94 protein-coding genes, 1 tRNA gene and 1 riboswitch (2 of these 96 running past the window's edge) are annotated in these 115,343 nt (G+C 69.9%); of the genes, 46 read left to right on the forward strand and 49 right to left on the reverse strand.

Translation table 11 applies throughout. The features are described from left to right. Both IE302_RS02180 and IE302_RS02185 read right to left on the reverse strand, forming a co-directional pair. Positions 1 to 418: the 5' portion of an STAS domain-containing protein gene (locus IE302_RS02180; protein ID WP_191251203.1), read on the reverse strand. The gene continues 41 nt to the left of window position 1, outside the view; 418 of the gene's 459 nt are visible here — the first part of the coding sequence; its start codon is at positions 416 to 418; its stop codon lies beyond the left edge, outside the window. A gap of 233 nt (positions 419 to 651) precedes the next feature. Next, the gene (locus IE302_RS02185; RefSeq protein ID WP_191251205.1) at positions 652 to 990 is read right to left on the reverse strand and encodes a winged helix-turn-helix transcriptional regulator; all 339 of its coding nucleotides are present in this window, start codon (positions 988 to 990) and stop codon (positions 652 to 654) included. 69 nt (positions 991 to 1,059) lie between these two features. On the opposite strand from IE302_RS02185, the gene IE302_RS02190 reads away from it, so the two are divergent. Beyond that, positions 1,060 to 1,617: a carboxymuconolactone decarboxylase family protein gene (locus IE302_RS02190; protein ID WP_191251206.1), complete on the forward strand. Its 558-nt coding sequence runs from the start codon at positions 1,060 to 1,062 to the stop codon at positions 1,615 to 1,617. 742 nt (positions 1,618 to 2,359) lie between these two features. On the opposite strand, the gene IE302_RS02195 is transcribed toward IE302_RS02190, so the two are convergent. Beyond that, on the reverse strand, positions 2,360 to 3,346 hold the full coding sequence (locus tag IE302_RS02195) for a LysR family transcriptional regulator (protein ID WP_191251208.1): 987 nt from the start codon (positions 3,344 to 3,346) through the stop codon (positions 2,360 to 2,362). 90 nt (positions 3,347 to 3,436) lie between these two features. On the opposite strand from IE302_RS02195, the gene IE302_RS02200 reads away from it, so the two are divergent. Next, complete coding sequence (locus IE302_RS02200; RefSeq protein WP_191251210.1) at positions 3,437 to 4,852, forward strand: aminopeptidase P family protein; 1,416 nt, start codon at positions 3,437 to 3,439, stop codon at positions 4,850 to 4,852. A 43-nt stretch (positions 4,853 to 4,895) separates the two neighbouring features. Here the strand turns inward: IE302_RS02200 and IE302_RS02205 are convergent, their stop codons facing one another. Further along, the gene (locus tag IE302_RS02205) at positions 4,896 to 6,029 is read right to left on the reverse strand and encodes a metalloprotease (protein ID WP_191251212.1); all 1,134 of its coding nucleotides are present in this window, start codon (positions 6,027 to 6,029) and stop codon (positions 4,896 to 4,898) included. Between the two features lie 236 nt (positions 6,030 to 6,265). On the opposite strand from IE302_RS02205, the gene IE302_RS02210 reads away from it, so the two are divergent. The 6 genes from IE302_RS02210 (at position 6,266) to IE302_RS02235 (ending at position 11,626) form a co-directional block, all read left to right on the forward strand. After that, positions 6,266 to 6,865, forward strand: coding sequence for a helix-turn-helix domain-containing protein (locus IE302_RS02210; protein ID WP_191251214.1), 600 nt, complete (start codon positions 6,266 to 6,268; stop codon positions 6,863 to 6,865). Between the two features lie 78 nt (positions 6,866 to 6,943). Then, on the forward strand, positions 6,944 to 8,107 hold the full coding sequence (locus IE302_RS02215) for an NAD(P)/FAD-dependent oxidoreductase (RefSeq protein ID WP_191251216.1): 1,164 nt from the start codon (positions 6,944 to 6,946) through the stop codon (positions 8,105 to 8,107). Next, the gene (locus IE302_RS02220) at positions 8,104 to 8,370 is read left to right on the forward strand and encodes a (2Fe-2S)-binding protein (RefSeq protein ID WP_191251217.1); all 267 of its coding nucleotides are present in this window, start codon (positions 8,104 to 8,106) and stop codon (positions 8,368 to 8,370) included. Before IE302_RS02215 ends, IE302_RS02220 begins: the two co-directional genes overlap by 4 nt. After that, positions 8,367 to 9,716 (forward strand): FAD/NAD(P)-dependent oxidoreductase, encoded by a 1,350-nt coding sequence (locus tag IE302_RS02225; protein WP_191251219.1) that lies wholly within the window; start codon positions 8,367 to 8,369, stop codon positions 9,714 to 9,716. Before IE302_RS02220 ends, IE302_RS02225 begins: the two co-directional genes overlap by 4 nt. Beyond that, positions 9,713 to 10,624 (forward strand): dihydrodipicolinate synthase family protein, encoded by a 912-nt coding sequence (locus tag IE302_RS02230; RefSeq protein WP_191251221.1) that lies wholly within the window; start codon positions 9,713 to 9,715, stop codon positions 10,622 to 10,624. Before IE302_RS02225 ends, IE302_RS02230 begins: the two co-directional genes overlap by 4 nt. Then, positions 10,625 to 11,626 (forward strand): proline racemase family protein, encoded by a 1,002-nt coding sequence (locus tag IE302_RS02235; protein WP_191251223.1) that lies wholly within the window; start codon positions 10,625 to 10,627, stop codon positions 11,624 to 11,626. It begins immediately after the preceding gene. Positions 11,627 to 11,748: 122 nt separating this feature from the next. On the opposite strand, the gene IE302_RS02240 is transcribed toward IE302_RS02235, so the two are convergent. Genes IE302_RS02240 through IE302_RS02250 form a run of 3 tightly spaced genes read right to left on the reverse strand, consistent with a single transcriptional unit; the run spans position 11,749 to position 14,788 of the window. After that, positions 11,749 to 12,963, reverse strand: a complete 1,215-nt coding sequence (locus tag IE302_RS02240; protein ID WP_191251225.1) for a metal-dependent hydrolase family protein — start codon at positions 12,961 to 12,963, stop codon at positions 11,749 to 11,751. Further along, positions 12,960 to 13,400 (reverse strand): GAF domain-containing protein, encoded by a 441-nt coding sequence (locus IE302_RS02245; RefSeq protein ID WP_191251226.1) that lies wholly within the window; start codon positions 13,398 to 13,400, stop codon positions 12,960 to 12,962. The genes IE302_RS02240 and IE302_RS02245 overlap by 4 nt, the downstream gene beginning before the upstream one ends. Next, positions 13,397 to 14,788, reverse strand: a complete 1,392-nt coding sequence (locus IE302_RS02250) for an MFS transporter (protein ID WP_191251228.1) — start codon at positions 14,786 to 14,788, stop codon at positions 13,397 to 13,399. The genes IE302_RS02245 and IE302_RS02250 overlap by 4 nt, the downstream gene beginning before the upstream one ends. A 135-nt stretch (positions 14,789 to 14,923) precedes the next feature. Here IE302_RS02250 and IE302_RS02255 point away from each other — a divergent pair, with 135 nt between their 5' ends. The 5 genes from IE302_RS02255 (at position 14,924) to IE302_RS02275 (ending at position 18,185) form a co-directional block, all read left to right on the forward strand. Next, the gene (locus IE302_RS02255) at positions 14,924 to 15,850 is read left to right on the forward strand and encodes a MurR/RpiR family transcriptional regulator (RefSeq protein WP_191251230.1); all 927 of its coding nucleotides are present in this window, start codon (positions 14,924 to 14,926) and stop codon (positions 15,848 to 15,850) included. A gap of 79 nt (positions 15,851 to 15,929) precedes the next feature. Continuing rightward, entirely contained in the window at positions 15,930 to 16,103 is a 174-nt protein-coding gene (locus IE302_RS02260) for a hypothetical protein (protein WP_191251232.1), read from the forward strand. Positions 16,104 to 16,199: 96 nt separating this feature from the next. Further along, positions 16,200 to 16,502 carry a hypothetical protein gene (locus IE302_RS02265; RefSeq protein WP_191251234.1) on the forward strand — a complete coding sequence of 101 codons (303 nt, stop codon included), beginning with the start codon at positions 16,200 to 16,202 and terminating at the stop codon, positions 16,500 to 16,502. After that, positions 16,495 to 17,631: a VanZ family protein gene (locus IE302_RS02270; RefSeq protein ID WP_191251236.1), complete on the forward strand. Its 1,137-nt coding sequence runs from the start codon at positions 16,495 to 16,497 to the stop codon at positions 17,629 to 17,631. The genes IE302_RS02265 and IE302_RS02270 overlap by 8 nt, the downstream gene beginning before the upstream one ends. Before the next feature lie 152 nt (positions 17,632 to 17,783). Next, positions 17,784 to 18,185: a hypothetical protein gene (locus tag IE302_RS02275; protein WP_191251238.1), complete on the forward strand. Its 402-nt coding sequence runs from the start codon at positions 17,784 to 17,786 to the stop codon at positions 18,183 to 18,185. On the opposite strand, the gene IE302_RS02280 is transcribed toward IE302_RS02275, so the two are convergent. Beyond that, a complete protein-coding gene (locus IE302_RS02280) occupies positions 18,186 to 19,274 on the reverse strand; it encodes a S1 family peptidase (protein WP_191251240.1) in 1,089 nt (362 codons plus the stop codon). 399 nt (positions 19,275 to 19,673) lie between these two features. On the opposite strand from IE302_RS02280, the gene IE302_RS02285 reads away from it, so the two are divergent. Next, positions 19,674 to 20,843, forward strand: coding sequence for an LLM class flavin-dependent oxidoreductase (locus IE302_RS02285; protein WP_191251242.1), 1,170 nt, complete (start codon positions 19,674 to 19,676; stop codon positions 20,841 to 20,843). A gap of 3 nt (positions 20,844 to 20,846) precedes the next feature. On the opposite strand, the gene IE302_RS02290 is transcribed toward IE302_RS02285, so the two are convergent. Genes IE302_RS02290 through IE302_RS02300 form a run of 3 tightly spaced genes read right to left on the reverse strand, consistent with a single transcriptional unit; the run spans position 20,847 to position 23,217 of the window. Further along, positions 20,847 to 21,782: a M56 family metallopeptidase gene (locus IE302_RS02290; protein WP_191251244.1), complete on the reverse strand. Its 936-nt coding sequence runs from the start codon at positions 21,780 to 21,782 to the stop codon at positions 20,847 to 20,849. Then, a complete protein-coding gene (locus IE302_RS02295) occupies positions 21,779 to 22,141 on the reverse strand; it encodes a BlaI/MecI/CopY family transcriptional regulator (protein ID WP_191251246.1) in 363 nt (120 codons plus the stop codon). Before IE302_RS02295 ends, IE302_RS02290 begins: the two co-directional genes overlap by 4 nt. A 26-nt stretch (positions 22,142 to 22,167) precedes the next feature. Next, entirely contained in the window at positions 22,168 to 23,217 is a 1,050-nt protein-coding gene (locus IE302_RS02300) for a C40 family peptidase (protein WP_191251248.1), read from the reverse strand. A gap of 176 nt (positions 23,218 to 23,393) precedes the next feature. Between IE302_RS02300 and IE302_RS02305 the strand changes: the two genes are divergently transcribed. Genes IE302_RS02305 through IE302_RS02315 form a run of 3 tightly spaced genes read left to right on the forward strand, consistent with a single transcriptional unit; the run spans position 23,394 to position 26,089 of the window. Next, entirely contained in the window at positions 23,394 to 23,708 is a 315-nt protein-coding gene (locus IE302_RS02305; protein WP_229907553.1) for a hypothetical protein, read from the forward strand. A 54-nt stretch (positions 23,709 to 23,762) separates the two neighbouring features. After that, positions 23,763 to 24,860: a PLP-dependent cysteine synthase family protein gene (locus tag IE302_RS02310; RefSeq protein WP_191251250.1), complete on the forward strand. Its 1,098-nt coding sequence runs from the start codon at positions 23,763 to 23,765 to the stop codon at positions 24,858 to 24,860. Then, positions 24,857 to 26,089 (forward strand): MDR family MFS transporter, encoded by a 1,233-nt coding sequence (locus IE302_RS02315; protein ID WP_191251251.1) that lies wholly within the window; start codon positions 24,857 to 24,859, stop codon positions 26,087 to 26,089. Before IE302_RS02310 ends, IE302_RS02315 begins: the two co-directional genes overlap by 4 nt. Here the strand turns inward: IE302_RS02315 and IE302_RS02320 are convergent. The 4 genes from IE302_RS02320 to IE302_RS02335 all read right to left on the reverse strand — a co-directional run bounded on the left by IE302_RS02320 (position 26,068) and on the right by IE302_RS02335 (position 28,904). Beyond that, entirely contained in the window at positions 26,068 to 26,637 is a 570-nt protein-coding gene (locus tag IE302_RS02320; protein ID WP_191251253.1) for a vitamin K epoxide reductase family protein, read from the reverse strand. The two genes, IE302_RS02315 and IE302_RS02320, sit on opposite strands and share 22 nt — an antisense overlap. Next, positions 26,634 to 27,302, reverse strand: a complete 669-nt coding sequence (locus tag IE302_RS02325) for a DsbA family protein (RefSeq protein ID WP_191251256.1) — start codon at positions 27,300 to 27,302, stop codon at positions 26,634 to 26,636. Before IE302_RS02325 ends, IE302_RS02320 begins: the two co-directional genes overlap by 4 nt. Positions 27,303 to 27,395: 93 nt before the next feature. Then, complete coding sequence (locus IE302_RS02330) at positions 27,396 to 27,815, reverse strand: hypothetical protein (protein WP_191251258.1); 420 nt, start codon at positions 27,813 to 27,815, stop codon at positions 27,396 to 27,398. A gap of 534 nt (positions 27,816 to 28,349) precedes the next feature. Beyond that, a complete protein-coding gene (locus IE302_RS02335; protein ID WP_191251260.1) occupies positions 28,350 to 28,904 on the reverse strand; it encodes a TetR/AcrR family transcriptional regulator in 555 nt (184 codons plus the stop codon). Positions 28,905 to 29,000: 96 nt separating this feature from the next. On the opposite strand from IE302_RS02335, the gene IE302_RS02340 reads away from it, so the two are divergent. The 3 genes from IE302_RS02340 to IE302_RS02350 all read left to right on the forward strand — a co-directional run bounded on the left by IE302_RS02340 (position 29,001) and on the right by IE302_RS02350 (position 31,201). Continuing rightward, positions 29,001 to 29,738, forward strand: a complete 738-nt coding sequence (locus IE302_RS02340) for an SDR family NAD(P)-dependent oxidoreductase (protein WP_191251262.1) — start codon at positions 29,001 to 29,003, stop codon at positions 29,736 to 29,738. 66 nt (positions 29,739 to 29,804) lie between these two features. Next, the gene (locus IE302_RS02345) at positions 29,805 to 30,575 is read left to right on the forward strand and encodes an SDR family oxidoreductase (protein ID WP_191251264.1); all 771 of its coding nucleotides are present in this window, start codon (positions 29,805 to 29,807) and stop codon (positions 30,573 to 30,575) included. 47 nt (positions 30,576 to 30,622) lie between these two features. Continuing rightward, positions 30,623 to 31,201 (forward strand): dihydrofolate reductase family protein, encoded by a 579-nt coding sequence (locus IE302_RS02350; protein WP_191251266.1) that lies wholly within the window; start codon positions 30,623 to 30,625, stop codon positions 31,199 to 31,201. On the opposite strand, the gene IE302_RS02355 is transcribed toward IE302_RS02350, so the two are convergent. Then, positions 31,198 to 31,416: a hypothetical protein gene (locus tag IE302_RS02355; RefSeq protein ID WP_229907656.1), complete on the reverse strand. Its 219-nt coding sequence runs from the start codon at positions 31,414 to 31,416 to the stop codon at positions 31,198 to 31,200. The genes IE302_RS02350 and IE302_RS02355 overlap by 4 nt on opposite strands. Here IE302_RS02355 and IE302_RS02360 point away from each other — a divergent pair. Next, positions 31,316 to 32,053 carry an amidase family protein gene (locus IE302_RS02360; protein ID WP_229907645.1) on the forward strand — a complete coding sequence of 246 codons (738 nt, stop codon included), beginning with the start codon at positions 31,316 to 31,318 and terminating at the stop codon, positions 32,051 to 32,053. The genes IE302_RS02355 and IE302_RS02360 overlap by 101 nt on opposite strands. A 299-nt stretch (positions 32,054 to 32,352) precedes the next feature. Here IE302_RS02360 and IE302_RS02365 read toward each other — a convergent pair whose 3' ends face one another. Then, positions 32,353 to 32,961, reverse strand: a complete 609-nt coding sequence (locus IE302_RS02365; protein ID WP_191251268.1) for a TetR/AcrR family transcriptional regulator — start codon at positions 32,959 to 32,961, stop codon at positions 32,353 to 32,355. A 78-nt stretch (positions 32,962 to 33,039) separates the two neighbouring features. On the opposite strand from IE302_RS02365, the gene IE302_RS02370 reads away from it, so the two are divergent. Together IE302_RS02370 and IE302_RS02375 are read left to right on the forward strand one after the other, a co-directional pair. Then, positions 33,040 to 33,840 carry an SDR family NAD(P)-dependent oxidoreductase gene (locus IE302_RS02370; protein ID WP_191251270.1) on the forward strand — a complete coding sequence of 267 codons (801 nt, stop codon included), beginning with the start codon at positions 33,040 to 33,042 and terminating at the stop codon, positions 33,838 to 33,840. A gap of 236 nt (positions 33,841 to 34,076) precedes the next feature. Further along, entirely contained in the window at positions 34,077 to 34,409 is a 333-nt protein-coding gene (locus tag IE302_RS02375; RefSeq protein WP_191251271.1) for a hypothetical protein, read from the forward strand. Between the two features lie 97 nt (positions 34,410 to 34,506). Here the strand turns inward: IE302_RS02375 and IE302_RS02380 are convergent, their stop codons facing one another. Genes IE302_RS02380 through IE302_RS02390 form a run of 3 tightly spaced genes read right to left on the reverse strand, consistent with a single transcriptional unit; the run spans position 34,507 to position 36,018 of the window. Continuing rightward, the gene (locus IE302_RS02380) at positions 34,507 to 35,001 is read right to left on the reverse strand and encodes a nitroreductase family deazaflavin-dependent oxidoreductase (protein WP_191251273.1); all 495 of its coding nucleotides are present in this window, start codon (positions 34,999 to 35,001) and stop codon (positions 34,507 to 34,509) included. Positions 35,002 to 35,027: 26 nt separating this feature from the next. Then, entirely contained in the window at positions 35,028 to 35,645 is a 618-nt protein-coding gene (locus IE302_RS02385) for a TetR/AcrR family transcriptional regulator (RefSeq protein WP_191251275.1), read from the reverse strand. A gap of 25 nt (positions 35,646 to 35,670) precedes the next feature. Beyond that, complete coding sequence (locus IE302_RS02390; RefSeq protein ID WP_191251277.1) at positions 35,671 to 36,018, reverse strand: winged helix-turn-helix transcriptional regulator; 348 nt, start codon at positions 36,016 to 36,018, stop codon at positions 35,671 to 35,673. A 116-nt stretch (positions 36,019 to 36,134) separates the two neighbouring features. Between IE302_RS02390 and IE302_RS02395 the strand changes: the two genes are divergently transcribed. Next, positions 36,135 to 36,839 (forward strand): alpha/beta fold hydrolase, encoded by a 705-nt coding sequence (locus IE302_RS02395; protein WP_191251279.1) that lies wholly within the window; start codon positions 36,135 to 36,137, stop codon positions 36,837 to 36,839. Here the strand turns inward: IE302_RS02395 and IE302_RS02400 are convergent. The 5 genes from IE302_RS02400 to IE302_RS02420 form a co-directional block, all read right to left on the reverse strand. Further along, positions 36,829 to 38,757: a hypothetical protein gene (locus IE302_RS02400; RefSeq protein WP_229907554.1), complete on the reverse strand. Its 1,929-nt coding sequence runs from the start codon at positions 38,755 to 38,757 to the stop codon at positions 36,829 to 36,831. The genes IE302_RS02395 and IE302_RS02400 overlap by 11 nt on opposite strands. A gap of 233 nt (positions 38,758 to 38,990) precedes the next feature. Beyond that, positions 38,991 to 40,379, reverse strand: a complete 1,389-nt coding sequence (locus tag IE302_RS02405) for an ABC transporter ATP-binding protein (RefSeq protein ID WP_191251283.1) — start codon at positions 40,377 to 40,379, stop codon at positions 38,991 to 38,993. Further along, a complete protein-coding gene (locus IE302_RS02410; protein WP_191251285.1) occupies positions 40,376 to 41,161 on the reverse strand; it encodes an ABC transporter permease in 786 nt (261 codons plus the stop codon). The genes IE302_RS02405 and IE302_RS02410 overlap by 4 nt, the downstream gene beginning before the upstream one ends. Then, the gene (locus tag IE302_RS02415; RefSeq protein ID WP_191251287.1) at positions 41,155 to 42,096 is read right to left on the reverse strand and encodes an ABC transporter permease; all 942 of its coding nucleotides are present in this window, start codon (positions 42,094 to 42,096) and stop codon (positions 41,155 to 41,157) included. The genes IE302_RS02410 and IE302_RS02415 overlap by 7 nt, the downstream gene beginning before the upstream one ends. Before the next feature lies 1 nt (position 42,097). Then, the gene (locus IE302_RS02420; protein WP_191251288.1) at positions 42,098 to 43,606 is read right to left on the reverse strand and encodes an ABC transporter substrate-binding protein; all 1,509 of its coding nucleotides are present in this window, start codon (positions 43,604 to 43,606) and stop codon (positions 42,098 to 42,100) included. A gap of 81 nt (positions 43,607 to 43,687) precedes the next feature. Further along, a riboswitch (cobalamin riboswitch) is annotated at positions 43,688 to 43,826 on the reverse strand. A 38-nt stretch (positions 43,827 to 43,864) separates the two neighbouring features. Here IE302_RS02420 and IE302_RS02425 point away from each other — a divergent pair. The 4 genes from IE302_RS02425 (at position 43,865) to IE302_RS42625 (ending at position 48,691) form a co-directional block, all read left to right on the forward strand. Next, complete coding sequence (locus IE302_RS02425) at positions 43,865 to 44,608, forward strand: class I SAM-dependent methyltransferase (RefSeq protein WP_191251290.1); 744 nt, start codon at positions 43,865 to 43,867, stop codon at positions 44,606 to 44,608. A 94-nt stretch (positions 44,609 to 44,702) separates the two neighbouring features. Then, positions 44,703 to 45,377: a HEAT repeat domain-containing protein gene (locus tag IE302_RS02430; RefSeq protein WP_191251292.1), complete on the forward strand. Its 675-nt coding sequence runs from the start codon at positions 44,703 to 44,705 to the stop codon at positions 45,375 to 45,377. Continuing rightward, positions 45,374 to 46,369, forward strand: a complete 996-nt coding sequence (locus tag IE302_RS02435) for a MerR family transcriptional regulator (protein WP_191251294.1) — start codon at positions 45,374 to 45,376, stop codon at positions 46,367 to 46,369. Before IE302_RS02430 ends, IE302_RS02435 begins: the two co-directional genes overlap by 4 nt. A gap of 66 nt (positions 46,370 to 46,435) precedes the next feature. Beyond that, entirely contained in the window at positions 46,436 to 48,691 is a 2,256-nt protein-coding gene (locus IE302_RS42625) for an SMI1/KNR4 family protein (protein ID WP_229907555.1), read from the forward strand. A gap of 23 nt (positions 48,692 to 48,714) precedes the next feature. On the opposite strand, the gene IE302_RS02445 is transcribed toward IE302_RS42625, so the two are convergent. Continuing rightward, entirely contained in the window at positions 48,715 to 51,069 is a 2,355-nt protein-coding gene (locus tag IE302_RS02445; protein ID WP_191251296.1) for an ATP-binding protein, read from the reverse strand. A 220-nt stretch (positions 51,070 to 51,289) separates the two neighbouring features. On the opposite strand from IE302_RS02445, the gene IE302_RS02450 reads away from it, so the two are divergent. From IE302_RS02450 to IE302_RS02460, 3 genes are all read left to right on the forward strand, one after another. Continuing rightward, the gene (locus tag IE302_RS02450) at positions 51,290 to 51,697 is read left to right on the forward strand and encodes a YncE family protein (protein ID WP_191251297.1); all 408 of its coding nucleotides are present in this window, start codon (positions 51,290 to 51,292) and stop codon (positions 51,695 to 51,697) included. Next, positions 51,670 to 52,302: a YncE family protein gene (locus tag IE302_RS02455; RefSeq protein ID WP_191251299.1), complete on the forward strand. Its 633-nt coding sequence runs from the start codon at positions 51,670 to 51,672 to the stop codon at positions 52,300 to 52,302. The genes IE302_RS02450 and IE302_RS02455 overlap by 28 nt, the downstream gene beginning before the upstream one ends. Before the next feature lie 107 nt (positions 52,303 to 52,409). Next, on the forward strand, positions 52,410 to 52,835 hold the full coding sequence (locus IE302_RS02460) for a VOC family protein (RefSeq protein ID WP_191251301.1): 426 nt from the start codon (positions 52,410 to 52,412) through the stop codon (positions 52,833 to 52,835). Positions 52,836 to 52,946: 111 nt separating this feature from the next. Here IE302_RS02460 and IE302_RS02465 read toward each other — a convergent pair whose 3' ends face one another. From IE302_RS02465 to IE302_RS02480, 4 genes are all read right to left on the reverse strand, one after another. Beyond that, on the reverse strand, positions 52,947 to 54,191 hold the full coding sequence (locus IE302_RS02465) for a helix-turn-helix domain-containing protein (protein WP_191251303.1): 1,245 nt from the start codon (positions 54,189 to 54,191) through the stop codon (positions 52,947 to 52,949). Between the two features lie 184 nt (positions 54,192 to 54,375). Then, a tRNA-Pro gene (locus IE302_RS02470) sits at positions 54,376 to 54,449 on the reverse strand. Between the two features lie 139 nt (positions 54,450 to 54,588). Beyond that, positions 54,589 to 55,758: an alginate lyase family protein gene (locus IE302_RS02475; protein WP_191251305.1), complete on the reverse strand. Its 1,170-nt coding sequence runs from the start codon at positions 55,756 to 55,758 to the stop codon at positions 54,589 to 54,591. A gap of 155 nt (positions 55,759 to 55,913) precedes the next feature. Continuing rightward, complete coding sequence (locus tag IE302_RS02480) at positions 55,914 to 56,939, reverse strand: lactonase family protein (RefSeq protein ID WP_191251307.1); 1,026 nt, start codon at positions 56,937 to 56,939, stop codon at positions 55,914 to 55,916. A gap of 42 nt (positions 56,940 to 56,981) precedes the next feature. Here IE302_RS02480 and IE302_RS02485 point away from each other — a divergent pair, with 42 nt between their 5' ends. Then, positions 56,982 to 57,689 carry an SDR family NAD(P)-dependent oxidoreductase gene (locus IE302_RS02485; RefSeq protein ID WP_191251309.1) on the forward strand — a complete coding sequence of 236 codons (708 nt, stop codon included), beginning with the start codon at positions 56,982 to 56,984 and terminating at the stop codon, positions 57,687 to 57,689. A 51-nt stretch (positions 57,690 to 57,740) separates the two neighbouring features. Here IE302_RS02485 and IE302_RS02490 read toward each other — a convergent pair whose 3' ends face one another. Next, positions 57,741 to 59,957 carry a glycosyl hydrolase family 18 protein gene (locus IE302_RS02490; protein ID WP_191253043.1) on the reverse strand — a complete coding sequence of 739 codons (2,217 nt, stop codon included), beginning with the start codon at positions 59,955 to 59,957 and terminating at the stop codon, positions 57,741 to 57,743. A gap of 220 nt (positions 59,958 to 60,177) precedes the next feature. Here IE302_RS02490 and IE302_RS02495 point away from each other — a divergent pair, with 220 nt between their 5' ends. After that, entirely contained in the window at positions 60,178 to 60,780 is a 603-nt protein-coding gene (locus tag IE302_RS02495) for an RNA polymerase sigma factor (protein ID WP_191251311.1), read from the forward strand. After that, positions 60,773 to 61,678 carry a CU044_5270 family protein gene (locus IE302_RS02500; RefSeq protein ID WP_191251313.1) on the forward strand — a complete coding sequence of 302 codons (906 nt, stop codon included), beginning with the start codon at positions 60,773 to 60,775 and terminating at the stop codon, positions 61,676 to 61,678. Before IE302_RS02495 ends, IE302_RS02500 begins: the two co-directional genes overlap by 8 nt. 3 nt (positions 61,679 to 61,681) lie before the next feature. Here the strand turns inward: IE302_RS02500 and IE302_RS02505 are convergent, their stop codons facing one another. Further along, positions 61,682 to 62,461: an enoyl-CoA hydratase/isomerase family protein gene (locus IE302_RS02505; RefSeq protein WP_191251315.1), complete on the reverse strand. Its 780-nt coding sequence runs from the start codon at positions 62,459 to 62,461 to the stop codon at positions 61,682 to 61,684. Positions 62,462 to 62,497: 36 nt separating this feature from the next. Further along, positions 62,498 to 63,388: a PaaX family transcriptional regulator gene (locus tag IE302_RS02510; protein ID WP_191251317.1), complete on the reverse strand. Its 891-nt coding sequence runs from the start codon at positions 63,386 to 63,388 to the stop codon at positions 62,498 to 62,500. Positions 63,389 to 63,535: 147 nt separating this feature from the next. On the opposite strand from IE302_RS02510, the gene IE302_RS02515 reads away from it, so the two are divergent. Beyond that, complete coding sequence (locus IE302_RS02515) at positions 63,536 to 65,173, forward strand: ABC-F family ATP-binding cassette domain-containing protein (protein WP_191251319.1); 1,638 nt, start codon at positions 63,536 to 63,538, stop codon at positions 65,171 to 65,173. 53 nt (positions 65,174 to 65,226) lie between these two features. Here IE302_RS02515 and IE302_RS02520 read toward each other — a convergent pair whose 3' ends face one another. The 7 genes from IE302_RS02520 to IE302_RS02550 all read right to left on the reverse strand — a co-directional run bounded on the left by IE302_RS02520 (position 65,227) and on the right by IE302_RS02550 (position 73,196). Further along, positions 65,227 to 66,066 carry a carbohydrate ABC transporter permease gene (locus IE302_RS02520; RefSeq protein WP_191251321.1) on the reverse strand — a complete coding sequence of 280 codons (840 nt, stop codon included), beginning with the start codon at positions 66,064 to 66,066 and terminating at the stop codon, positions 65,227 to 65,229. Then, positions 66,063 to 66,950: a carbohydrate ABC transporter permease gene (locus tag IE302_RS02525; protein ID WP_229907557.1), complete on the reverse strand. Its 888-nt coding sequence runs from the start codon at positions 66,948 to 66,950 to the stop codon at positions 66,063 to 66,065. The genes IE302_RS02520 and IE302_RS02525 overlap by 4 nt, the downstream gene beginning before the upstream one ends. Before the next feature lie 7 nt (positions 66,951 to 66,957). Then, positions 66,958 to 68,229 (reverse strand): extracellular solute-binding protein, encoded by a 1,272-nt coding sequence (locus IE302_RS02530; protein ID WP_191251323.1) that lies wholly within the window; start codon positions 68,227 to 68,229, stop codon positions 66,958 to 66,960. Positions 68,230 to 68,367: 138 nt separating this feature from the next. Then, the gene (locus tag IE302_RS02535; RefSeq protein WP_191251325.1) at positions 68,368 to 70,473 is read right to left on the reverse strand and encodes an alpha-galactosidase; all 2,106 of its coding nucleotides are present in this window, start codon (positions 70,471 to 70,473) and stop codon (positions 68,368 to 68,370) included. Positions 70,474 to 70,734: 261 nt separating this feature from the next. Next, entirely contained in the window at positions 70,735 to 71,172 is a 438-nt protein-coding gene (locus IE302_RS02540) for a PPOX class F420-dependent oxidoreductase (RefSeq protein WP_191251327.1), read from the reverse strand. Positions 71,173 to 71,176: 4 nt separating this feature from the next. Next, entirely contained in the window at positions 71,177 to 72,148 is a 972-nt protein-coding gene (locus tag IE302_RS02545; RefSeq protein WP_191251329.1) for an RNA polymerase subunit sigma-70, read from the reverse strand. A gap of 100 nt (positions 72,149 to 72,248) precedes the next feature. Further along, a complete protein-coding gene (locus tag IE302_RS02550) occupies positions 72,249 to 73,196 on the reverse strand; it encodes a methionyl-tRNA formyltransferase (RefSeq protein WP_191251331.1) in 948 nt (315 codons plus the stop codon). 137 nt (positions 73,197 to 73,333) lie between these two features. On the opposite strand from IE302_RS02550, the gene IE302_RS02555 reads away from it, so the two are divergent. The 4 genes from IE302_RS02555 (at position 73,334) to IE302_RS02570 (ending at position 98,354) form a co-directional block, all read left to right on the forward strand. Next, a complete protein-coding gene (locus tag IE302_RS02555) occupies positions 73,334 to 74,677 on the forward strand; it encodes a lysine N(6)-hydroxylase/L-ornithine N(5)-oxygenase family protein (protein ID WP_191251333.1) in 1,344 nt (447 codons plus the stop codon). Positions 74,678 to 74,697: 20 nt separating this feature from the next. Beyond that, positions 74,698 to 96,978, forward strand: coding sequence for a non-ribosomal peptide synthase/polyketide synthase (locus tag IE302_RS02560; protein WP_268246722.1), 22,281 nt, complete (start codon positions 74,698 to 74,700; stop codon positions 96,976 to 96,978). Next, on the forward strand, positions 96,975 to 97,184 hold the full coding sequence (locus IE302_RS02565; RefSeq protein WP_007029404.1) for an MbtH family protein: 210 nt from the start codon (positions 96,975 to 96,977) through the stop codon (positions 97,182 to 97,184). The genes IE302_RS02560 and IE302_RS02565 overlap by 4 nt, the downstream gene beginning before the upstream one ends. A gap of 147 nt (positions 97,185 to 97,331) precedes the next feature. After that, positions 97,332 to 98,354 carry a metallophosphoesterase family protein gene (locus IE302_RS02570; RefSeq protein WP_191253047.1) on the forward strand — a complete coding sequence of 341 codons (1,023 nt, stop codon included), beginning with the start codon at positions 97,332 to 97,334 and terminating at the stop codon, positions 98,352 to 98,354. Positions 98,355 to 98,430: 76 nt separating this feature from the next. On the opposite strand, the gene IE302_RS02575 is transcribed toward IE302_RS02570, so the two are convergent. The 3 genes from IE302_RS02575 to IE302_RS02585 form a co-directional block, all read right to left on the reverse strand. Beyond that, positions 98,431 to 99,516: an iron-siderophore ABC transporter substrate-binding protein gene (locus tag IE302_RS02575; protein ID WP_191251337.1), complete on the reverse strand. Its 1,086-nt coding sequence runs from the start codon at positions 99,514 to 99,516 to the stop codon at positions 98,431 to 98,433. Between the two features lie 113 nt (positions 99,517 to 99,629). Beyond that, positions 99,630 to 101,387, reverse strand: coding sequence for an ABC transporter ATP-binding protein (locus IE302_RS02580; RefSeq protein WP_191251339.1), 1,758 nt, complete (start codon positions 101,385 to 101,387; stop codon positions 99,630 to 99,632). Then, the gene (locus IE302_RS02585; RefSeq protein WP_191251341.1) at positions 101,384 to 103,060 is read right to left on the reverse strand and encodes an ABC transporter ATP-binding protein; all 1,677 of its coding nucleotides are present in this window, start codon (positions 103,058 to 103,060) and stop codon (positions 101,384 to 101,386) included. The genes IE302_RS02580 and IE302_RS02585 overlap by 4 nt, the downstream gene beginning before the upstream one ends. Positions 103,061 to 103,152: 92 nt before the next feature. Between IE302_RS02585 and IE302_RS02590 the strand changes: the two genes are divergently transcribed. Next, positions 103,153 to 104,196 carry a FecCD family ABC transporter permease gene (locus tag IE302_RS02590; protein ID WP_191251343.1) on the forward strand — a complete coding sequence of 348 codons (1,044 nt, stop codon included), beginning with the start codon at positions 103,153 to 103,155 and terminating at the stop codon, positions 104,194 to 104,196. Positions 104,197 to 104,219: 23 nt separating this feature from the next. Further along, entirely contained in the window at positions 104,220 to 105,257 is a 1,038-nt protein-coding gene (locus IE302_RS02595) for a FecCD family ABC transporter permease (RefSeq protein ID WP_191251345.1), read from the forward strand. Here the strand turns inward: IE302_RS02595 and IE302_RS02600 are convergent. Next, positions 105,238 to 106,089: a DMT family transporter gene (locus IE302_RS02600; protein ID WP_191251347.1), complete on the reverse strand. Its 852-nt coding sequence runs from the start codon at positions 106,087 to 106,089 to the stop codon at positions 105,238 to 105,240. The genes IE302_RS02595 and IE302_RS02600 overlap by 20 nt on opposite strands. 41 nt (positions 106,090 to 106,130) lie before the next feature. Here IE302_RS02600 and IE302_RS02605 point away from each other — a divergent pair, with 41 nt between their 5' ends. The 3 genes from IE302_RS02605 (at position 106,131) to IE302_RS02615 (ending at position 108,838) form a co-directional block, all read left to right on the forward strand. Continuing rightward, positions 106,131 to 106,652, forward strand: a complete 522-nt coding sequence (locus tag IE302_RS02605; RefSeq protein ID WP_191251349.1) for a DinB family protein — start codon at positions 106,131 to 106,133, stop codon at positions 106,650 to 106,652. Positions 106,653 to 106,669: 17 nt separating this feature from the next. Then, on the forward strand, positions 106,670 to 107,380 hold the full coding sequence (locus IE302_RS02610) for an MBL fold metallo-hydrolase (protein WP_191251351.1): 711 nt from the start codon (positions 106,670 to 106,672) through the stop codon (positions 107,378 to 107,380). 348 nt (positions 107,381 to 107,728) lie between these two features. Next, positions 107,729 to 108,838: an LLM class flavin-dependent oxidoreductase gene (locus IE302_RS02615; protein ID WP_191251353.1), complete on the forward strand. Its 1,110-nt coding sequence runs from the start codon at positions 107,729 to 107,731 to the stop codon at positions 108,836 to 108,838. Here the strand turns inward: IE302_RS02615 and IE302_RS02620 are convergent. The 4 genes from IE302_RS02620 to IE302_RS02635 all read right to left on the reverse strand — a co-directional run bounded on the left by IE302_RS02620 (position 108,821) and on the right by IE302_RS02635 (position 112,921). After that, positions 108,821 to 109,303, reverse strand: a complete 483-nt coding sequence (locus IE302_RS02620; protein ID WP_229907559.1) for a class F sortase — start codon at positions 109,301 to 109,303, stop codon at positions 108,821 to 108,823. The two genes, IE302_RS02615 and IE302_RS02620, sit on opposite strands and share 18 nt — an antisense overlap. A 91-nt stretch (positions 109,304 to 109,394) precedes the next feature. After that, on the reverse strand, positions 109,395 to 110,228 hold the full coding sequence (locus IE302_RS02625) for a DUF4397 domain-containing protein (RefSeq protein ID WP_191251357.1): 834 nt from the start codon (positions 110,226 to 110,228) through the stop codon (positions 109,395 to 109,397). 24 nt (positions 110,229 to 110,252) lie between these two features. Next, positions 110,253 to 112,043, reverse strand: coding sequence for a glycosyltransferase family protein (locus tag IE302_RS02630; RefSeq protein ID WP_191251359.1), 1,791 nt, complete (start codon positions 112,041 to 112,043; stop codon positions 110,253 to 110,255). 110 nt (positions 112,044 to 112,153) lie between these two features. After that, entirely contained in the window at positions 112,154 to 112,921 is a 768-nt protein-coding gene (locus tag IE302_RS02635; protein ID WP_191251361.1) for an IclR family transcriptional regulator, read from the reverse strand. Between the two features lie 41 nt (positions 112,922 to 112,962). On the opposite strand from IE302_RS02635, the gene IE302_RS02640 reads away from it, so the two are divergent. Further along, a complete protein-coding gene (locus tag IE302_RS02640; RefSeq protein ID WP_191251363.1) occupies positions 112,963 to 113,865 on the forward strand; it encodes an acetaldehyde dehydrogenase (acetylating) in 903 nt (300 codons plus the stop codon). After that, positions 113,862 to 114,896 carry a 4-hydroxy-2-oxovalerate aldolase gene (gene dmpG / locus IE302_RS02645; RefSeq protein ID WP_191251365.1) on the forward strand — a complete coding sequence of 345 codons (1,035 nt, stop codon included), beginning with the start codon at positions 113,862 to 113,864 and terminating at the stop codon, positions 114,894 to 114,896. Before IE302_RS02640 ends, dmpG begins: the two co-directional genes overlap by 4 nt. Here dmpG and IE302_RS02650 read toward each other — a convergent pair. Beyond that, a protein-coding gene (locus tag IE302_RS02650) for a TetR/AcrR family transcriptional regulator (RefSeq protein WP_191251367.1) crosses the window boundary here: on the reverse strand, positions 114,887 to 115,343 show its 3' portion. 137 nt of this gene lie beyond the right edge of the window; only the last 457 of its 594 coding nucleotides appear in the window; the start codon falls outside the window, past its right edge; the stop codon is at positions 114,887 to 114,889. The two genes, dmpG and IE302_RS02650, sit on opposite strands and share 10 nt — an antisense overlap.

Genomic DNA, 115,343 nt, shown 5'->3' on the forward strand with positions numbered 1-115,343 from the left:
TCGCGCTGTCGAGGTAGCGGTACACCGGGATGCGGGCCTCGACGCCGAACAGGTGCAGCAGCCGCAGGACCGGCCGCGTGTCGGCGACGACCCCGGTCGTGCGGCGTTCGATCCAGGCGCGGGCGGCGGTGGATTCGATGACCCGCAACCCGGCGACGCCGAGGAAGCTGACCTCGGTGAGGTCGAGCACCGTGGCGGCGGGGAGGTCGCGCAGGAGCGCGTCCTCAAGCCGCCCGGCGGTGGCGAGGTCGATCTCGCCGGCCGCGGAGACGACGAGCAGATCTTCACTCCATCGGGTTCGCTGGACCCGCAGGAGGTTTTCCGCCGACGGGCGCGGTTGCGGAACGCCGGGGTGGATGACGGTGCGGAGGGCGGGGCCGTCGCGGCTGCCCCGCGTGAAGGGAATACGGTCGGTCATTGCTGGTCTCCCGGATAGCCGGGGACGAGACGGACAACGGGTAAGCCTGCACAACGGCTGCGCAAGTCAACTCGCCGCCGCGTCGCCCTGGTAAGTCGCCCTGTGAAAGCGGCGGGGCCGCGGACATGCGGGTCGTTCGCGCGGGCTGGTGGACTCAACCTCACGTACTGCTCACCGTACGCTGCTCACCGGACCTGGCAATACCGCGTGGGATGATTCATCCTCGCGCATGGTCACTCGCGCAAGGCCTTTTCCCAGGCGAGGCCCCAGTTCTCCAGCGGGTGCAACGCGTCGAGGAGTTGCCTGCCGAGCGGTGTCAGGCGGTAACCCTCCCCGCCGGTTTCCACGATGCGGCCTTCGGTGAGCTCGCCGAGCCGGGTGGCGAGCACGCTCGACGACATGCGCTCGCAGCGCCGCTGCAGTTCCCGGAACCCGGCCTCGCCCTCGCGTAGTTCCCAGATCACCCGCAGGGTCCACCGGCGCCCGAGCAGATCGAGTGCGGCCATGAGCGGACGGCCGGTTTCGGAGCCGCGGACCGGTCGTCCGGGCCGCGGGATCGGGTCCTCGGGCATGCCACCCCCTTGTGCTTCGACTTTCGAAGCAGCATAGTGGTTCGAAAATCGAAGCACCCGAGGTGGTCCATGGCACGTATCGCACCGCTCACCCCGCCCTACGAGGCGGACGTCGAACAGGCTCTCCGGAAATGGATGCCGCCCGGTGTGGCTCGGGAACCACTGGCGCTCTTCCGGTTGCTGCAGCACAGTCCGGAACTGGCGTCGCGGATGCGTGTTCTCGGCGCGGGGGTGCTCGCGCACGGCGAACTCCCCGCGCTGGACCGGGAAATCGTCATCGCGCGGGTGACCGCGCGCTGCGGTTGCCGCTACGAATGGGGTGTCCACGCGGCTGTCTTCGCGTCGGAGGTCGGGCTGACGGCGGCGCAGGTCGAGGCGACCGTGACCGGCGGCTCCACGCACCCGGCGTGGTCCGGGCGGCAGCGTGCGCTGATCGTCGCCGTCGACGAACTCCACGACACGGCAACGGTTTCCGCCGACGCGTGGGCCGCGCTCGCCGAGCACTATCCGGCTTCGCAGCTGCTGGAGTTCCTCGTCCTGGCCGGCTGGTACCGGACGATCGCCTACGTGGCCAACGGCGTCGGCCTCGAAGAGGAGACGTGGGCCGCCCCGTATCCCGGTCGCTAGGGTTGGTGCGAGTCGACTTTCGTTGTATCGTCCCGTTCTCGTTTCGAGGCCTTCCAAGCGGCGAAGACGCACAGAAGTGCCGCCACGAAGCCGGCCGCGGTGAGTGTCCCGGCCCAGACGGCGCCGGTGCTGGCGAGAAGGTAGAGCTGGACAAAGGCGGTGCACGTGTAGACCACCGCCAGCCCCAGCCACAACCGTTGCGTCATCATCTCCCGTCTCCGTTCGCCCGGTACGGGAGGTCAATCGCCGCCGGGCCGGATCGGGTTACAGGTTGTTCGAAAGCGGTGGTTTCCTGGCGGTGGGCCGAGTTCGGTACAGGTGGTCGTGAGTGGCAAGTGCCGTTAGAACGTCACTTGCCACTCACGACCACCTGTACCGAGCTGTGGTCCCCCTCGGCCCCGATACGACCTGGCGAGACTGCGGTGTTGCGAAAGCCACTTTCGCAACGTTGAAGGTTGTGAAAGTGGCTTTCGCAACATCCGGAGCCGGCACACCGGCAAGCGAACCTTGCCACTTTTGCCTTACCCCTCAACTGGTGTTCATGGGGGTAGCGCTTCCGGCTGCCGTGAAGACCACCTTGAGAGCCCCGGAGTCCCTCAAGGAGGCCTTCACGGAAAGTTTGACCGGCTCCGCACCGAACGGCAGCGCGTGTCATGAAAGGGCCGTTCAAGACGTTTTTCGTCCTGAACGGCCCTTTCATGACATCCGGAAACCGAGATCAGGCCCAGAGCCTCCGCCGCCCTCACGACCCGGCCACCCGGAAGAAGTCCACCAGCCCGTCCCCGGACCGGGAACTTCGCCGCCGTTCCCACCACGTGCGGAACGGGGTCGACGCCATCGCGTGCCGCGTGTACGACGTCATCATCGCGCGGTACACGTTCTCCGCCTGATCCCATGTCAGCCGTTCCTTGCGCCACGCCAGCACCAGCCGCATCCGCATGGGGTCGCCCTTGAGCGGCCGGACGACCATGCCCGGCAGTTCGGGCGCCGTGGGTTCCACGAGCTGCACGGCTTGCCCGGCGGCGATCAGGTTCCGCCCGCCGCCGTTGGGGCATTCGAAGCGGATCCGCGGGGTGAACCCGGCGCGATGCGTCGCCGCGCGCAGTGACGTCAGCGAGCCGTCCTCGGGGCCGGGTGGTCCGATCCACGCTTCGTCCGCGAGATCGGCGAGGTCGACTTCGAAGGCGCCGGCGAGCCGGTGCCGGGCGGGAAGGCCGATGAAGACGGGCACCCACGAGAACAGCACCCGGTGTCCCAAATGCTTCGCCAGCGGCACTTCCTGGTCGTCGGACATGGCGATGACGGCGATGTCGAGGGTCGCTCGGGCCAGCGCCTGCGCCAGCACCGCGCTCGACGGTTCCAGGTGGACGGTCACGTCCAGTCCCGGCAGCGCGCCGTCCAGCTGCTCGACGAAGGTGGGCAGACAGTCCATTTGGGACGATCCCAGCCGGACGGGGCCGTCGCCCAGCGCGCCGAGGAGGTCGCTTTCGAACCGGTCGAATTCCACGAGCAGGGTCAGGGCGCGGCGCAGCGTCTGTTCGCCGAACGGGGTCGGGGTGACACCGGTGTGGCTGCGGACGAACAGCGGCGCGCCGATCTGCCGTTCGAGCCGCTGGAGCAGCGAGGTCAGCGACGGCTGCGACATGCCCAGCGCGGCGGCGGCCTGCGAGAGGCTGCCCGCCTCGGCGATGGCGCAGATCGCCCGCAGGTGCCGGATCTCCAGGGCCATAGGCGGAGTCTATCGCCGCCGGTCATTACGTCCGGGCCGCTCGCGGTGTGAAGGTGCGACCAGAACCGTGTCTACCTGAAGGGGGAGCCGATGACCGGCGACCGAACCCGGCCGGATCTGCGCGCGCTGCTGGCCGCGAAGGGGTTCCGGAACTGGATCAGCGACGGCTGGGAGCCCGCCGACACCACCGTCGACGTGCCGGCGGGGAGCGCCGAGGCCGCCGCCGCCCATCGCGGCAGGCTGTCGGCGGAACTGCCCGGGCAGCGGATCGCGCTCGCGGCCGGTCGCGCCGTCGTGCGGTCCAACGACACCTACCACGGCTTCCGCGCCGACAGCGACTTCGTCTGGCTCACCGGTTGCCAGCGCGAAGGCGCGATCCTGGTGCTGACCCCGGCGGGGGACAGCCACCACGCCACGCTGTACGTCCCGCGCCCGGCCGAGCCGGACGAGCCCGACTTCGTGGGCGACGCCGACACCAGCCCGCTGTGGGTCGGCACCGCCGCCGGGCCCGCCGCGTACGGCGAGGCACTCGGCATCGAATGCCGTCCGCTGGAGGACCTCCCGCACGGCTTGCGCGGACGGAATCCGAGCTTCCTGGTCGGCGCCGGAGTCGATCCCGCGCTCGACGCGTACGGCTTCGGCCACAGCGACCGGCTCCGGACGGTCCTCGCGGACCTGCGGCGGATCAAGGACGACTGGGAGATCGGCCAGCTGCGCGACGCCGTCGACGCCACCGCGCTCGGATTCGCCGACGTGCTGGCCGCGCTGCCGGAAGCGGTCCGCGGCGGCGGTGAACGCTGGCTGCAGGGCACCTTCGACCGGCGTGCCCGCACCGAGGGCACCGGCCCCGGCTACGCCTCCATCGTCGCGGCCGGGCCGCACGCGCCGATCCTGCACTGGACGCGCTGCGACGGGCAGGTGACCGAGGACAGCCTCCTGCTGCTCGACGCGGGAGTCGAGCTGGATTCCTTGTACACGGCGGACATCACCCGCACGTTCCCGGTCGGCGGCGAGTTCACCACGGCCCAGCGCGACGTCTACGACCTGGTGTACAAGGCGCATCTCGCGGCGCTGGCGGAGGTGCGCCCGGGTCAGGACTTCGCCGCCTTCCAGACGACGGCGCTGGGCGTGCTCGCGTCGGGGTTGCACGATTGGGGTCTGCTTCCGGTGTCGGTGGACGAGGCGCTGTCGCCGGACGGGCAGCAGCACCGGCGGTACATCGTCTGCGGGACCGGCCATTTCCTCGGACTGGACGTCCACGATTGCGCCTCAGCGAGTCCCGGGGCCTACCGCGAGGGCACGCTCGTCGAGGGCATGGCGCTGGCGGTGGAGCCCGGTCTGTACTTCCACGCCGGTGACCGGACGGTGCCGCCGGAGCTGCGCGGCCTCGGCGTCCGCATCGAGGACAACGTCGTGGTCACCGGATCCGGGCACGAACTGCTTTCCGGCGGGTTCCCTTCGACCGCCGACGAGATCACCGCCTGGGTCCGGGCGGCCAGGGGGTGAAGCGCCGGAGGGCCGGCCCGAGTCCGGCCCTCCGGTGTCCCCGTCAGTACGAGATGGTGTGCCCGGCGAGGATCCGCTGGGCCGCCCCGGTCGTGGACAGCCCGGCGGCGGGCCGGTCCTCGGTGAAGTACTCACGGAAGTCCTGGCTGAAGTCGCGGGTCATCAGCGCGATCGTGCGGTCCCAGTTCCCGCCGTCCGGCCCGTTCGACGCCCACAGGTCCAGCAGGGACGAGCCGATCCGGCCCTGCACGGTGTCCCCGGCGTCCCAGCCGGGGGTCGAGGCGTCGTTCCGGAAGCTGTAGGAGCTGCCGTTGTCGTAGACGTAGCGATAGTCGCCGAGGGCATAGGCGGCGACGGCGTCGGCGAAGCCTTCGGTCCACGCGCACGATTCCGAACTGTGCTTCTCGATGTAGTGCGGATTGCAGTTGTCGACCACGGGGAAACCATGCCCGTAGAGCTGCCATTGCAGCCAGTGCCCGGCCTCGTGGAGCACGAGATGCTTCGAATCCGGCATCGTCGCGCCGAGGAAGACGTAGTTCGTGTTCGGGTAGTCCCAGTAGCCGCCGTCGGCGACCTTCGGATCCCAGACGAACGTGATCTGGTCGCAGCGGCCGTCGGCTTGGCGGCCGGTCCAGCAGGACGAAGCGGGGTTCGCGCGCTTCCAGTAGAGGACGTTGAGCGTGTCCACCACCTTCCACGCCCGCTGCAGCGCGGACGGCACCTTCACCGTGCCGAGGTCCTGGGTGCCGGACACGTTCGTGCGGCGGGCCGAGTCGAACCTGTAGTCGGTGGTGTCGTTCGCGGCCTTGACGACCCGCCACATCGAGGTGCTGCTCGACCGGAACCGGACGTAGGCCTCGGCGAGGGAAGCGGTGTGGCAGGCGGTGAACCGGCCGTCGGACGCGCCGGTGATGCCCGTGGCGAGTCTGTTCGTCGCACCGGAACCGGTGCGTCCCCACAGTTCCCAGTTCGCGTTCCGGGCCACCTGGGTGCGCACGGGTTTGCTCGTCCCGGCTTCGGCGTCGAGATGGTCGAAGGCGAGTGTGCCGGTGAGACAGGCGTTCGCGGCCGCCGTCGCCGGCGTGGCGGCCGCGAACGCGGTCAGCCCGAGGGTGGTGACGAGCACCGCGCCGAACGCTCGAAGCCGTCGGCTCGCGGATCTGCGGATCAGCTGCACGGGAATCTCCTCGCTGGAGGGAACGACGGTGCGCCCGTGACCCTGTGTCGACGGTGACACACCGGTTGGTGAAGGAGTTTCATCGCGACCGGAGCCGCCCACCATCGCGTCGCCCCATCGGCCGCGGCTATGCCCTCCCCGCCGGACGGCGTGTCATGATGTCCGCGAACTCGATCGGCAAAGCGAACGATTCGCCCCTCCGGTCGTACGGTTTGACGAACGACAGGGGAGAAGTGGTGGAGGACGAGACGCCCTCGATCCGGGACATGCTGGCGGTCAACCTGCGTGCGGCCAGGGCGGCGCGGGGGATCTCGCTGTCCGAGCTGTCGCGACGGTCGGGCATCGGCAAGGCGACGCTGTCGCAGCTGGAGTCCGGCGGCGGCAATCCGACCATCGAGACCGTGTTCAGCCTGTCCAGGGTGCTGGAGGTGGCGATCTCCGACCTGCTCGACCATCGGGCCGGTGGCGCGCTCACCGTGGTGCGCGGCGCCGACGTCGAGGTGCTCAGCGGCGAGGGCGTCGATCTCCGGCCGTTGCGGCGGATCGAGACCGGTGAGGGCGTCTTCGAGGTCTACGACCAGGTGGTGCGCGGCGACGCGCCGCAGCGTTCGCAGGGGCACGTCGGGATCGAGCACACCGTCGTGCAGTCCGGTTCGCTGAAGGTCGAGGTGGCGGGCAGGACCGTCGAGGTCGGCCCGGGGGATTACGTCGCCTTCGACGCCCGTGAGCCGCATTGCTACACCGCTTCCGACGGCCCGGTGCACTCGGTCCTGCTGCTGCAGTACCGCGCCGACGAACGGCTCGACGGCAGGCCGCATCCGGTCATGAAGGGCTGACCGCTCCCGAGGTATTGACACTCCTCCGGGGAGGAACCTACTCTCCGATCGTTCGTTTTACCGAACGCTGGAGGTGCGATGAACCGAACGCGCGTGGTCGTACTCGGCGCCGGCATCATCGGCGCCGCGTGTGCCCGTGAGCTGAGCCGGGCGGGCTTCGACGTCGTGGTCGTGGATCGCGGCCGTCCCGCCGGGGGCACCACTTCGCACGGCGAGGGCAACATCCTCGTCTCCGACAAGGGACCCGGCGCCGAGCTCGAACTCGCGAAGCTGTCGACGGCCCTGTGGCCTCAGGTGGTCGCCGAGATCGCCGACGAGGACGCGCTTGCCGCCTCGGCGATCGAGTACGACCCCAAAGGTGGCATCGTGGTCGCCACCACGGACGACGGCGCCCGCGCCCTCAGCGCGTTCGCCGCGACGCAGTCCGGTGTCCGCGCGGAACCGTTGTCGCCAAAGGAACTCGCCGAAGCGGAACCTGCGGTGACCCGCGAGGTGACCGCCGCGTTCCACTACCCGGAGGACGCTCAGGTCCAGCCCGCGGGCGCGGCGCTGGCCCTGCTGGGGTCCGCGCTGCGGCACGGCGCCCGGCTGCGGTCCGACACCGAGGTCGTCGGCGCGACCGTCCACAAGGGACGGATCACCGGGGTCAACGTGCCCGGCGAGGTGATCGAGGCCGACGTCGTCGTGAACGCGGCGGGTCCGTGGGCCGGTCAGGTGTCGGCGCTGCTCGGTGCCCCGATCGCGATCCGCCCGCGCCGGGGCGAGGTGCTGGTGACCACGCCGATGCCCGGCGTCATCCGGCACAAGGTGTACGACGCCGATTACGTCGGCGCGGTCGGTGCCGATTCGGGCGAGCTCCAGACCTCCGCCGTCGTCGAGTCGACCTGGGGCGGCACCGTGCTGATCGGCTCGTCCCGCCGCCGGGTGGAGTTCGACGACGCGATCCGCCCGGACGTGCTGAGCGCCATCGCCGTCAAGGCACTGAAGTTGTTCCCGTCGCTCGCCGACGTCGCGGTGATGCGGGCGTACGGCGGGTTCCGGCCCTACGTCGACGATCATCTCCCGGTGCTCGGCGAGGATCCACGGCTGGCGAACCTCTGGCACGCCACCGGGCACGAGGGCGCCGGTATCGGGCTGAGCGTCGGCACCGCGCGGCTGCTGCGCGAACTGCTCACCGGGACGGAGCCCGCGATGCCGGTCGAGGAATTCACCGTGGATCGTCCGGCGGTGGTGGCCGCATGAGCGACCGGCCGATCCGGATCACCGTCGACGGCGAACCCCTGACCGGGATCGCGGGCCAGAGCGTGGCGGGAGTTTTGCTCGCTGCGGGACGGATCTCCTGGCGTGCGACGCGTTCCGGCGCGCCCCGCGGCGTGTTCTGTGGGATCGGCGCGTGCTTCGACTGCCTGCTCACGGTCAATGACGTGCCCGACGTCCGCGCGTGCCGTCGTCCGGCCGCCGACGGCGACGAGATCCGCACCCAGACCCGGGAGGAGCACGCGTGAGCAGGCAAGTGGTGATCGTCGGTGCCGGGCCCGCCGGGCTCGCGGCGGCCGAGCACGCCTTGCGGGCCGGCGCCCAGGTCACGGTGCTGGACCAGGCGGAAACGCCCGGCGGCCAGTACCACCGTAAGCCGCTGGACGGCTACGCGGCAGGGCACAGCAGTCCGGAGTTCGACCGGCGCCGCCGCCTGCTCGCCCATCCCCGGTGCCGGTGGTGGCCCGGGTCCACCGTCTGGGCGTTCGACCGGGTGGAGAACCGCCTGCACGTGCTGCGAGGCCAGTCCGACGGCAGTGGACGGCGACGGCTGACCCTGGTCCCGGACGCGCTGGTCCTGGCGACCGGCGCGCACGACCGCACCCTGCCGTTCCCCGGCTGGGAACTTCCCGGCGTGTACACGGCGGGCGCGGCGCAGGCGCTGGCGAAGGGGGAGCGGGTCGCGATCGGTAAGCGGGTCCTCGTCGCCGGGGCCGGGCCGTTCCTGCTGCCGGTCGCGGAATCGTTGCTGGGCGTCGGGGCCGAGGTGGTCGCGGTCCTCGAGGCGAACCCGTTCGCGACCGTCCGAAAAGGATGGTCGGCCCGCCCGTGGCGCCTGGCCGCCCACCTCGGCAAAGCCGTTGAACTGGCGCGGTACGCCGCGACGCTGGCCCGCCATCGCGTCCCGTACCGGCTGGGCCGGACCGTGATCGAAGCCCGCGGCACGGACCGGGTCCGCGAGGTCGTGACCGCGAAGGTCCGCGCGGACTGGTCGGTCGTCCCCGGCACCGAGCGGACCCACGAGGTCGACGCGGTCTGCGTCGGGCACGGGTTCGTCCCGCAGCCGGAACTGGCCGTCGCCGCGGGCTGTGTCCTGGACGGTGGTTTCGTCCGGGTCGACGACGCGCAACGGACCACAGTGGACGGTGTGTTCGCCGCGGGCGAGATCACCGGTATCGGCGGCGCGATCACCGCCGTGGCCGAGGGTGCCGTGGCGGGATGCGTCGCCGCCGGGGGAGAGCCCGCGCCGGCCTTGATCCATGCACGCGACCGCGCCCTCACCTTCGCCGAGCGCCTCGCCACGGCGCACCCGATCGGCTCAGCCTGGCGGGACTGGTTACGCGAAGACACGATCGTCTGCCGGTGCGAGGAAACCACGTACGGCGAACTGACCCGCGCGGCCCGGGACGCGGCCTGTCCCGGCTCGCACGCCCTCAAACTCGGCACCCGGGCCGGCCTCGGCCCTTGCCAGGGCCGGATGTGCGGCCCGGCCGTGTCCGAACTCTGCGGTGCCACCGAACGGCACCACCGCCCCATCGCCCAGCCGATCCGGCTCGGCGAACTCGCCGCCCGAACCGAAGGAGACCCTGAATGAGCACCCCCGACCTCGGTGGCGTCGTCGTCGCGACCGCCCTCCCGTACCGGGCGGACGACTCGGCGCCCGCCGGGCTCGCCGTGGATTACGACGCCTACGCCGCGCATTGCCGGTGGCTGATCGACAACGGCTGCCGGGGCGTCGGCCCGAACGGTTCCCTCGGCGAGTACTCCTCGCTGACCGACGAGGAACGCCGCCGCGTCGCCCGCACCGCGATCGAGACCGTCGGGAAGGACGGGATCGTCGTCGTCGGCGTGCACGGCCCCGGATCACACCAGGCCAGGCACTGGGCCGAGGTCGCGGCCGAGGACGGCGCCGGCGGCCTGCTGTGCCTGCCGCCCACGATGTACCGCGCGAACCGCGGCGAGGTGCTCGCGCACTTCGATGCGGTGGCGTCGGTCGGGCTGCCGGTGATGGTCTACAACAACCCCATCGACACCAAGGTCGATCTCACCCCGGCGCTGCTGGCCGAGATCGCGCAGATCGACAACGTGGTCGCGGTCAAAGAGTTCTCCGGTGACGTGCGGCGGGTGCTGGAGATCCGCGAACAGGCGCCGGGTCTCGACGTGATCAGCGGCGCCGACGACGTCGTGCTGGAAAGTCTCCTGATGGGTGCGACGGGCTGGTTCGCCGGTTTCCCCAACGTGTTCCCGGCCGAGTCGGTGCGCCTGTTCGAGCTGGCGAGGGCCGGGAAGCTCGACGAGGCCAGGGCGCTCTACGAGCCGCTGGTGGCCGCGTTCCGCTGGGATTCGCGCACCGAGTTCGTCCAGGCGATCAAGCTCGGCATGGACCTCGTCGGCCGCTACGGCGGGCCGTGCCGTCCGCCGCGGGGCCCGCTCACCGGCGAACACCACGAGCAGGTCACCGCCGACATGCGCCGCGCGCTCACCTCGCTGGGGGTGGCGTAGGTGCGGTCGATCCGGTCGATCACCGCCGTCGACTCGCACACCGAGGGCATGCCGACCCGGGTGGTGACCGGCGGGGTCGGCGTCATCCCCGGCGACACGATGGCCGAACGCCGCCGGTACTTCATGGAGCATCTGGACCACCTGCGGCGGTTCCTGATGAACGAGCCGCGCGGCCACTCCGCGATGAGCGGCGCGATCCTGCAGCCGCCGACCCGGCCGGACGCCGACTGGGGCGTGGTGTACATCGAGGTGTCGGGCTGCCTGCCGATGTGCGGGCACGGCACGATCGGCGTGGCGACGGTGCTGGTGGAGACCGGCATGGTCGAGGTGACCGAACCGAAGACCGTGGTGCGCCTGGACACCCCGGCCGGGCTCGTGCACGCCGAGGTCGACGTCCGGGACGGCCGCGCGGAACGCGTCAAGCTCCGCAACGTCGCCTCGTTCCTCGCCGAGCGCGACGCCGTCGTCGAGGTGCCCGGCCTCGGCGAGGTGCGCTACGACCTGGCCTACGGCGGGAACTTCTACGCCATCCTCGAACTGTCCCAAGTGGACATCCCGTTCGACAGGGCGGAGAAGGACCGGATCCTCGCCGCGGGGCTGGACATCATGGCGGCGATCAACGAGCAGCGCCGTCCGAAGCATCCGGCGGATCCGCTGATCGGCGGCTGCAAGCACGTCCAGTTCCTCGCGCCCGGTTCGGACGCCCGCGCTTCCCGGAACGCGATGGCGATCCATCCTGGCTGGTTCGACCGGTCGCCGTGCGGCACCGGCACCTCGGCCCGGATGGCCCAGCTGCACGCCCGCGGCGAGCTGCCGCTGCACACGCCGTTCGAGAACAGTTCGTTCATCGGCACCACGTTCACCGGCGAACTGGTCGCCGAGACCACCGTCGGAGGTGTCCCCGCCGTGGTGCCGGAGTTCTCCGGGCGCGCGTGGATCACCGGCAACGCCACCTACCTGCTGGACCCGGACGATCCGTTCCCCGCGGGATTCGTCCTCTAGCTGGGCTGAAGGGGACTTTCCCCGCGTAGGACGTGGGGAAAGCGCCCTTCGCCGCACCCGCGTTTCGTCCTCTGAATGCGATCCTTGCGCGCGCAACTACCGCCTTCAGAGGACGAAACGCGTCAGGCGGAGACTATCGTCCCGGCCTGGACGATGTGCCGGAACTTCTCCGGCTCGGCCAGGACGCCGATGTCCTCCAGCGGATCCCGGTCCACGACGAGCAGGTCCGCGTGCGCGCCGGTGGCCAGGGTGCCGATCTCGCCGGTCAGGTTCAGCAGGTCCGCCGCCGTCGACGTCGCGGAGCGGATCACCTCCAGCGGGGACTGGACCTCGCCGCGCAGCCGGAACTCGTGGTTCTGGTGCCGGTGCATGCCGCCGAGCAGATCGGTGCCGTACACCAGTTTCACCCCGCCGCGGACGGCTCGCTCCAAAGCGGCCATGCCCGCGCCGAGGACGTCGTCGACCTTGCGCCAGCTGGATTCCGGCAACCCGTGCTCGCGCCCTTCCTCTTTCAGCGCCCAGTACGTGACCAGGGTGGGCACGAGGTAGGCGTCGTGCCGGAGGAACAGTTCGACACTGAGGTCGTCGATCAGGTTGCCGTGCTCGATCGACCGCACGCCCAGTTCCAGCGCCCGGTTCACCGCGCGGGCGGTGTAGGCGTGGGCGGCGACGTAGCGGTTGGCCGACTCCGCCTCCTCGACGATCGCGCGCAGTTCGTCGGCGGAGTACTGCGTCGAGTCGATCCGGTCGGTGGGGGAGGCGACGCCGCCCGAGGCCATCACCTTGATGTGGTGCGCGCCCTTGCGCAGTTCGTCGCGCGCCGCGGCGCGGACCGCGTCGACACCGTCGGCGACCCTGCTGAGACCCGCGCAGCACGGGTGGTCCTCGCTGACGTTGGCACCGCGGGTCCGGCTGTCGCCGTGCCCGCCGGTCTGGCTGAGCGCACGTCCGCAGAACAGCAGGCGCGGACCCCGGAACAGGCCCTCGGCCTGTGCGTCGGCGAGGCCGTAGTCGGCGCCGGAAGCGTCCCGGACCGTGGTGAAACCCCGGTCCAGCATCCGGCTCATCGTGCGGGCGCTGTGCGCGGTCACGTAGGAAGGCGACGACGCGGGGAGCGAGCCCAGGTCCGCTGTCGACGCGGTCACGTGCACGTGGGCGTCGACGAGACCGGGCAGTACGAACGCGCCGCGCAGATCTTCGGTAAGCACGTCACCGGCGCTGAGGCCGGAGCCGATCTCGACGATCCGTCCGTCGGCGCACCGGAGGTCCCCTTCGGTGTACTCGCCCTTGACCGGGTCGAGCAGACGGGCGTTGCGCAGCAGTAGCGATCCGGTCATCGGGTTTCCTCCAGGAGTTCGAGCAGAGCCGGGACCGCCAACGGTGCCAGAGATCGGGCCGCCGCGACGGAATCGTCGTCGTAGCTGCCTTCGGCGTCGAGGATGTTGAGGACGCCGAGCGTGCGGCCGTCGTCCACCACCGGCACGTTGATCACCGCGCCGCAGCCGAGCCTGTCGATGAGCTCGTGGTCGGCGAAGATCTCCCGCACGGCCGCCCTGTCGGGACCGAAATAGGGCTCCTGCCCGGTGATGCACCGCTCCAGCCAGCCCGCCGCCACCTCGACGGTCTTCTCGCCACCGACCGGGTAGGCGTGCGGGTGGCTGCTGTGCACCCGCCGCAGCGCTCGCCGTTCGGGCACCCACGCCAGCACGGTGAACAGCCGTACGCCGATGGTGGCCCGGGTCTTGTCCTCCACAGTGGACAGTGACACGGTCACTTCGTCATCTCCTTCGCGGTCTCCACGGGCTTGCCGTGTTCGGTCAGTTCTTCCAGGGAACGGCCGGCGGTGGAGAGGCCGAACACGACCACGCACACCACCCCGGCCGCCAGGACGGCGGTGGTCAGGCCGAAGACGCCGGCGAAACCGAGGCTCGCCGCCGAAAGGCCGATGATCGTCGGGGCCAGGATGCTGCCGACCCGGCCGAACGCGCTGGACAGCCCGGTCCCGCTGGCGCGGATCCAGGTCGGGAACACCTCGGGGGTGTAGGAGTACACACCGGCGTAAGTGCCGTTGAGGAAGAACGACAGCACTGCCCCGGCGAGGGTGATCGACCACGGAGCGTCCATCTGGCTCAACCAGAACGCGCTCACCGCCGAACCCGCGAGGTACAGCGCGATGGTGTGCTTGCGGTCGAGCCGCTCCGAAAGCCACGCCGCGGAGAAGTACCCGGGGATCTGCGCCAGGTAGATGATGATCGAGAACTCGAAGCTCTTGGTCACCGTGATTCCACGTTCGACGAGCAGCGTCGGGATCCAGGAGAAGAAACCGTAGTAGGAGAAGGTGATCACGAACCACACGGTCCAGATCACCGCGGTGCGCCGCGCCATCGCCGGGCTCCACAGGAACTTCAGCGCGCTGAAGAGGTTGACCTTGGGGGTTTCCGTGGCGGGCTGGGCGTCGGCTTGAGCGACGGCCGGGAGTTCCTGTCCTGTCGCCTTTTCGACGTCCCGCTCCAGTTTCGCGACGATCTTCTCGGCCTCGGCGTGACGTCCGTTCGCGACCAGGAACCGGGGTGATTCGGGCAGCGAGCGGCGCCACCACAGCAGCATGACGATCGGCAGCGCGGTGATCAGCTGCGCGACCCGCCAGCCTTCCGGCACCGTCGGGACGACGAACCGGCCGATCAGCGCGGCCATGACGAACCCGAACGAGAAGAACCCGGCGAGCGCGCCGACGAACCAGCCGCGCCGTTTGGCGGGGACGAATTCCGACAGGAACGGCGCGATGATCGCGCTTTCGGCGCCCGCGCCCGCCCCGGCCAGCACCCGGGCGCCCAGGAAGATCTCGTAGTTGGGGGAGAAGGCGGCGAGGACGGAGAACACCGCGTAGAAGGCCAGCGCGTACATCATGACCTTCTTGCGGCCGATGCGGTCGCCCAGCAGGCCGGCGGCGATCGCGCCGAAGAGGAAGCCGAACGGCGTCGCCGAACCGATCAGCCCGAGCTGCCCGTTGTCGAGGCCCCAGGCGGCTTTCGCGCTCGGCAGGAGGAAGGCGACCACGGCGGAGTCCATGCCGTCGAAGGTGTAACCGAGCCCGCCGATGAGCAGGAGTTTGTAATGGGGACGGCTCAGCGGGAGCCGGTCCAGTCGTGCCAGAAGCGTCATGGGGAACGCCTTCCGTGGTTCGGGCGACGAGGAGTGCGGACAACGTATACTGCGTTTCGACAAAACTGCAATGGTTGTTGCAAGTGGTTCGCCGGGCACGATGCGTTACCGTGACGCGGTCGAGGGAGGGCGTGCGTGACAGAGACGGGAATCGACGACGGATTCGAGGCGTGGCTTCGGGATCGGACGCCGGAACGCGGCCTGCGGCCGAAGTCGGCCGCCGTGCTCGAAGTGCTGGTCTCGCAACCGCGCCGGGCGTCGTTCGGGTCGACGGCCGAACTCGCCCAGCTCGCCGGGGTCAACGTCGCCACGGTCACCCGCACCGCGCAGGCGCTGGGGTTCGCCGGTTGGCCCGCGCTGCAACAGGAATTGCGGGCGCGGTACATGTCGTCGCTGAGCGCGCCGCAGGTGGCCGAGGAGCACCGGGACGTCGACTCGCCGGGATCGGCGTCGCTGCGCCGCGACCTCGACAGCCTCGGTCTGCTCAACCGGCGGATCGCCGAGGACGAGATCCGCAACGTCGCGGAAGCCGTCGCTGCCGCGCGCCGCACGCTCGTCATCGCCGACGGCAGTTACGCCGCCGTCGGGATCGCCTTCGCGCACAACGCCCGGCTCGCCGGTTACGACGTCCACGCGATCACCGCGGGAGACGCCGAACTCGCCAACGCCACGGCGAAACTCACCTCCGAAGACGTGCTCATCGCGATCAGTTTCTGGCGACTGTACGAAAGCACCGTGCTCGCGGCGAACGAAGCCAAGACCAGGGGAGCCCGCGCCTTCGCGATCACCGACGCGGCCAGCCCCGCACTGGCGGGCGCCGTCGAACAGGTGCTGATGGTGCCCGCCGAGGGCGTGACCTTCTTCCCGTCGCTGACCGCGGGCATGAGCCTGGTGCAGGCCATCGTCGCGCAGCTCGCGGCGGTCGATCCGGTCCGCACCGGCGAGTCCATCGAAGCGGCCGAGGCCATGTGGTCGCGCTTCGATCTGCTGCACCGCCGTCCTGGGTCGGCCGAAAGGCCGGTGCCGAAAAGGCCGACCGGTCGAGGCGTCTCCGCCGGATGACCGATCCGCCGGCCCCGGTCGGCGGGCGATCCTGGTTCCAGGCCGCCGGAACAGGCGGTACCGGGACGAGGAGGCAGACATGACGATCTTCGCGACTTTGGGCGCTTACGCCGGGCTCGCTCTGCTGGCGCTGATGGCGGTGACCCCGCTGCTGGTCGAGCTCGACCAGCGCTTCCCGGTCACCCGCCGGGCCAAGGCGGTCAAGGCGGCCGAACGGGAACACCGGATGCCCGCCGGACTCGCTTCAGCGTGACGCAGAGCACAGACGAACCCGTGGGGCTACCTCATGTGAGTGATTCCGAACCTGTCAAGTCGTAACTTTGCGTCGCGTCATGGAACGCTGAGTGACGTGACCGTGGATTGCTGCATCACTGCCCAACCCGCCGACGCCTTCGCGGAGTTCCGGAGGAACGTCGACGACCTGACCCAGGCGTATCTCGACGCCTGCCGTCAGGGCCGCACTCCGGGCGACGCCACACTCGACCTTCTGCAACGGGTTCATCGCGAGGACCGCAACTGGGTCGTCGTCCATCTGACCTTCGCCATCGCCGCGCTCGCGCATCAGCGGGCCCTCGCCTCGGCCGACGTCACCCGGCCAGGTGGCGTAACGGGTGCTCCGGGGCGGGCGTTGTTAGCTTCCGCGAGTGACTGATCCGACCATCTCCGCGGTCATCGCGGTGTTCGCGGGTTTCGTGCTCGCGGGCCTCCTGGCCGTCCCGTACGTCGCCGCGAGCTACCGGCGCCGCGGCGAACTCGGGTTCTGGCGGGTCCTGCTGGTCTTCGGTTTCCTGATCTACGCCATGTCCTTGTGGACGTACACGTTGCTGCCCATCCCGGAGACGACGGCGTCGTGGTGCGCCGAGCACGCGTCCGGTCATCTGCAACTGCGCCCGTTCCAGTTCGTCGCCGACATCCGCCGCGAACAGACCGGCGCCGGCCTCCGGGCGTTCCTGCGCAATCCCGCCGTCCAGCAGGCGGTGTTCAACGTCGCCCTCTTCGTGCCGCTGGGCATGTTCGTGCGGCACCTCTTCCGGCGGGGTTTCCTCGCCACCGTCGCCATCGGCTTCGCGGTCTCACTGTTCATCGAAGGCACCCAGCTCACCGGGGTCTGGTTCCTGTTCGAATGCCCGTACCGGCTGGCCGACGTCGACGACCTGCTGATGAACACGCTCGGCGCCGCCGTCGGCTTCGGGCTCGCTCCTTTGCTGCGGTTGCTGCCGGGGAACGAGCCGTCCGCGCCGCCGGGAACGCCGCGTCCGGTCACCGCGCGCCGCCGTCTGCTCGGGATGGCAGTCGACGTCGTCTCGGTCGTCCTGCTCGGCACGACGATCGGGATCGTGACGACCTTGCTGGCAGGCGAACCGGACACCGTGGTCACTGCGCTGATCGCCACCCTGCTGCCCGCGGTGTTGTTGCTGTTCGTCATCCCCGTCGCGGGCAACGGCGCCAGCTTCGGCCAGCGCGTCGTACTGCTGCGCCCCGCCGGACCGGACGGCGGGAAACCCGCTCTGTGGCGGATGATCGTGCGGTTCCTGGCCGGATCCGGCGGCTACTTCACCCTGCTCACCCTGGCGTCCGCGGTGAATGGCGGGTTCGAGCCGTTGGCGAACCTGCTGTTCTTCGTCAGCGGCATCCTCGCCATCCGGCCTCAAGGCCACCAAGGACTTTCCGGGCTTCTCGCCGGAGTGCGGGTGGTCGACGCGCGGGCGATCGGCGGCCCGGACGAGCCGCCCGTCACCGCCGACGTGCACGGTGGTGCCGGGGCAGGTGGGTCGGGCTGACCTCCGCCGATCACTGGCGCACCGCGGGTGACACGTCCGTGCAGACCTTCGAGCTGCGCCGCTTCTGACACCGGCCACCCGATCGGGTCGATCCTGCCGTTCATGCGAGTCATTACGCCTGGCAGCGGGCTTGGACCGGAACACTCCGCGCGGTGAACGTGGAGTCGATGGACGACGTGGCCGACTGCCTGCTCTCGGTGGCCTGGAACATCTTCCCGTTGATGGGGAAACCTCCCGCGAGCCCGGGGAACCGGACGGAGGAGATCCGGACGCTGCTCGTCGACGCGTGTCACGACGCCGGGTTGCGGGCCCGTGAGTGGGCGGCGGCGCACGGGGCGGGAACCGAGGAGGACCGCGTTCCCTTCCTGCGGCTCGCCGAGGTCGGGACGGACGCGAACCTGTTCCTGGGCATGGTTTCCGGCACGCTGGTCACCGACCAGGAGCGGGTCCGCCGCCGATGGGCGGAGATCGAGACGCTGGTCCGGGAGGCGGGCGAACTGGCCGGGTGGATCAGGGGGCGGCCGAGGGATCGGCCGCCCCTCCCGGCGGGGTGATCAGTCCTTTTCGAGCGTCAGGTCGTAGCGGTTCAGTACCTCCTTGACGGGCTGGAAGAAGGTGGTGCCGCCCGAGCGGCAGTCGCCGGAGCCGCCCGAGGTCATGCCCTGCGCCTGCACCCGTTTCGTGCCGGAACCCGACGACGGGCGGCTGACGAACGAGCCGCCGGAGTCACCCGGTTCGGCGCAGGCGTCCGTCTGCGTCAGCCCCCGGACCACGTTCCCGTTGCCGTAGTTCACCGTCTGGTCCAGCGCCTCGACCCGGCCGCACTGCCAGTGGGTGGTGATCCCGGACCGGCAGATCCGGCCGCCGACACCGACGACGTCGGCCCCCTCGATCCGCACGTCGGAGCCGTCCTCGTACCGGTCGACCCGGGGCGGGGTGTCCACGTCGGAGTGGGTCACCCTGACGGTCCCGTAGTCGTTGCCGGGGAAGGACGACTTCGCGACCTTGCCGATCGTGCCGTCGACGCCGTGCACGGTGCCGCCGAGTTCGGTGCAGTGGCCGGCGGTGATCACGTAGCGGTCGTCGTCGTCATAGGCGTTGAACCCGACCGAACACGCCCCGCCGCTGAAGTAGAGACCTTGTCCGCCGACCACGTCCCACAGCGGTCGTGGCGCGCTCTTCACCTGCTCCACCCGGACCGGGACTCCGGCGGACGCGGCCCACGCCCGGCCCGTGGCGTCGCCGCCCACCACGCTGACGACGACGTCGTTGGCCACGACGTCGATGTACCAGCCGGCGACGGAGCCGGGCAGGCCCGCGGTTCTGTTGTCCAATGTGGACTGAATTCGCCTCAGCTCGGCCGTACTGTGCCGCAGCACCTTCGGGACGGCGCCTGCCGCGCGGATCCTGGCCGAATGGCTCGCGTCCGTGGTGCCGACGACGAGCCGGCCGGTCGTGTCCAGCCAGGACCCGGCGAACGCCGCGCCGAGCGATGTGCCGAGCTTCTGCTGCGCGGCGGCCAGCGTGGCCGGCCCCGCCGCTTCGGTCAGCACAGGGGCCGCCGAAACAGGGGCCGCGAACGCGGTGACCGTCGCCGCGACTCCGATCAGGACGGTGAAGGTGCGCAGAGGACGTCGTATCACGAAAACCTCCAGGTATCGCGAAATTCGTTGCGGAGTGGATCGGGAATCGACGTTACGACAGTGCTGTCCCGTTCGAATGCCGCCATTTGAGTAGCACCGGCAATTCCCCTTTCCGGCGCAAGGGGTGGATCGTTTTCGTGTGGTGCTCACTCTTGTGAGTGGAGAATGCCCGATTTACCGTCCCCGATGTGTTGTCGGATACGCGACAATCCGCGACGTGGGTGTGGCATTCGGGAAAGGGGCTGTTTCGTGTTCATCACCTGATTGTGTGCGGCGGAACCCGTTTGCCCGATCAGATGACGAACCGGTCTCGTTGCGCCGAACGTGCGACTTCTGTAACGCCGTGCGCGCACCCGCTGACTGATCTTTCGGTGACCTGGGAGCAGACGGAGGCCGTGGATGAAGATCGACCTGTTCAACGAGATCCAGAACCCGCGGCCGTGGCCCGAAGGACATGAACGACTCAGGTTCTCCCAGGCGATCGAACAGGCCGTCCTCGCCGACGAACTGGGCTACGACTGCTGGTGGCAGGTCGAGCACCACGGGGCGGGGGAGTTCAGCCTGTCCTCCGCGCCGGAGCTGATGCTGGCCGCGCTTTCCCAGCGCACCAGCCGGATTCGGCTCGGGCATTCCGCGGTTCTCGCGCCCGGCCGGTTCAACCATCCGATCCGGATCGCCGAACGTGCCGCGACGCTGGACCACCTCAGCGGGGGCCGGGTCGAACTCGGCCTGACCCGCTCGACGATCCCGGAATGGCGCCTGTTCGGCATCGAACCGGACGAAGCGCGGGCCCAGACACAGCAGGCGTTCGAAATGGTCCCGCGAATGTGGACGTCCGACCGTTTCTCCTATGAGAGCGACGCCTATCGCGTCGACGACGTGCCGATCTCGCCGAAACCGGTCCAGAAGCCGCATCCGCCGCTCTGGCAGGCGGCGGCGAGCCCGGCGTCGTTCGAGGAGGCGGGACGGCGCGGAGTGGGGGTCCTTGGCACGACCATGTGGGAATCGCTGGAACGCGCGGGAAGGCTGATCAAGCTGTACCGGGACGCGGCCGGGCGATGCACCGATCCGGTCGGGGCGTTCGTCAACGACCAGGTCGGGTTCTTCACCTTCGTCCACTGTGCCGACACCGACGAGGAGGCGATGCGCAACGGCGCCGCCGCGGCCGCGGCCTGGTACACGGTGACGGCGCTGACGTTCTTCGAAGCGGCGAACGAGTTCGTGCGCCTGAACGCCCGGCAGGAGGAGATCGTCGCCGCGCCCGACGGCGGCGGGCTCACCGGCGATTTCCTGCGCGGTGAGGCGAAGAACGCCCCGACGGAGGCGAATCTCCTGATCGCCCGGATCCTGCAGGGCGAGTCCGTGCCGGACGACGAGATCTTCACCGTGCTCAGCGCGCAGGACTCGCTGATCGTCGGCAGTCCGGAGACCTGTCGCAAGAAGCTGCGCGCCTACGCGGAGCTGGGCATCGACCGGATGATGTGCCTGCAACAGATCGGCGGCATCCCGCACGAGAAGGTGCTGAAGAGCATCCGGCTGATCGGCGAGCTGATCCCGGAGCTGGCCTGAGCCTCACCAGCAGGAAACGAGTCCGGTCGCGAAGAGCAGCCCGACGGTGAAGGCGGGCGGTGCCAGCAGGGCGAGGGTCCCGCCCGCGACGGCCTTCGCCCGTGCAGGGAAGCGGGACGGCCCGGTGGGGTGCGAGGCCAGCATCCGCAGCCGGATCTCGGTGTCGCCACCGGCCATGCCGAGCGCGCGGCGGGGCCCGTCCGCCGCGTGGATGGACAGCAGGGCCGACCGGACGGTCTCGGGACCGTGCCGGGTGGCGGCGGCCCGGTCGGCGGCCAGTTCGACGAGCAGCCGGGTCGCGCCGGGGAGTTCGCGCATGAGCGGGACGAAGCGCAACGTGCGGCCCAGGACGTCGGCCGAGGCGGTCAAGAGGTGATGCCTGCCCCGGAGATGGGCCTGCTCGTGGGCGAGCACGGCGCTCAGTTCGCGGCGCGAAAGCCGCGCGGCCAGCCCCTCGCTGGCGACGATCAGGCCGTCGCGGCCGCCGAGGCTGTAGGCGATCGGACGGTCGTCGGGCAGCCACAGCGTCGGCCCCGACCGGGCGCCGGACAGCCGGAGTGCGTCGAGATGACGCCGGTGCAGCCGGGTGCTGCGCTTCCGGCGCCGCGCCGACGCCACGGCCAGCCGGGCCGCCGCGATCACGAGGGCGGCACCCGCGAACGTCCCGGCGACCGGGTCGAGGGCGGGAACGTCACTGTGGCCGACCGCGGCCCAGCAGTCGTGGAGGACCCGCGTGATGGCCGTGGCGGGACCGTGGTCCGGCAGCACGAGGAGCAGGACGGCGCCCAGGGTGCCGGCGAGGACGCCGAGCGCGGTCAGCAGCCACCACGCGAGCGCGGTGCCGGGGCTGATCCCGCCCGCGGTGAGCCTGCCGAGCACCCGGGGCGAGAACCAGCCGATCAGCACGACGCCGGTCAGGAGCACCGCCGCCAGGATCATCGTTTGCCGGGCTTCCGCCGCAGCGCCCGCCGAAGGATGTCCGACTCCTCTTCGGTGACCGAGCGCGCGAAATGCAGCAGCACCGATTCCCGGTCGTCCGAGGCGTCGAGGAGTTCGCGCAGGCTTTGCGCGGTGGCTTCTTCGCGCGTCGTCACGGCGCGATAGCGGTACGCGCGATTCTCCATCTCACGCACGACCCATTCCTTGCGGTGCAGATTGTCCAGCACCGTCATCACCGTGGTGTAGGCCAGATCGCGGTGCTGGTTGATCGCCTCGAGAACCTGGCGCACCCGCAAGGGTTCCGCCGAATCCCAGAGCACGTCCATCACCGACGCTTCGAGCTCGCCCAGCCGTTGCATGACACCTCCGCCCGGAAGGATACTGCTCAGCCGACGACGCGCCGGGCGCCCATCAGATGCCCGTCTCCCTTGACCGACCGGACGTCGACCAGCTGGCCCTCGGTCGGCGCGTCGACCATCTTGCCCGGTCCGACGTACATGCCGACGTGGTGGATTGCGCCGGGATTCCCGGTGCCGTCGTCGTAGAAGACAAGATCGCCTGGGATGAGCTGGTCGAGCGGGACGGGCTTGCCGACGGTGTACTGCTGACGGCTGGTCCGGGGGAGCGAGATGCCCGCCTGTTTGTACGCCCACGACGTCAGGCCGGAGCAGTCGAACTCGCTCGGCCCGGTGGCGCCCCACTCGTACTGCGAGCCCCGTTTGGACAACGCCGCCTGCAGCGCGTCGTTCGCGGCGCCCGGCGGGCCGAGGTAGGAGCCCTTGTCCTGGACCTTGCCGAGTTTCGCCTTGTCGGCCGAGGGGAGGGCGTCGAGTGCCTCGCGGACCTGGGCGATCTGGGTGTCGAGGTCCTTCTTGCGGGTGCGGACCTGGTCCAGCGCCAAGGTGGCGTCGTTCGCGGCGAGCTGGGCCGTTTCCCGCGCGTTCGTGGCGGTGGTACGGGCGGTCTGCGCCTTCCCGAGCGCGTCGCGCAGGCCGCCGAGCGCCTTCGCCTTCTCCCCGGCCAGCACTGTCAGCGCCGAGGAACGGTCGAGGAACTCCTGTCTGCTTCCGCTGTCGAGCAGCAGGATGGCGTTGCCGAGCCGCTCACCGTTCATCGCGGACCGCGCGATCGCCTCGACCTGCGGCCGGAAGCGGTCGATCGCCGACTGCGCCTGCGCGAGGTCGCCGTCGGCGCGGCCGAGGGCGGCCGTGGCCTGGTCACGTTCGGTCTCACGGGTCTTCAGCCGGTCTTGTGATTCCTGCAGATCCTCGTCGGCCTTCGCCGCCTGGGCGCCGAGTTCCTGGTAGCGCCGCATCGGATCCTGGCCGTCCGGCGGTGCCGGTTGCGCGCTCGCGGGGAGCGTGCCGAGGCCGAGGACCATGAGGGCGGCGGTGGCGGCGAGGGGGTGCCGCAGCGAGCGCCGGTGTGGGGTCACGGGTGCCGAATCTCCTGTCGCACAGGGTCAACTATCGCGCTTAGTAGTACGGGGACGGTTGTGAGCGTGCGGTGAAGTCCTACTAGGGCGGTTAGTACTAAAGGACATGGGAGATCGAGTCGATCTTTGCTACGGTGGGAACCGTGAGTGTCTCTCCGGCTACTCTTCGTCGACTCGTGGTGGCCTTGCTCCTGCTGATCGTGGCGGGAACGCAGGCCTACGGCTGCCTCGACGGTCATCATGGCGAAGCCGCCCCCGTCGCGGTGGCTTCCCACGACTCGTCGTGCCCGCCGAGCGAGGGGCACCTGCACTCCCGCCCGCTGGCCGCGGTCGCGGTGCGGAGCGACGACTCACCGTCCCTTCCGGACTCCCCGCCGCCGCTCATCCCGGGCCGTGTCTTCCGGTTCGTCGCAGGGGAAAGCCCGCGTTCGGTCGCCCTCGATCGAAGTGGACCGCGGATACTCGCCGAACTGTGCGTCCGCCGGACGTGACCGACGCCGCGTCGTCCTGGTCATGCCCGCACCGCACAGAAAGACGAATCCTCGATGAACGCTGTCCTGCGTCAGGAACATCTCGCCCCCTCCCGCCTTCTCAGCGCCGCCGCGCGCTGCGTGAACCCGGCACTGGCAGTCGGCAACACGCCCGTGCTGTGGATCGACGAACGACTCACCGGATCCGGCAAGGGGTTCTGGGCCAAACTGGAAGGCTTCAATCCCGGCGGCATGAAGGACCGCCCCGCGCTGCACATGGTCGGCGAGGCCAAGGCGCGCGGCGACCTCGCCGACGGCGCGACGATCGTCGAGTCGACCAGCGGGACCCTCGGGCTCGGGCTGGCGCTGGCCGGGATCGTGCACGGGCATCCGGTCACCCTGGTCACCGATCCGGGCATGGAGCCGATCGTGCGGCGGATGCTCACCGCGCACGGCACCCGGGTCGACCTCGTCACCGAGCCGCATCCGGACGGCGGCTGGCAGCAGGCACGCCGGGACCGGGTCCGGCGGGTACTCGAAGAGAAGCCCGGCGCCTGGTGCCCCGACCAGTACCACAACCCGGACAACGTGGCGGCGTACGCGGGCCTGGCCGACGAGCTGGCCGCGCAACTGGGCCGGATCGACGTCCTGGTGTGCTCGGTCGGCACCGGCGGGCATTCGGCCGGGACCTTCCGCGCGCTGCGGCGGTACTTCCCGCATCTGCGCCTGATCGGGGTCGACACCGTCGGGTCGACGATCTTCGGGCAGCCCGCCACCTCGCGGCTGATGCGCGGGCTCGGGTCGAGCATCCACCCCCGCAACGTCGACTACGACGCCTTCGAGGAAGTGCACTGGGTCGCCCCGGCCGAAGCCGTGTGGACCTGCCGGCGGCTCGCCGCCGCCCAGTACGCGACCGGCGGCTGGAGCGTCGGCGCGGTCGCCCTCGTCGCCGCGTGGCTGGCCCGCACGCACGACCCGGACGTGCGGATCGCGGCGATCTTCCCGGACGGCCCGCAGCGCTACTTCGACACCGTCTACAACGACGAATACTGCGCGGGACACGGTCTGCTCGACGTCGTCCCGCCCCGGGAACCCGACGTCATCGGGCATCCCGGCGAACGCGTGGTGGAACGCTGGACCCGCTGCCGCACCGTTGTGGATCCCGCGCTGTGAAGGGATTCCTCGAACGGTTCCGGTCCTTCGACCGGCCGAGCAAAGTGCTGATGGTCAACCAGTTCACCATCAACGTCGGCTTCTACATGCTGATGCCGTACCTCGCCGGGTACCTCTCGGGCCCGCTGGGGCTCGCGGGCTGGGCCGTCGGCCTGGTGCTGGGCATCCGCAACTTCTCGCAGCAGGGCATGTTCCTGGTCGGGGGCACGCTCGCCGACCGGTTCGGCTACAAGCCGCTCATCGTCGCCGGATGCGTGCTGCGGACCGCGGGCTTCGCGTTGTTGAGCGTGACGTCCTCGTTGCCGTCGCTGATCGTCGCCTCCGCGGCCACCGGATTCGCCGGAGCCCTGTTCAACCCGGCGGTCCGCGCCTACCTGGCGGCGGACGCGGGGGAGCGGCGGCTGGAGGCGTTCTCCGTGTTCAACGTCTTCTACCAGGGCGGGATCCTCGCCGGTCCGGTGGTCGGGCTGGCGCTGACGGCCGTCGACTTCCGGCTGACCTGCCTGGTCGCCGCCGCGGTCTTCGGTGTCCTGACCGTGGTCCAGGTGCGTGCGCTGCCCGCCCACGAAAGCGAGAAGGAACGCTCGTCGATCCGGTCGGACTGGCGGGTCGTCACGGCGAATCGTCCCTTCCTGCTCTTCGCGCTGGTCATGATCGGCTCGTACGTGCTGTCCTTCCAGACCTACCTGGCCCTGCCGATGGAGGCCCGCCGGATCACCGGCTCGGAGACGTCGGCCACCGTGCTCATCGCCGGGCTGTTCGTGATTTCGGGCGGCCTCGCGATCGCCGGGCAGCTCAAGATCACCGCCTGGTTCAAGGACCGGTGGTCGTCCGGTACCTGCCTGGCGGTGGGAATGGTGTTCATGGCCGCGGCGTTCGTCGCGCCGCTGACGGTCGCCCGGGCCGGACCGGTCGTGGCCGGCGCCGGGCTGCTCGTCTCGGCCGCGTTGCTGGCCGTCGGCACGGTGGTCGTCTTCCCGTTCGAGATGGACACCGTCGTCCGGCTGTCGGGCGACCGGCTGGTCGCCACGCATTACGGTTTCTACAACACGATCGTCGGGGTGGGCATCCTCCTCGGGAATCTCTTCACCGGCACCGTTTTCGACCTTTCACGCCGGGCGGGCCTGCCGGAGATCCCGTGGCTTGCCTTGACGGTGATCGGCGTCGCGTGCGCGGCCGGGTTGCGCGGTCTCGACCGGAGCCGCCTTCAGACGAGCGTCTTCCAGTAACTCCAGAAGGCCTGCAGGACGGCGGCGGCGATGGCGGCGTACCAGAGGACGAGCACCACGCTGTGGTAGCGGAGCAGTGTCCGTCCCTTGTGGAGGTTGCGCAGGGTCGTGTACCAGAAGACGGCGATGGTGACCGCCCAGACGACCATGCAGTACGGGCAGAGCGCGCCGATGACGTAGAGGCTCTGGAGCATCAGCCAATGCACGAACACCACGCCGAGCGCCGCGCCCGCCTGCAGGCCCAGCCAATACCAGCGGGGAAGCCATGCACCGCTCAGCACCGCGACCCCGGTCGTCATGACGACGGTGAACCCGACGATCCCCAGCAACGGGTTGGGGAAGCCGAACAGCTCCGCCTGCGGTGTCTTCATGATCGACCCGCAGCTGAGGACGGGATTGATACTGCAGGTGGGAATGTAGGAGAAATCCTTGAGCAGCTTGATCTTCTCGACGGTGAGCACCAGCGCCGCCAGCAGGCCGATCGCACCGCCGATCAGCAGCACCCACGGCGTCACGCGGACCGCGAACGGCGCGCGTTCGTCCGTCATTTCGCCAGCTCCCGGTCGATGACGGCTTTGAGGGCCTGATAGGACGGTGATCCGGAGAACTTGACCCCGTTGACGAAGAAGGTCGGTGTCCCCTCGACGCCGATGTCCGCGCCGTCGGTGCGGTCGGCCAGGACGCGGCCGAGCGTGACCGGGTCGTCCAGCGCGGCCTCGAAGGCGGCCGTGTCGAGCCCGAGCTGACGCGCGAAGCCGACGAAGGTGTCGCGATGGGAGACCTGCTGGTCACCCCATTCGGGCTGCTTCTCGAACATCAGGCGGTACATCGGTTCGAGCTTTCCTTGCTTGCCGGCGGCTTCCACGGCCCGCGCGGCGAGTTCGGCGTTCCGATGGCTGGGGATGGGGAAGTAGCGCATCACGAAGGTGACGCGGTCCCCGTACTCGGCGCGCAGCCGCTCGACACCGGGGAACGCGGCGCCGCACGCCTCGCATTCCAGGTCGAGGAACTCCACGACGGTCACCTTGGCGCCCGCCGGATCGGACAGCCGATGACTGTCCGGCCGGACCAGGATCGACGCGGGCACCGCCGGGGGTGCGTCTGCTTGGGCGGCCGGGGTGTCCTCACCCGGCTTGGTGAAGACGAGCAACGCGGCCACCACCGCGACGACGACGGCTACGACCGTCAGGGAAACCTTGGTGTTCTTGGTCATTCTGCTGAGTCCTTGGCTCGGGAATCGGGCGACTGAAGGCGGCATGGCCTGCCGGTCCGCCTCGGGGCGGACCGGTCACGACCGGGAGGCCGATCAGGTGCGGGAAACGCAGAGCTGGACGAGCGGAGGCGTCGTGGCCAATCGCCTGGACAGCACGGACAACGGCAGGCCGGGTGGCAGGCCCGCGGTGTCGGGACGCTGATGCCGGACGAGCAGGAAGAGCGCGGCCAGTGCCACGCCGATCCCGATGGCGTCGTCGAGGTGGTTGTGCGGGGGTTCGCCCGGGACGAGCCAGGCGGCGTGGGCGCCCGCGGGGCTCGCCTGGGACGTCGCCGGTTCGCATTCGCCGGCTGCGGCATGGGTCGATTCCGCGGCGAACAGGGGAGCGCAAGGCGACCCGGCCGCCGCGGCGCCGTCACTGCACAGCGCGCTTTGGACCAGGGCGACGATGGTGAGCGCGGCCAGCACGGCGAACAGCCGCGCGGCCGTCGTCGCAGTCCTTCCGCCGGGCACGGACAGAAGAGTAAAGGCGCCTTTGTAAAGCCGCGGCGAGGTCGGCTTCTTCACGGCAGGCCCAAGTACATGAATGGGTCCTTCACGGAGCCAGGCGCAAGCAAGGGGGCCTTCATGTACCGGCAAGCGGGCAAGCGCCGGTATCGAGTGGGTCGGGTGGGTCGTGAGTGGCAAGTGCCGCTCTAACGGACTCGCATTTGCTTACCCACTGAGGTGGCTGGCTTTCGGATGTGGAGGATTTGGGACGTTCAACGTCCTGAATCCTCCACACTCGGTCTCGTGCGGGTGGCGGGGGAAGATTCCGGCCGTTGAGCGTCCGGAATCTTCCCCTGTCACGTCGTCTGCCACCGGTCGTGACCGGCACGATCTTGATCAACGGAGGATTGGGGGCGTTGAGTGTCCCGGATCTTCCGTTGATCAAGGTCCGAGCTTGGCAGCCACGGAACCGCCACCCTCACGCAGCTCAGGCGTAGGTAGGCAAATACCGGTCCGTTCTAACCCCACTTACCACTCACGACCACCCCGACCGGCGCCTCACCGGAGCCGGACCGCGTCCAGGGTCACGGCGAGGACGCGTTCGCGCTGGGCGTCGTCCACGTATTCCACGGTGCTCACCCCGCTGATCATCCGCAGGATGTCGTCGATCGACAGTTCCGGTCGCGCGGCCCCGGCCCGCTGCGCGCGTTCGAGCAACGGACCTCCCGCCTCGCGCATCGCCTTGCGGCAGGCCTGGAAACCGTCCGTGGTGCGGTTGAGCGCGTCGGCGAAGGCGAGTTTCGTGCCGATGTACTCGACGAACCGGTGCAGCCAGGTCGCCAGCGCGTCCCAGGGTTCGAGGTCCGCGACAGTGCCGGCGGCGCGGCACAGTGCCACGACCTCTTCGCGGTGCACCTCCTCGACGAGGTCTTCCCGTGACGGGAAGTTCCGGTACAGGGTGGCGATGCTGACACCGGCGCGCCGGGCGATGTCCTCGAGCGACGGCTGGGCCCCGGACTCCGCGAACGCCTCTCGTGCCGCGGCGACGAGCACGTCGAAGTTGCGTCGCGCGTCCGCCCGCTTCGGGCGCCGAGTGGGCAGGACCGGCTCCATCGCGTCTCCTTGACAACCGTAGGAAGCCTACGGTTAAAGTGTAGGGGTACTTTCACTTCTGATTCTACGTGCACCTCGCACGGGAAACCGGGGACCATGCCCACCGACACCATCGCCCTCGTCACCGGAGCCACCAAGGGGATCGGCCTGGCCACTGCCAGGCAACTGGCCGAACGTGGCCTGACCGTGCTCCTCGGCGCTCGCAGCGCTGAGAAAGGCGCTCGCGCGGCCGCGGAACTCGCCGACGCCGGGCTCACCGCTCATCCGGTGCTGATCGACGTCACCGACGACGCGTCCGTGCGAGCCGCGGCCGCGCTCGTAGAACGCGAGTACGGGCGTCTGGACGTGCTCGTCAACAACGCCGGGACGCTGACCCGCAAACCGGCGGTCGAGGTCACGGCCGACGACATGCGGCCGGAGTTCGAGACCAACGTCTTCGGCCTGGTGCGGGTGATCCACACGATGCTGCCGCTGCTGAGCCGTTCGCGTTCCGCCCGGATCGTGAACGTCGCGAGCGACTCCGCGATGTTCGCCAAGGCGACGGAGCAGGGGTCGATGTTCGCCCGTTCCCACGAATCCTTCGCCTACTCCGCCACGAAAGCGGCGGTGAACATGCTCACCGTCAAGTACGCCAACGCTTTCCTGGACGATCCGCGGCTCGCGCACATCAAGGTCAACGCGGTCACCCCGGGCTTCGTCGCGACCGACCTCAACGACTTCCGGGGTGTCCGCACCACCGCCGAAGGGGCGCGTGCCTCGGTCCAGTGGGCGACGGCGGGCGATGACGCGGAGACCGGTGGCTTCTTCGACGACAACGGCAGGGTGCCGTGGTGACCCTTGTGACAACCTAGCGTTTGCTTGGTCCTGCTACGCTCCCCTCACCGCCGAGAGGAGTGCTGCATGTCAGTCAGCTTCGACATGGCCGGCCGGGTCGTCCTGGTCACCGGGGGAGCGCGCGGTGTCGGGGACGGCATCGTCGCGACCTTCCTCGAAGCCGGCGCGGAGGTCGAGACCTGCGGTCGCACGGCGCCCGGGGAACTCCGTGAGGTCGACGGCCGCCGGCCTCGGTTCGAGCGGGTGGACGTCCGCGAGGCGGACGAGGTCCAGCGGTGGGTCGGTGCGATCGGCGAGCGGCACGGACGGGTCGACGTCGTGGTCAACAACGCCGGAGGCGCGCCTTTCGCGCAGTTCGCCGACGCGTCCCCGCGGTTCCACCAGAAGATCAGCGATCTCAACTTCATGGCGGCCGCCCACGTGCTCCACGCGGCGTACCCGCTGCTGCGGGCGACGCCGGAATCCTCCGCCGTCAACATCACCTCGATCTCGGCGCGCCGGCCGAGCCCGGGGACCGCCGTGTACGGCGCGGCGAAGGCGGCGCTGGAAAGCCTGACGGGCAGTCTGGGTATCGAATGGGCGCCCGAAGTGCGCGTGAACGCGGTCAGCTGCGGACTGGTGGAGACACCCGGTTCCGCGGATCATTACGGCGATCCCGCGCAGCGTGAGTCGGTCGCGCGGACCATCCCGAGAGGGCGGTTCGCGACTCCTGCCGAGATCGGCCGGGTCTGCCTGTTCCTCGCCTCACCGTTGGCGAGTCACGTGACCGGCGCGGTGCTGAACGTCGACGGCGGCGGCGAGTGGCCGGCGTTCCTGCAGCACACCCCGAACAGTTGAGGCGTGTCCATCGAAAAGTTGTCGGTGTGCGCGGGAAGGATGGCGCCATGCGAAAACTGATCTACGGGATGAACCTCAGCTTGGACGGCTACATCGCCTCGGCCGATGGCGACATCGACTGGAGCGAGCCGAGTGACGAACTGTTCCAGTGGTGGCTCGAACAGGAACAGGCGATCGAGCTTTTCCTGTACGGGCGCGGGCTGTGGGACACGATGAGTTCCTACTGGCCGACCGGTGACCAGCAGCCGGGCGCGAATGCGGCGGAGATCGAGTTCGCGCGCAACTGGCGGGACACGCCGAAGGTGGTGTTCTCCTCGAAGCCGATCGACAAGGTCGACTGGAACACCCGCGTGGTCACCGGTGACGCGATCGCCGAAATCACCCGGCTCAAGGCCGGGGACGGCGGGCCGATGAGGGTCGGTGGTGCGATTCTCGGCGGGGCGGCCATGCGGGCCGGGCTGGTCGACGAGTTCGAGATCGTCACCCATCCGGTCCTGGTGGGCGGCGGCGCGCCGTTCTTCACCACGCTCGACAGCTGGGTGAGCCTGAACCTCGTGGAGACGCAGGCGTTTCCCGGTGGGGTGGTCATGAACAGGTACGAGAGGCGTACAGGGGACAAGTCCTAATCCCCGGCCTGGCGGAGAAGTGCCGGGGACTCGGGCCGTCCGTCGAGGACGCGGTTGGTGCGGACCGTGACCGCCCAGCCGTTCTCCTCGCGACGCAGGCGCCAGTGGTTGGCGGTGGCCCGGCGTACGACGAACCGCCCGTCCGCCGCCCCCGCCCCGCGATCGAGCTTCCTCGACGAGATGAAGTCCCGCCGCCGGCTCAGGATCGGGCTCATCACGGAAATTCCTGGAGTCACCCCGGATCCCTCGTGTGTCGCGGCCACCGAACGCGCCGCCGCGTTGTGCGAATCGCTCGGCCACACGGTCGTTCCCGTCGAGACGGGCTACGACCCCGCCGAGGTCGCCCGCGTGGCAGGCGACGTGATGGGAGCCGACCTCGTCGTCACCGTCGAAGATCGCCTGGCGGAGCTGGACCGGGACCTGCGCGACGACGATCTCGAACCGCTCACGCGGGTGCTCTACGACCACTATCGCACCCTGTCCGCCGCCGACCTGAATCGCACGCTGCGGCGTGCGCAGGGGATCGGCTGGGAGGTCGGACGGGCGTTCGGCGAGGTCGACCTGCTGCTGACCCCGACGCTGGCCCGCCCGACCCCGCGGCTCGGCGACCTCGACACGTCCCGGCCCGAGACGATCTACCGGCACGCGGCGGTCTACGCGACCTACACCTCGGTCTTCAACCTCACCGGGATGCCCGCGATGTCCGTGCCGTTCGGGTCCACTTCGGACGGACTGCCGCTGGGAGTGCAGTTCGCCGGGGACCTCGGCGCGGAGCCGTTGCTGCTCGGGCTGGCCGCGCGGATCGAGGAGGCCGCGCCGTGGCAGAGGACGGTCAGGCCCGCCTCACGGTGAGGCGCTGGGTCCGGGACGCCCGCTTCGGGGTGGCCCCGGTCGGAGAGTGCGTGTCCGAACCGTCGCAGCGGGCCGCGACGACCGAACCGAACTCGTTGAACGAACGCATTGTTTCCCCTCTCGTAAAGGTTCCGGCACAGAAGCCCGCTGTTCGCCGGTGCGAATTCCGGGCGTCGTGCCCCGACAGCCGAAGCTTTTCGTCGATCCGGTTCCCGCACAAGGCAAATCCGCTGTCCCGGACATCGGGTGCCTTGTCACCGGCTCTGTCCGATTCGGTGTCCGGGCAGCCGGACAACGCTCTAATCTCGCGGGGCTTCGCCCTCCGCAGGGGGTGGCTCGACGATCGCGGAGAGGACGCGGGCGACCTGAGCCGTGAGCTGTCCGGGATCGGCGTCGCGCAACGCGGGGGTGCCGATGATCCGGCGCATCAGCCAGGTGCCTGCCAGTAAGGCCAGGCCCAGTTCCGCGCGTTCCCCGGCGTGCGCGCCGGGAAGAGCGTCGGTGAACCGCGCGCCGACGTGCTTGCGGATGCCTTCGCGCATGATCTCCGCCGCCCTCGGGTTGGCCGCCGACTTGAGCAGCAGCTCGAACGGGCCGAGATGGCCGGCTTCCGGGGCGGTGCGCTCGACAAGGGCGCGTGCGGTTAGGACGGCGAGGTCTTCCGAGTCCGCAGGTTCCGTCGGGACCATCGTGGGCTGCGCGAAGGAGATGTCGACGACTTCGGTGAACAAGGCTTCTTTGGAGCCGAAGTAGCGGTTGATCAGGATCGCCGTGACGCCTGCCGTGGCCGCGATCTCGCGGAGGCCGACGCCGTCGTAGCCGTGGCGGGTGAACGCCGTGATCGCCGCTTCGAGGATGGCCTGCCGGGTCGCGGCGGCGTTGCGGGCGCGGGGTGTGGTGCGGCTCATGCGAGCAAGTCTACAGGTGGATACATAACTGAGCGTAGTATACAGCTGTAGACATAGCGCTGATCGGAAGGAATTCTCATGGATCTGCAGCTCACGGGACGTCGGGCGCTGATCACCGGCTCGACCTCCGGGCTGGGTGAAGCGACCGCCCGGCTGCTCGCCGCCGAAGGAGCCGAGGTCGTGATCCACGGTCGCGGCGCCCAGCGCGCACAGGCGATCGCCGACTCGATCGCCGAGAACGGCGGAAAGGCGGTCGTCGCGGTGGGTGACCTCGGTACCGACGCCGGGGCGGACGCCGTCGCCGAACACGCGCTCGCCGGTGGCGACATCGACATCCTGGTCAACAACGCCGGCGCCTACGAGCACCTGGACTGGGTCGAGGCCACCTCGGATATCTGGCTGCACGCTTACAACGTCAACGTCGTCTCCGGCGTGCGGATGGTCCAGCGGCTCGTCCCCGCCATGCGCGAGCGCGACTACGGACGGGTCGTCACCATCGGAGGCGGTCTGGGCACGCAGCCGTTCGGCAGTCATCCGCACTACAACGCGTCACTGGCCGCCCGGCACAATCTCGCGGTCTCACTGGCCCGCGATCTGGCCGGCACCCGCGTGACCTCCAACGTCGTCGCGCCCGGAGCGATCCTCGTCCCCGCGGTCCAGGACTTCCTGACCGCGCTGGCCCCGGAGCGCGGCTGGGGTGAGGCCTGGGAGGAGATCGAGCACAACTCGGTCCGCGAGATCGTGCCGAACGACAGGGTCCGCTACGGCAGGCCCGACGAGATCGCCGGCGCGGTCGCGTACCTGTGCGGCCCGCACGCCGAATACGTCAGCGGCGCGACGATCCGCGTCGACGGCGGCACCGTTCGCAGCGCTTTCTGACGCCGCGGGAACAGGCGCCGCCGCGGCTGCGCTGAAAAGGGAATCCGCTCTCGATGTCGTTACTGATATCGCAATCCGGTTCGTGCTCCTGATCCGGCGATGAGGTTCGAGTTATTCGCGCGCATGCCGGGCCGTGAGCAGGCGATTCAACGAACGCGAAACGATTTCTCCGCGGCTCGTCGTGACACTGGCTGACAGTACGGCAAGTGACAACGAACCTCGGAGAGGTGATCAGGATGAGTACGGAACTCTTGAACAGAACCGCGAAGGTCGTCCTTCCCCTGCTCGTGGCCGCCGGTGCGGCGGTCGCGGCACCGGCGGCCGCTTCCGCGGCGCCTGGGCCGGGAATCCAGAGCTTGGCCTCTTGTAAGACGCATTACGCCAACACGGCCGCCTGGATGGACTGCACCGGCGGGAGCCAGGCCAGTTGGGTGCGTTTGGGCGCCCACTGCGCAACGGGGTGGTACTACAGCGACTGGTACAGCGTGCAGCCGCGCAAGAAGCGGACCGTCAGCTATGAATGCACTTGGTCGGTGAGCGGTGCGAAGGCCGAGATTCGACGCTACTGAGGTCGGCTGATTTCGCGTCGATGAGGGAATTGGGGCGCGGATTGTCCCAATTCCCTCACCAACGGCGCCCGATTCGCTCCAAGTACGGAAAACGCCGTCAGCGCGGAGTGAGCACCACGACCGGGATCTCCCTTTCGGTCCATGCCTGGTATTTCGCGAAATCTGCGTACAGGTCGACCAGCAACGGCCAGAGATCGCGCCGTTCCTCCGCCGGGGCGACTCGTGCCGTGACGGGAAGGTCGCGGCGGCCTTTGAGGTGGACGCGAGTCTCCGGCCGCGCGATCAGGTTGAAGTACCAATGCGGATGCCGGGGCAGGCCGCCCTGGGAAGCCACGATGACGAGGTCCTCATGGTGGCGCAGATACAACAGGGGAGTGGTGAACAGGCGGCCGGACTTGCGTCCCCGGTGTTCCAGCAGCAACGTCGGGGCCGGTTTGCGGAAGGCCGCCCCGACCCGCCATTTGGCGCCGACGCGACCGCCGGTCAGTTTGAAGATCTTCACCTGCGCCTTGGCCATGTACTTCATGGCCGCGGCGGTCACGGGCGAGTCCAGGCCCTTGGGGGTTTGCTCCGGCAGACTGAAACGTCCCATCGTGAACTCCTGAGGCTGGGCGGGATCTAGCGCTCTCCGGGCGGTCCGGTGAGCACGGACGTCACGACATCGACGAGATCGGCGACGACGTCGTCGAGCGGCCAGGCCCGGGGCGTGGTGTCCGGGCCGAGCAGCCGGCGGACCCGTTCGACGTCGCCCAGCACGTTGAGTGTCACGTGCATGGCCTGGGTCAACCGGAAATCGAGCGTTCTCCGGGCAACGCCGGGGGACCGGCGCTCCAGCAGTTCGACGAACCTCGCGTTGCGCCGCAGGAACGAGTCGGAAAGGACGCCGAGGCCCTTCTCGTCGGTGGCGAGCAGCCGGCCGACCAGGCGGATCCAGTGCTCACCGCCGGATTCGAGCACCGCGACCACAGGCCGCACGAACGCGACGGCCAGTTCGCGCGAGGTGACCTCGTCCCCGGAGAGTTCCGCCAGCGCCGCGTTCCGTTCGCCGGTCACCTGGTCGAGGCGGCTGCGCAGGACCGCGTCGAGCAATCCTTCCTTGGACCCGAAGTGATAGTGGATCGCCGCCACGTTCGTTTCCGCCGCCTGCATCACGGTGCGCAGGGAAACCGCTCCGACGCCCTGTTCGGCGAAAAGGCGCTCGGCGGCGGCGACGAGCCGCTGCTCGGTGCTGGTCACGACCGCAGGCTATCACTCGATTCAATCACTTGATAGAGCGTTCGTCGTAAGCCTCGCGGGCGGCATCGATCTGCGGCAGGTGCGTAATGCTCCAATCGAGCAGCGGCGCGGTGGCCTCGCGCAGGGTTCGGCCCATCGTGGTGAGTTCGTAGCTGACGTGCGGCGGCATGACGTTGCGGACCGTGCGCGTCAGGATCCCGTCGCGTTCGAGGTCTCGCAGTGTCACGGTCAGCATGCGCTGGCTGATGCCGTCGATGGCGCGTTTGAGCTCGGTGAAGCGCCGCGGCCCGTCCTTGAGCATGCGCACGATCAACAGCGCCCATTTGTCCCCGACGATCCCGAGAACCTCACGCGCCTGGCACGGATCCTGCACGGTTACCTCCTGAGAACCGGGGCACCGAAAAGTGCCGTATTGCCCGGTGGCCACCGGGTGGACACGATGGTCATGGTTACCGAAGAGTACCGAGGCACGAGGAGGAACTGCCCGACATGGCCACATTTCTGCTGGTACACGGCGCCTGGCACAACGGGCGCAGCTGGGATCGCGTGGTCCCGCAACTGGAGTCGGCGGGGCATCGCGTGTTCGCGCCGTCCCTGACCGGCTACGGCGACAAGGCGCATCTGCTCGACCCCGGGATCGGCCTCGGCACCCATGTCGACGACATCGTCGCCCTGATCGAGGACGAGCGTCTCGACGACGTCGTCCTCGTCGGGCACAGCTATGCCGGGATGGTCATTTCGGGAGTCTCGAACCGGGTCCCCGGGCGGATCGCGCATCTCGTGTTCCTCGACGCGATGGTCCCCGAAGACGGAGAAAGCGCCGTCGACGTCCTGCCGGTCACCAAGCGGCTCATCGACCTCGCCGTGGACGGCTGGCGGGTTCCGCCGATGCCGGAGCAGCCGCCGCCACTCGGCCTGTTCGGAGTCACCGAACCGGACGACGTCGCCTGGTTGCGCTCGATGCTGTCGGACCAGCCCGTGGGGTGCCTTCAGGAGCCGGTCCGGCTGGACGACCCGGCCGCGCGCACCATCCCGCGTACGCACATCCACTGTGTCGCGGGAAAACCGGAGGGCATCACGCGGCGCCCCGTCCCGGCGGGTGAGCGGACGCGGGAGCTGCCGACCGGCCACGATTGCATGATCACCATGCCCGCCGAACTCGCCGCGCTGCTCGCCGAAGCGGCTAGCGGATGACCGGCTGAGCCGCCGCGTTCCCGGTGGCGGGCCAGCGCACCGCGTGGACCTTGCCGGCGCTGTTGTCGGACGAACCCACGATGTCGCCGAGGGCGTTGATGCCGTTGGCCTTGGTCTCGTGTCCGCCGGGCAGCGGCGGCAACTCGGTCACGGTCCCGTCCGGGGTCCAGCGCAGCGCCTGTCCCGGACCTCCGGCGACGCCGGCTCGGTACCAGCCCGACACGATCCCGGCGTCGCTGATCCCGGTCGCCTCGCCGTGGTAGGTGCCCTCGGGGATGGACAACTTGGTGACCCGGCCATCAGGGCTCCACCGGACGGCGTGCTCTCCGGAGTAGCCGACGATCTCGCCACGATCGTTGAGCGCGACGGCATGGGTGTACGTCTCGCCGGGCAGGCCTGCCAGCTCGGTCACCGTCCCGTCCGGGGCCCAGCGGACCGCGTGCCGTCCGGTCTCGCCGCGGATGTCGGAACGGCCGATGATCACCCCGCGGTTGTTGATCGCCTTCGCGAAGCCACCGTCGTGGCCGGGCAGGAGGGGCAAGAGGGCCGGTGTCCCGTCCGGGGCCCAGCGCGTCGGCTGCAGGCTGCCGCGCCGGGAACGGGCGCTGCCGACGATCGCCCCGCTGTCGTTGATCCCCGAGGCGAGCGAGCGGTACGTGTGGTACTCCGGCTCCTTGAGGCCCGTCATGGTCCCGTCCGGCTCCCAGCGGACCGCGCGGTCCTTGCTCAGCTCCCTGTTGTCCGTACCCACGATGACGCCGTGCGCGTTGATGGCGTTGGCCTTCGGGGTGTTCGAGCCGGGGGAGAGGTCGGTGAGGACACCACCCCGCGACCAGGTGACGGGATGCGCCATGCCTTCAGGCGGCAGGGACTGGCCGATCGCCTGGCCGTGGACGTTGATCGCGAAAGCCTCCGCGCGCTCGCCCCCGGGGAACGAACGGCTCAGGTCGGTGACCCTGTGCGGTGCCGTCCACCGCGCGGCGTGCCGTCCGCGTACGGAGGTCCGTTCGGAGTCGCCGGCCACGACGCCGAGTGCGTTGATCGCCGCGCCCGCGCTCTGGTCGTGGCCGGGCAGTGCGCCGAGGTCGGTGATCGTGCCCCGGGCGTCCCACACCACCGCCGAGCGGGCGCTGCCCCCGATGCCGGAGCTGCCGGTGATGACGCCGGAGTCGTTGATCGCCTTGGCGTCGCCCGCCGCGTCTCCTGGCCGGAGCAAGGGCAGGGCGGTGACGGTGCCGTTCGCGGCCCAGCGCACCGGTCGGGCGCCGGAACCGCCCACGACCACTCCGGCGTTGTTGACGCCTTCGGCCGAGCTACGGTCGTCGCCGGGAAGCGGCGCCAGCCGGACGACCGTGCCGTCGGATTTCCAGCGCACGGCCTGGTTGCCGGAGGTCCCGACGATCACGCCCGCGTCGTTGATCGCCGCGGCCGCCGACCGGGAATCGCCCGGTGCCAAGGGAAGCAACGTCATGACGCCGTTCGCGTCCCACCGCGCCGCGCGTTTGGCCGGGGGAGTGCCGATCGTGACGGTTCCCGCCACGATCCCACCGGTGTTGATCGCGGTGGCTTCCGCGTGTCCGTAGCGGTCGGGCGAGCTCAGCTCGGTGAACGAGCCGTCCGGACGCCAGCGCACGGCCCGCCGGACGGACAGGTCGTCGTAGGCCGAACCGGCGATGAACCCCTTGGCGTTGATCGCCCGTGCTTCGGTCATACGGTGCGTGCCCGGCACGGTCAGCGGGACCACCGCGCCGTCGGCGTTCCAGCGCACCGCGATCGCCCCGTCGGCGGCGGTGGTGTAGACGCCGGCCATGGTGCCGTCGTCGTTGATTCCGTTGACGTGGCTGTCGCTGTCGACGGGAAACGCACCGAGGTCGATGATCGGTGCTGATTCGCCCGCCGCCTCCTGCGCCCCGCTCACGACGAGTGTGCCGCCGAGTAAAAGGACCGAGAAAAACTTGCACAGCAAGAACTTTCCCCGCGCCACGTGAACCCCTCCCGATGCGCCCCGAGTGGGCGGCCACCGGAGTATGGCGAAACCCGGGCGGCGGCGGGAACCGCTGATCGGACGCGGGCGTGCTCGTCCGCTCGCGCCTCGCGGATGATCCTCGGTGTCCACTATGGACATGGAAATTCAAAGGTCCACAATGGACGTCAGGGAGAAAGTCGCCCCTCGACGAGGGAGAGGGTGCGATCCGCGGCGAAGGCGTCGTCGTGACTGATCATCAGCAGCGCGGTGCCATGCCGGCTCATCGCGGCGGTGAGGACGTCCAGCAGCCGGGCCCGGCTGACCGCGTCGAGCGCCGACGTCACCTCGTCGCAGATCAGCACCCTGGGCCGGGCCAGGAGAGCGCGGGCCACGGCGCAGCGTTGCAACTGCCCACCGGAGAGCGTGCCCGGGCGATGGCCGTCCGCGTCGACGCCGAGCGAGCGCAGGACTTCCGCCGCTTCGAGCCGGGCCTCCTGACGACTGGAGCCGCGCAGGAGACAGGCGGTGTCGGCGACCTGGTCCAGCACCCCGCGGAACTCGTCGAAAGACGCGCGGCTGTCCTGGTGGACGTACTGGATCGCCCGCAACTGCGCGCGCTCACGACGACGGGCCTGCCGGGGAAGGCGGACCCCGTCGACCTCGATCGTGCCCGCGCTGGGCGGGGTCAGCCCGGCGAGCGCGCGGGCGAGTGTCGTCTTGCCCGCGCCGGAGACGCCGGTGAGCGCGGTGCGGCTGCCCGCCGCCAGTTCCAGGTCGACGTCTTCGAGGAGCGTCGTCCGGCCGGCGCGCACCGTGAGCCCGCGGACGACGAGCACCGGCGAGGACGGTGAAGGCGACGGCGTCTCGTCGCGGGACTCTCGCCCTGGCACGTTCTCGCGCGGGACCAGGCGGTGGTCGCGGAGTTCCGCGACGTCGCCGGGCAGTGCGCGGGCGAGAGCGAGGTCGTGGGTCAGGACCAGCAACGCCGTCCCGGAACGGGAAAGCTCAAGAAGCCGGGCGGCGAGCACCGCCCGGCTCTCCGGGTCGAGACCGCTCGTGGGTTCGTCGAGGACGAGTACTTCTGGCCGGGTCACCAAGGTGGTGGCGAGTGCCATGCGCTGCTGCTGCCCGCCCGAGAGCTGATGCGGGAACCGGCGCCACAGGTCCGCCTCGAGTCCCGCGTCCACCAGCGCGGTGCGGGCCGCAGCCAGCCGCGCCGCCCGGCCGCGGTGACGGATCGCGGCGAGTTCGGCCAGCACCGGCCCGCAGCGGCGGACCGGGTCCAGTACCGCCGACGGCTGCTGCGGGAGATGCCCGACGACCCCGGCCCGGATCCGCCGCAGTTCGGCGGCGGTACGGCCCAGCAGCGCGGATCCCGTCAGCCGGATCGAGCCGGACAGCGCGATACCGGGCCGGGCGCGCCCGGTCGCGGCCAGGCCCAGGGTGGTCTTCCCCGAACCGGACGCGCCGAGCACGACGAGCACCCGGCCGGGTTCGAGGGCCAGCGAGACGTCGTCGAGCAGACCGGTGTCCCCGGCGCGGGCGGACAGGCCGCTGATCTCCAGGACCGTCACGGGCTCACCCGCCGGGCGGCGAGCAACCGGTCGGTGACGAGATTCGTGCCGACGCACAACGCCATCAGCAGCGCGGCGGGCACCAGCACCACCGCGGGGGCGGTGTAGAGGGCCTCGCTGTTGCGTTCGATGACGACGGCCCAATCGGGGGAGTCCGCGGGGAGGCCGAGACCGAGGAAGTTGGCCGACGCCAGCAGGTAGAGCACCACACCGAGCCGTGTCCCGGCGTCGGTGGCGACCGGGCCGGTGACGTACCGGGCGACGTACCCGAGCTGGATGCGCCACCACGGTCGTCCTTGCAGGGTAAGGGCTTCCACGGCGGTGCGGCAGCCGGGCGCGAGCGCCGCGGCCCGGACGACGCGGGTGATCGCCGCCAGCTGGAGGGCGGCGACGGCGGGGACGAGCACGCCGGGCCCGCGGTGCCCGGTCGCGGCCAGCACCATGAGCACCAGCAGCGAGGGGAACGCCAGCACGAGGTCGAGTGAGCGCATGACGGCTTCGTCGGCCCACCGTCCGCGCCCGGCCGCGAAAAGGCCCAGCGGCACACCGACCAGGTACGCGAGCCCGAGCGCGGCGACCGTCATGCCGATCACGGGAAGGCCGCCGCTGAGGATCACCGTGAGCGCGTCCCTGCCGAGGACGTCGGTCCCGAGTGGATGGGCGGGATCCGGTGGCTGCCACGGTGCCCCGACGGAGACCGCGGGGCCCGCGAGCACAGGTCCGGCCACCGCGAGCAGCACCGGGACGGCGAGCAGGGCCCATCCGAGCGTCCGGCTCACCACGTGACCAGCTCCCGGCGCGGTGTCAGCCGGTGCGCGACGAGGTCGGCGGCCAGGTTCCCGAGTACGACGACGCCGGCGAACACGAGCACGTATCCCTGCACTTGCGGGATGTCCCGGTTCTGCACGGCTTCGACGAAACCCGTGCCCATGCCGGTGATCGCGAACAGGGATTCGACGATCACCGTGCCGGTCAGCAGTCCTTCGACCGCGCGGGCGAGCTGTTGCACGGCGGGGGCCGCGGCGGCGGGCAGGAGATGCTTCAGGACGACGGTCCGTTCGGGCAGGCCGAGCAGGCGCAGATGTTCGGCCACCTGCCCCCGGGTCTGTTCCGCGACGCCGACCCTGATCTGCCGGGCCACGTCGCACAGCTGACGGGCGACGAGCACGAAAACCGGCAGCACGAGCACTTCGGGACGCGCGGTCAGGTCCGTTCCGGCCGCAGTGGCCGGCAGCAGTCCGGTGTAGACGGCGAATCCCGCGACCAGCAGCAGACCGAGGACGAACTCGGGGATCGAATGCAGGAACACCGTGACGGCCGTGAGCACCCGGTCGGTCCGGGAGCCTTCGCGGACACCGCATATCAGCCCGACGCCCAGCGCGAGCGGGACGAGCACGAGCAAGGTCGCCCCGGCGAGGACGGCTGTGGCGCCGAAGCGGCGCATGATCTCGTCCGTCACCGGAGCACCCGTGACGAGCGAGCGGCCGAGGTCGCCGGTGACCAAGCCCGAGAGCCAGCGGCCGAACCGGTCGAGGAGAGGCTGGTCGAGGGCGAGCTGGTGGCGCACCGTTGCCACCTGCTCGTCGGTGGCCCGCTCGCCGAGCACGACCGAGGCGGCGTCGCCGGGGAGCAGCGCGGTCACGGCGAACGTGGCGACCAGGACGAACAACGCCTGCAGCACGGCGAATCCCAGCCGGCGCAGGGCGTATCCCGGCACGTCAGGCCAGGCGGGCGCGGTCGAACCTCGCCCAGTCGAAGGTGTTCGGGGGCGCGGTGACCAGCCCGGACACCCGTTTCGACACCGCGATCGTCCAGGTGCTGAAGCCCCAGGCCAGCAGGCCGCCGGACTCGTGCGTGATCCGCTGGGCGTCCCCGAACAACGCCAGCCGGGCACCCTCGTCCGCGGTGGCGGCGGCCCGGTCCATGAGCGTGTCGAACTCCGGCGAGGCGAATCCGTTGACGTTGTTGGAACCGCCGGTGCGGAAGCGCTGGTTGAGGAACGTCGGCACCGGCAGGGTCGCCGTGCGGGTCAGCGCGGCGACGCCCTTGGTCTTCGTTTCGCCGAAGTAGGTGCTCGACGCGCGCGTGTTCGGCGTGACCTTCAGCCCGATTTCGCCGAGCTGCTGGGAAATCAGCGTCGCCGCCGTGGGGAAACCAGGATCGACGTCGCTGGTCTCGACGGCGAAGGCCAGCCCTTCGGCGCCCGCTTCCCGGACGAGCGAACGGGCCAGGTCCACGTCACGGGCGCGTTGGGGGATTCCGGTGGCGTAGCCGCGCAGTCCCTTGCCGAACAGGTCGTTGCCGATCTCCCCGCGCCCGGCCAGCGCGACACGGTTCAGGGCCTCACGGTCCACTCCGGACAGTACGGCGCGCACCAGCCGCGGATCGGTGAACGGCGGCTGGGTCAGGCGCAGGATCAGGCCCTGCATCGTCGTTCCCCTGGCTTCGAGCAGCGAGACACGGGCGTCGCCCGTCAGCCGCGCCGCGGTACCGGCGGCGAGGTCGTGGGCGTAGTCGACCTGACCGGACAGCAGCGCGTTGACCCGGGCCGTCTCGTCGTTCACCGGGACGAATTCGAGCTCGTCGACGGTCGGCGCACCGTCCCAATAGGACTCGTTCTTGCGGAACACCGCCGTACCACCGGGCGTGAAGGAAACGAAGCGGAACGGACCAGAGCCGACCGGCGCGCCGAACGCCGTCGTCCCGGCGGGCACGATCTCCGCGCCCGGCGCGCCCCAGCCCGACGGGAACTCGAAGTCGGGTGCGCCCAGGATCAGCTCCAGTTCGCTCGGCGACACCGCTTTGCTGCGGGTGAAGTCCACCTTCGTGAAGTACTGCCTCGACGAGGAGGCCAGCGCGGGGTCGGCGAGCCGGCGGAAGCTGTACAGCACGTCGTCCGCCGTGACCGGACGACCGTCGTGGAAGGCCGCCTGCCGCAGCCGGATCCGCCAGCGCGTCCCCGTGTCGTCGCCTTCCCAGGATTCGGCCAGCCTCGGCCGCAACGAGGTGTCGGCGTTGTAGGCGACGAGCGTGTCGAAGAGCGCCTTGGCCCGCGCCTGGTCGACGAAGAGCGAAACTTGCGAGGGGTCCAGTGTTTCCTTCGAACCGCCCGCGGCGAACGCGACCCGCAACCGGCCTGTGTCGGCGGGCGCGCCCCCGCAGGCCGCCAAAGGCGTGAGGGCGGCGAGGGCGAGCAAGCGCCGTCGGCCGAACGGATGACGCGTCATAGGGGACCTCCGGGACATCGAGCACTGTCCCGGGCGCGCGGACGCGCTGAAACGGGACCCCGCTCCGCACTCCACGACAGTTGGGGCTGGCAGTACCCGGCGGGCAGTCCGGCTCACGGCGTACGGCCGTTCACGGTTGCGGGTCAGCGCCGGATTCTCACCGGCTTCCCCCGACGGGCACCTTCTTACGTTGTGGCGCACACGGTAACCCATGGACGCCCTGTGCTACACAGGATCAAGATCACGAAGGGGAGCGCGGTGGACGAAAAGCTCGCGGCAGGCTGGGTGCGACGGTGGGACCTCCAGCAGGAACGCTACATAGCCGACCGCGAAGAACGGTTCGACGTCCTGATCGACGTCGTCGAGCACGTCTGCCGCGATGTCGCCGAGCCGCTCGTGCTCGACCTCGGCTGCGGTCCGGGTTCGCTGGCCACCAGGCTCGCCCGGCGCATGCCGCACGCGCGCGTCGTCGGCGTCGACGATGACCCGTTCCTGCTCGCGCTCGCCGGCGCGAGCCGTCCGGAGGACGCGGACATCGAGTACGTCCGGGCCGACCTCGCCGAGGATGGCTGGCTGAAGTGGCAGGCGATCGACGCCGCGGTCTCGACGACCGCGTTGCACTGGCTGCGGCCGGATCGGCTCGCCGCCGTCTACCGTGACCTCGCGCGCGTGCTGCGCGCGGGCGGGGCGCTCGTCAACGGCGACCACTTCTACGACGAACAACCGGGTATCCGCGACCTCGCCGCGGCAGTCAAGGACCGGCGTGCCGCCCGGGCCGGGGTCGAGGCCAACGAAGACTGGAAGAGCTGGTGGGCCGCGGTGTCGGCCGACCCCGCGCTGCGGGCGGAGTTCACGGCCGACGAACTGGGCGGCATCTCGACCGGCTACGGCAACAGGCTCAGCCCACAGGAACACACGAGACTGCTCCGGGAGGCGGGCTTCGCGGAGGTGGCGCCGGTGTGGCAGTCCGGCGACGATTACGTCCTCACGGCACTGCGCTGAACCTGACTCGACCAGGTGATTCACGCACGTCCGGCGCCGCGCGCTTGACCTTGACACTGTGACAACGTCTTGACTGGGATCAGGAGGTGGTCCCATGAACCCGACACCCAGGACAACGCCGGACACCCGGCTGCTCGAGGCGCTGAGCGCGGAGAACTCGTCGACCCGGCTCAAAGCGGCCATGACGGCCGGCTCGTATCCGGACCCCGGATACGTCGAGGCGCTCGTGGAGCGGTGCGGGATCGAGCCGGACTTCTTCGTGCGCGACATGCTCACCTGGGCGTTGACCAGGCTCTCGCCGGAGATCACGGTGCCCAGGCTCCGTGCGGAGCTGCGATCCGGGCATGCCCAGGCGAGAAGCCAGGCGCTGCACACGCTGTCCAAGATCGGGGACAGGACGGTGTGGCCCGCGATCACGCGGACGTTGCTGCGCGACGCCGACGACAGTGTCGCGCAGAGTGCGTGGCGTGCCGCCGTCGTCCTCGTCCCGGACGACGGAAGGAAAGGACTGGCCGTCGAACTGGCCGCCCAGTTCGGTCGGGGCGACAGGCAGGTGAAGCTGAGCCTCAGCCGGGCTCTCGTCGCGCTCGGAGACGTCATCGAGCCGATGCTCAAAGCGGGGCTGGCGCACGGCGACCCGGTGGTGCGTGCGCACGCTCGTGCGACGGAGCGGCTCCTGCGCGACCCGGAAGCCGGGTACGACCTGGGCCTCGACGAGGCGAAACGGATCGCCGCGCTCGGCCCGGAGCGAAGTGAGGACTCGGCATGAGGATCGGCGAGGTGGCCCGCCGCTCGGGAGTGAGTGCGCGGATGCTCAGGCATTACGACAATCTCGGGCTGGTGCGGCCGACGGGCAGGTCGACGAACGGTTATCGCGAATACTCCACCGAGGACATCCGCCGGATCTTCCACGTGGAGGGTCTCCGTTCGCTCGGCCTGTCCCTGCGGGAGATCGGGAGCGCGCTGGCGGATCCCGCCTTCACGCCGTCGGTCCTGGTCGGCGATCTCATCCAGCGGACCGAAGACCGGCTGAAGCGCGACCAGGAACTCCTGGAGCGGCTCCGGATGGTCGACGCCTCGGCGCCCGTCGGCTGGGAAGCGGCCCTGGGCATCGTCGAGCTCCTGCATGGGTTCACCTCGCCCTACGCGGCGCGCCGCCAGCAAGCCGCGCTGGCTCCCACCGAGGCCGTGCCGGTTCCCGCCGAAGTGCTGGCCGAGGCGGTCCTGGCCGAAACCGATCCGAACGTGGCCGGTGCCCTGCGATGGGCCCTGGCGCGGGCCGGGGGCGATGGTCTGGCGACTCTGTCGCCCGGCCTGCGTTCGAGCGAGGCGGACGTCCGGTATCGCGCGATCCTGGCCGTCGCCGAGATCCCCGGCGAAGAGGCGACCGCCGAACTCGTCCGGGCGCTCCAGGACCCGGATCTGACGGTGCGCGGGCAGGCCGCGCGGGCGGCGGGCTCGCGCGGTGTGCCCGACGCCGTGCCGATCCTCGTCGAAATGATCGTCGAGGGCGTGAACGACGTCGAGGCGGCCGAGATCCTGGGGACACTGTCGGCGGACCAGGGGAGTGCCGACCCGATCCTGAGCGCACTGGCCGGCGCGCTCGACGAGACCGGCGGGGACACCGCGGCGCGCCTGCGCCTGACCCAGGCCTTGGTCGAGATCCCGACGGACGGCGCGCGAGAACTCCTGCGGCGCTTGACCGACGACGCCGACAAGGTGGTCGCCCGCCTCGCCTCGGCGTTCGTGAAGGCGCCCTGAGGAGCGCCATAATCGAATCTCCAGCGCCAAAGTCGGCGTTGGAGTGACGACAAGGAGGGCGGGCCGGTGACGTACTCGTCGCGCACCATCGTCGTGGTCGACGTAGCGGGATTCACGGCCCCAGAACGGACTTCACTCGACAGACTGGCTATCCGCCAAGGCCTGTACGAGGTACTGAAGACCGCCTTCGCCGGCAGCGATGTGGACTTCGGTGAGTGCGCGGTCGAGGACCGCGGCGACGGCGCGCTGATCTTGATGCCGCCGGGGACAGAAGAAGCCGTCGTCGCGGACCGGCTGCCGGACCGCATCGCTGTCGCTCTCCGCCGCTACAACCACACCCGGACCCCGCAGGCATGGATGCGGCTGCGAGTCAGCCTCAACTTCGGCGACGTGCACCACGACGGAACCGGGTGGGGCGGCGAAGCGATCGATACGGCTTTCCGCATCCTGGACGCGCAAGCCACGAAGGAAAAGTTCGCCGACACCAGCCTGATGGCGATGATTTCTTCGCGACGCTTCTTCGACGAGGTCATCGCGCGCGATCCAGGCCTGCTACCGGAGTTGTACACACCGGTAGAGGTTTCGGTGAAGGCTTTCACCGAAACGGCCTACCTCCGGTTACACGGAGAAGGTTCCCCACCTGTCACCGAACAGCCGGGCACACCCGTCGCCGGTGGAGATCTTCTGGCCGCCTCCACGGTGGAAACCCTGGCCATGTTTCCCGTCGAGGATCGGACTCCGCTGCGGCACCAGCTCACCATGGTGGACGTACCACAGCTGCCGGTGCTGATGAGCCGCGCGCTCGGTCCCTCGATCCCGTTGCCATCGCTCGCGGATGTCACCGACGCGTGGAGTGCCTTCCTCGTCCTCACCGACTACAACGCCGGACCGGACGGAATCCCGCCCGCGATCACCTTTCTTCGCTTGCTGGCCGAGCAGGTCGGCGGTGAGCTCGGGTCTCTGATCGACGCTTGGGTCCGCGACCAGGCGCGTGGGCTGCGGCTGGTCTCCGCTTTGGAGCGGCACTCATCAGCGCAGCCCGCGCCGACCTTTCACCTGGAATTTCCCAGCGCCGACCTCGACGACATGCTCGCGTACGACGGGCCGGACCTGGCCGGTCTGTTCGAGTCCGCTCCGCCGGACGCACCTTTGCTTGCCACACAGCAGCACGATCCGCCGGGATTCCCCATCTCGATCTACCTGTCCACCGCGGCCGGGCACGAGCTGGTCCAAGCGGCGGTCGAGGGCCTGGTGCGTATGGCCGGGGCAGAGATCATCGAACTGGGCGATCCCGAGATCGGTTCCTGGATGCGCCGCCTCGTCGGCCGGGTGAAAGACGCCGCGGACACCCCCGCCGGGCGGGAGGCCGCCGCCACGGTGGCACATGCGGCCGATGCCCGTTTCGTGCAGGCGCAAGACGCCGCCAATACCGCGACCCTGATGCAGAACCTGGCGCCTACGTTGACAGCGCTGCAACACATCCCCTCGGCGGTAGTCCGGGTCGGGGCACTGCTGATCGTGAAGAACGGGGACACCCTCGCCGTGCATCAACTCACCGCTGCCCAGCAATTCCACCTGAACCACGAACCCGATCTGCTCGCCTCACCCCATGACATCCTGCGGGCGCTGGGCCTGCACGCGACCCAGGACACCGCCGCCGTGCCGGCCACCCCGCCGGCCCCACTCCGCGTCACCCCGCCGGCACGGCCCGGCGGTGAACCGACGAACTGTGTCGGCCCGGCGTGGCAGCGGATCACGGCCTGGCTGCGCACCAACACACCGGCCACCGCCGCCACTCTGCGGCCCCCAGCGCCCGCCGCTGACATCCGCGCTGTTCAGCACACGATGGGCTTGGTGCTCCCGGACGATCTTCTCGAGTGGTGGCAGCTGACAGACGGCGTCGACGGCGAGCGGGACTACCGTGCCGCTTTCACCGTCCCCGGCGTGTTCTTGCCGCTACCGGTGGCCCGGGTGCAAGAAACGTGGGCCGGCCTGAGCGCCTATCAAGACGAGAGCTGCTGCCACGCCGATGGCGGCCATCGGCAGCCCGCCGGTGAACCCACAGCCATGTTCTGCAGCGCGCTGATCCCCATTTGCCGCGCTCTCGACGGCTCCGTCCTCGCCGTCGACCTGCGCCCCGGCGCTCGGCGCGGACACGTGATGGACTGGGCGGCCCAGGCAGGTGCCCACTGCACCACCTGGCCCAACGTGAGCGCTCTGCTCAGCGACACCGCCGATCGCCTCGAAAACCACGACCCCACCCGACCGGCACAACCAGGGCGACCGTTCATCCGCGACGACGGCGTATTGACCTGGGCCTGACCTCGGCCACGGATCGGGCGGCGCTACAAAGCGCGCAAGTTTCGGATTTCCGGGGCTTTCCCGGATATCCACCTGACGTCCGGCCGGTCCGAGGGACTCGTCACGCAGGCCCGGAGGCCCTCGACCGCAAGGCTTTCGCTCCTGCGGTCGCCGCTCTGGCGGCTGATGGCCAGTGCCTGCTCGAAGCACTGCCGGGCTCGTCCCAGCCTGCCACTGGTCAGGTGCACCGTTCCCAGACCGGCGCAGGAACACGCCTCGCCCCGCCGGTCTCCGGTCTGGCGGCTGATCGACAGAGCCTGCTCGAAGTGGCGACGGGCCAGATCGATGAGGCCGTCGTCGAGACGGAGGAAGCCGAGCGCGGTACTCGCGACGGTCTCGCCCCAGCGATCGCGGCCGTCGGTGCTGAGCGACAACGCCTCCGCCAGCAGCGGCAACGCGGCCGTCCGTTCGCCCAGCTGCCGCAGCGAATCCCCCTGGCCCGCGAGCCCGCGTCCGATGCCGGTCGGGTCGTCCAGCTGCCGGTAGAGCATTACGGAACGGTCGAACCGCTCTACGGCTCGCCGGTGATCTCCCAGCTGATTGTGGATGAAACCCAGATGGGTCAACGTCTTCGCCTCACCACATGGGTCGGCGAGCTCACGGTCGATTTCCAGCGCCCGTTCGTGCTGCGCGATCGCCTCCTCGGTCTCGCCGCTCAGCCACGTCGCGACACCGAGATTCTTCAGGGTTTCCGCCTCCGCCCAGCGGTCGCCGGTACGTCGTGCGGCCTCGATCGCGTGCGAGTGGGTGTGCAGCCAGTCTTCGATGTGGCCTCGCAGCAGAAAGAAGTGCCAGAGCGCCCGGGTGAGTTTCCAGCAGTGGTCGTCGAGCCCGGACCGGTGCGCCAGTTCGACCGAGGCCACGAGAGTCCTCCGCTCGAGATCCAGCCAGTCGAGCGCCTCTTGCCTGCCGGCGAAGGTCGGGGCGTACCTGGGCTCGCGGGCCGGTGGCAGTCGTTCCGAACGCCTGCTCGGCTCCAGCAGCATGGCGGCGCGGTCGGCCGCGAGCAGCAGATGGTCGAGCAGGCGGCGAATCGCGGCCTCCTGCTCCGACGGCCGGGCCGCCGCGAGGGAACGAGCGTGGTCGCGGACGAGATCGTGGTACAGGTAGCGGTCGGCGCCGACCTCGTGCAGCATGTGCGCGTCGACGAGATCCTCCAGCAGACGTTCCGCCTGCTCCAGTCGTACATCGGCCAGTTCGGCGGCGTGGGCCGCGTCGATCTCGCCGCCGGGATGCAGTCCGATCAGCCGGTACATACGCTGCTGGCGCGCGGTCAATTTGCCGTGGGACAGCGCGAAGGCCGCCTGCACGCTGCGTCCGCCCGACCGCAGTTCGGACAGCCGACGGTGTTCGGTGCGCAGGCCGCGGTTCAGCCGGTCGGTGGTCCAGGCCGGGTGGTGCCGCAGTCGCGCCGCCGCGATCCGGATCGCCAGTGGAAGATGGCCGCACAGCTGGACGCTCTCCGCCACCGCGAGACGGTCACTCGAGTCCGCCGCCGGGCCCCTGACCCGGTCGAACAGGTCGACGGCGTCGTCGGTCGACAGCACGTCGAGGGTGAGCGTGCCGACCGCGTCCAGCTCCGCCAGCCGGCCGCGGCTCGTGATCAGGGTGAGGCAGTCGGGCTCGCCGGGCAGCAGCGGCGTCACCTGCGCGGCGTCCGCGGCGTTGTCGAGCACGACCAGCGCGCGCCGCCCGGCCAGGCTGGAACGCCAGAGCGAGACCCGCTGTTCCACCGTCGCGGGGATCGACTCTTCCGGCACCTCGGCCGCCCGCAGCAACGCTCCCAACGCGTCGGCGACGCTCATCGGCGGCACGCCGGTCGTGTGGCCGTGCAGGTCGAGGAACAGCTGGCCGTCGGGATAACGGTCGGCCAGCAGGTGCGCCGCGTGGACGACGAGCGTGGTCTTGCCCACGCCCGCCATTCCGTCGATGGCCTTCACCTCCGCCGGGCCGTCCGGCGCGAGGGTTTCGAGCAACCAGCACAATTCCTCTTGCCGGGCGACGAAGTCGTTGATGTCCCGAGGGAGATCCTTGCGTAGAGCGGGAATCGGTGCGGGCTCCGTGTCGCCGTCGACGGCCGCCGGGCCGCGCCGAACCGCGTCGGCCAGATACCAGGCGCGGACCAGGGTCTTCGTCTCCGCCTCGCTCGCTCCGCACACCCGGCTCAGCCGCGTCACCAGACGCACGTCCGGTGGCAGCTTGCTTCCGGTGCAGTACCGGTGGAGCGTCGACTGGCTGAGGTCGAGCCTGCCCGCCAGCGCGTGGTAACTGCGCCCTGAGCGAATCTTCAGCGCCTCCAGCAGCGCGGCGAAATCACGACCTGAATGGTGTTCCGACATCCCCAACCCCTCACGGAAAATCCCGTGCCCCTAATAGATCAGGATGCCACGGCTCGCTCCCGGCCGACCACGGCCGATTTGCCGCCACCGGCCGCGATCACCGTTCCTCGTCCCACGGCCGTGGGACGCCGAGCCTGATAAGACCAGGTCAGCCCGCCCGCCGAGTCCGGCCGTCCCACACCCCTGGCGCCATGGCCATGGCTCACCGCAGCCTTGAGGGGTGCTGGCGGCGCCGTTCGCACTGGGCGGGCTGCACAAGCCGAGTGGTCCGACCACGATCGCCACCGCGATGGGGGAGGGAGCGGTCGTGAACCGTGTCTACGTGGCCGGGATGGACACCGACACCGTGTCGGTCATCGGCGCCGAACCAGCCGCCGTGACCACCGTCCGGGTCGGCGCGAGACCCTTCGCGATCGCGCTGACCCCGGACGGTGGCACCGCCTACGTCACGAACCTCGACGATGACACGGTGTCGGTCATCGACACGGGGAAAGACACCGTCGTGGGTGAGATTCCCGTCGGTGCCAGACCCGTCGGGATCGCCGTCGCCCCCGGCGGCGAACGGGCGTATGTCAGAACTACCTCGGTCACGAGATTTCCGTGGTCGACCTGCGTGCCGGCCGGGTGATCGGCGCCGTTCCCGTCGGATCGAATCCCACCTCGACGGCCGTATCCCCCGACGGCTCGCTGGTCTACGTGACCAACTACGAAAGCCATGACGTCTCCGTGATCGACGCACGGGTGAACGAGGTCGTGGCGAGGTTGGACGTCGGCAGGCAGCCGAGCGGCGTGGCCTTCGGTGGCCGAGGCGACCGCGTGTACGTGACGAACACCGGCGACGACGACAGCGCGGTGACGATCATCGATCCTCGCGACCACACCGTTGTCTTAAGGGTTCCGGTCGAACGGGGACCGTATGGGGTTTCCGTCGGGGATCTGCTTTTCGTGACGCAGTACTACTCCGACAGCATCGTCGCCCTCGACCCTCTCGACGGCCGGGTCGTGCTGAGGACGCCGGTCGGGCAGCGTCCGGAAAGCGTCGCGATTTCTCCGGATACCGGCCGGGTGTACGTCAGCAACCGGCACAGCCACGAGGTGTCCGTCATCGACATGGTGTGCGGTGCGGTCGTCGCGACCATCGCGGTACGCAACCCCGGTGGCATCGCCGTTGGCACGAGAGCTGTGCGTCGGAGTGACCCGTTCCTCGTACGTGCGCATCGCCGGGCGATTTGAGCGCGCCGATCCAGCGAGACGGGGCGATTTTTCTTTGCGTTTCCCGCCGGACCGAGGTTCATGGAATAGGATGATCCCGGTATATCCGAAACGGAAAGGCATTGTGCATGACAAGTCGGTTCGAATGGTTGACGATCGACAGCGTCGATCCGCGGCGGCTGGCGGATTTCTGGTGCGACGTTCTGGGTTACGTCGTTTATGCGGACAAGAACGGCGCCGCGGTCGAGATCGGGCCCGATCCGGAGGAGCCGGACGAACAGCGGTTGGCCGCGTTACGCGGCGGGCCCGCTGTGCCGAGCATGGTCTTCGTCCGTGCTCCCGAGGCCAAGACCATCGCCAAGAACCGGCTGCACTTCGAGATCTGCCCGATCGACAGTGACCAGCAGACCGAACTGAAGCGGTTGCTCGCGCTCGGCGCGTCCACGGCGGATGTGGGACAGGGAGACGGTCGGTCGTGGGTGGTACTAGCCGACCCGGAAGGAAACGAGTTCTGCCTGGCACGCAGTCTCGCACCGGGGGAGTTCGAACTTTAGCGCGCGCTGACCGCCCACTCCGAAAGCCCGGTCCGGGAGTCCTAGCCAGGCAGTAAGTCAGGCATGCCCCCAGATTGTCCCCGAGGTGGATCACTGGCTTGACATCTTGGGTCAAGCAGGTCTCCGAGCCTGCTGGTCGATCGTCCGGAGTTGGTCAAGGTAGGAGGCTGCCTTCGGCTCATCGGCGAACCGCTCTTGGAGTACCCCGGAGAGGTCCCGGGCGACGAGGGCTAAGGAGGGCAGAGACTTGCGTTCTCCGTCGAGAGCTTTGCGGCCGCGGCCGATTGCCTCGTCGAGGTCACCCTCGCGGGCGGCGATTACGCCGAGGGTGATCTGCGCTTCGGCGACCCGCATCGGCCAGCGTTCACGCCGGTCGAAATCGGTGCTTGCTCGGATGACTTCTTCCGATAGCTCTCGGGCCAGGTTGTTCTCACCGACGTGTCGGTAGCAATCCATCGCGTAGAAGTCGAACTTGTTCGGGTCCACCACGAAGTGGTTGTCGATGTTGTCCGGGTATGGCATCGATTCAAGAAGGATGCGCCCCTTCTCCAAAGCGACCTGCATCTCTTCTCGCCTCCCTATGCGAGCCCATGCCTTCGCTTCCTGTGCGGCGAGCTGGACAGACACGCTGTGGTTTCCCGCGACGGCTTGCCCGGCCTCCGCTGCGATCGTCACCCCGCGGTAGTCGCCCCTGGTCAATGAGAACCAGGCGCGCATCTCGTGTGCCCAGCCCATGATCCCGCCGCTGCCTGACTCCTGACCGAGGCTGAGAGCGGACTTGCGGGTCGCTTCCGCCGATGCTCGGTCACCGAGGTCGTACTCAAGGCATCCGATCAGGAGAGCGAGCCAGCCCGCTAGCTCGTAAACATCGCGTTGCTGACGAAGGCTGAGCTTCTGCTCTTGCATTTCGAGCAGTCGACGAAGCCACTGGCGACCTTCGAGGATCAGCTCGGCAGGAGGTCGGCGCGCATACTCGGAGCACAACTTGTCGACCGTGATCCGCACCGCTTCAAGCGTGGCTTCGTTGACGTCGGATGCCTGAAGCCGGCTGACGACTTCCAACCTGTCCATCCCTGTAGAGCCAAGGAGTTCTATGCCTCCCGATGGACGTTCGAACGGCGGGAAGAGGGCAGCCGTCACGGTGCCGAGAGTCGCCGCGATGATCGGCTGGTAGAAGGCTCCGGGCTTGTTCTCTCCCCGCTCCCAGGCCTTCCATCGGCGAATGAGGTTGTCGGCTTCGGGCAGGTGCTCGCTGGTCTGCTCACGCATCCGCTGCGCGACCTCGGGCTGCGTCCAGCCGCGCGCTTCGCGCATCGAGCGGATGCGTCCAGCCCACGATGGAAGATCGGCAGTCATCCGGTCCAGTCCCCTCGGCGGTCGCCACCCAGTGTGGCATTGGACCGCCTGGACGCAGAGTCTCTGTGGAGCAGATCTGGTCCACAGAGACTTCAGTCCAAGATCATCGACGTGATCTTTGAACTGAACACGAAAGAGCCCCTGACCTGTACCTGAGGTACAAGCCAGGGGCTTCGTCTTCCGGTCGGGCTGACAGGATTCGAACCTGCGACCCCTTGACCCCCAGTCAAGTGCGCTACCAAACTGCGCCACAGCCCGGACCCGTACTCCGTGGAGTGCGATGTGAGTACTTTAGCGGGTCCCGAACAGGGGCTTGCAACCAGGGGTCACTGTGTGTCTGAGCTGGGAAAACGGACCGTGAGGGCCGCCCTGCCGCAATCGGGCGGCCCTCACGGAGTCACTGTGGGTTGTCGGCGTGCGTGAGGGTCTGCCAGGAGACGAACAGGCTGTTGGTGCCCGCGGGGCGCTGGCGCAGGGTGAGGGCCTCGGTGTTGCTCATGGTGATCCCGAGGCGGGTGTGGAGGTGGTTGTAGCCGACCTCGGTGATCGGGCCGAGGCCGAGCTTCAGGCTGCCGCCGCACAGCCACGACGGGACGGCCGCGCCCATCTGGTACTTCGCGTGGAAGCCGAGGCCTTCACGGAGGCGGTCGGCGATCTCGGGGTAGAGGTCCTGGCCTTGGATGCGGGTGGTCTCGGCGAAGTTCGCGATGGCGGCGAGGCCGTAGCCGGTGTGGGTGAAGTCCCGGCAGGTCTCCTGCGAGAGGCCGTTGACGAACGTCGTCTGGCCCTGCCAGTACTTCACGATCTTGTCGCGGGTGTCCAGGCCGCTGCCGGGCGCGGTCTTCGGAAGCGCGCCGTCGCTGGTCAGGTAGAGGTACGCGGGGACGCGGGTGCGAAACTTCGCGACGGCCTTGTCGTAGCTCGTCTTGTCGTCGAGGAACACGGCGATGCCGATCGCGGCCTCGGTCATGCTGAGTTCCCAGTTGCCGTTGCTGTGACTGCCGTTGATGACCTTCGGCAGGTACACGTTCCGGAGCATGGTGCCGAAGCGGCCGGAATTCGGCCAGCTCGTGTAGGTGTGCTTGATGATTTCCGCCGCGCGCGGCCACGAGGAGGCCGACCAGGCCGATTGCAGGGGCGCGTTGCTGTTCGTGTGATCTTTCAGCACCGCGGACCAGGCGTCCATGATCTCGATCGCCTTGGTCGCGTATTTCGCGTCGCGAGTGATGTACCACGCGAGAGAAAGGGAGTACGCGGCGATGGCGTCTTGCCGTTCATCGGTACAGCCGATATTCGGATTCGAATAGGGGCCGCATTCGACGACGGCGCGTGGTTTCGGTGACCGGGACAGCGAGGCGTACGGGCTCGACATCATCGCGTCGTAGGCTTGTTTCCACGGTTGTGCGCCGGCTTGGACCTTCGTGCGCACGAAATCGAGCTGCGGACGGCTGACCAGCACGCCGGGGTGGGTGAAGGTGGCCGGTGCGGCCTGGGTCGGGGCGCTCAAAAGGCCCAGTGTCAACGGGACGAGCGTGGCAAGGGCGAGCAATTTCTTCGGTAGGGACATGGTTCTCCTCGGGCGGGTGTGAGCCAGGTCACCGGCGGCGTGCGGTTCAGTGTCATGGTCTGAACCAGTTGCGTCAAGACCTTAATTCGCCTCGAAAAGAAAGAAATTCGTCGTTGTTCAGCGGGCTGAACAAAGCGTTCAGCCCGCTGAACGAATCAAGGTCGCCAAGGGCCGACGAAAGCCGGACTTCCGACCGGATAACTGCCGATCAGCCGCCAGGTCGCGAGTTCGTAGGCTTGGATCGCGTCGACGCTCTGCGCCGCGACATAACAATGATCGCCGACGACGGAGAAATGCCGCGGCCATTCGCCGGTCCCGTGATCGGCGACGGCCTTCGGGAGAACGCCGTCGAAAGCGAACTCCGTGATCTTCTCGGGGCCCCGGTTCGACAGGAACAGCCGGTCTCCGTGCAGCGCGAGCTGGCCGGGAAGGTTCTCCCCACCGGGAGCGAGCGTCGCGGGAACGGAGTTCTCGACGGCGAACGTGCCCGGCGGGTCTTCGCGCACCGTCACCAGCGAGGCGGCCAGCTCGCCGACGACGTACGCGTGGTTCGTGCCCGGACGCCGGACCAGCTGGCGAGGGCCGGTCCCGGCGGGCAGTGTCGACACCGACAACGGGATCAGCTCGCCTTCCTCGCCGAGGCGGTAGCTGCGGATCTCGTCGGTGCCGAGGTCGACCGCGCTGACCAGCGTGCCGGTGTCGTCGACCACGGCCATGTGGACGTGCGCCGCTTCCTGCCGGTCGGAGACGGGGCCGGTCCCTTCGTGCCGGACGAGTGCCGTACGCACGGTGGGCACCCCGTCCGCGCCCAGTGCGAACGCGGCCAGGCTGCCGCCGCTGTAGTTGGCGCACAACAGGAACCGGCCGTCGGGAGTGATCTCCAGATGGCACGGATCCGCGCCACCGGTCGGGAGCGAGTTCAGGACCTCCAAGGTGCCGTCCTCGCCGACCACGACAGCGGTGATCGTCCCCTCGGCCGTCTCGTTCGCGGCGTAGAGCACCGGCAGCGTGGGATGCGGGGTCAGCCAGCTCGGAGAGTCCAGTTCGAGCGAGCCGGCCGGGGTCAGCTCCCCGGACCGCCTATCGCGCCAGAAGGTGCCGATGCCTTCGCCGTTGCCGCCGCTCGCGGCGGTGTAGGAGCCGACGATGAGCAGAGTCCGGTCGTCGTTCGCAGAAGTCACGAGGCACACTGTGCAGCAACCCGAGGTGGAGGAGAATCCCTTTTGACCACATCCTGCGCGATCGTTTCGGGAGCGGCGTCCGGTATCGGCGCGGCGACCGTCACCCGCCTGGCCGCGGCCGGGCACACCGTCGTCGGCGTGGACATCACCGAGCGACCCGGGCTTGAGCACAGCGTCGTCGGCGACGTGTCCGACGAAGACACCTGGCGGCGCGCCGTCGAGCTCGCCGAACAGGTCTGCGGCGGGGTCGACGTCCTGGTCAGCAACGCGTTCACCGCCGTGGTGGCGCCGCTGCACGAGCTCGCAAGGGCGGACTGGGACCGGCAGCTGGACGTCAACCTCGCGGGCGCGTACCTCGGCGCCAAGGCCTGCCTGCCGTCGTTGCGGGAACGGCGGGGATCGATCGTGCTCGTCTCCTCGGTGCACGCCCTGGTCGGACTCCCCGGGAGGCCTGCCTACGCGGCGAGCAAGGGAGCTTTGGTCGCGCTCGGCCGCCAGCTGGCCGTCGAGTACGCGCCCGACGTCCGGGTGAACTCGGTGCTGCCCGGTCCGATCCGGACCCCGGTCTGGGATCGCGTGTCCGAGGCCGACCACGCCCGCGCCGTCCGGGCCACCCCGGCGGGACGGCTCGGGGATCCCGCGGAGGTCGCCGAAGTGATCGCGTTCCTCGCCTCGCCCGCGGCCTCGTACGTCACCGGCACGCAGCTGGTGGTGGACGGCGGCTGGACCGCGACCAAGGACTCCGTCTAGTCGCGAGTGGTAAGGACGGTTCTCACCGTCCTTACCACTCACTAGCCGTCACTACTTCAGCGAGTTGTCCACTGTGGTCATCAAGGCGCCGGTGTCACCCGACATCTCCCAGGCCATGACCCCGAGCAGCCCCTTGGACTTGAGCCAGGCGACCTTCTGCTGGATGGACCAGGCGTCGTCGAAGGTCCACCATTGTCCGCCGTTGCCCGTGTAACACGCCGTGGCCACAGCCGCGGTGTCGTGCTGGACGGTGCAGTTCGGGACACTGGCCAAGAGATTCGCGTAGCCACGAGTACCTGCTTCCTCGGCGAACTGGCCTGGCGCGGCGCCTGTCGCGCTTTGCCATTCACCCTTCTTCCCGCCGTCCGCGACCCCTTGCCAGCCTCTTCCGTAGAAGGCGAGCCCGAGGGTCAGTTTCCGTGGATTCGCCCCGGCACTGGTGTAGGCGTTGATGGCCGACTCCACACTGAACTTGAACTTGTACGGGTCGTCCGCGTCGGGGTAGAGGTTCCCTTGGTGGCCGGTCATGTTCGGCTCCCACGAGTTGTCGCTGCCCGAGCCGTGGAAGTCGTAGCCCTGCACGTTGGCGACGTCGAGGTAGTCGAAGATCTTCGGGATCTCCCAGCCACCGCTCACCTTCGCCGGGTCGGCGGGGGTGAACGCCTGGAGCTCGTACCGCTTGCCGGTGGTCGCGCCGTAGGCGTCCATCTGCGTGCGGAACTCGGCCAGCAGCGCGGTCAGGTTCGTCTTGTCGTTGGCGCTCCAGTGGTTCCCGGGGTGCCCGTCGGGGCTGCCCGGCCACTCCCAGTCGATGTCGATGCCGTCGAAGATGCCCGCGGCCGTACCCGGCCCGCCGGCACCGCCGTACGCCTTGACGTTCCCCTTCAGGTACGTGTCGATGCACGACGCGACGAACTTCTGCCGCGACGCGGCCGTGGCCGCGACATCGGAGAAGTACTTCGAGTAGGTCCAGCCGCCCAAGGAGATGAGGATCTTCAGGTTCGGGTACTTGGCCTTGAGCTTCTTCAGCTGGTTGAAGTTGCCGCGCAACGTCTCCCAGCCGGTGTCGCCGACACCGTCGACCGACTGGGACGCGGACATCGGCCGCGAGTAGTCGGCTTCCGCGTCGCCCGCGCCGTCACCCTGGTTCGGGTCCTGGGGATTCGACGTCGTCCCCTTGGTGACACCCGAAAGGCAGGTGTGGTTGACCGGGTCGATGTTCCCGAAGGCGTACAGCAGATGCGTCAGCTTGGCGGCCGATCCGTTGGACACCAGGTTCTTGACGAAGAACTGGCGGCCGTAGATACCCCACTGGACGAAATAGCCGACCCGGGCGTACCCGTTCACGATGTCGCCGGTGCGAGCGCTGACGGCGGCGCTCGCCGCGGAGACGTTGTCGTACCCGTCACGGGCTTTGACCGTGAAAGAGTACGAAGTGGACGGTGAGAGCCCGTTGACCGTCGCGGTCGTCCCGGTCACCGTGGTGGCGAGGTTGGAGCCGTTGTAGACGTCGTAGGAGACGACGCCGGTGTTGTCGGTCGACGCGTTCCACGCCAGGGCGACGGAACTCGACGTGACCGCGGTCGAGCGGAGGTTCGACGGCGCTGTCGGCGCCTGGGTGTCGTCGCTCGGGTTGTTGGTGGTCACCGCCAGCGCCGGGGTGGGCGGGGATTTGGCGTCCTTCCGGTCCTTGGCGACGACCGTGAAGCTGTAGGCCGTGTTCGGCGTCAGCCCGGTGATCCTCGCTTCGGTGCCGGTGACGGAGGTCGCCAGGGTCGTGCCCTGGTAGACGTCGTAGCCGGTGACGGGCAGGGAACCCGGCGCCGAGGCGTTCCAGGCCAGCGCGGCGGTCGTGGTCGTCTTCGCCACGAGGCGCAGGTTGGCCGGGGTGGACGGCGGAGCGTCGCCCGAACCGTCACAGTTGCCGTCGTCGATCCGGCACGTGGTCGGGGTGACGCCGGAACTGAGCCGGAACGTCGGGCTGTACGGATAGGTCGAACGGCCCGGCCCGAGCGACTTGATGTAGAACGCCGGGGTGAGGGTGACCTGGTTGCCCGATTGGGAAACCGTGGCGTTGGCGCCGTTCGTGGCGGTCACGCCGGCGGGGACGGTGAAGGTGATGGACCAGTCGGCGACGGTTTCGCTGCTGGGGTTCGTGACGGTGTACTCGCCGGTGGTCCCGGCCAGGGTGAAGGCGGCGCGGAGGCGGCCCGCCGCCAGCGCCGGAGTACCTGCGGCTACGAGGAGCCCGGCAGCGAGGAGTGTCACGGTGAGTGCGCTGAGTAGTCGTTTTCTGGTGCGTCTCATGGCGGTTCTCTCCAAAAGAGGCGGCGAGACTGACCTGCTCGGAAAATGGCGCGTGTGGTCTAGACCACAGATGAATGTAGCGCGGCACGCATAAAAGGTCTAGACCGATTCGTCGGTCGTGAACCCTTTCGGCGCCGGATGCGGACAACAAGTGACACTGACGAACGGCGAAGGGTGGTTCATGAGTTCATCTGGGGCGGATTCGGGCGATCCGGAGGACGCGGAAGTGATCGCGAGGTCGGTGACCAGCCCGGACCGGTTCTCCGCCATCTTCGACCGGCATGCCGCGCACATCCACCGTTACCTGGTCAGACGCATCGGACCGGCGGCCGCGGAGGACGCGCTGGGGGAGACGTTCCTGATCGCGTTCCGCAAACGCGAGGGATACGACACCGAGCGCCGCGACGCGCGGCCGTGGCTCTACGGCATCGCGACCAACCTGGTCGCGCAACGGCGCCGTGATGAGGTCCGGGAGCTGAAACTGCGCGAAGCCCTCGGTCCGCCGCCCGACGAAGAAGGGCATGCCGAACGCGTCGCCGATCAGGTGACCGCCGCGGCGATGGGAAAGCTGCTGGACTCCGCACTGGCGGAGCTGGCCGACGGCGACCGCGACACGCTCACGTTGTTCGCCGGGGAAGGCCTGAGCTACGAGGAGATCGCCGCCGCGCTGGGCATCCCACTCGGCACGGTCCGCTCGCGGCTCAACCGTGCCCGCCGCAAGGTCCGCGAGGCGCTCGAGCGCCCGGACGCCATGATCACGAAGGAGATTCCCACCCATGGATGAGCTGCAGCTGATCGCCGAGCGGACCGGATCGGTGCCCCTCGCGGAATCCGCCGCCCTCGGCGCGGCCCGTGCACGATTGATGACCGAGATCGCCGCCGCCGAAACGGAAAACGTGGTGCCGCTGCGGAAAAGGCGGCACTGGGGCTGGATCGGCGCCGGCGCGGCCGGACTCGCCGCCGCGATCACCGCCGTCGTCGCGCTGGCGCCGGTCGAGAAGGTCGGCCTGGAGCCGCCCACAGCCGTCGCGGATCCCGTCGTCGTGCTCCGCACCGCCGCCGCGGCCGCGCTCGGAGCGCCGGACCAGTCCCCGAGGCCCGACCAGTTCCTCTACCGGAAGGTGCAAGAGGCCGGAGGTGTGACCGAGGCCTGGTACTCGGTCGATGGCACGCGCGACGGCCTGATCCGGATGCCGGATGGCAGCGTCTGGCCACTGCCCGGGTGCCGCGACGGGAAAGCGCAGGTCTATCGCGGTGACAAGCCGGTCGCGGGTCTCATGGAGCCGTGCGTGCCGGAGGTCCGCGATCGCCGTGACCTGCCCACGGACGCCGACGGGATGTTCGCCTACCTCAACGCCCACCACAGCGGTGAGGAAGGCGACTACAACGCGATGGGCAAGGACATCGGCGAACTGGCGAGTGGATACCACCTCTCGCCCGCCACCCGCGCGGCCCTGTACGAGGCCGCGGCGAGAATCCCCCGGCTGCGAGCCCTGGAAAATGCCCGTGACGCGGCCGGGAGGCCCGGCGTCGGAATCACTTGGCCGCTGAAGCCGGGCGACGGTCCGGACGCGAAGCCGCTGACGATCGTGTTCGCCGCGGACACCTTCCTCTTCATGGGCACCGAATCCACCGCGGTCACGGCGACCGCGGTGGTCGACAAGGTCGATCAGCGGCCCTGACGATCAGCGGCCGGTGAAGGTCGCCTTGCCGGGACCGTCGGCGAGGAACGACTTCACCGCGCCGCGAAGGTCCTCGGTGTCGAAGAGCCCGGCGGCGATCGTCGTGATGTGCTCGTTCGCCTCGGCGACGCCGCCGTGCTCGTAGTGCTCGAGCACCTTCTTGGTGGCCGCGTGCGCCCGCGTCGGCCCCTGCGCGAGGTCGGTGGTGAAGGCGCGCGCGGCCTCGTCGAAGCCGTCCACCGGGAGCACCCGGTTCACCACGTTCCAGCGTTCGAGGGTCGCGGCGTCGTAGGTCGCGCCGGTCATGACGAACTCCTTGGCGCGGCCCACGCCCGCCCGGGCGGCGAGCCGCTGTGTGCCGCCCATGGTGGGGGTCAGGCCGACGACACGTTCGACGAGGCCGAACTTGGCCTTCTCGCTCGCGAGGATGATGTCGCAGGCGACCGCGACCTCGAAGGCCCAGGTCAGGCACAGGCCGTGGGCGGCGAACACGGTGGGGAACGGGAGTGCGGCGATCCGGTCCGGGATCGCCAGCATCTCGTCGAAGAGCACCTTCGCCTCGGCGGCGCTCGCCTGGGCGTCGAACAGGGAGACGTCGACGCCGCCGCTGACGATCTTCCCCTCGGCGCGGATCAGGGCCGCGCGCGGCGGCGTGGTCTCCAGCTCACCGATCGCCTCGCCCAGTTCGTCCTGGAGGTCCGCCGTGTAGAGGTTCAGCGGCGGCGAAGCGATGGTCAGGACGGCGAGGCCGTCTTCACGGTCGAGGCGGATCGAGGTGGCCAAGGCGGGTTACCTCCCGGTAGGTCGTTTCCCGTGACCCTAGCCGGAGGTCGCCGCGAGTTCGTCCCATTGCGCCTGTGCTTCTGGTCGCCATTCGACGTGCTTGCGGTGGAAGAGGTCCGCCGCGCGCACGCCACTCCAACCGTCCGGGAGAAGTTTTAGCGGAAGACGGGGATCGAGGAACGGGAAGCTGCGCCATTCGTGGACGAGTTCGGTCTGCGCGCGCAGGACACCGTGTTCGCCGGAGGGATGGGTTCCGGTGAAGCGGTCGATGAAATCCTCGTAGCGGTCCTTGAGATCGCTGAGATCCCAGGACCGGCTGACCATCGTCTCCTGATCGCCGACCTCGCCGTACGCGGCGGTGAACGACATCGCCTGCGCGTCGAGGCCGAGTTCCTGCACTATCTGCTGGGCTTCGCGCTGGCGGCTGAGATCCGGGCTGACCCAGACGCCCGCGACCGGCGAACCGAATCCGGCCCAGGTCAGGCGCGTGCGCAGCCGGTGCCGGAGATCCCGTTTGGCTTCGGGGACCGACACGATCAGCATCAGCCAGCGGTCGTCCCAGGCCTTTTCCTCGTTACCGAAGGCGTAGATCCGTTCAGCGCCTTCGGTGAGAAGCCGTCTGCCGGGTGGCGTGAGTGACCAGCGGACTCTTCGTCCGACGCGTTCGGAGACGACCCAGCCCTCGGCGGAGGACCGGGCCAGCGCCTGCCGTGCGGACTTCTCCTCGATGTCCAGCACGCTCAGCGCTTCGACCAGTGTCGACGTCCAGATCGACTGGTCACGGGGCAGGACGTACTCGCCGAGGATCGTCATCAGCAGTGATCGTGCACTGGCATGACTGACTTCGCGCCGCCTGCTCAACGTCGGCCTACGGGTACCGCCTTTCTGCTGGTGGACGACGGGGACCGGGGTGGCGGAGTCCGCCATTTGCTGTCACCGACCTCAATGCTCGGGGGATTCGTTCGGGTCCAGAAGAACATCCAGGCTACCCACGTTCCGTGATCGCTTGGATACTTGCCACTCTTCCGAGGGACCACGAGCTGTTCAATCGGTCCCCGTAGACTTACCGATCTCATGAGCGCCACACTCGTTGCCAAGGATCTCGCCGCCGGCCACGGCGACCGTGTTCTGTTCTCCGGTCTCGACCTGGTCGTCGCCCCGGGCGAAGTGATCGGTCTCGTCGGAGTCAACGGCGCGGGCAAGTCGACCCTGCTGAAGACCCTCGGCGGGCTCGTACCGCCGGAAGAGGGCAGTGTCCGGCTGAACCCGCCGACGGCCACCGTCGGTCACCTCCCGCAGGAACCGGAACGCCGCGAGGGTGAGTCCGTCCGGGCGTTCCTGTCGCGCCGCACCGGTGTCACCGCCGCGCAGGCCGCGCTCGACGCCGCCACGGAGGCGCTCACCGCGGGTGAACCCGGCGCGGACGACTCCTACGGCGTGGCGCTCGACCGCTGGCTCGCGCTCGGCGGAGCGGATCTGGACGACCGGGCGGGCGAGGTCGTCGCGGATCTCGGGCTGACGGTCAATCTCGACCAGCCGATGCTGTCGCTCTCCGGCGGGCAGGCGGCCCGGGCGGGGATGGCCTCACTGCTGCTGAGCCGGTACGACATCTTCCTGCTCGACGAGCCGACCAACGACCTCGACCTCGACGGCCTGGAACGGCTCGAACGGTTCGTGACCGGGTTGCGCGCCGGGACCGTGCTGGTCAGCCACGACCGGGAGTTCCTCGCCCGCACCGTGGACCGCGTCGTCGAACTCGACTACGCCCAGCAGCAGGTGCGGACCTACGGCGGTGGCTACGAGTCGTATCTGGAGGAGCGCGCCGTCGCGCGGCGGCACGCCCGCGAGGAGTACGAGGAGTACGCGAACACCAAGGCCTCCCTCGAAGCCCGCGGCGCGATGCAGCGTTCGTGGATGGAGAAGGGGGTCAAGAACGCGCGGCGCAAGGCCACCGACAACGACAAGGTGGGCCGCAAGTTCCGGAGCGAGGCGACGGAGAAGCAGGCGTCGAAGGCCCGCCAGACCGACCGCATGATCGAACGGCTCGACGTCGTCGAAGAACCGCGCAAGGAATGGGAACTGCGGATGGAGATCGCCGCCGCGCCCCGGGCGGGCGCGGTCGTGGCGACGCTGCGCGGCGCGGTGGTGCGGCGGGGCGGGTTCACCCTCGGTCCGGTGGACCTGCAGATCGACTGGGCGGACAAGGTCGCCATCACCGGGGCCAACGGCGCCGGGAAATCGACCCTGCTCGCCGCCCTGCTCGGCCGGGTCCAGGTCGACGAGGGCGCCGCGTCCCTTGGCTCCGGTGTCGTGGTCGGCGAGGTCGACCAGGCGCGGAAGCTGTTCCTCGGCGACCTTCCGCTCGCCGAGGCTTTCGCCCGCGAGGTCCCGGAACTCGCCGACGCCGACGTGCGGACTCTGCTGGCGAAGTACGGGCTGAAGGCCGCGCACGTCCTGCGCTCGGCGGCCACGCTGTCGCCGGGGGAGCGGACGCGGTCGGCGCTGGCGCTGCTGCAGGCGCGCGGGGTGAACCTGCTCGTGCTCGACGAACCGACGAACCACCTCGACCTGCCCGCGATCGAGCAGCTGGAGTCGGCGCTGTCGGACTATCCGGGGACGCTGCTGCTGGTGACACACGACCGGCGGATGCTGGACGCGGTGGCGACGACGCGACGGCTGGAGGTCTCGGAGGGCAAGGTCACCGAGCTCTGAGCATTTCGTCCTCTGAATGCGTCGCGCATTCAGAGGACGAAATGCGCCAGGGGTCAACCCTTGGTGACACCGCCCGTCAGGCCCTTCACGAACTGCTTCTGCAGAGCCAGGTAGAAGATCAGCACCGGCAGCGTCGCCAGGAACATCAGCGCGAACACGCTCCCGAGATCCGCCTGGTACTGGCCGATCGAGCGATAGATCCCGGTGGTGACCGTGGTTCCCTGACTCGGTCCGAGGATGATCAGCGGGTCGATGAAGTCGTTCCAGATCCACACCCCGAGGAAGATCAGCACACTCGCCGTGGCCGGGCGCAGCAGCGGGAACACGATCCGCCAGAACACCTGCGTCCGGGTCGCGCCGTCGAGCAGGGCGGCCTCCTCGAGTTCCACCGGCACCCCGCGGATGAACCCGGTAAACACGAAGACGCCGAACGGCACGTAGTACCCGACGTTGAACAGCACCAGGCCCTGCAGGGTCGCCATCATCCCGGTCAGGCGCAGCACCTCGGTGACCGGGATCAGGATCACCTGCGGCGGGATCATCAAGCCCGCCAACAGGATCAGCGCGAGCACCTTGGTCCAGCGCCGGTCCGAGCGCGCCAGGTAGTGGCCGAGCATGGCCGAGAGCACGGTCAGCACGATGATCGACAGCAGGGTGACGAGCATGCTGTTCGCCAGGCTCACCCAGAACAGGCCGTCGGGCCGGGTGAGCACGGCGTGGAGGTTGGTCAGCGTCGGTGGCAGCGGGACCGACGCCGGCTCCTGGGCGATCAGGTCGCCGGGCTTGAAGACGTTGACGAGCACGTAGTACAGCGGCACGAAGAAGATCGCGCTCACCAGGATCGCCACGGTCGGGCGAAGCCACGAACGCCGGGCACCGTCCTTTGTGGTCACAGGTCGACCTCCCGCCGCCGCAGGAACCGCAGCACGATCGTGGTCAGCGTCGCCACGATCACCAGCATCACGACGGCCATCGCGGACGCGTAGCCGACGTGGTTCGCGTCGAGGCCGGTGGCGAGGACGTTGAACGCGATGGTGGCGGTGGTCCCCGAACCCGGCCCACCGTTGGTGACGACCTTGACGTAGTCGTAGGTCTTGAACGCGGAGATCAGCAGGACGACGGTGTTGATCGTCAGCGATGGCGCGAGCAACGGCCAGGTGACCGCGCGGAAGCGCCGGACCGGTCCGGCGCCGTCGATCTCCGCCGCCTCCAGCAGTTCGGCCGGGATGCCCTGCAGCCCCGCCAGGTACACGACCACGCAGAACCCCAGCATCTGCCAGCACACGATCGACGCGACGGAGTACAGCGCGAGGTCCGGGTCCGAAAGCCAGCCCGGCGGATGCTCGACGCCGAGAGCACGCAGGACGTCGTTGACCGGGCCCCGGTCGTCGAGCAGTTTCGTCCAGATGATGCTGACCACGACCGAACTGAGGATCACGGGCGTGAAGAACACGCTCCGCAAAGCGTTGTACAGCAAGCCTTTCCGGTCGAGCAGCAGCGCGACGCCGAGGCCGAGCACGTTCGGCACGACCACCACGATCAGGGTCAGAAGCGTGGTGACCCCGAGCGCGGTGAGGAACTGCTCGTCCTGGAAGAGCAGCTTGTAGTTCTCCAGCCCCACGAACTCCGAGGGCGGGTTGAACGGGTTGTGGTTCGTGAGGCTGTAGCCGAAGCTGATGAGAATCGGCGCCATGACGAAGCAGAGGTAGACGACGACGCCGGGTGCGCCGAACGAGGCGAAATGCCACACCCGTGGCAGGATCGGTTTTCTCGCCATCGTGGGGTCAGCGCGCCTTCGTCCACTCGGCGTCCAGGAACGCGCACGCGTCGGCCACCGTTTTGCGGCCGGTGATGACGTCCTGCGCGGCCTGGTAGACCTTGTCCTTCATGCCGGGCAGCAGCCCGTCGTCCGCGGTTTCCCAGCTGAAGGCGTTCACGACGGCGTTCTTCGCCACGGCCTCCTGATAGAGGTCGTAGCCCGCCCTGAAGACCGGGCCGACGTCGGACGGCGGCGTGTAGCCCTTGATCGCGGGGAACAGGCCGTCGGCCTTGACCGAGGCGTCGATCTGCTCCTTGTCGAGCTGGAACGCGAGCGCGAACTTCCGGGCCGCGTCGAGGTTCGAGGACTTGGCGTTGACGACGATGCCGCCGCCGGTATAGGCGGGGACGACGAGTTTCCCGTCCTCGGAGGGGAAGTTGAAGACGCCGATCTCGAACGGCGGCTTCTTCGCGTCGGCGCTGGCGGCGAACCAGTTGCCCATCGGGTACATCGCGCCTTCGCCGTTGAGGAAGGCCGCTTCGGTCGCCGAGTAGTCCCGCGAGACCTGTGTCTTGTCGAGGTAGCCCTTGGCGACCAGATCGGCGAACTTGCCGAACGCCTGCTGGAAGGCCGGATCGGCGAACTTGACCTGGTCGGCCCGGCGCTGGGAAAGCCAGTCCGGGGTCTTGCCGTAGACCTCGACGCTCACCAGGCCGTCCAGCAGCATGGCGGACGGGAACCCTTCCTTGCCGCCGCCGATGGTGAACGGCGTGATGCCCTTCGCCTTCAATTTCTCTGACGCGGCGAGGAGTTCGCTCCAGGTCTTCGGCGCCGACGCGATCCCGGCGTCGGCGAAGAGCTTCTTGTTGTAGTAGATCGGCGGGATGGTCTGGGTGTTGGCGGGCAGCTGGTGGTGCCCGCCCTTGATCGGGTTGGCGCCGGGGAACTGGAAGTCCTTGAGCTCCTCGGGGGCCCACGCGTAGAGGTTGCCCGATTCGGCGAACCCGGCCGAGTCGACGGCGATCGCGACGTCGGGGAACTGGCCGGACTGCAGGAGCTGCTTGGCGTAGCCGGTGCGGTCGGTCGACGGGGCGACCAGCTTCTTGACGTTCAGGCCGGGGTTCCGGTCCGTGACGCGCTTGATCGCGGAGTCCCAATAGGACGGTGGCAGGTTCGGTGTCTCGAACGTCAGGAAGGTGATCTCGCTGCCGGAGCCACCCGTGCCGCCACCGACCGTGCAGCCGGTGAGGCTCGCGGCGAACAGGAGCGCCGCTCCCCACGCGAAGGACCTTCTCATGCCCCAGTCACCCTTCTCGCAGCGATGCACGGCGTCTCATATACGACGGCATTCGATCGGATGTCTAGGGGGATGTCAAGCGGCCGGATGTGGACTTTGCGAGCGAAATCGGGACATACATCTGATCTATCGTGTTGCTCAGAGCTTCGTCAGCCGGATGACCACGCTCGCGAAATCACCGTCCGGCAAGCCCGGGAACAGGCCGTGTGCCAGCAGCGCGGCGCCGTGCCACACCTGTCCGGTGTCGTCGTCGCGGTACCGGGCGGAGGGGGCGAGACCGTCGAGCCGGACCGGTCGTTCGTGGGTGTGGAAATGTGCCGCTTGCCGGAACACGAACACGACCGCGCGCTCGCCGTCGGCCGCCACGTACTGCAGTGCGGAGACGCCGTCGGTGTCCGGCGGCAGCAGCCGGTGGAGCCTGCCGTGCTGGACGACCGGCCGGATCTCCTTGTACAGCGCGATCTGTTCGCGCGCGTAGGCGAGGTCTTCCTCGGGCCATTCGACGATGTCGCCGCCGATGCCGAGCACGCCCGCCATCGCGACGTGGAACCGGAACCGCAACGGGGTGGACCGGTGGGTGACGAAGTTGGGGTCGTCGGTGACCCACGCCGACATCGCGCGCGCCGGGTACACCTGGCCGTAGCCGTGCTGGATGACGAGCCTGTCGAGCGAGTCGGTGTTGTCGGACGTCCAGACCTGGTCCGTCCTGGCCATGACGCCGAAGTCGATCCGGCCGCCACCGCCGCTGCACGCCTCGATCCGCAGCCCGGGATGGGCCGCGCGTAGGCGGTCCATGATCCCGTAGACCGCGCGGGTGTGCTCCACCCAGAGCCGGTCCTGGTCGCCGTCGTCAGGCCAGCCCGCCTCGCTGAACGGGCGGTTCATGTCCCACTTCAGGAAGTCGATCCCGTACTCGCCGACGAGAGCGTCGAGGCTGTCGAACGCCCACCCGGCGACGTCCGGGCGGGCGAAGTTGAGCACCAGTTGCCGCCGCAGCTCCGACCGTGTCCTTTGTGGATAGTGCAGGACCCAGTCCGGATGCGCGCGGTACAGCTCGCTGTCCGGGTTGACCATCTCGGGTTCGACCCAGAGCCCGAACTTCATGCCGAGCCCGTGCACTTCGCCGACCAGCGGTTCGAGGCCGCCGGGGAACTTGTCACGATTGACGTGCCAGTCGCCGAGGCCGGCGTGGTCGCCGTCGCGGGCGCCGAACCACCCGTCGTCCATCACGAACAGCTCGACACCGAGCGCCGCCGCCTTCTTCGCCAGCTCGCGCTGTCCGGCTTCGGTGACGTCGAAACCCGTTGCCTCCCAGGAGTTGTAGAGCACGGGCCGGAGTTCGTCGGGATGAGGGAGGACGTGACGGAGGGCGTACGCGTGCCAGGCGCGGCTCGCGGCACCGAATCCGCCGTCGGTGTACAGCCCGGCGAAAACCGGTGTGGTGAGCGTGTCGCCGGGGTTGAGCCGGGGGACGACACCGTCCTGGCCGAAGCCGCCGGTCACGGTGAGACGGCCGGTGGACGAGCGGGTGGTGGTGATCCGCCACGAACCGCTCCACGCGAGCGCGGCGCTGTAGACCTCGCCGTGCCGCTCGGTCGCTTCGCCGTCGTCGAGCATCACCCACGGATTGGCGTGATGGCCGGTGATGCCGCGCCTGCTGCCGAACGTGGTCTCGCCGTGGGGGACCGGTTCACGGAGCAGCTGGCTCTCCGCGGCCCAGCGTCCGGTGACGTGGCTGATCCGGTAGTCCGGCCGGACCGGGACGACCCAGGTCGCCGAGTCGGCGCGGATGACCTCGATCGGGCCGTCCGGGCCGTCGTGGGTGAGCTCGGTCCAGCGCTCGATGACGTCGGTCCCCGCCGGGACGCGGTAGCCGAGCGTGATCCGCAGGGGGTAGTGGCGATCGCGGAAACGGACGCGCAGCATTCCGTCGTCGATGTCGTGGTCGAGGTAGCGCCATTCGAGGGCGCGGGTTCCGTCGGCGAACCGGAGCTGGAGGGCGGGGGTCCAGTAGCGGGTGCCGCCGTCCGCGGCGAGTTCGTCCAGGCCCTCGTTGGGATCGTTGAAGGCGTCCCAGCGTTCCTTGGTCCGGGGGAGGACATCGGCGAGCTGGTCCGGGGTGAGCGCCGGACCCCAGTACACGTGGGACGGCGCGTCGTCCTCGGTCAGTCTGAGCGCGTAGCCCGTGGCCGCCGTGCGGATGAGCCAGGACCGGGTGCCCGCGTCGAAAGCGATCTCTGCCACGCCGCCATCCTGACGGCGAATCCCGGTGGCGGCCAGTTGGCTCCCGCTCGGCGGTACACGGGTTGTCGCGATTCGGGTGCGGCAATGCCGCACACGCGTGCTTGGAGGCGGAACTCGGGTGCTTGAGCACGGGACTCGCGTGCTTGGAGGCGGAACTCGGGTGATCTGACGCCAGACACGTGAGTTCCGGGCTCAAGCACGCGAGTTCCGGGGCCAGACACGTGAGTTCCGGGCTCAAGCACGGGAGTCCCGGGGTCTCCGTCAGCCGCCGACCTTCGCGATCGCCACGATGTTCTCCGGCCGCACCCGCACGATCACCTTCCCCGGCGACGTCGCGTACGCCAGCCAGCCCTCGATCGCCTCCGGCCCCGCCTCCCCGAGGTACCGCTGAGCGATCAGCTCCGAACCCGCGCGCACCCCATCGGCATCCGAAACGATCTCCGCCACCCCCTCGACACTCACGAACGAGAACGGCGGACGCGGATCGTCGGCGACCACCGAAACACGCGGGTTCTCCTTGAGCGCCTTGCCTTTGACGGTGTCCGCGCCCAGGTTGACCAGGATGTCGTCCCCGTCGACGGCGAACCAGACCGGGACCGCGTGCGGCCTCCCGTCCGGGCGGACCGTCGCGAAGACGGCGGTGCGGGTGCCTTCGGCGAGAAAGGCGCGGCGCTGGTCGTCGGTCATCTTCTCCGGCATGGCTTCATCCCTCCAGGGTGGCGTCCAGGCCGAAGGCCGGGAACAGGTGGCTGTCGAAAGTGGTGAACTCCGCGGCCTTGCCGTCGACGACACGGAGGACGTCGAGCTTGAAGGCGCGGAAGAGGGTGTCGCCGGGACGGCGCAGGTACGAGGCGAAGGCGGGCATCCGGTTGGCGTCGACTTCGACGGCACGCCATTCGCCCATCTCCTCGGCGATCCTGCCGTGCCTGGCGAGGTGCTCGAGTCCGATGTAGCAGTTCGGCTCCGGCGGCATGGTGTGGCGGACGTCGTCGCGGACCAGGCTGCTCATCGTGCTGAAGTCACCGTTGTCGTGGGCCTCGATGAGCCGCCGGACCAGCGCGCGTTCCTCTTCGGACGGTGCCGCCGCCGTCCATTCGCCGCGCTGCTGCGGAAGGCGTTCACGCAGCGTCGCGCGGCCGCGCTGCAGGGCGCTGTTCGCGGCGGGGACCGAGAGGTCGAGCAGGGAGGCGGTCTCGGCGGCCTGCCAGCCGAGCACGTCGCGCAGGATCAGCACCGCGCGCTGCTGCGGAGGCAGCATCTGCAGGACGGCGAGGAAGGCGAGTTCGATGGTCTCCCTGGCGACGGCGAGCGCGTGCGGTTCGGCTTCGGACGGCGCGATCTCGTCCAGCAGGCGGTCCGGATACGGCTGGATCCAGGGGACTTCGGCGAACGAGCGCAGCGACGGCACCCGCCGGTCGCTCTTGCGGATCGCGTCGAGGCAGGCGTTGGTGGCGATCCGGTACAGCCACGCGCGGAAGTTCCCGCCGTCGAAGGTGCCCAGCCCGCGCCACGCGTTGAGCAGCGCCTCCTGGACGACGTCTTCCGCCTCGTCGAACGAGCCCAGCATCCGGTAGCAGTGGACGTGCAACTCCCGCCGGTGCCGTTCGGTCAGCGCGGCGAAGGCGGTCTCGTTCCCCGCCTTCGCCGCGGCGACTGTTTCGTCCGTGTCGGTCATGGCGCCTCCCATCGAGTGTTCTTACCCGATGTAACGGCGCCCTTCGGCCGAACTCATCGGTCCCGCGATGACTTTTTTCGCGGGACCGTGAAACCGCAGGTCAGGGGCGGTTGGTGAGGTAGCCGCCCATGGTGTGGAAGTACTCGGTCGCGGCGAGTTCGGTGCCGTCCTCGGTCCGGACCCGCTCGATGACGAGCCCATGCGACCGGCCGCGCCGCGCTTCGGGGCCGGCCACGATCACGACGCCCTCACCCTCCCGGATGAAGATCCGGCCCGGGGTGCCGCCGTAGAGGCCCGTCGACACCGAGGAGCGGACGACGCGCAGCTGCTTCCCGCGGTGGTAGGCGAAGGCGTTGGGATACGGGTCGGACTGCGCGCGGACGAGCCGCTCGATCTCGTCGGCGGGCCAGGTCCAGTCGATGAGGCTGTCCTGGAGGGCGCGCTTGTGGAAGAAGCTGGCCTTCGACCTGTCCTGTTTGACCGGGGTGAAGTTCCCCTTCGCGATCAGCTCGATGGCGTCGGTGGTGATCGGCGCGATGAGGTCGACCGTCCGGTGGAAGAGATCGGTGGTCGTGTCCTTCGGGCCGACCGGGACCGAACGCTGCAGCACGATGTCGCCCGCGTCGAGGTCGGCGTCCATCAGGTGGGCGGTGAGCCCGACTTCCTTCTCGCCGTTGATGAGCGCCCAGATCAGCGGCGAGAAACCGGCGTAGGCGGGCAGCAGCGAGTCGTGGACGTTCAGCGTGCCGTGGCGCGGCATCTCGAAGATCTCGGGCGGCAGCCAGGTGCGCCAGTTGTTGGCGACGATCAGGTCGAGATCGGCTTCCTTCAGCTCCGCCAGCAGTTCCGCGTCGTCGGGCCGCTGGCGCAGCAGCGCGCGGATCCCGTTGGCCTCGGCGAGATCCGCGACCGAATCGGACCAGATCTTCTCGTACGCGTGGTCACTCTTCGGGTGGGTGACGACGAGGGCGACGTCGTGGCCCGCGTCGATCAACGCCCGCAGGGTGCGGTGTCCCCAGGTCTGGTATCCGAACATGGCGACCCGCATGGGACCGGCCTCCTCCTGGTCGAGGGATGAACATCACCACTGAAAGTACTAGTTGAGCCTCACCTAACTTAGGTTAGGGTTCCCTGGTCTTTATGTCGAAGTACCGAGATGCGGCTGAGCCGCGCAAGGGGTTCAAGATGGCACGAGCAGTGGTCGGTGAACGGGTTCCGGTCTACGACGTGGTCGGGGTCGGGTTCGGGCCCTCGAACCTGGCGCTCGCCATCGCGGTCACCGAGCACAACGCCGCGCCCGGAGCCGAGACCGTCACCGCTCACTTCCTCGAGCGCCAGCCCCGGTTCGGCTGGCATCGCGGGATGCTGATCGACAACGCCACCATGCAGGTCTCCTTCCTCAAGGACCTGGCGACGATGCGGAACCCGACGAGCTCCTTCAGTTTCCTGTCGTATCTGCACAGCAAGGACCGGCTGGTCGACTTCATCAACCACAAGAACCTGTTCCCGTTGCGGATCGAGTTCCACGACTACTTCGAATGGGCGGCGGAGAAGGTCGACGACCTGGTTTCCTATGGCACCGAAGTGCTTTCGGTCACTCCGGTGTTCGATGGCGACGAGATCGTGTTCTTCGACGTCCACGCCCGCACCGACGGCGAACTGGTGAACCTGCGCGCCCGCAATCTGGTGATGGGCACCGGACTGCGGCCGAATCTCCCGGAAGGTGTGACGCCGGGCACTCGCATCTGGCACAACAGCGAACTGCTGCACCGCGTGGAGGGCATGACCGCCGAGGAGCCGCGCCGGTTCGTGGTCGTCGGCGCCGGCCAGAGCGCGGCGGAGGTCAGTGCCCTGCTGCACGACCGCTTCCCGAAGGCCGAGGTGTGCGCGGTGTTCGCGCGGTACGGCTACAGCCCGGCCGACGACAGCGCGTTCGCGAACCGGATCTTCGACCCCGAGGCGGTCGGGCGGTTCTACGAGGCGCCGGAAGAGGTCAAGGACCGGCTGATGCGCTATCACGGCGCGACCAACTACTCCGCCGTGGACATCGACCTGATCGACGAGCTGTACCGGCGTATCTACCGCGAGAAGGTGCAGGGGATCGAGCGGCTGAAGCTGATCAACGTCTCCCGTCCCACCGAGGTCACCGACACCGGATCCGACGTCCGGGTCACCATCGAGGCGCTGGAGACCGGGGAGCGGACCAGGCTCGACGCCGATTTCGTCGTGTACGCCACCGGGTACAGCCCGGCGGACCCGACGCCGCTGCTCGGCGAACTCGCCTCCGCCTGCGCGCGCGACGACGAGGGCAGGCTCCGCGTCGAACGCGACTACCGGATCGTCACCGAACCGCCGCTGGACGGCGGGATCTACCTACAGGGCGGCACCGAGCACACACACGGCATCACGTCGTCGCTGCTCTCCAACACCGCCGTCCGGGTCGGAGAGATCCTCCAGTCCATTGTGGACCGCCGGGCCGCGGGCGCGTCCCGGCCCGAATACGCGGTGAGCGGCACCGGACCCGTCTGACCCGCAGCGCCCTTCGAACGGTGGAGGAATCCTCGATGAACCGCGGCTTTCCCCTGACCCCGGCACAGCAGGGGATCTGGCTCGCGCAGCAGCTCGACCCGGCCGATCCGGTCTACACGATCGGCTGGGTCGCGGAGCTGCGCGGCGACATCGATGTCACCCGGCTGGGTGACGCCGTTCGGAGGGCGGTCGCGGAGGCCGAATGCCTGCACGTCACGGTCGGGCTGGACGGTGACAGCCCGGTCCAGCACCCGGTCACTCCCGGGGACGTCGCCGTGCTCGACTTCACCGGCGAGCCGGATCCGGAGCGCGCGGCCGACGAATGGGCGCGGGCCGAACTGGCCGTGGTGGCCGACCTCGCCCGGGGCCCGCTCACCGGGCACGCCCTGCTGATCCTCGCCGAGGACCGGGTCCGCTGGTTCCAGCGTTACCACCACCTGGTGATGGACGCGCACGGGCAGGCCGTCCTGACCCGTCGCGCGGCGGCGCTGTATTCGGGCATCGCCGAGGAGGTCGCCTGGCCGCTTTCCGGGCTGGTCGAAGCCGTCGAGGACGACGAGCCCGGCCGCGAGTACTGGCTCGGCGAACTCGCGGGCAGGCCGAATCCGGTGCGGCTGCTCGGGCGTGCGTCGTCCGGTCCGATCCGGTTGCGGCGGCATTCGTGGGAGCTGCCCGCGGCGAAGGCCGGCCGTCTGCGGAAGTTCGCGTTCGACGCGGGAACGAGGCTATCCCGCGTGGCGATCGCCGCCGTGGCGGCGTACGCCCACCGCGTGACCGGTGCGGAAGACATCGTCCTCGGCCTGCCGGTCACCGCGCGCACCACCCGCGCGCTGCGCGAACAGCCGGGCATGGTCTCGAACGTCCTGCCACTGAGGCTGACCGTGCGACCCGAGACGACGCCGGCGCGGCTCGTCGCCCAGGTCGCGGAGAAGGTCTCCGCACTGCTGGAACACAGCCGGTACCGCGGCGAGGACCTCGCGCGCGAACTCGGCGCGAGCGGCGGGGTGCACGAACTCGTCGGGCTGAGCGTCAACTTCATGGCCGTGGACGGCGAACTCGCGTTCGGGGACGCGAGCGCCACGGTGCGCAACCTCGAACTCGGGCCGATCAGCGACGTCGCGATCGCCGTGTACGACGCCGGTGAGGGCCGGGGCCTCCGCCTCGACTTCGACGCGGACGCGGCCGTTTCCACCGACGAGGAGCTCGCCGACCATCGCCGCCGGTTCGCCGCCGTGCTGGACGCGCTGGTGGAGGGACCCGAGCTGCCACTGGCCGCGATCGACCTGCTCTCGGTCGACGAACGGGCCCGGATGCTGGAGTTCGGGACCGCGGTGGCGGATTCGCCCGAGGTGTCCTGGCCCGGGGCGTTCGACCGGATCGTGGCGCGGAAGCCGGACGCCGAGGCCGTCGTCTGCGAGGACGTCCGGCTCACCTACGCCGAACTCGACGCCGCCGCGAACCGACTCGCTCGCCTGCTGCGAGGTCGCGGCGTCCGCGACGAGGACGTCGTCGCCGTGGCGATGCCGCGCTCGGCGGATCTCGTGGTCGCGCTCCTCGCCGTCATGAAGGCCGGGGCCGCGTACCTTCCGCTCGACCTCGACCACCCCGAGGATCGCCTCGCGTACATGCTTTCCCACGCGGGCGCGGGAATCGTGGTGTCCACAAAGGAGGAGTCCGCGCAGCTGCCGGCCGGCGTGGACGTCGAACAGGTCCTTCTCGACGATCCGGCGATCATCGCCGAACTCGCGGAGCTCGACGCGTCCACTGTGGACGTCAGCGGGATCGCGCTGAACCAGGCCGCGTACGTCATCTACACGTCGGGTTCGACGGGGAAGCCGAAGGGTGTGGTCCTGTCCCATGACGGGATCGGCAGCCTGATCAGCACGGCGACCGAGCGGATCGGCATCGGCGAGGACAGCCGGGTGGTGCAGTTCGCCTCGACCGGGTTCGACGTGACGGTCTGGGATCTGGTCATGTCCCTGTGCGTCGGCGGGACGCTGATCGTCGTGCCGTCGCATCGGCGCGTCGCGGGCGTCGAACTGACCGGCTACATCGCCGGCAACGCGGCGACACACATGATCCTGCCGCCCTCGCTGGTCGCGGCGCTGCCACCGGACTGCGAACTGCCGAAGGGCGCGGTGCTGATCGTCGGCACCGAGACCGTCCCGCCGGAACTGATCGCGCGCTGGGCCGAAGACCTGAAGGTCGTCGCCGCGTACGGGCTCACCGAGGCCACGGTGAACTCGACGCTCTGGGCGGCCGAGCCCGGCTGGTCCGGGCCCATCCCGATCGGCGTTCCGGATCCGAACACCCGGTGCTACGTCCTCGACACCGCACTGCGGCCGGTCCCGGTCGGCGTCGAAGGGGAGCTGTACGTCGGCGGACGCGGTCTCGCGCGGGGGTACGCCGGACGTCCGGGGCTGACGGCCGAACGGTTCGTCGCCGATCCCTTCACCGGCGGCGGCGCGCTGATGTACCGCACCGGCGACCGGGTCCGCTGGCGCGCGGACGGGAACCTCGACTTCCTCGGCCGCACCGATCACCAGGTCAAGATCCGCGGGTTCCGGATCGAACCGGGGGAGATCGAATCCGCGCTCGCCGCGTATCCCGGGGTCGAGCGGATCGCCGTCGTGCCGCGCGAGGTCAAGCCAGGGGATCGGCGCCTGGTGGCGTACGTCGTCCCGGCGGCGGGCGAGTCGCCGTCGCTGCTGAAGGATCTGCGCGCCCACGCGGAATCGGCGCTGCCGCACTACATGGTGCCGTCGACGTTCCTCGCGCTCGACCGGCTGCCGATCATGCCGAACGGCAAACTGGACCGTACTTCGCTGCCGCTGCCTGATTTCGGTGCCGCCGCCACCGGCCGCGCGCCGCGCACCGAGCGGGAACGGATCCTGTGCGACGTCGTCGCGGCCGTCCTCGGGCTGGCGGCGGCAGGTGCCGACGACGACTTCTTCACCCTCGGCGGTGACAGCATCCTGTCCATCCGGCTGGTGCTGGGCGCGGCGGAGCGCGGCCTGGCCATCACGCCACGGCAGGTGTTCCAGCACCGGACTCCCGAGGCTCTCGCCGCCTGCGCGGAGGCCGTTCTCGTCGAGTCCACTGTGGACGAGCAGCCGCTGCTGGAACTGACCGACGCCGAACGCGCGTCGCTCGCCGAGTACGCCGACGTCCTGCCCGTGACGCCGTTGCAGGAAGGCTTCTTCTTCCACGCGGAGTTCGAAGGCGGCTCGGACGCCGACATCTACACGGTCCAGGAGGTGCTGGACCTCGAAGGCGCGGTCGACGTCGAGGCGCTGCGCCGTTCGGTGCAGGGGCTGCTGGACCGCTACTCCTCGCTGCGGTCCGGGTTCCGCCAGCTCGACGGCGGCCGGGTCGTGCAGACGGTGACCCGCCGCGCCGAACTGCCCTGGCGCGAGGTGCCCGCCGAAGACGCCGAGGAAGCCTTCGAGGCCGATCGTGTGCGCCGGTTCGACTTCGCCCGGCCGCCCTTGCTGCGGGCGACCTTCGCCCGGTTCGGCGACGACCGCGCCAAGCTGGCGCTCACGTTCCACCACATCATCGCCGACGGCTGGTCGGTCGTGGTGTTGCTGCGTGAGCTGCTGGCCGGGTATGCGGGAGTGGACGCACAGATCCCGGAAGCGGGCACCCGAGGGGACCACCTGCGGCGGCTAGCGTCGCGCGATCACGGGATCTCACGGGAAGCCTGGCGGGCGGCACTGTCCGGAGTGGAGGAACCCACCCGGCTGATCGAGGTTCCGCTCGCGGCCCGGAGGCGGCCGTCGCGTGTTCACCTGAACCTCGGTACGCGCGCCACGGCGGAGCTGTCCGCCATGGCCCGCGCGCACGGCCTCACCCTCGGCACCGTCCTGCACGGCGCCTGGGGACTCCTCCTCGGCGGGCTCACCGGCCGGGACGACGTGCTGTTCGGCAGCACGGTCTCCGGCCGCGACACCGGCGCCGACGGCCTCGAAGCGGCGGTCGGCCTGTACATCAACACCGTGCCGGTGCGGTTGCGCTGGTCCCCGTCCGAAACCGTCGCCGCCGTGCTGCGGCGGCTGCAGGACGAGCAGGCGGCCCTGCTGGACCATCAGCATCTCGGCCTCGGCGAACTGCAGCGCGTCGCCGGCTTCGGGCAGGAAGACCTGTTCGACACCCTCGTGGTCGTCGAGAACTTCCCGCGTGACGACGACCGCGTGGATCCGTCCGGAGCCGTGCGGCTCACCGGCGTCGAGGTCACCGACGCGGTGCATTTCCCGGTCGCGGTGATCGCGACCCCGGGTGAGGACCTGGCGTTCAGCCTCAAATTCGACGCCGCCCGGATCGACGCGGTCGCGGCCGGGCAGCTCGCGGAACGGTACGCGCGGCTGCTGGAAACGCTGACCGCGAACCCCGGCCTGCCGGTCGCCGCCGTCGACCTGCTCTCGCCCGCCGAACGCGGCCGCCTCGCCGAGCTCAACGCGACCTCGCATCCGGTGCGCGGGCGGACGCTGGCCGAGGCCTTCGCGGAGCAGGTCGCCAAAACACCGTCCGCGACCGCGGTGGTGTTCAAGGACATTGAACTGTCCTATGCGGACCTCGACGCCCGAGCGGAGCGGCTGGCCCGCGAGCTGCGTTCCCTGGGGGCCGGTCCCGACGAGATCGTGGCCGTCGCCGTGCCGAGGTCGGCCGAGCTGATGATCGCGCTCCTGGCCGTCCTCAAGGCCGGGGCCGCCTACCTGCCGGTCGACCTCGACTATCCGGCCGACCGGCTCGAATTCATGCTCGCCGACTCCGGCGCCCGGCTCGTGGTCTGCGAACCCGGGACGGCGTCGCGGATCCCCTCCGTCGCCGGGCTGACGCAGGTCTCCGTGACCGGCGAGTACGCCGCCGAGGACGTCACGGACGTTGCCGCCGGACCGGACGACGCGGCCTACCTGATCTACACCTCGGGATCGACCGGACGGCCGAAGGGCGTGGCCGTCACGCATCGTGCGATCGTCAACCGGCTCGCGTGGATGCAGCACGAGTACCGGCTGACGGCGTCGGACCGGGTGCTGCAGAAGACGCCGTCGAGCTTCGACGTCTCGGTGTGGGAGTTCTTCTGGGCGCTGTGCGAAGGCGCCACGGTGGTGCTGGCCGAACCGGACGGCCACCATGATCCCGCCTATCTCGCGCGGCTGATCCGGGAGCGGGAGATCACCACTCTGCACTTCGTCCCGTCCATGCTCGCCGCGTTCCTCGGCAGCGACGACGTCACCGAAGACCTCGGCTGGGCCCGATCCCTGCGCCGGGTCTTCTCCAGCGGTGAGGCGTTGACCGGCGAGACCGTCGCCCGCTGGCGTTCGCTCACCGGCGTCCCGCTGCACAACCTCTACGGCCCCACCGAGGCCGCCGTGGACGTGACCTACTTCGACACCGACGGCGTCGAGGGCGCGGGAATCCCCATCGGACGCCCGGTGTGGAACACGCGGACGCACGTCCTCGACGGCTGCCTCCGCCCGGTGCCCGACGGTGTGGCGGGCGAGCTGTACCTCGCCGGTGTCCAGCTGGCCCGCGGCTACCACGGACGGCCCGGCCTGACCGCCGTACGCTTCGTCGCCGACCCGTTCGGCGAACCCGGGCAGCGGTTGTACCGCACCGGCGACCTCGTCCGGCGCCGCGCCGACGGCGAGCTCGAGTACCTCGGCCGCACCGACCGCCAGGTGAAGATCCGCGGCAACCGGATCGAACTCGGCGAGATCGAAGCGGTCCTCGCCGCTCAGCCGCGGGTCACGGCCGCCGCGGTCGTGGCGAAGGACGGCGCGCTGGTCGGCTATGTGGCCGGTGACGCGGATCCGGAGCGGCTGCGGGCCGCGGTGAGCGAGGCGCTGCCTGCGCCGATGGTCCCGTCCTCGTTCGTGCTGCTCGACGAGTTCCCGTTGACCCCCAGCGGAAAGCTCGACGTCCGGGCGTTGCCCGCGCCCGCGATCGACCGGTCCGGGACCACACCGGAGAACGAGCGGGAACGCGCCCTCGCGCGGATCTTCGCCGACGTCCTCGGCCTGGACGCCGTCGGTGCCCGCGGCGACTTCTTCCTGCTGGGCGGCGACAGCATCTCGTCGATCGCCGTGTCGAGCCGTGCCCGGCGGGCCGGATTCGACCTGAGCCCCAAGGACGTCTTCGAACTCCGCACCCCGGCGGCGCTCGCCGCTTCCACGACGCCTGCCGAGCCGGTGGCCGAGGCCGACGGCATCGGCGCCCTGCCGCTCCTGCCCGAAGCGCTCCGCCTGCGGGAGCTGGGTGACGCGGTACAGCCGGAGTCCGTGCTCCTGACCGTGCCGTCCGGCGCCGATGTCGAGACACTCGCCGCCGCCCTGCAGCTCGTGGTCGACCACCGCGACGGCCTGCGGCTCGAACTCTCGCGGGTCGCGTCGGTGCTGTGGTCGCTCGAAATCCGTCCACAAGGGACAGTCCGGGCCGCAGACCTGCTCCGTCACGCGACCGGGTCCGTCGAGGCCGAGTACCGGTCCGCTGTGGAGCGGCTGCCGGACACCCTGCTGCAGGCCGTCTGGTTCGACGAACCGGGCAGGCTGCTCCTGGTCGCGCATCCGGTCCTGCTGGACGCGCGGAGCCTGACGCTCCTCTCCGCAGACCTCGAGACAGCCTGGGACGCGGTGACCGGCGGTCACCCGCCGGTGTTCACGCCGGTCCGGACTTCGCTGCGGGCCATCGCGCGCCGGATCACGGAAGCGGCGCAGGATCCCGCGCTGCTCGGCGAAATCGAGCACTGGGCAGGCACCTTGGCGCCCGGTGCCGCTGGGATCCCCGCGGACGGCGAAGTCGCCGAACGCCGGATCACCCTGTCCGTCGAGGACACCCGGACGCTCGTCGGCCCGCTCCCGGCCGCCGTGAACGGCGACGTGACCGACGTCCTCCTGACCGCGCTGAAGGCCGCCGTCGAGGGCGACCTCCTCGTCGATCTCCACGGCCGGGTGGACGCCGCGGACACCGTCGGCGCGCTGACGTCGGTCCGCCCGGTGCGGATCACCGCGACCGGTGAACCACTCGCGATGCTCAAGGCCGTCAAGGAGACCGTCCGGAGGACGCCCCAGGGCTACGGCCCGCTGCGCTACCTCGACGTCCAGGCCGGTCCGCTGCTCGCCGGGCTCGCGAAGCCGCGGATCGCGCTGCGCTACGACGGCCGGATCCCGGCAGGGACAGGGGAGTGGCAGGTCGCCGGGCACGCGGCGATGCCCCCGGCGGGCGACCACGTCCTGCGGATCGGGGTCGCCTGCGAGGACACCGAGGACGGACCGAGGCTGACGGCGACGTTCGCGGGCCCGGCAGGGGACCTCGCCGACCGCTGGGCCGACGCCTTGAGCGAGCTCGCGGCGGCGGACACGAACGCGCCGGTGGGGCTCACGCCGTCCGATCTCGAACTGGTGTCGCTGACGCAGGAGGAGATCGCCCGCGTCGAGCGGTTCAGCCCGGCGCCGGTCGCCGACGTCTGGCCGCTGTCGCCGCTGCAGGAAGGCCTGTTCTTCCACTCCAGCTACAACTCCGACCGGGTGGACATCTACACCATCCAGGAGGCGATCGACTTCGACCACCGCCTGGACCTCGACCGGCTGCGGTCGGCGGTGGCCGCGCTGCTCCACCGGATCCCCAGCCTCGGGGCCGGGTTCACCAGCGAGGGGCTGCGAGGACCGGTCCAGTTCGTGGCGGCCGGGGTCGACCCCCCACTGTCCGAAGTGGATCTTTCGGCGCTGCCCGAAGACGAACGGCGGGCCAGGCTCGACGAGCTGATGGCCGAGGACCGCGCGACGAGGTTCGACCTCGGCACCCCGCCGCTGTTCCGGCTGAAACTGGTGCGCCTCGGGGACGGGCGCGACCGCGTGGTGCTGAACCGGCATCTGCTGCTCTGGGACGGCTGGTCGGCCTGGCTGTTCATCGAGCAGCTGTTCGCGCTGTACGACCTCGGTGGGGACGACCGGACGCTGCCCGCCGCCGGGTCCTATGCGGACTTCCTGCGCTGGCTGGACCGGCAGGACATCGAGGCGGCCACGGAAGCGTGGCGCGAGGCGCTCTCCGGTCTCGCGGAACCGACCGTCGTCGGGCCGGAGGGCCGGGACCTGGTCCCCGCCACCCCGGTCAACCTGGACACCGTGCTGCCCGGCGACCTCGGCCGCGGGCTGCGTGAGCAGGCCCGGCGCCACGGCCTGACCGTCAACTCCGTGCTCAACGCGGCCTGGGGCCTGGTCCTGTCGACCATGACCGGACGGCACGACGTCGTGTTCGGCGCCGCGGTCGCGGGCAGGCCCGCCGCCGTGCCCGAGATCGAGAACACCATCGGCCTGTTCCTCAACACCGTGCCCACCCGGGTGAAACTCGGCGCCGGCGAATCGGTCCTGGACCTGGTGCGGCGGCTGCAGTCCGAGCGGATGGACCTGACCCCGTACGAGTTCATGAGCCTTGGTGTCCTGCAGCGGGAGGCGGGGCATCGCGTCCTGTTCGACACGCTCTTCGTGCTGCGCAACGCGGACGGCGACGAGCGGCGCGACGGCCTCCGCCACCGGCACGGCATCACCGGCCTGCTCAACATCGACGCGACGCACTACCCGCTGACGCTCGTGGTGACCCCCGGCGAGGAAATCCGGATCACGCTGTCCTACCGGGACGACGTGATCGACGCGGACGAGGCCGCGTCGGTGCTGGGCCGGTTCACGTCCCTGGTCACGCAGATCGTCGGCGATCCGGCGAAACCGGTCGCCGCGCTCGCGACGGTGTCCGCCGAGGACCGCGCGGCGCTGGAGGCGGGCTGGGCCGAGGCCGAGCATCCGGTCATCGAGGACACGATCGCGGACCTGCTCGCGGCCCAGGCCGAACGGACTCCCGACGCGACGGCCGTGGTGTTCGGCGACGAGCAGCTGACCTACGCCGGACTCGACGCGCGGATCAACCGGATGGCCAGGCTGCTGCTGGCGAAGGGCGCCGCGCCGGAGCAGGTGATCGCGCTCGGGCTGCCGCGGTCGATCGACATGGTCGTCGCGCTGTTCGCCGTGCTGCGGACCGGCGCCGCGTACCTGCCACTGGAACTCGACTATCCGGCCGACCGGCTCGCGGTGATGCTTGAGGACGCCAGGCCGTTGTGCCTCGTGTCCACAAAGGACGTGTCCGCGACGCTGCCCGACGCCACGCCGCGGGTCCTCGTCGACGACCACGAAGACAGGGCGTTCGGCGGCGGCCCGATCTCCGACGCCGAACGCCCGCTGTTCGCGCGAGGCCGCGCGGACCGCCTGGAACACCCGGCCTACGTCATCTACACGTCGGGCTCGACGGGCAAACCCAAGGGCGTCGTCACGCCGTATCGCGGCCTGACGAACATGCAGCTCAACCACCAGGGCGCGATCTTCGCCCCGGCCATCGCGGCCGCGGGCGGGCGGCGGCTGCGGATCGCGCACACCGTGTCGTTCGCCTTCGACATGTCCTGGGAAGAGCTGCTGTGGCTCGTCGAGGGGCACGAGGTCCACGTCTGCGACGAAGAACTGCGGCGCGACGCGCGGGCGCTCGTGGCGTACTGCGACGAGCACGAGGTCGACGTCGTCAACGTGACGCCGACGTACGCGCACCTGCTGATCGAGGAAGGGCTGCTGGAGGGGCACCGGCCCGCGCTCGTCCTGCTCGGCGGCGAGGCGGTGTCGGAGTCGGTGTGGAACCGGTTGCGGGACACCGAGGGCACCTACGGCTACAACCTGTACGGCCCCACCGAGTACACGATCAACACCCTCGGCGGCGGCACCACCGACAGCGACACCCCGACCGTCGGCAAACCGATCTGGAACACCCGCGCCTACATCGTGGACGCCTGGCTCCGGCCGGTCCGCGACGGCGTCGCCGGAGAGCTCTACATCGCCGGTGAGGGGCTGGCCCGCGGTTACCTCGGCCGTCCCGGCCTGACCGCGGAACGGTTCGTCGCCGACCCGTTCGTCCCCGGGGGCGGGCGGATGTACCGCACCGGTGACCTCGTGCGCCGCCGCGCGGACGGGAATCTCGACTTCCTCGGCCGCACCGACGACCAGGTCAAGATCCGCGGCTACCGCGTCGAACTTGGCGAGATCGAGACCGCGCTCAGCCGGTACCCGGAGGTCGCGCAGGCGGCCGTCATCGCGCGGCCCGACCCGTCGGCACCCGGGCTGCAGCGCCTGATCGGCTACGTCGTCCCGGCCGAACTGAGCGGGGACGCGCGGGCCGAGGCGGAGGCCGACCAGGTCGGCGAGTGGCAGCAGATCTACTCCGACGAGTACACCGAAATCCCGACGGCGTTGTTCACCGAGGACTTCGCCGGCTGGGACTCCAGCTACGACGGCGACCCGATCCCGCTGGAGCACATGCGGGAATGGCGGCGGGCGACCGTCGACCGGATCGCCGAGCTGAAACCGGAACGAGTGCTGGAGATCGGCGTCGGCACCGGTCTGCTGATGGGGCAGATCGCGCCACTGGCCCGGGAGTACTGGGGCACCGACCTCGCCGCGCCGGTGATCGCCAAGCTGAACCGCGAGCTGGAACAGGATCCGGAGCTGGCGGCCAAGGTGAACCTGCGCGCCCAGCCGGCGCACGTGTTCGACGGCCTGCCCGCCGGGCGGTTCGACACGATCGTGATCAACTCCGTCATCCAGTACTTCCCGAGCGTCGATTACCTGACCGACGTCCTCACGAAGGCGATCGGCCTGCTCGCACCGGGGGGCGCGCTGTTCGTCGGCGACGTCCGGAACCTGCGGCTCGCCCGCGCCTTCCACACCGCGATCCAGCTGACCCGCGCCGACGCGACCTCCGACGTCGCCCAGGTGCGGCGGGCGATCGAACGCGGAGCCGCGCTGGAGAAGGAACTCCTGATCGACCCGGACTACTTCACCGCGCTCGCGGGACGCCTGCCGTCGGTCGCCGCGCAGGTCCGGATCAAACGCGCCCGGCTGCACAACGAGCTGAGCCGCTACCGGTACGACGCGATCCTCATCAAGGAGCCGGCCGGGACCCTGTCGGTCGCGCAGGCGCCACGCTTGCTCTGGGACGAGGTCGGCTCCCTCGCCGCGTTGGAGGAGCGGCTCATCGGCACGGAAACGCTGCGTGTGAGCCGGATCCCGGACGCCCGGCAGACCTCCGAGGTCGAGGCGACCCGGGCGCTGGACGCCGGCGCGCCGCTCATCGACGTCCTGGACCTGTTCCGCGCCCCCGCCGGGATCGAGCCCGAGGACGTGCACGAACTCGGGGACAGGCAAGGCTTCCGGGTGTACTGCACCTGGTCGGCCGACGGCGCGTTCGAAGCGGTGTTCGTCCACAAGGGACAGCCGGACGCGCTGGTCGCCGGGGTGCATCAGCCGGTCTCGGCCGGCACGAACCTGGCCAAGTACGCCACGAGCCCGACCGCCGCCCGCGGTGGCGGTGAACTGGTGCAACGCCTGCGCGACAGGCTCAAGACGGAACTGCCGGACTACATGGTCCCGGCCGCGTTCGTCACACTGGGCGCCCTGCCGCTGACCGACAACGGCAAGCTCAACACGCGGGCGCTCCCGGAGGCCGACCAAGCGGTGCGGCTCGCCGAAAGCCGTCCGGCCGAGACCGCCGGGGAGGAGACGTTGTGCGCGCTCTTCGCCGAGGTCCTCGGGCTGGACGGCGTCGGCGTCGAGGACAACTTCTTCGACCTCGGCGGTCATTCGCTGCTCGCCACCCGGCTCATCAGCCGGGCCCGGACCGAACTCGGCGCGGAACTGGCGATCCGTGACCTGTTCGAGGCGCCCACGGTCGCCGAACTCGCCGCCCGTGCGGGCGGCGGCGAACCGGCACGGCCGCCGGTGGTCCGCGCCGAACGTTCCGGACGGATCCCGCTTTCGGCCGCCCAGCGCAGCCTCTGGCTCGTCGACCGGATGGAAACGAACGCGGTCGCGTACAACTTCCCGTTGACCTTCCGGCTGCGAGGAACCCTGGATCTCGAAGCCCTGCGTGCCGCGCTGGGCGACGTCCTCGACAGGCACGAGGTCCTGCGGACCGTCTTCGAGGAGCACGACGGCGAGCCGTACCAGCGTGTTCTCGACGCGCCCGAGATCCCTTTCGCCGTCGAAGAGTGCGACGAGGCCGGGCTGGACAACCGGATCGCTTCGCTGTCCAGGACGCCGTTCGACCTGGCACGCGAGATCCCGGTCCGGTTGCGGGTCCTGCGGCTCGGCGGCGGCGACCACGTGATCTCGCTCGTCCTGCACCACAGCGCGACCGACGAATGGTCCGATCGCCCGTTCCTGGACGACCTGACCTCGGCCTATCAGGCCCGGCTCGGCGGTGAGAGTCCTGTGTGGACGGAACTTCCGGTGCAGTACGCCGACTTCGCCCTGTGGCAGAAGGACTTCCTCGACCAGCGCGGCGCCGATCAAGTCGCGTTCTGGACCGACGCCTTGCGCGGAGCGCCCGACGAGCTGGCGTTGCCGCTGGACCGACCGCGTCCGCTCCAGCCGACCGGCAACGGCGGAAAGGTCAAGTCTCCGCTGTCCGCGGAGCTGTCGGCCGCCGTGCGCGACCTGGCGGCGAAGGCGGGAGCGAGCCCGTTCATGGTGCTCCAGGCGGCGGTGGCCGCGCTGCTGCACCGGACCGGCGCCGGGGACGACATCCCGCTGGGTGCCCCGATCGCGGGACGCACCGACGCTGCGCTCGACGATCTCGTCGGGTTCTTCGTGAACACGCTGGTCCTGCGGACCGATCTCTCCGGCGAGCCGACGTTCGCGACGCTGCTGGACAGGGTGCGTGAGGCCGATCTGGCCGCGTTCTCCCACGGCGACCTGCCGTTCGAGCGCGTCGTCGAGGAGCTGAACCCGCCTCGCGTGCCGGGCCGCAATCCGCTGTTCCAGGTGATGGTGGGCTACCACCGGCAGAGCGGTGCCCACGACGTGCTCGGGCTGCCCGCCGAGTGGTTCGAGATGGACACCGGCATGGCGAAGTTCGACCTGCACTTCACGATGGTCGACGACGGGGACACCGCCACCCTGATGCTGGAGTACGCCGAAGATCTCGCGGGCGAGGCGACGGCCGCGAGCTTGCTGGCCCGGCTCAGGTCCCTGCTGGAGCAGGTCACCGCCGAACCGGACCGGCCGGTCGCCCTACTCGACGTTCTCGTCGAGGACGAGCGCGCGCGACTCGCGCTCTGGAACGAGACGGCGCACGACGTTCCGGTGGTGACGTTGCCGGAGTTGTTCGAGGCGCAGGTGGCGCGGACCCCGGATGCTGTCGCTGTGGTGTTCGAGGACGCTGAGCTGTCGTATGCCGAGTTCGACACGCGGGCGAACCGGCTGGCGCGGTGGCTGGTCGAGCAGGGTGTGGGTGCGGAGTCGGTGGTCGCGGTGTCGCTGCCCCGGTCACTTGACCTGGTCGTCGCGCTGCACGCGGTGCACAAGGCCGGCGGGGCTTACCTGCCGATCGACCGCGACTACCCGGCCGATCGCATCGCCTTCATGCTGGAAGACGCCGCTCCTGCGGTCGTCCTGGATGAAATGCCGGTTCTGGACGGCTACTCGGGCGAGAGCCTGGGCCGGGTGGTGGATCCTTCGTCGCCTGCGTACGTGATCTACACGTCGGGTTCGACCGGCCGCCCTAAGGGTGTTGTCGTGCCTCACGCGGGCATCGTCAACCGGCTGTTGTGGATGCAGGACGAGTATGGGCTCACGGCTGATGATCGGGTGTTGCAGAAGACGCCGTCGAGTTTCGATGTGTCGGTGTGGGAGTTCTTCTGGCCGCTGATCACCGGCGCGACGCTGGTGGTCGCCAGGCCCGAGGGCCACAAGGACCCGGCGTACCTCGCGGACCTGATCCGCACCGCCGGGATCACCACCGTCCACTTCGTCCCGTCGATGCTCGCCCTGTTCCTGGAGACCGCGGACTGCACGGGGCTGCGCCGGGTGATCTGCAGCGGTGAGGCGCTGCCGTCCGAACTGGCCGCCCGCGTCGATGTCCCGCTGTACAACCTCTATGGCCCGACCGAAGCGTCCGTCGACGTGACGGCATGGCGGGCCGGTGCGGAAACCACGCCGTCCGTGCCGATCGGACGTCCGGTGTGGAACACGCGGACGTACGTGCTCGACGCTCGGCTCAACCCGGTCCCACCGGGTGTCCCCGGTGAGCTCTACCTCGCGGGCGCGCAGCTGGCACGCGGGTACCTGGCCCGGCCGGGGCTGACCGCCGAGCGGTTCGTCGCGGATCCCTTCGGCGGCCCGGGGGAGCGGATGTACCGCACCGGGGACCTCGCGCGGTGGTCGGACGACGGCGTGCTGGAATTCCTGGGCCGGGTCGACGACCAGGTCAAGATCCGCGGCTTCCGGGTCGAACTCGGCGAGGTCGAGGCTGCCCTGACCGCGTCGGCGTCCGTCACACGTGCCGTGGTCGTCGCTCGCGAAGACCGGCTGGTCGCCTACGTCGTGGGTTCTGACGACGGGCTGCGGGACGAGGTCGCCGCGAAGCTGCCCGAGCACATGGTGCCTTCGGCGTTCGTGACGCTCGACGAGATCCCGCTGACCCCGAACGGCAAACTCGACCGCAAGGCCTTGCCCGCTCCCGAGTTCGCGAGCACCGAAGGCCGCGAACCCCGGAATTCGCGGGAAGAAGCTCTGTGCGCCTTGTTCGCCGACGTGCTCGGCGTCGAACGGGTCGGGATCGACGACGGGTTCTTCACCCTCGGCGGGCATTCGCTGCTGGTGATGCGCCTGGTCAGCCGGATCTCGGCGACCCTGGACGCCACGGTTTCGGTCCGTGACGTCTTCGACGCCCCCACGGTCGCGGCGCTCGCCGAACGGCTCGCGGAACCGTCGGCCCACCCGGTCCTCAGCGCCGGGAACCGGCCGGACGTGCTGCCGCTTTCGCCCGCGCAGCAACGTCTGTGGTTCCTGTACCGGCTCGAAGGCGCCACGCCGACCTACAACATCCCGCTCGCCTGGCGCCTGTACGGCGAACTGGACGCGGACGCGCTGCGCGCGGCGATCGGCGACATCGTCGAGCGGCACGAAACGCTCCGGACCGTGTTCGTCGAGGAAGGCGACGTCGTCACGCAGCGGATCCTCACCGACGCGCGCCCGGAGGTCGTGTTCACCGAGGCCGCGGATCTGCCGTCGCGGCTGTCCGCCGAAGCCGGGCGCGGATTCGCCCTCGACGAGGAACTCCCGATCCGGGCCACGATCTTCGCCGTGTCGCCGCGGGAGCACGTCCTCCTGCTGGTGCTGCACCACGTGGCCACGGACGAGGGCTCACAGGTACCGCTGATGGCCGACCTCGCCACGGCATACGGGGCACGGCTCGCCGGTCACGGTCCACAGTGGACCGAGCTTCCGGTCCAGTACGCGGACTACGCCTTGTGGCAACGGGAACTGCTCGGCTCGACGGCCTCCGGGCATCTCGAGTTCTGGCAGGAAGCCCTGGCGGGCCTGCCGGACGAGCTGGCACTGCCGTCGGACCGGCCCCGTCCGGCCGAGTCGAGCCACCGCGGCGGTCTGGTCACCTTCCCGATCGGGGCCGCGCTCACCGAACGGCTGCGCGAGGTGGCCCGGCGGCACGACGTCAGCATGTTCATGCTGGCGCAGGCCGCGGTCGCGGTACTGCTGCACCGGCTCGGGGCCGGGGACGACATCCCGCTCGGCGCGCCGAGTTCCGGCCGCACCGACGAACGGCTGGAGCCGCTGGTCGGCTTCTTCGTGAACTCGCTCGTGCTGCGCACCGATCTGTCCGGCGACCCGGCGTTCGCCGAACTGCTCTCGCGGGTGCGGGCGACGGACCTCGCCGCCTTCGAGCACCAGGACCTGCCGTTCGAGCGGCTGGTCGACGCGGTCAACCCGGAACGCTCGCTGGCCAGGCATCCGTTGTTCCAGACGATGGTGGTCTACCTGCCCGGATCCGGCGACGGGCTGACGCTGCCCGGCCTGCGTGCGGAGCAGGAGGACTTCGCACAGGGTGTCGCCAAGTTCGACCTCGAATTCGGATTCCTGGAGAACACCGGCGGGATCTCGGGCGCGATCGAGTACAGCGCCGACCTGTTCGACCACGCCACGGCCGAAGGCTTCGCGCGGCGTCTGGTCTCCGTGCTGGAGCAGGTGGCCGCCGAGCCCGCGCTCCCGGTCGGCGCGGTCGACGTCCTCGACGAGGACGAGCGCGCGCTGCTCGACCGATGGAACGACACGGCGCACGAGGTCCCGGTGGTGACGTTGCCGGAGTTGTTCGAGGCGCAGGTGGCGCGGACTCCGGATGCTTCGGCGGTGGTGTTCGAGGACGCTGAGCTGTCGTATGCCGAGTTCAACGCGCGAGCGAATCGCTTGGCGCGGTGGCTGGTCGAGCAGGGTGTGGGTGCGGAGTCGGTGGTCGCGGTGTCACTGCCCCGCTCGCTTGACCTGGTCGTCGCGCTGCACGCGGTGCACAAGGCGGGCGCGGCCTATCTGCCGCTCGACACGGACTATCCGGCCGACCGCCTGGCCTTCATGCTGGAAGACGCCGCTCCCGCGGTCGTTCTCGACGAACTGCCCGCACTGGACGGCTACTCCGGTGAGAACCTGGGCCGGGTGGTGGATCCGGCTTCGCCCGCGTACGTGATCTACACGTCCGGTTCGACCGGCCGCCCCAAGGGTGTCGTGGTCCCACATGAGGGCATCGTCAACCGGTTGCTGTGGATGCAGGCCGAGTACGGGCTCACGGCCGAGGATCGTGTTCTGCAGAAGACGCCGTCGAGTTTCGATGTGTCGGTATGGGAGTTCTTCTGGCCGCTGATCACCGGCGCGACCCTGGTGGTCGCCAAACCGGACGGTCATCGCGATCCGCGGTACCTGCAGGAGCTGATCCGCGACCAGCGGATCACGACCCTGCACTTCGTCCCGTCGATGCTGGAAGCGTTCCTCGCCGAAGCGCCGCGGTGGCACGGCGTCCGCCGGGTCCTCTGCAGCGGTGAGGCGCTGCCGCCGGAACTGGCCGCCCGCGTGGACGTCCCGCTGCACAACCTGTACGGGCCGACCGAGGCCTCGGTGGACGTGACCTCCTGGGCGGTCGTCGACGACACCGCCCCCATCGGATGTCCGGTGTGGAACACCCGGGTGCACGTACTGGACGCCCGGCTCCGGCCGGTCTCGCCGGGCGTGGCGGGCGAGCTGTACCTGGCGGGCGCGCAACTCGCGCGCGGTTACCTCGGCCGGCCCGGGCTGACCGCCGAGCGGTTCGTCGCGAACCCGTTCGCGCCTGGGGAGCGGATGTACCGCACGGGCGACCTCGCCCGGTGGCGTGCCGACGGCGCGCTCGACTACCTCGGCCGCGCCGATGACCAGGTCAAGCTGCGTGGGTTCCGGATCGAACTCGGCGAGATCGAAGCCGTGCTCTCCGCGCGGGTGGTGCTGCGGGAAGGCAGGCTCGTCGCGTACCTGACCGGCGAGGCCGACATCGAGGAAACCCGGCGGCTCGCGGAGGCGACGCTGCCCGAGTACATGGTGCCGTCGGCGTTTGTGACGCTGGACGCGTTCCCGCTGACCCCCAACGGGAAACTCGACCGCAAGGCGCTGCCCGCCCCCGATTTCGCCGTCGCGGTCTCCGGCGACGCGCCGCGGACACCGCGGGAAGAACTGCTCGCGTCGCTCGTCGCCGGCGTCCTCGGACTGGGGAAAGTCGGTATCCACGACGACTTCTTCCGCCTCGGCGGGGACAGCATCGTCGCGATGCAGCTGGTCGGGCGCGTGCGGAGCGCCGGGCTGCAGCTCAGCCCGCGCGACGTCTTCCGGCACCGGACCGTCGCGGCCCTGGCCGAGGTCAGCACGGTGCGGCTCGACGCGCCCGCGTCGGACAGCGGGAAGCCGCTGGTGGAGCTCGACGCGGGCGAACGCGCCGAGATCCTCGACGTCGCACCGGACACCGCCGAGGTGTGGCCGCTGACGCCGTTGCAGGCCGGGTTGCTGTTCCACGCGACGATGGACGGCGGCGGTCCCGACGTCTACACCGTCCAGGTGTCGTTCGATCTCCACGGACCGCTCGATCCCGGTCGCTTGCGCGACGCCGCTCAGGCGCTCGTCGATCGGCACGCCGTCCTGCGCACGGGCTACCGCTACCTCGCGTCCGGCCGTCCGGTCGCGCTGGTGGCGCGTTCGGTCACCGTGCCCTGGCGTTTCCTGGACTCGGCGGACGCCGTCGAGACGGAGATGGCTCACGATCGGCGCCGGTTCGATCCGGCGTCCGCGCCGCTGCTGCGGTTCCTGCTGCTGGCCCTGCCCGACGGGCGGCACCGGCTGGTGTTCACCCACCAGCACGTCCTGCTCGACGGCTGGTCGGTTCCGCAGCTGTTCGCAGAGCTGTCCCAGCTGTACGCCGGCGCCGAGCCGGAACCGGCCCGCCAGTACCGCGACCATCTCGGTTGGGTCGAGGAGCAGGATCGCGAGGCGGCGGAAACCGCTTGGCGACAGGCGCTCGACGGGCTCACCGAGCCGACGCATCTCGTCCCGCACGACCCCCAGCGGGTCCCGGCCCTTCCGGAACGGCTGGCCCTGGAGCTGTCCGAGGAGGCGACCGGTGCGCTGTCCGAGCTCGCGCGCTCACGCGGGCTGACGCTGAACACCCTCGTCCAGACGGCGTGGGGCATCGTGCTCGGCAGGCTGACCGGCCGATCGGACGTCGTGTTCGGCGCGACGGTCGCCGGGCGCCCGCCGGAACTGGCCGGGGTCGAGCGGATGATCGGCCTGTTCATCAACACGATCCCGGTGCGGATCGAGGTCGACCCCGCCGAGAAGCTGGGCGCGCTCCTCGACCGGGTCCAGGACGAGCAGTCCGGTTTGCTCGCGCACCAGCACTTCGGGCTCGCCGACATCCAGCGCGGCGCCGGGCTGGGGGAGCTGTTCGACACGCTGGTGGTGTTCGAGAGCTACCCGGGCGCGGAGGAGGACGAGACCGGAGCCGGGCTGCGCGGGGAGATCGTGCGCCACGAGGACTCCACGCACTACCCGCTCACGTGGGCGGTGGAACCCGGCTCACGCCTGAAACTCACCGCCGAGTACCGCTCCGATCTGTTCGACGCCGGCCTGCCGGAACGGCTCCCGGCCGCCATGGAACGGGTCCTCGCCGCGATGGTGTCCGATGTGGACGCCCCGGTCGGCAGGGCCGACATCCTGGCCGAGGCCGATCTTGGCCTGATCGTGCGCGAGTGGAACGACACGACGCTCGCCGTCGCACCGTCCACTGTGGCCAGTCTGTTCGAGGACCAGGTCCGGCGTTCGCCGGACGCGACCGCGGTGGTGTCCGGCGAGATCACCTGGTCGTTCACCGAGCTGAACGAACGCGCCAACCGGCTCGCCCGGGCCTTGGTCGCCCACGGGCTCGGCGCCGAGGACTTCGTCGCACTGGCGCTGCCGCGTTCGGCGGACGTCCTGCTGGCGATCCTCGCGGTCCACAAGGCGGGGGCGGCGTACCTGCCGCTCGACCCGGACCACCCGGCGGACCGGCTGGCCGCGATGCTGTCCGACGCGCGGCCCAAGGCGATCCTGACCGAGCCCGAGCTGCTGGAGTCGCTGCCCCGGACCGAGATCGAGACGCTGGCGTTGTGCGCGCTCGTCACCGAGGACCGGCAGGCGCACGACCTCACCGATCGAGACCGCGTCCGCCCGCTCGGCCCGGAGCACCCGGCGTACGTGATCTACACGTCGGGTTCGACGGGGACGCCCAAGGGAGTCGTCGTCCCTCATCGCGGTGTGGTGAACCTGTTCCACAGCCACCGCGCCACGTTGCACCGGCCCGCGGTCGAGGCCACCGGCAAACCGCATCTGCGGGTGGGACACGCGTGGTCGTTCTCCTTCGACGCCTCCTGGCAGCCGCAGCTGTGGCTGCTCGACGGGCACGCCGTGCACGTCGTGGACGAGGAGACCCGGCGTGACCCCGAACGCCTCGCCGCGATGATCGAACGGGACGGGTTCGACTTCATCGAGGTCACGCCGTCGTTCTTCGCGCAGATGGCGGAGGCCGGCCTGCTCGACGGCGACCGCTGCCCGCTGGCCGTGATCGGCGTCGGCGGCGAAGCGGTGCCCGAGAGTCTCTGGCGTCGTCTGGCCACTTTGGATGGAACCGAGGCTTTCAACCTGTACGGGCCGACTGAGTCCACAGTGGACGCCTTGGTCGCGCGGATCGGTGACAGCGAGAAGCCGCTGGTCGGACGCCCGGTCGCGAACACCCGAGCCTACGTGCTCGACGCGGCGCTGCGGCCGGTGCCGCCCGGGGTCACCGGTGAGCTGTACCTGGCCGGTTCCGGTCTCGCCCGGGGCTATCTCGGGCGGGCGGCGCTGACGTCGGAGCGGTTCGTGGCGGATCCGTTCGGCCCGGCGGGCGCCCGGATGTACCGCACCGGCGACCTCGCCCGGTGGACCGCGGACGGGCGGCTCGACTTCGGTGGGCGCGCCGACGACCAGGCGAAGATCCGCGGCTTCCGGGTCGAACCGGGCGAGGTCGAAGCCGTGCTCGAACGGCACGGCGACGTCACGCAGGCCGTCGTCCTGGTGCGCGAAGACCGCCCACGGGTGAAACAGCTGGTGGCCTACGTGGTGTCCACTGTGGATCGTGAGGAGCTGCGGCGGTTCGCGGCCGAGACGTTGCCGGAGTACATGGTCCCGGCGGCGTTCGTCACGCTCGACGTGCTTCCCGTGCTGTCCAACGGGAAGCTGGACCGCAAGGCGCTGCCCGCCCCGGATTACGCCGAGCTGGCCGGTGGCCGGGCACCCGAGACCGCGAACGAGAAGACGTTGTGCGCGCTCTTCGCGGAAGTGCTCGACATCCCGGAACTCGGCGCCGACGACGACTTCTTCGCCCTCGGCGGGGACAGCATCGTCGCGATGCGGCTGGTCGGCCGGGCCCGCGCGGCCGGGCTGAAGATCACGCCGCACGAGGTGTTCGCGCACCGGACGGTCGCCGCGCTGGCCGAGGTCGCCGAGAGCCTGGCGGACGACGGCGCCATCGGGCTCACGCCGATCATGCACGCGCTCCGCGAACTCGGCGGGCCGATCGCGGGCTACCACCAGGCGGCGTTGCTGCGGACTCCGTCCGGGATGAGCGGCGAGCAGCTCAAGACCGTGCTCGGCGCCATCATGGAACGGCACGACATGCTGCGCGCGCGGCTCGACCGGTCGGTGGACGGCTGGGCGCTCCGGGTCGCCGAGTCCGACGGCGTCGTCATCGAACGCGTCGATGCTGCGGACGGTGATCTGTTCGCGCTGATCGAGCGGCACGCGGAGCCGACGCGGTCCCGTCTGGACCCGGACGCCGGCGTGATGCTGAGCGCGACGTGGTTCGACGCGGGAACGGCAGGGCCAGGACGGTTGCTGCTGATGATCCACCACCTGGCCGTCGACGGCGTCTCGTGGCGGATCCTGCTGCCGGACCTCGCTTCCGCGTGGGAGTCGGTCGCCCTCGGCGCGGTGCCGGAGCTGCCCTCGGTGGTCACGTCGTTCCGGCGGTGGTCGCGAGATCTGTCCACACAGGACCGTGGTGGCGAGCTGGATCGGTGGAAGTCGGTGCTGGGCGGTGCGGATCCGCTCGTGCTGGACCGGCCGCTCGACCCCGCTCGGGACGTGGTGGGGACGGTGAAGAAGCTGTCGCTGACACTGCCCGCCTCGCGGACTGCGCCGCTGCTGTCCCGCGTCCCCTCGGCGTTCGGGGCGACGATCAACGACGTCCTGCTCACCGGGCTCGCGCTCGCCGTCACCCGGTGGCGCAGGGACGGGGGACAGGCGGTGCTGGTCGACGTCGAGGGGCATGGCCGCGAAGAGGAACTGGCCGGTGGTGCCGATCTTTCACGGACGGTCGGCTGGTTCACCAGCGTCGTCCCGGTGTGCCTGGACCTGGGCGACCTCGATCTGGACGACGCGTTCGACGGCGGGGCGGCCGCCGATGTCGCGCTCGGACGGGTCAAGGCGCACCTGGACGGGCTGCCGGACGGCGGGATCGGGCACGGTCTGCTCCGGTACCTCGATCCGCGGACCGGCCCTGAGCTCGCGAAGTTCGCCAAGCCGCAGATCGAGTTCAACTACCTCGGCCGGATCGGCGTCCCCGAAGCGACCGACTGGTCGTACGCGGCGGAAGCCGAGGCGGCCGAAATCGGGGCGGACGACGGAATGCCGGTCTCGCACGCCCTCACGATCAACGCCCTGACCGAGGATCGCCCCGGCGGTCCCGAATTGGGCGCACACTGGTCCTGGCCGGAGGCGGTGCTGACCGAAGAGTCGGTACGGGACCTGGCCGAGGACTGGTTCGCCGCGCTGGACGCGCTCACACGCCGGGCTGATTCATCGGATACACCAAAGGAGAACAAGCCATGACGAACCCGTTCGAGAACCCCGACGGCACGTACCTGGTGCTGGTCAACGACGAGGGACAGCACAGCCTGTGGCCCGAGTTCGTCGAGGTCCCGGCGGGCTGGACCACGAAGTTCGGACCGGCCTCGCGTCCGGAGTGCCTCGAATACGTCGAGACCAACTGGACGGACCTGCGGCCGGCCTCGCTCGTCAAGGCCATGGAGTCCTGACCCGCTTCGGCGTCAAGTCCGTGAAGGCCTCCTTGGGAGACTCTGGGTCTCTCAAGGAGGCCTTCACGGACTTGCGTTGTTCAGAAGCACGACCGAATTCGGCCATAAAACGTGAGTACGGTTCGCGTTATGGATCGAAGAGCTTTCATGGTGACCGCCGGAGGCGCGGCGGCAGGGGCGGCGATGCTGCCGGGTCAGGCGGAGGCGCAGCAGCCCCAGGCGCAAGCGAAGTGGGGTCCGCAGTGGCCTGTCGTCCGGTTCAACATCATCAGTGACATCCAGGGCGATCTCACCGACTTCGGCAGCGCGCTCGACGATCTGCACGCGATCAACCCGGGCAGTGCGGGACTCGGCATCGCGGGTGACCTCACCCCGCGCGGCTACGACTTCGAGTACGCCCAGCTTCGCCAGACCTTCGACAAGCACCCGCATCCGCGTCAGATCGCCTGGGCCATCGGCAACCACGAGTTCTACGTCCCGAAATGGCGGGATCCCGACACGCTCGCCCAGGAGACCTGGCCCAACGGGACGACCGAGGACTCGCTGTTCCGCAGTTTCTACCGGTTCGCGGGCCGCAACACCGTCTACAACGAGACGTCGTTCGGCGGGGTGCCGGTGCTCTGCCTCGGCACCGAGCGGTACGCCAAGTACCACGACCCCAAGCTGTGGGACGAGGTCTGGATGAGCGACCGGCAGTTCACCTGGCTGGAGCAGCGGCTGCGGTACTGGTCGGTCCGGCGCAGCCCGGTGATGGTGCTGACCCACCACCCGCTGCCCAACACCGTTTCCGGTACGCACAACAAGCTCTACCGGTCCGACTACCTCCAGCCCGACAGGCTGCTGTCGATCCTCGGCCGCTACAAGGACGTGTTCCTGTTCTCCGGGCACACGCACTGGGACCTGAACCTGTCGGACTGGGTCGTCCGCCGGGTGGTGCCGGGTACCGGCAATCTCGAAGGGTTCACGGTGGTCAACACCGCCGCCGTCCAGACCGGCTGGACGGACGACGGCAAGGGCGGGGAAGTGTCGCTCGGCGGCGCGTTCAACCAGGGGCTGCAGGTCGAGGTCTCGCCCGGCTCGGTGATCATCAAGGCCCGGGACTTCACCACCAAGACCTGGCTCAAGCAGATCACCGTTCCCCTGCACGACTCCTGGGGATTCCCGCACTGACCGACCTGAAGTACCTGAAGGCCCCCTTCCTTGCGATAGGCGCAAGGAAGGGGGCCTTCAGGTACTTCGGCTGGGCTCAGTTGGCCGGTTTGACCTCGGTCTTCGGGTCGCCGTCGACCGCCGCGGTGAGCTGCGGGACGATCCGGTCGATCACGTAAGGCAGGCTCAGCACGGTCACGAACGAGACCGCGCTGCCATAGGTGCCTTCGTTCTCGATGAAGACCTCGCGCTTCTCCTTCGCCACCTTCAGGCCGGTGTACAGCGCGTCCTTGCCCAGGATCTCCTGCGCCTTGGCCGGGGTGTCGATGAGCCACACGAGCGCGTCGCGGTCGAGCAGGTCGGTCCGCTCCGCACTGAGGCTCTTGCCGAACTTGTCGCCGATGGCGGCGTCGAGGTCGGCGGGCAGCTTGAAGCCGAGCGACTGGAGGATCCGCGAGCGCGGGTCCTGGCTGCCGTAGACGAAGTAGCCCTCGTAGGTCGACGCCATCAGGGCCGACTTGCCCTCGAACTCCGGGTGCTCCTTGCGGACCTGGGCGAACTTGTCCTCGACGCCCTTGACCAGTTCGTTGGCCTTGGTCGCGCGCCCGACGGCCTGGCCGACCTTCTTGGTCGCCTCCTGCCACGGGATGCCGTAGTCGTTGTACTCCTTGGGCTGCGCGACGACCGGGACGCCGATCTGGCCCAGTTTGTCGTACTGCTCCTTGGTGAGACCCGAGTACAGCGCGATGATCAGATCCGGCTTCAGCGCGGCGATCTTCTCGTACTGCGGCCCGTCGACGTCCTTGAGGACCTCGGGCAGCTGGGCGCCGCCGAGCTTGTCGGTCGCCCACGGGGCGATGGTGCCGGGGAACTTGCCGAGCCATTCGGTGACACCGACCGGGACCACGCCGAGGGCGAGCAGCGCGTCCTGCTCGGTCAGGCCGACCGTGACGACGCGCTTGGGCTCCTGGGTGATGGTGGTGCTGCCGTACTTGTGCTCGATCGTGGTCGGGAACGCGTTCGCGTCGACCGCCGAGCCGGCGGAGTTCTGCGCGGCCGGGGTGGCCGACTCGCCGCCTCCTCCGCACGCGGTGAGCGAGGCGGCCAGCACCAGGGCGGACGCCAGCACACCGGCGGTCTTCAGGCGCCCGCGCACGGCGGAGAGGGTGGGGATTCGGGCCATCATCCGTCCTTCATGATCGGCGATCCGGCGAAATGCCGGATTAATCGAGATTCAGGTTTGCCTAACCTAAGACGCTGAACGGCCGATTGCAACCGGTGCCGCTGCGTCCAGGGTCACGTCTGTGAACGGTTGTCCGACCAGGCCGCCCAAAGCGTTGCGTACCGACCGCCGGAGGCGACGAGTTCGTCGTGCGTCCCGCTCTCGACGACCTTGCCCGCGTCGAGCACGACGACCCGGTCCGAGGCGGCCGCCTGCGTCAGCCGGTGCGCGACGACGAGACCGGTCCGGCCCTCTAGTGCGGCGGCCGCGCCGGCTTCGAGGGTCTTCGCACCCGCGCTCCCGGCTTCGGCGGTGGCCTCGTCGAGGATCGCGATCGGCGGATCCGCCAGCACCAGCCTGGCCAGTGCCAGCTGCTGGGACTGGGTGACGGTCAGCTGATGCCCGCCTTCGCCGACGACGGTCGCCAGGCCTTCGCCCAGCGCCTCCGCCCAGCCGCGCGCGCCGACCTTTTCCAGCGCAGCCAGCAGTTCCGCGTCGGACGCGCCGGGCCGGGCGAGCCGCAGGTCGTCCGCCAGCGAACCGGCGAAGACGTGCACCTCCTGGCTGATCAGCGCGACCGCCTGCCGGGTGGCGGACGGCCCGAGTTCGTCGAGCGGCACCCCGCCGACGGAGATCGTGCCGGAGCCCGGGGTGTGGATCCCGGCGATCAGCTTGGCCAGCGTCGTCTTCCCGGCACCGCTCGCGCCGACGAGCGCGACCCGCTCGCCGGGGGAGAGACTCAGGTCGACGTCGCGCAGCACCGGATGTCCGTCCACATAGGAATGGGAGATCCCAGCCGCCTTCACCGAGGCGTCAAGGGGTTTCGCGGGCCGCTCGGGTTCGCGCGGCGCGGGCAGATCGGCGACACCGATCAGCCGGGCGAGGCTCGCGGCGGCCGCCTGCGCGTCGTCCACCAGCGCCAGCGCGGTGTTGATCGGACCGAACAGGCTGTGGAAGTACAACGCCGCCGCGGTCGCCGCGCCGACGGTCACCGCGTCGGCGCCCACCAGCAGGAAACCGGCCGCGAGCACGGCCGAGAGGCCGATGAACTCGGCGAGGTTGAGCCGGGCGAAGAACTTCGTCATCAGCCGGACCCCGCGCAGCATGAGGTCCATCGCGCCCTCGGACCGCTGCCGGACCCGCTCCACGTGGGCGTCGGCGAGCCGGAACGCGCGGACGGTCTTCGCCCCGCCGATCGTGTCGAGTAGTTGCTGCTGCTGCGAACCCGTCGCGATCCGTTGCTTCGCGTACAGCGGGACGGCGTTGCGGACGTACCAGCGCACGGTGTGCAACTGGATCGGCGTCGCCAGCAGCGCCGCCAGGAGGAACCGCCAGTCGATGACGGCGAGCGCGCCGAGGGTCAGCACGATGGTGAGCGCCGAGCGGCCCAGTTCGGGCAAGGCGTCGCGGACCGCTCTCGCGACCACCGTGACGTCGTTGGTGACCCGGGCGGTCAGGTCGCCGGAGCCCGCGCGTTCGACCTGCTCCAGCGGGAGACTCAGCGCCCGGTCGACGAACCGTTCGCGCAGCTCGGCCAGCAGTGTCTCGCCGAGCCTCGCGGTCAGCGAGACACCCACCGCCGTCGCGATCGCCTGCGCGACGGCGACCAGGACCAGCCCCACCACGGGGGTGGCCAGTTCGGCCGCGGGCCTCTTCTCGATGACGAGGTCGACGATATGGCCGAGCAGGCGGGCGGTGAGCAGCCCGATCGCGGTCGCGCCGACGAGGGTCAGGAGCGCTCCGGCGGCCCGGGCCTTCGAGGTACTGAGCAGTTCGCCGAGGACGGCGCGGATCCGCTTGCCGTCGGCGGTGGGGAGGAGCTCACGGGTCATGACAGCACCGTCGCGCGGTAGTCGGCGCGCTCGTGCGCGAGTGCGGCGTGACTGCCCTCGGTCGTGACCCGGCCGTCGTCTAGGACGACGACGCGATCGGTCACGGCGAGCAGGGCGGGACTCGTGGTCACCAGGATCGTGGTCCGTCCTCGTCGTAGCCGGGCGAGCCCGGTGGCGATCCTCGCCTCGGTCACCGTGTCCACCGCCGTCGTCGGGTCGTGGACGACCAGCACCGGCGCGTCCGCGGCGAGCGCGCGGGCGAGGGCGACGCGCTGCCGCTGGCCGCCGGAGAGTGAACGTCCGCGCTCGGTGACCGTGGTCCCGGTGCCGTCCGGCAGCGCCTCCGCGACCTCGTCCGCCGCCGCCGCGACCAGCGCCTCGTCCGGGGCGGGCCCCACGTTCTCCGCCAGCGTCCCTTCGAACAGATCGGCGTCGTGCGCGGCGACCAGGACGACCTCCCGTACCCGGTCGGGGTCCACAGTGGACAGATCGATGCCGTCGACGTGGACCTTGCCCTTGGTGGGATCACCCGCGCGGCCGAGGCAGTCGAGCAGATCGGTCGCGGCCGCCGGATCGGCGGCGACGACGCCGATCAGCTGACCGGCGGGGATGTCGAGGTCGACACCGCGAAGGCTGCCGTACGAGACCTCGGTCAGCCGGACGTTCCCGGTGGCGGGGGACGGGAGTTCGCCGTCGCCCGCTTCGACCGCCGCCGGAGTGGTCAGCAGGTCGGCGACCCGGGACGCCGACGCGCGGCCCTGCGCCAGTTCGCCGTTGACCCACGAGAAGATCAGGAACGGGGTGAGCAGGAACTGGGCGAGCCCCACGGCCGCGACGAGGTCGCCGACGCTGATGGAGCCCGACGACGCGAGGTTGCCGCCGACGAGGGCGACGATCGCGATGAAGATCCCGGTCAACGCGAGCACCGCGCCGTCGTGCCAGGCCTTGGCCCGCGCGGCGCGCAAGGTCGCCTTGAGCGAGTTTTGGCTCGTGTCGCGATAACGGGCGACCGCGGCCGGTTCGGCGCCGATGCCCTTGAGCACCCGCAGGCCGGAGACCAGATCCGTGGCGACGCCCGAAGCGTGCGCGGAGCGCTCCTGTTCGGCCTCGCTGCGGCGTTCCAGCGGCTTGCCGATGAGGTGCGCGAGGTACAGCAGCGGCGGCGTGCCGAGAAGGACGAGGAGACCCAGTGGCAGCGAGATGCGCAGCAGGGCGACGGCGCTGACCAGGACCCCGGCGAGGGCGGCGATCCCGAACGGCAGTACCGCGTTCACGACCCCGACCCGTTGCGCGTCACTGGTGCCGATGTTGACCAGCTCGCCCGCCAGCTTGCCGTTTTCGGCGCCGCCTCCGGGATGCAGGACGCGTCGGCTGATCGCGATGCGCAGATCGTGCGCCGCCCGGAGCGAGGCGCCTTCGGCCGCTCGCGCGGCGAACCGGTAGCTGTAGGACAGTCCGGCGAAGACCACGCCGAGCACGGCGAGCCAGAGCACGAGCGTGCCCGCCGAACCGCCGGCGACGGCCTGGTCGATGACCACGCCGATGATCACCGGGACGAGTGCTTCGCCGCCCTGATGCCCGGCGGCGAGCACGGACGCGAGCGTGACCTGCCGTCGCTGTCCGGAGATCGCCTGGCGCAGGACGCTCCGGCTGGTGGTGGCCGTTGCGGGCACCGGCGCCTCCCGTTCGTTTCCGTAGGTAAGGCTAGTCTAAGTTGATAGCTCGTTGAGGTGAACTCCGGCGCCTCATTCACAAGGAGGGTCCTGTGGTCGTCACCGAACGCGCGCCCGCCGCGGCGTCCCCGCCGAGCGCGGCGGCTCGGACGTTCCGAGCAGGCGGTCTGGTGCTCGGGCTCGCCCTGCTGGCGCTCGTGTTCCTGCTCAGCATCTGGGTGGGGTCGAAGAGCATCCCCTTCACCTCCACCTGGTCGGTGCTGTGGCACAACGACGGCTCGACCGACGCGGTGATCATCCACGACCTCCGCATCCCGCGGACCCTGCTCGGTCTCGTCGTCGGCGCGGCGCTGGGCCTCGCGGGCGCGGTGATGCAGGCGTTGACCCGGAATCCGCTCGCCGATCCCGGTCTGCTCGGGGTCAACACCGGCGCCGCGGCCGCGGTCGTCTCGGGGATCGCGTTCGCCGGCGTCACGAGCGTGCTCGGCTACATCTGGTTCGCCTTCGCGGGCGCGGCGATCGCCTCGGTCGTGGTGTACGTCCTCGGCTCGGCGGGCCGCAGCGCCACACCGGACCGCCTCGTGCTCGCCGGTTCGGCCGTCATGGCGGTGCTCCAGGCGTACATCGTCGGCGTGCTGCTGCTGATGCCCGAGACGTTCAACCAGTTCCGGTTCTGGAACGTCGGCTCGCTCAGCGGCCGGAAATGGGACGTGTTCCTGCAGATCTCGCCGTTCGTGGTGATCGGCGTGATCATCGCGCTGCTGCTCGCCCGCCCGCTCAACGTCCTCGCGCTCGGCGACCAGACCGGCAAGGCGCTCGGCGCCCACGTCGGCCGCACCCGCGTGCTCGGCGCGATCGTGGTGATGCTGCTCTGCGGCGCGGGCACCGCGGCGATCGGTCCGGTCCTGTTCCTGGGGCTCGCCGTGCCGCACGCCGCCCGCATGCTGGTCGGCCCCGATCAGCGCTGGGTCCTGCCGTACTCGATGCTGCTCGCGCCGATTGCCCTGATCGGCGCCGACATCGTCGGCCGCGTGCTGAACCCGCCGGAGGAACTGCAGGCGGGCATCGTCGTCGCGTTCCTCGGGGCACCGGTGTTCATCGCGCTGTGCCGCCGCAGGAAGCTGGCCCGGCTGTGACCACGACCAAGGAGCGCCCGCCGATGACCACCCGCGTCCTGCGCACCCCGGGCGGGGGACTGTCCCTGCGCGTCACCCCGCGGGCGGCGATCGTCGTCGTGCTGCTGGCCGTGGCCGTGTTCTTCGTCGGCGCGGTCAGCATGACCACCGGCGACTACCCGCTGAGCGTCGGCGAGGTCATCCAGACGTTGTTCGGCTTCGGCGACCGGGCCACCGAGTTCATCGTGACCACGCTGCGGCTGCCGCGGCTGCTGACCGCGCTGCTGGTCGGCGGCGCGCTCGCGGTCAGCGGCGCGATCCTGCAGAGCCTGTCCGGGAACCCGTTGGGCAGCCCCGACTTCATCGGCTTCACCGAAGGCGCGGCCGCCGGTGCGCTGCTGACGATCATCGTCGTGCACGGCGGGATGCTCCAGGTCTCGTTCGGCGCGCTCGTCGGCGGGGTCGTGACAGCGGCACTCATCGCGCTGCTCGCGTTCAAGGGCGGCGTGCACACCTTCCGGCTGATCCTCGTCGGGATCGGGGTGAACGCGATGCTCATCGCGTTCAACTCGTACCTGATCACCCGGGCCGCCCACCAGGACGGGCTGGCGGCGCAGGCGTGGCTGGTCGGCGGCCTCAACGGGCGCGGCTGGGAGCACGTCGTCCCGGTCGCGATCGCCATCGCCGTCCTGGTCCCGCCCGCCTTCGTCTACGGCAGAAGGCTTTCCCTGCTGGAGATGGGGGACGACTCGGCCATGGGGCTCGGCGTGCCGGTCCAGCGGAGCCGGATCGTGCTGCTCGGCGTCAGCGTCGGGCTGTGCTCGATCGCGACGGCGGCCGCCGGTCCGATCGCCTTCCTCGCCCTCGCCGCGCCTCAGCTGGCGAAACGGCTCACGCGGTCCTCGGGACCGGGGCTCGCCGCGGCCGCGCTGATGGGCATGCTCCTGCTGGTGACGAGCGATCTGATCACCCAGCAGTTCCTCGCCGGCCTGCCGGTCGGTCTCGTGACCGGGGCGATCGGCGGGCTGTACCTGGCCTGGCTGCTGGTGTCCCGGCGCGGGGTCAGCCGAGCGGCGCGCTGACCGGCTCGATCGGGGCGGGCTCGCCGAAGCGGGCGAGCGCCAGCGCCGCCGAGACCGCGAGCACGAAGCCGACCGCCGCCACGGCGGCGAACCCGGGCCGCGTGGTGTCGCCCAGGACGAGAACCCCGATCAGGGAAGGGAAGACGGTCTCGCCGATCACCATCATCGCGGTCGAGGTGGTGACACTGCCGCGTTGCAGCGCGGTGGCGTAGAACAACATCGCGAGCGCGCCCGCCACGCCGAGGGTGTACGTGGCCGGGTCGGTCAGCAGGTCCAGCGGGGCGAGGCTGGTGAGCACCCGGCCGGACAGGGCGACCACGCCGAAACACAGTCCGGCGATCAGGCCCAGCGCCGGTGTCCGGATCCGCCGCGACGCGCGGCCGGCGAACATCCCGGCCGTGCCGAGGACGACCACCGCGCCGACCAGCACGAGCCGGAACCCGAGCCCGGTCGCGTCGGAGCCTTCGCTTTCGGCCGACATCCCGAGCAGGGCGAGCCCGGCGCAGACGACCGCGACCGCGGTCCACTCGCGACGGCCCAGCCGGACGCCGAGCACCCGCGCGGCGACCGCGGTGACGGCGAGGCTCCCCGCCAGCGCTGCCTGGACCACGAACAGCGGCAGCACCCGTAGCGCGGCGACCTGGGCGACGAACCCGACGACGTCCAGTGCCAGGCCGGCGACGAACTTCCACTGCCGCAGCACCCGCACGAGAAGCCGGGGATCGACGCGGTCTTCGGTGCCTGAAGTCGCCTTCGCCGCTATCGCCTGCATCACCGAAGCGACGCCGTACGCACAGGCCGCGAAGAGCGCGCAAATCAGTCCCCACCACATGAAGCGTCAGCCTAGTCCTGTCCGATGTGTAGAGTGGCCGGATGTCGAACACGAGTTCGAGTGCCGAGCCGGTGGACCGGGCCTGGCCGGACGGGATCGCCGAGGACGAAGCCGGGATCCAGTGGGACTTCCTGCGTTTCCTCCGCGCCACCGCGGTGAACAAGGTCGCCGGGCTGACCAGGGAACAGGCCGCCGCGACACCGCTGCCGTCGTCCCCTCGGATGAGCGCGCTGGGACTGCTCAAGCATCTGACCGCGGTCGAGCGCTGGTGGCTCTCGATCGAAGCGGGCGGCGCCGATCTGCCGTCCCTGTGGGAAGGCTCACCGGATCCGAGCTGGGATCTGACCGAGGACGACGACCCGCGTTCGGTCGTGGCGGCGTACCGCGCGGAGTGGGCGTTGTCGGAGTCGTCGCTGGCCGGGGTCTCGCCGGACGATCGGGCGCGCCGGTCGGGGAAGTTCACCGTCCGGTGGGTGCTCGCGCACGTGTTGCAGGAGACCGCGCGGCACACCGGGCATCTGGACATCCTGCGGGAGCTGGCCGACGGCACGACCGGTGAATAGGGCCGTAAGGTGTCCGCATGGCTGACAGGCTGTACTTCCGGCAGTTGCTCGCGGGCCGTGACTTCGCGGTGGGGGATCCCGTCGCGACGCAGATGGTCAACTTCGCCTATCTGATCGGCGACCGGGAGACGAACGAGGCGGTCGTCGTCGACCCGGCGTACGCCGTCGGCGATCTGCTGGACCTGCTGGAAGCCGACGGCATGCGGCTGACCGGTGTCCTCGCCACGCACCACCATCCGGACCACGTCGGCGGCGAGATGATGGGCTTCTCGCTGCCGGGGATCGCGGAACTGCTGGAACGTGAGCAGGTGCCGATCCACGTCAACGGCGCCGAGGCGGAGTGGGTCCGCCGCATCACCGGTGTCTCCGGAACCGACCTGCGTTCGCACGAGCACGACGACGTCCTCGAGGTCGGCGCGGTGCCGATCCGGTTGCTGCACACGCCGGGACACACCCCGGGCAGCCAGTGCTTCCTGGTCGACGGACGGCTCGTCTCGGGCGACACGCTGTTCCTCGAAGGCTGTGGCCGGACCGATTTCCCCGGCGGCGACGCGGAGGCGATCTACCGGAGCCTGCAATGGCTGGCCGGGCTCGACGGGGATCCGGTCGTCTACCCGGGGCACCAGTACTCTGCCGAGCCGTCGGCGAACCTGTCGCGGGTGAAGGACACGAACTTCGTGTTCCGGCCGAAGTCGCTGGACGAATGGCGGCTGATGTTCGGCGGCTGACTCGACACCTCCGCATTTAGAGGACTAATTGCGTTGGCCCCGAACTCGACCCTCACACCTTGAGAAGTACATGAAGGCCCCCTTCCTTGCGATAGGCGCAAGGAAGGGGCCTTCATTTACTCGAGTGGGGGCGCAGGGACCGACCCGGCGCGGTCCGGCGAACCACCCCGTGTTGTGAAAGCCACTTTCGCAACCTTCAACGTTGCGAAAGTGGCTTTCACAACCTGCGCCCGCAGCGCGGGACTCGACACCTCCGCATTTAGTCCTCTGAATGCGGAGGTGTCCAGATCGCGGGAAGCGAGGGCCGGCGATTGACCCGGCCCGCCCGGGAAGCCGAAGCTCGGAACCGTGACGCTCAAGCTGCATTGGTTCCTGCCCACCACCGGCGACGGCCGCACGATCGTGGAGCACTTCCACGCCAGCCGGGCCGCCGGGGCGTCCGCCGCGCGTGAGCCGAGCCTCGACTACCTCGCGCAGGTCGCCCGCGCCGCCGAGGCCAACGGGTTCGAAGGGGTCCTGACACCGACCGGGACCTGGTGCGAGGACGCGTGGCTGACGACGGCGGCGCTGATCCGGGAGACGAGAAGCCTCAAGTTCCTGGTCGCGTTCCGGCCCGGGACGGTCTCTCCGACGCTGGCCGCGCAGATGGCCGGGACCTTCCAGCGGCTCTCGCAAGGCCGAGTGCTGCTCAACGTCGTCACCGGCGGCGACGCGGTCGAGCAGCGCAGGTTCGGCGACTGGCACGACCACGACCAGCGCTACGCCCGCACCGGCGAGTTCCTCGAAATCGTGCGCGGGGTGTGGAGCGGCAAGCCGTTCGACTACGACGGCGAGCATCTCAAGGTCGAGGGCGCGACCACGCGTGCGGCGCCCGATCCGTTGCCGCCGATCTACTTCGGTGGCTCGTCCCCGGCGGCGCTGCCGATCGCGGCGAAGCACGCCGACGTCTACCTGACCTGGGGAGAGCCGCCCGCGCAGGTCGCCGAGAAGATCGCCAAGGTCCGCGAACTCGCCGAGGAACAAGGCCGGAAGGTCCGCTTCGGCATCCGGCTGCACACCCTGTCCCGCGACACGTCGGCCGAAGCGTGGGCGGAGGCGGGAAAACTGCTGGAAGCGATCGATCCCGAGCGGATCGCCCACACGCAGAAGCAGCTGTCCGCCAGTGAATCCGTTGGCCAGCAACGGATGGCGGCACTGCACGGCGGGAAGACCGACGGCGGCGTCCGCGGTCTGGAGATCCACCCGAACCTGTGGGCGGGCATCGGCCTGGTGCGCGGTGGCGCGGGCACGGCCCTGGTCGGCAGCCACCGCGAGGTCGCCGACCTCATCGAGGAGTACCACGCGCACGGCATCGAGGAGTTCGTCCTCTCCGGATATCCGCATCTGGAGGAGGCGTACTGGTTCGGCGAGGGTGTCCGGCCGGAGCTGGCGCGCCGCGGGCTAGTCCCAGCGCTGTGAGGCGTACACGACGACGTTGTCCCGATAGGACCGTTTCGCCGTGTCGAAGCTTCCGCCGCATGTGATCAACCGGAGCGCGCTTCCTGGCGCCGGCCCGTAGACGGCCCGCGTCGGGAACTCGTTCTTCGGGTAGCGCTGGACCGAGTCGACCCGGAACACGACGTCGGCGCCGTCGGACCGCACGACTCGCACCTCGTCGCCGGACCGCAGTTCGCGCAGCCGGAAGAACGGCGCCGGCCCCGAGCGCGAGTCGACGTGCGCGGCGAGGACGGCGGGGCCGGGATCGCCCGGCACCGGGCCGTTCTCGTACCAGCCGATGTCGGAGAACCAACCGGGCGCCTGGAGTTCGCCCGCCGCGCCGAGGGCGAGCGGGACCAGGCCCGCCTGGTCGAGACCGATCGCCGGAATGGTCAGCCGGACCGGCGACACCTTCGCCCTGGCCGGGAGCGGAAGCGGGCCGGACACGGCCGGTGGTGCGACCGCCCCGGCCGGAGCGGGAACAGCCGGGGCGCAGGCTGTGAGCGCTACGAGTCCTAAAAGGACAAAAACCGCGCGCTTAGCGATCACGGGCGGTGCGCCGCACGAGCACCAGGAAAGCGAGCGCGACCGGGAGCACGAGAAGCCACCACGGCACCGATTCCGGCGCGGTCCCGCCACCACCGGTCTCGACGCCGAGTTTCGGCGGGTCCGGCAGGGTGGCGCCGTCGGCGATCGCCTCGGTCTTCAGCCCGGTGCCGTTCTCGGTCACCAGCAGACTGGTCGTCGACCCGGCCTTGATGTCCACTGTGGACTCCGAAGTGGTGCCGCCGGAGGTCAGCTTCAGTGGCCAGCGGCCTTCGGGGAGATCGGTGTACGGCGTCGTGAGGCCGTACGCGGCACCGCTCGCCACGGGTTTCCCGTCCGGTCCGGTGACGTTCACCGGTGTCAGCGCGGCCGAACCCTGGACGACGCGCACCCGTCCGTTCCCGGCGGACGGCGCCGACAGATCGTCCTGGACCAGATCACCTCGCAGACCGCCACCGGGACCGTTCGCGAACACCAGCATCGAGTACGCGCTCGCCTCCTTGATCTCGATCGTCGCGCTCAGCGCGGGCGGCGAGGACGCGGCGGCGTCGGCGGGACGCATCGAAACCGTGTATGCGCCGGGAGCCACCGAGGAGTACGGGGTCACCGCGCCGTAGCCTGCTTTGCGGATGACGACCTTCTCGGGCTTGCCGAAGGCGGCGAAGTAGATGTCGACCGGCGGGACCTTGGGGGAGAGGTGCCCGACGCGGATCCAGCCGACACCGGGGCCGGGTGCCGCGTGCGCGGCGAGCGCCGGACCACCGAGCAGCAGCAAAGCGGCGGCGAGCACGCCGGCGGGTCTCAGCAGGATCGTGAGCAGACGCATGGCGGGACCTTTCGTTGCCGGGATTCAGGGTGACGAGAACGGCGTGAGCAGTCCAGACGGAGGGAACAACGGGTACGTCACGAGCACTCCGTCCCGCACCCGGGTGACGGACGCGGGCTGGAACGTGCCGCGCTGGCCGGTGAAGAAGTCGGCGACGGCGGCTTCGTCGCCACTGGAGACGACCAAGTGGCGCAGTGGCTGCTCGGCGGCGGCTTCGCTGGGCACGGAAGGAAAGTCGACCAGCCGGACCGGGCGGAGGGTGGCTAGCGCGGCGATGGTCGCGATCAGGCGGGGATCGACCTTGCCCGCGGTCAGCAGGTCGCGGGTGCGTCCTTCGCACCGGATCTGCGCCGACGCCGCCAAAGCGGCACCGGCGCGGGAACGCGCTCCGGATTCCTCGGTCTCGCCGGGCGAATCCTTGGGGTCACCGAAGCGGGACACCGTGACGGAGCCGAAGACCGCGACCTTCGTCGTACCGGCGAGAATCGCCGACGCGGCGGGGAAGCGGGATCGGTCGCGCTGTCCGGAAGCGGTCAGCACGGCCCATTCCGGGAGGGCGCAGGAGACCGCGCACGAGCCGATCGGGATCAGCGACCCGGTCGGCCAGCCGTCCGCGGCGAGCTCGGTCCAGCTCGCGTCGTCGACCAGGACGACGGCACCGGAAGCGTTGTCCTGCAACCACTCCCGCGCCTGGGAGAGTGCGGTCCCGCCGGACGAACCGGGGCCCAGCCGGTCGAACCCGTGCGCCCAGCCCGCGACGGAGATGAGGGTCAGCACCGTGGCCAGCACGACGGCCGAAACGGGACGGCGTGCCGGGCTCAGGCGGTGTCCCGCGGGCCGCCTGCCCGCCGCGACCGTGGCCGCGACCTCGCCGACGAGCAGCGGTGTCAGCGGGATCAGCAGCGCGAGCGGGAGTTCGACGGGGATCGCGGGGAAAGCGAGGACCGCCGCGATCACCAGGGCCGACACGGCGAGCGGACGCGTCCGGGGCAGGACCATCCCGGCGACGACCGCGACCATCGACAGCACGACGAACACGGGGTCCAACGCGACCCACGCGGCGATACCCGGCGGCCCCGGCTCGGGCAGCTCCGGACGCAAGACCGGACCGGCCGGTCCGAACGCGACGCCGAGACCGAGCGTGAAGACCACGGCGGTGAACGCGACCCGGGACGACTCCCGCCGCCGGGCGAGCAGCCAGCCCGCCGCCGGCAGGGCCAGCAAGGCCAAGGGTGACGTGAGGACGGCGGCGAGGAGACACGACGCGGCGAGGACGTCATGCCATGGCCGTGCCCGCACGCGCGGTGTCGCGACGAGGACGAGCGCGGCCAGCACCCAGGTGACCGCGAGATGCTCGACGAGCACCACCCGCTGCAGTCCGATCGCCAGCGGTGAGACCGCCATCAGCACCACGGCCAGCGTCGCCGCCCAGAACGGCAGGCCCAGCCGCCGCGCCAGCAGCCACAGCAGCACCGCGCACAGCACCGCCGCGAGCACCATCGTCTCCCGGACCGCCGTGACCGGGACGGTGGTGCGCTCGAACGCCCGCGAGATCAGCGCGTACCCGGCGAGCTGGGCCCAGCCGAACGGCGACGTCCCGGTGACGCCCGTGTCGGTGAAGGAAGTGAGGTGGCTCAGGGCGAACACGTGCGCGACGGTCGCCGGTTCGGTGGCGGGAGACGGCGTCGGCGAAGCCAGATTGATGACACGCGCGCCGCCCGTGATCACGAGGAGCGTGAGGACGACGTCGATCGACAGCAGACGGATGGCGGCCGCCCCGACCAAGCGACGGCCGTTGACCTCGACGGGGACCACCGTCAAAGCCTAGCTCGAAAATCCGCCGTGACCACGGCTGAATTGACGACATTCTTTTGATCTCGTGAAGCCGCGCGTTTCCATCGCGCGATAAAACAACGGAGAATTATTTACAAAGTGCGGGACAACGCCAAGGCCGCGGTCCGCACCGCGGGTGCGACCCTGTTGGTGTGCATGCGATTGGCCCAGCCGGAGATCGACAAGGCCGCCACCGCGACGCCTTGGGAGTCCAGCAAGGGGCTCGCGGCGCAGACGACACCGACACCGGATTCTTCCCGCTCCAAAGCGATTCCGTCTTCGCGGACCTTGGCGAGCTGACGGCGCAGCAGACCGGCGGCGGTGATCGTCCGGACGCTGACCCTGGGCAATCCCGCGTCGATCACCTGGGTCACCACGGATTCCGGCGAGAACGCGAGAATCGCCTTTCCGACACCGGTGGCGTGCGCGGGAAAACGGCCGCCTATCCGGGACGGCAGCGACGGCGCGTCGGGACCCCGCAGAATGTCGAGATAGACGACCTCGGTGCCTTCGAGGACCGCGAGATGCACGGTGTTCCTGGTCGCCTCACGGAGATCGGCGAGATACGGACGCGCGGCCTCGACCAGGCCGCGGCGCCGTACCGCCAGCTGGCCGATCTCGAACAGTTTCAGCCCGAGCCGCAGCGCCGCTCCTTCGCGTTCGAGCAGTCCGGTCGCGACCAGGTGCCCGGTGAGCCGGTGGACGGTCGACTTCGCCAGTCCGGTCCGCCGTGAGAGCTCGGAAACGCCGAGCGCGTCGTCGCCGGGACGGAAGGCGGAGAGCAGCGCGGTGACACGGGCGGCCACGAGGCCGTCCGCTCCGGTTCGTTCCGGGTCGTCGTTCCGCCCAGCGGCACGCATGAGTTGAGTGTGCCCTATCCGCTCGGGGAGCGTCACCTGACATGGCGCAACGGAAAGCGGTGGCCGCGATCGTCGGTCCCGGGAACATCGGCACCGACCTGCTCGCGAAGCTGAGGCGCAGCGATCACGTCGAGGTGCGGTACATGGTCGGCGTGGACCCCGAATCGGACGGGCTGGCCAAGGCGGCCGAGCTGGGACTGGAGACCTCCGCCGGCGGCGTCGACTGGCTGCTGTCCCGCGACGAGCTGCCGGACCTGGTCTTCGAAGCGACCTCGGCGAAGGCGCATCTGGCGAACGCACCGCGCTACTCCGCCGCCGGGATCCGCGCGATCGACCTGACCCCGGCCGCGGTCGGCCCGTTCACCTGCCCCGCCGTCGGCCTGCCCGAACGGCTCGACGTGCCGAACGTCAACCTCATCACCTGCGGCGGCCAGGCCACGATCCCGATCGTGCACGCGGTGTCCCGGGTGACGCCGGTGCCTTACGCCGAGATCGTCGCGTCCGTCTCCTCGCGCTCGGCAGGCCCGGGCACCCGCGCGAACATCGACGAGTTCACCGCGACGACGGCGCGCGGGATCGAGCTCGTCGGGGGAGCGAGCCGCGGCAAGGCGATCATCATCATCAACCCCGTCGAGCCGCCGATGATCATGCGGGACACGGTGTTCTGCGCGATCGACCCGGACGCGGACTTCGACGCGGTGACCGAATCCATCCACCGGATGGTCGAAACGGTTCAGGGTTACGTGCCGGGCTACACGCTCAAAGCGGATCCGCAGTTCGACCCTCCCCGGCCGGGTTGGAGCGGGCAGGCGCGGGTCGCGGTGTTCCTGGAGGTCGCCGGCAACGGGGACTTCCTGCCGAAGTACGCCGGGAACCTCGACATCATGACGGCCGCGGCCGCCCGCGTCGGCGAGCTGCTGGCGACCCAGGAGGTGGCGGCGTGAAGTGGGACGAGATCGACCGTGAGGTCCGGCTGGTCGACACCAGCCTGCGCGACGGCAGCCATGCGATGGCGCACCAGTTCACCGAGAAGAACGTCCGCGACACCGTCCGGGCATTGGACGACGGCGGCGTCTCGCTGATCGAGGTCAGCCACGGCGACGGGCTCGGCGGCTCGACGTTCAACTACGGGTTCTCGCTGGTCGACGAGCGGAAGCTGATCGCCGCGGCGGTCGACGAGGCGCGGCGCTCGAAGATCGCGGTGCTGCTCCTTCCCGGCCTCGGCACGGTCGGCGATCTGAAGGTGGCGGCCGATCTCGGCGCGGGCGCGGTCCGGATCGCGACCCACTGCACCGAGGCCGACGTGTCCGTCCAGCATTTCGGCGCGGCGCGGGAGCTCGGGCTGGAGACGGTCGGTTTCCTGATGCTGTCCCATATGTCGACGCCGGAGGCGCTCGCGAAGCAGGGCCGGATCATGGTCGACGCGGGCTGCCAGTGCGTGTACGTCGTCGACTCGGCCGGGGCGCTGATCCTGGAGGACGCGGGCGAACGCGTCGCCGCGCTCGTGGCGGAATTCGGTGACGAGGCGCAGGTCGGCTACCACGGTCACCAGAACCTGAGCTTCGGCGTCGCCAACTCGGTACTCGCCTACCGGGCCGGTGCCCGGCAGATCGACGGTTCGCTCGTGGCGCTCGGCGCCGGTGCGGGCAACTCGCCGACCGAGGTCCTCGCGGCGACGTTCGAACGGCTCGGGATCCGCACCGGCGTCGACAAGGACGTCCTGATGGACGCGGCCGAGAACGTCGTGAAGCCTTACATCACGCGGCTGCCGGTGATGGACCGGTCGTCGATCGTGCAGGGCTTCGCGGGCGTGTACTCCAGTTTCCTGCTGCACGCGGAGCGCGCCGCCGAGCGCTACGACGTCCCGGCGCACGAAATCCTCTACCGCGTCGGCGCCGCGAAATACGTGGGCGGCCAGGAGGACATGATCATCGACATCGCCCTGCAACTGGTCGCCGAACGCGCTCAGGCTTGACGGTCGGCCCCGAGCACGAGGCGGACGCAATGGTCGATCAGGCGGTCGCGGCTCACCTTGAGCGAGCCGTCGAGGTAGGCGATGAACACGTTGCTCAGCGCGCCTACCAGCCCGATCGAGGTCATCTGCCGTTCCGCCGCGTCGCCGTGGGACAGCTGTCCGCTGACCAGTTCGGCGAAGGAGGGGAGGAGCGCGATCCCGCGGGTGGTCAGCGCGGGGTCGGTGATCGGCGCGAGCAGGAGGACGCGGCCCTTGCGCGGGTCGTCGAGCATCAGTCCGACGAACGCGCGGACGGCGGCCTTCGCCCGTTCGGCGGGTTCGGCCGTGTCGCTGACGGCGTCGACCAGGGCCTGCCGGGCCTGCTCGCCGATGTGCTCGTAGACCGCGACGACCAGTTCCTCACGGTCGGCGAAACTCTCGTAGAAGTACCGCTCCGTCAGCTTGGCG

The organism is Amycolatopsis oliviviridis (genome assembly GCF_014654365.1).
Classification (GTDB): Bacteria; Actinomycetota; Actinomycetes; order Mycobacteriales; family Pseudonocardiaceae; genus Amycolatopsis; species Amycolatopsis oliviviridis.

What these genes read in the sequence shown, in the direction of transcription:
- IE302_RS02185 (WP_191251205.1), bottom strand. Translation starts at nt 990, where the DNA reads ATGCCCGAGGACCCGATCCCGCGGCCCGGACGACCGGTCCGCGGCTCC.
- IE302_RS02190 (WP_191251206.1), top strand. Translation starts at nt 1,060, where the DNA reads ATGGCACGTATCGCACCGCTCACCCCGCCCTACGAGGCGGACGTCGAA.
- IE302_RS02195 (WP_191251208.1), bottom strand. Translation starts at nt 3,346, where the DNA reads ATGGCCCTGGAGATCCGGCACCTGCGGGCGATCTGCGCCATCGCCGAG.
- IE302_RS02200 (WP_191251210.1), top strand. Translation starts at nt 3,437, where the DNA reads ATGACCGGCGACCGAACCCGGCCGGATCTGCGCGCGCTGCTGGCCGCG.
- IE302_RS02215 (WP_191251216.1), top strand. Translation starts at nt 6,944, where the DNA reads ATGAACCGAACGCGCGTGGTCGTACTCGGCGCCGGCATCATCGGCGCC.
- IE302_RS02220 (WP_191251217.1), top strand. Translation starts at nt 8,104, where the DNA reads ATGAGCGACCGGCCGATCCGGATCACCGTCGACGGCGAACCCCTGACC.
- IE302_RS02230 (WP_191251221.1), top strand. Translation starts at nt 9,713, where the DNA reads ATGAGCACCCCCGACCTCGGTGGCGTCGTCGTCGCGACCGCCCTCCCG.
- IE302_RS02240 (WP_191251225.1), bottom strand. Translation starts at nt 12,963, where the DNA reads ATGACCGGATCGCTACTGCTGCGCAACGCCCGTCTGCTCGACCCGGTC.
- IE302_RS02250 (WP_191251228.1), bottom strand. Translation starts at nt 14,788, where the DNA reads ATGACGCTTCTGGCACGACTGGACCGGCTCCCGCTGAGCCGTCCCCAT.
- IE302_RS02260 (WP_191251232.1), top strand. Translation starts at nt 15,930, where the DNA reads ATGACGATCTTCGCGACTTTGGGCGCTTACGCCGGGCTCGCTCTGCTG.
- IE302_RS02285 (WP_191251242.1), top strand. Translation starts at nt 19,674, where the DNA reads ATGAAGATCGACCTGTTCAACGAGATCCAGAACCCGCGGCCGTGGCCC.
- IE302_RS02290 (WP_191251244.1), bottom strand. Translation starts at nt 21,782, where the DNA reads ATGATCCTGGCGGCGGTGCTCCTGACCGGCGTCGTGCTGATCGGCTGG.
- IE302_RS02295 (WP_191251246.1), bottom strand. Translation starts at nt 22,141, where the DNA reads ATGCAACGGCTGGGCGAGCTCGAAGCGTCGGTGATGGACGTGCTCTGG.
- IE302_RS02310 (WP_191251250.1), top strand. Translation starts at nt 23,763, where the DNA reads ATGAACGCTGTCCTGCGTCAGGAACATCTCGCCCCCTCCCGCCTTCTC.
- IE302_RS02320 (WP_191251253.1), bottom strand. Translation starts at nt 26,637, where the DNA reads ATGACGGACGAACGCGCGCCGTTCGCGGTCCGCGTGACGCCGTGGGTG.
- IE302_RS02325 (WP_191251256.1), bottom strand. Translation starts at nt 27,302, where the DNA reads ATGACCAAGAACACCAAGGTTTCCCTGACGGTCGTAGCCGTCGTCGTC.
- IE302_RS02335 (WP_191251260.1), bottom strand. Translation starts at nt 28,904, where the DNA reads ATGGAGCCGGTCCTGCCCACTCGGCGCCCGAAGCGGGCGGACGCGCGA.
- IE302_RS02340 (WP_191251262.1), top strand. Translation starts at nt 29,001, where the DNA reads ATGCCCACCGACACCATCGCCCTCGTCACCGGAGCCACCAAGGGGATC.
- IE302_RS02345 (WP_191251264.1), top strand. Translation starts at nt 29,805, where the DNA reads ATGTCAGTCAGCTTCGACATGGCCGGCCGGGTCGTCCTGGTCACCGGG.
- IE302_RS02350 (WP_191251266.1), top strand. Translation starts at nt 30,623, where the DNA reads ATGCGAAAACTGATCTACGGGATGAACCTCAGCTTGGACGGCTACATC.
- IE302_RS02355 (WP_229907656.1), bottom strand. Translation starts at nt 31,416, where the DNA reads ATGAGCCCGATCCTGAGCCGGCGGCGGGACTTCATCTCGTCGAGGAAG.
- IE302_RS02365 (WP_191251268.1), bottom strand. Translation starts at nt 32,961, where the DNA reads ATGAGCCGCACCACACCCCGCGCCCGCAACGCCGCCGCGACCCGGCAG.
- IE302_RS02370 (WP_191251270.1), top strand. Translation starts at nt 33,040, where the DNA reads ATGGATCTGCAGCTCACGGGACGTCGGGCGCTGATCACCGGCTCGACC.
- IE302_RS02375 (WP_191251271.1), top strand. Translation starts at nt 34,077, where the DNA reads ATGAGTACGGAACTCTTGAACAGAACCGCGAAGGTCGTCCTTCCCCTG.
- IE302_RS02380 (WP_191251273.1), bottom strand. Translation starts at nt 35,001, where the DNA reads ATGGGACGTTTCAGTCTGCCGGAGCAAACCCCCAAGGGCCTGGACTCG.
- IE302_RS02395 (WP_191251279.1), top strand. Translation starts at nt 36,135, where the DNA reads ATGGCCACATTTCTGCTGGTACACGGCGCCTGGCACAACGGGCGCAGC.
- IE302_RS02420 (WP_191251288.1), bottom strand. Translation starts at nt 43,606, where the DNA reads ATGACGCGTCATCCGTTCGGCCGACGGCGCTTGCTCGCCCTCGCCGCC.
- IE302_RS02430 (WP_191251292.1), top strand. Translation starts at nt 44,703, where the DNA reads ATGAACCCGACACCCAGGACAACGCCGGACACCCGGCTGCTCGAGGCG.
- IE302_RS02435 (WP_191251294.1), top strand. Translation starts at nt 45,374, where the DNA reads ATGAGGATCGGCGAGGTGGCCCGCCGCTCGGGAGTGAGTGCGCGGATG.
- IE302_RS02445 (WP_191251296.1), bottom strand. Translation starts at nt 51,069, where the DNA reads ATGTCGGAACACCATTCAGGTCGTGATTTCGCCGCGCTGCTGGAGGCG.
- IE302_RS02460 (WP_191251301.1), top strand. Translation starts at nt 52,410, where the DNA reads ATGACAAGTCGGTTCGAATGGTTGACGATCGACAGCGTCGATCCGCGG.
- IE302_RS02465 (WP_191251303.1), bottom strand. Translation starts at nt 54,191, where the DNA reads ATGACTGCCGATCTTCCATCGTGGGCTGGACGCATCCGCTCGATGCGC.
- IE302_RS02475 (WP_191251305.1), bottom strand. Translation starts at nt 55,758, where the DNA reads ATGTCCCTACCGAAGAAATTGCTCGCCCTTGCCACGCTCGTCCCGTTG.
- IE302_RS02495 (WP_191251311.1), top strand. Translation starts at nt 60,178, where the DNA reads ATGAGTTCATCTGGGGCGGATTCGGGCGATCCGGAGGACGCGGAAGTG.
- IE302_RS02500 (WP_191251313.1), top strand. Translation starts at nt 60,773, where the DNA reads ATGGATGAGCTGCAGCTGATCGCCGAGCGGACCGGATCGGTGCCCCTC.
- IE302_RS02510 (WP_191251317.1), bottom strand. Translation starts at nt 63,388, where the DNA reads ATGGCGGACTCCGCCACCCCGGTCCCCGTCGTCCACCAGCAGAAAGGC.
- IE302_RS02515 (WP_191251319.1), top strand. Translation starts at nt 63,536, where the DNA reads ATGAGCGCCACACTCGTTGCCAAGGATCTCGCCGCCGGCCACGGCGAC.
- IE302_RS02525 (WP_229907557.1), bottom strand. Translation starts at nt 66,950, where the DNA reads ATGGCGAGAAAACCGATCCTGCCACGGGTGTGGCATTTCGCCTCGTTC.
- IE302_RS02530 (WP_191251323.1), bottom strand. Translation starts at nt 68,229, where the DNA reads ATGAGAAGGTCCTTCGCGTGGGGAGCGGCGCTCCTGTTCGCCGCGAGC.
- IE302_RS02540 (WP_191251327.1), bottom strand. Translation starts at nt 71,172, where the DNA reads ATGCCGGAGAAGATGACCGACGACCAGCGCCGCGCCTTTCTCGCCGAA.
- IE302_RS02545 (WP_191251329.1), bottom strand. Translation starts at nt 72,148, where the DNA reads ATGACCGACACGGACGAAACAGTCGCCGCGGCGAAGGCGGGGAACGAG.
- IE302_RS02550 (WP_191251331.1), bottom strand. Translation starts at nt 73,196, where the DNA reads ATGCGGGTCGCCATGTTCGGATACCAGACCTGGGGACACCGCACCCTG.
- IE302_RS02555 (WP_191251333.1), top strand. Translation starts at nt 73,334, where the DNA reads ATGGCACGAGCAGTGGTCGGTGAACGGGTTCCGGTCTACGACGTGGTC.
- IE302_RS02565 (WP_007029404.1), top strand. Translation starts at nt 96,975, where the DNA reads ATGACGAACCCGTTCGAGAACCCCGACGGCACGTACCTGGTGCTGGTC.
- IE302_RS02570 (WP_191253047.1), top strand. Translation starts at nt 97,332, where the DNA reads ATGGTGACCGCCGGAGGCGCGGCGGCAGGGGCGGCGATGCTGCCGGGT.
- IE302_RS02575 (WP_191251337.1), bottom strand. Translation starts at nt 99,516, where the DNA reads ATGGCCCGAATCCCCACCCTCTCCGCCGTGCGCGGGCGCCTGAAGACC.
- IE302_RS02580 (WP_191251339.1), bottom strand. Translation starts at nt 101,387, where the DNA reads ATGACCCGTGAGCTCCTCCCCACCGCCGACGGCAAGCGGATCCGCGCC.
- IE302_RS02595 (WP_191251345.1), top strand. Translation starts at nt 104,220, where the DNA reads ATGACCACCCGCGTCCTGCGCACCCCGGGCGGGGGACTGTCCCTGCGC.
- IE302_RS02600 (WP_191251347.1), bottom strand. Translation starts at nt 106,089, where the DNA reads ATGTGGTGGGGACTGATTTGCGCGCTCTTCGCGGCCTGTGCGTACGGC.
- IE302_RS02605 (WP_191251349.1), top strand. Translation starts at nt 106,131, where the DNA reads ATGTCGAACACGAGTTCGAGTGCCGAGCCGGTGGACCGGGCCTGGCCG.
- IE302_RS02610 (WP_191251351.1), top strand. Translation starts at nt 106,670, where the DNA reads ATGGCTGACAGGCTGTACTTCCGGCAGTTGCTCGCGGGCCGTGACTTC.
- IE302_RS02625 (WP_191251357.1), bottom strand. Translation starts at nt 110,228, where the DNA reads ATGCGTCTGCTCACGATCCTGCTGAGACCCGCCGGCGTGCTCGCCGCC.
- IE302_RS02635 (WP_191251361.1), bottom strand. Translation starts at nt 112,921, where the DNA reads ATGCGTGCCGCTGGGCGGAACGACGACCCGGAACGAACCGGAGCGGAC.
- IE302_RS02640 (WP_191251363.1), top strand. Translation starts at nt 112,963, where the DNA reads ATGGCGCAACGGAAAGCGGTGGCCGCGATCGTCGGTCCCGGGAACATC.